Annotated in this window: 102 protein-coding genes and 3 pseudogenes (1 of these 105 running past the window's edge); 52 read left to right on the top strand and 53 right to left on the bottom strand. The window is 56.5% G+C overall.

The window, feature by feature from the left end; translation table 11 throughout:
• The 6 genes and pseudogenes from BLV81_RS17480 to ilvD all read right to left on the bottom strand — a co-directional run.
• A pseudogene (locus BLV81_RS17480) lies at positions 1-292 on the bottom strand (helix-turn-helix domain-containing protein); the annotation flags it as partial.
• A 130-nt stretch (positions 293-422) separates the two neighbouring features.
• Positions 423-1388, bottom strand: a complete 966-nt coding sequence (locus BLV81_RS17485; RefSeq protein WP_092358610.1) for a hypothetical protein — start codon at positions 1386-1388, stop codon at positions 423-425.
• Complete coding sequence (mutS, locus tag BLV81_RS17490) at positions 1388-4042, bottom strand: DNA mismatch repair protein MutS (protein ID WP_092358612.1); 2655 nt, start codon at positions 4040-4042, stop codon at positions 1388-1390. Before mutS ends, BLV81_RS17485 begins: the two co-directional genes overlap by 1 nt.
• A 182-nt stretch (positions 4043-4224) precedes the next feature.
• A complete protein-coding gene (locus tag BLV81_RS17495) occupies positions 4225-5124 on the bottom strand; it encodes a hypothetical protein (protein ID WP_092358614.1) in 900 nt (299 codons plus the stop codon).
• A gap of 1 nt (position 5125) precedes the next feature.
• Entirely contained in the window at positions 5126-6355 is a 1230-nt protein-coding gene (locus BLV81_RS17500; protein WP_255365318.1) for a TIGR03862 family flavoprotein, read from the bottom strand.
• A gap of 372 nt (positions 6356-6727) precedes the next feature.
• Positions 6728-8602 (bottom strand): dihydroxy-acid dehydratase, encoded by a 1875-nt coding sequence (ilvD, locus tag BLV81_RS17505; RefSeq protein WP_092358811.1) that lies wholly within the window; start codon positions 8600-8602, stop codon positions 6728-6730.
• Between the two features lie 318 nt (positions 8603-8920).
• Between ilvD and metC the strand changes: the two genes are divergently transcribed.
• Entirely contained in the window at positions 8921-10120 is a 1200-nt protein-coding gene (gene metC / locus BLV81_RS17510) for a cystathionine beta-lyase (protein WP_092358618.1), read from the top strand.
• 51 nt (positions 10121-10171) lie between these two features.
• Here metC and BLV81_RS17515 read toward each other — a convergent pair whose 3' ends face one another.
• Positions 10172-10639 (bottom strand): Lrp/AsnC family transcriptional regulator, encoded by a 468-nt coding sequence (locus BLV81_RS17515; RefSeq protein ID WP_092358620.1) that lies wholly within the window; start codon positions 10637-10639, stop codon positions 10172-10174.
• 225 nt (positions 10640-10864) lie between these two features.
• Between BLV81_RS17515 and BLV81_RS17520 the strand changes: the two genes are divergently transcribed.
• Positions 10865-12793, top strand: coding sequence for an autotransporter outer membrane beta-barrel domain-containing protein (locus BLV81_RS17520; protein WP_143036369.1), 1929 nt, complete (start codon positions 10865-10867; stop codon positions 12791-12793).
• Positions 12794-12871: 78 nt separating this feature from the next.
• On the opposite strand, the gene BLV81_RS17525 is transcribed toward BLV81_RS17520, so the two are convergent.
• Together BLV81_RS17525 and BLV81_RS17530 are read right to left on the bottom strand one after the other, a co-directional pair.
• Positions 12872-13477: a DUF2242 domain-containing protein gene (locus BLV81_RS17525; RefSeq protein ID WP_092358624.1), complete on the bottom strand. Its 606-nt coding sequence runs from the start codon at positions 13475-13477 to the stop codon at positions 12872-12874.
• A gap of 112 nt (positions 13478-13589) precedes the next feature.
• Entirely contained in the window at positions 13590-14441 is an 852-nt protein-coding gene (locus tag BLV81_RS17530; RefSeq protein ID WP_255365319.1) for a metal-dependent hydrolase, read from the bottom strand.
• Between the two features lie 155 nt (positions 14442-14596).
• On the opposite strand from BLV81_RS17530, the gene BLV81_RS17535 reads away from it, so the two are divergent.
• The 3 genes from BLV81_RS17535 to selD all read left to right on the top strand — a co-directional run bounded on the left by BLV81_RS17535 (position 14597) and on the right by selD (position 17489).
• On the top strand, positions 14597-15214 hold the full coding sequence (locus BLV81_RS17535) for a TetR/AcrR family transcriptional regulator (protein ID WP_255365320.1): 618 nt from the start codon (positions 14597-14599) through the stop codon (positions 15212-15214).
• 95 nt (positions 15215-15309) lie between these two features.
• Positions 15310-16371, top strand: a complete 1062-nt coding sequence (mnmH, locus tag BLV81_RS17540; RefSeq protein WP_092358629.1) for a tRNA 2-selenouridine(34) synthase MnmH — start codon at positions 15310-15312, stop codon at positions 16369-16371.
• Positions 16372-16430: 59 nt separating this feature from the next.
• Positions 16431-17489, top strand: a complete 1059-nt coding sequence (selD, locus tag BLV81_RS17545; RefSeq protein ID WP_092358631.1) for a selenide, water dikinase SelD — start codon at positions 16431-16433, stop codon at positions 17487-17489.
• 30 nt (positions 17490-17519) lie between these two features.
• Here selD and BLV81_RS17550 read toward each other — a convergent pair whose 3' ends face one another.
• The 6 genes from BLV81_RS17550 to BLV81_RS17575 all read right to left on the bottom strand — a co-directional run bounded on the left by BLV81_RS17550 (position 17520) and on the right by BLV81_RS17575 (position 24853).
• Positions 17520-18980 (bottom strand): PepSY-associated TM helix domain-containing protein, encoded by a 1461-nt coding sequence (locus BLV81_RS17550; protein WP_092358633.1) that lies wholly within the window; start codon positions 18978-18980, stop codon positions 17520-17522.
• Positions 18981-19027: 47 nt separating this feature from the next.
• Entirely contained in the window at positions 19028-21439 is a 2412-nt protein-coding gene (locus tag BLV81_RS17555) for a TonB-dependent receptor (RefSeq protein ID WP_255365321.1), read from the bottom strand.
• Positions 21440-21526: 87 nt separating this feature from the next.
• Positions 21527-21910, bottom strand: a complete 384-nt coding sequence (locus tag BLV81_RS17560) for a DUF2946 domain-containing protein (protein ID WP_092358635.1) — start codon at positions 21908-21910, stop codon at positions 21527-21529.
• A 198-nt stretch (positions 21911-22108) separates the two neighbouring features.
• Entirely contained in the window at positions 22109-22408 is a 300-nt protein-coding gene (locus BLV81_RS17565; RefSeq protein WP_092358637.1) for a Dabb family protein, read from the bottom strand.
• Positions 22405-23553: a DegT/DnrJ/EryC1/StrS family aminotransferase gene (locus BLV81_RS17570; protein ID WP_092358639.1), complete on the bottom strand. Its 1149-nt coding sequence runs from the start codon at positions 23551-23553 to the stop codon at positions 22405-22407. The genes BLV81_RS17565 and BLV81_RS17570 overlap by 4 nt, the downstream gene beginning before the upstream one ends.
• A 397-nt stretch (positions 23554-23950) precedes the next feature.
• Positions 23951-24853, bottom strand: a complete 903-nt coding sequence (locus BLV81_RS17575) for a LysR family transcriptional regulator (RefSeq protein ID WP_092358641.1) — start codon at positions 24851-24853, stop codon at positions 23951-23953.
• 186 nt (positions 24854-25039) lie between these two features.
• Between BLV81_RS17575 and BLV81_RS17580 the strand changes: the two genes are divergently transcribed.
• Complete coding sequence (locus BLV81_RS17580) at positions 25040-25807, top strand: SDR family oxidoreductase (protein WP_092358643.1); 768 nt, start codon at positions 25040-25042, stop codon at positions 25805-25807.
• Between the two features lie 19 nt (positions 25808-25826).
• Positions 25827-26759, top strand: coding sequence for an alpha/beta fold hydrolase (locus BLV81_RS17585; RefSeq protein ID WP_092358645.1), 933 nt, complete (start codon positions 25827-25829; stop codon positions 26757-26759).
• A gap of 117 nt (positions 26760-26876) precedes the next feature.
• On the opposite strand, the gene BLV81_RS17590 is transcribed toward BLV81_RS17585, so the two are convergent.
• Positions 26877-28802: a bifunctional diguanylate cyclase/phosphodiesterase gene (locus tag BLV81_RS17590; RefSeq protein ID WP_176992880.1), complete on the bottom strand. Its 1926-nt coding sequence runs from the start codon at positions 28800-28802 to the stop codon at positions 26877-26879.
• A gap of 244 nt (positions 28803-29046) precedes the next feature.
• Positions 29047-29736, bottom strand: a complete 690-nt coding sequence (locus BLV81_RS17595) for a GntR family transcriptional regulator (protein WP_092358649.1) — start codon at positions 29734-29736, stop codon at positions 29047-29049.
• A 196-nt stretch (positions 29737-29932) separates the two neighbouring features.
• On the opposite strand from BLV81_RS17595, the gene dctP reads away from it, so the two are divergent.
• The 11 genes from dctP to BLV81_RS17650 all read left to right on the top strand — a co-directional run bounded on the left by dctP (position 29933) and on the right by BLV81_RS17650 (position 40357).
• Positions 29933-30952 (top strand): TRAP transporter substrate-binding protein DctP, encoded by a 1020-nt coding sequence (gene dctP / locus BLV81_RS17600; RefSeq protein ID WP_092358651.1) that lies wholly within the window; start codon positions 29933-29935, stop codon positions 30950-30952.
• On the top strand, positions 30949-31527 hold the full coding sequence (locus BLV81_RS17605) for a TRAP transporter small permease (RefSeq protein WP_092358653.1): 579 nt from the start codon (positions 30949-30951) through the stop codon (positions 31525-31527). The genes dctP and BLV81_RS17605 overlap by 4 nt, the downstream gene beginning before the upstream one ends.
• A 76-nt stretch (positions 31528-31603) precedes the next feature.
• A complete protein-coding gene (locus BLV81_RS17610) occupies positions 31604-32953 on the top strand; it encodes a TRAP transporter large permease (RefSeq protein ID WP_092358655.1) in 1350 nt (449 codons plus the stop codon).
• Positions 32953-34614, top strand: coding sequence for a malonate decarboxylase subunit alpha (gene mdcA / locus BLV81_RS17615; protein ID WP_092358657.1), 1662 nt, complete (start codon positions 32953-32955; stop codon positions 34612-34614). The genes BLV81_RS17610 and mdcA overlap by 1 nt, the downstream gene beginning before the upstream one ends.
• A gap of 37 nt (positions 34615-34651) precedes the next feature.
• Positions 34652-34966, top strand: a complete 315-nt coding sequence (gene mdcC, locus BLV81_RS17620; RefSeq protein ID WP_092358659.1) for a malonate decarboxylase acyl carrier protein — start codon at positions 34652-34654, stop codon at positions 34964-34966.
• On the top strand, positions 34963-35862 hold the full coding sequence (locus tag BLV81_RS17625; protein WP_092358661.1) for a biotin-independent malonate decarboxylase subunit beta: 900 nt from the start codon (positions 34963-34965) through the stop codon (positions 35860-35862). The genes mdcC and BLV81_RS17625 overlap by 4 nt, the downstream gene beginning before the upstream one ends.
• 2 nt (positions 35863-35864) lie before the next feature.
• Positions 35865-36575: a biotin-independent malonate decarboxylase subunit gamma gene (locus tag BLV81_RS17630; protein ID WP_092358663.1), complete on the top strand. Its 711-nt coding sequence runs from the start codon at positions 35865-35867 to the stop codon at positions 36573-36575.
• Positions 36559-37230: a malonate decarboxylase holo-[acyl-carrier-protein] synthase gene (mdcG, locus tag BLV81_RS17635; protein WP_092358665.1), complete on the top strand. Its 672-nt coding sequence runs from the start codon at positions 36559-36561 to the stop codon at positions 37228-37230. The genes BLV81_RS17630 and mdcG overlap by 17 nt, the downstream gene beginning before the upstream one ends.
• Positions 37227-38150, top strand: a complete 924-nt coding sequence (mdcB, locus tag BLV81_RS17640; protein ID WP_092358667.1) for a triphosphoribosyl-dephospho-CoA synthase MdcB — start codon at positions 37227-37229, stop codon at positions 38148-38150. Before mdcG ends, mdcB begins: the two co-directional genes overlap by 4 nt.
• A gap of 92 nt (positions 38151-38242) precedes the next feature.
• Positions 38243-39388, top strand: coding sequence for an ABC transporter substrate-binding protein (locus BLV81_RS17645; RefSeq protein WP_092358669.1), 1146 nt, complete (start codon positions 38243-38245; stop codon positions 39386-39388).
• Between the two features lie 42 nt (positions 39389-39430).
• Entirely contained in the window at positions 39431-40357 is a 927-nt protein-coding gene (locus tag BLV81_RS17650; RefSeq protein ID WP_092358672.1) for an ACP S-malonyltransferase, read from the top strand.
• Positions 40358-40378: 21 nt separating this feature from the next.
• Here BLV81_RS17650 and BLV81_RS17655 read toward each other — a convergent pair whose 3' ends face one another.
• Positions 40379-49132, bottom strand: a complete 8754-nt coding sequence (locus BLV81_RS17655; protein WP_369823896.1) for a glycoside hydrolase family 94 protein — start codon at positions 49130-49132, stop codon at positions 40379-40381.
• A 403-nt stretch (positions 49133-49535) separates the two neighbouring features.
• Here BLV81_RS17655 and BLV81_RS17660 point away from each other — a divergent pair, with 403 nt between their 5' ends.
• Complete coding sequence (locus tag BLV81_RS17660) at positions 49536-49997, top strand: RcnB family protein (RefSeq protein ID WP_092358674.1); 462 nt, start codon at positions 49536-49538, stop codon at positions 49995-49997.
• Positions 49998-50240: 243 nt separating this feature from the next.
• Here the strand turns inward: BLV81_RS17660 and BLV81_RS17665 are convergent.
• Positions 50241-50417, bottom strand: a pseudogene (locus tag BLV81_RS17665) (divalent metal cation transporter); the annotation flags it as partial.
• Positions 50418-50903: 486 nt separating this feature from the next.
• On the opposite strand from BLV81_RS17665, the pseudogene BLV81_RS17670 reads away from it, so the two are divergent.
• Together BLV81_RS17670 and BLV81_RS17675 are read left to right on the top strand one after the other, a co-directional pair.
• A pseudogene (locus tag BLV81_RS17670) lies at positions 50904-51106 on the top strand (ferritin-like domain-containing protein); the annotation flags it as partial.
• A gap of 87 nt (positions 51107-51193) precedes the next feature.
• Positions 51194-51481 carry an ElaB/YgaM/YqjD family protein gene (locus tag BLV81_RS17675; RefSeq protein WP_369823897.1) on the top strand — a complete coding sequence of 96 codons (288 nt, stop codon included), beginning with the start codon at positions 51194-51196 and terminating at the stop codon, positions 51479-51481.
• A 106-nt stretch (positions 51482-51587) separates the two neighbouring features.
• Here BLV81_RS17675 and BLV81_RS17680 read toward each other — a convergent pair whose 3' ends face one another.
• Positions 51588-51740, bottom strand: a complete 153-nt coding sequence (locus BLV81_RS17680; RefSeq protein ID WP_092358678.1) for a DUF3309 domain-containing protein — start codon at positions 51738-51740, stop codon at positions 51588-51590.
• 342 nt (positions 51741-52082) lie between these two features.
• On the opposite strand from BLV81_RS17680, the gene BLV81_RS17685 reads away from it, so the two are divergent.
• From BLV81_RS17685 to BLV81_RS17700, 4 genes are all read left to right on the top strand, one after another.
• Complete coding sequence (locus BLV81_RS17685) at positions 52083-52328, top strand: hypothetical protein (protein WP_092358680.1); 246 nt, start codon at positions 52083-52085, stop codon at positions 52326-52328.
• 80 nt (positions 52329-52408) lie between these two features.
• Positions 52409-53437, top strand: a complete 1029-nt coding sequence (gene gnd, locus BLV81_RS17690; protein ID WP_092358682.1) for a phosphogluconate dehydrogenase (NAD(+)-dependent, decarboxylating) — start codon at positions 52409-52411, stop codon at positions 53435-53437.
• A gap of 58 nt (positions 53438-53495) precedes the next feature.
• Entirely contained in the window at positions 53496-55169 is a 1674-nt protein-coding gene (pgm, locus tag BLV81_RS17695; RefSeq protein WP_092358684.1) for a phosphoglucomutase (alpha-D-glucose-1,6-bisphosphate-dependent), read from the top strand.
• Positions 55166-56476, top strand: a complete 1311-nt coding sequence (locus BLV81_RS17700; RefSeq protein WP_092358686.1) for a glucoamylase family protein — start codon at positions 55166-55168, stop codon at positions 56474-56476. Before pgm ends, BLV81_RS17700 begins: the two co-directional genes overlap by 4 nt.
• Positions 56477-56886: 410 nt before the next feature.
• On the opposite strand, the gene BLV81_RS17705 is transcribed toward BLV81_RS17700, so the two are convergent.
• Positions 56887-57504, bottom strand: a complete 618-nt coding sequence (locus BLV81_RS17705) for a glutathione binding-like protein (protein WP_092358688.1) — start codon at positions 57502-57504, stop codon at positions 56887-56889.
• Between the two features lie 75 nt (positions 57505-57579).
• Here BLV81_RS17705 and BLV81_RS17710 point away from each other — a divergent pair, with 75 nt between their 5' ends.
• From BLV81_RS17710 to BLV81_RS17780, 15 genes are all read left to right on the top strand, one after another.
• Positions 57580-58212: a TetR/AcrR family transcriptional regulator gene (locus tag BLV81_RS17710; RefSeq protein WP_092358689.1), complete on the top strand. Its 633-nt coding sequence runs from the start codon at positions 57580-57582 to the stop codon at positions 58210-58212.
• A 1181-nt stretch (positions 58213-59393) separates the two neighbouring features.
• Positions 59394-59540 carry a hypothetical protein gene (locus BLV81_RS23955; RefSeq protein WP_176992881.1) on the top strand — a complete coding sequence of 49 codons (147 nt, stop codon included), beginning with the start codon at positions 59394-59396 and terminating at the stop codon, positions 59538-59540.
• A gap of 84 nt (positions 59541-59624) precedes the next feature.
• Positions 59625-60209: an A24 family peptidase gene (locus BLV81_RS17720; RefSeq protein WP_092358692.1), complete on the top strand. Its 585-nt coding sequence runs from the start codon at positions 59625-59627 to the stop codon at positions 60207-60209.
• Between the two features lie 37 nt (positions 60210-60246).
• Positions 60247-61086 (top strand): Flp pilus assembly protein CpaB, encoded by an 840-nt coding sequence (cpaB, locus tag BLV81_RS17725; RefSeq protein WP_092358694.1) that lies wholly within the window; start codon positions 60247-60249, stop codon positions 61084-61086.
• 71 nt (positions 61087-61157) lie between these two features.
• The gene (locus BLV81_RS17730; protein ID WP_092358817.1) at positions 61158-62762 is read left to right on the top strand and encodes a type II and III secretion system protein family protein; all 1605 of its coding nucleotides are present in this window, start codon (positions 61158-61160) and stop codon (positions 62760-62762) included.
• A gap of 11 nt (positions 62763-62773) precedes the next feature.
• Positions 62774-63061: a hypothetical protein gene (locus BLV81_RS17735; RefSeq protein WP_092358696.1), complete on the top strand. Its 288-nt coding sequence runs from the start codon at positions 62774-62776 to the stop codon at positions 63059-63061.
• 163 nt (positions 63062-63224) lie between these two features.
• Positions 63225-63431, top strand: a complete 207-nt coding sequence (locus tag BLV81_RS17740; protein WP_092358698.1) for a Flp family type IVb pilin — start codon at positions 63225-63227, stop codon at positions 63429-63431.
• A gap of 65 nt (positions 63432-63496) precedes the next feature.
• Entirely contained in the window at positions 63497-63673 is a 177-nt protein-coding gene (locus tag BLV81_RS17745) for a Flp family type IVb pilin (RefSeq protein ID WP_092358819.1), read from the top strand.
• Positions 63674-63736: 63 nt separating this feature from the next.
• Positions 63737-65005 carry a pilus assembly protein TadG-related protein gene (locus BLV81_RS17750; RefSeq protein WP_092358700.1) on the top strand — a complete coding sequence of 423 codons (1269 nt, stop codon included), beginning with the start codon at positions 63737-63739 and terminating at the stop codon, positions 65003-65005.
• Between the two features lie 10 nt (positions 65006-65015).
• Entirely contained in the window at positions 65016-65456 is a 441-nt protein-coding gene (locus BLV81_RS17755; RefSeq protein ID WP_092358702.1) for a TadE/TadG family type IV pilus assembly protein, read from the top strand.
• Entirely contained in the window at positions 65453-65881 is a 429-nt protein-coding gene (locus tag BLV81_RS17760) for a TadE/TadG family type IV pilus assembly protein (protein WP_092358704.1), read from the top strand. Before BLV81_RS17755 ends, BLV81_RS17760 begins: the two co-directional genes overlap by 4 nt.
• A 17-nt stretch (positions 65882-65898) precedes the next feature.
• On the top strand, positions 65899-67050 hold the full coding sequence (locus BLV81_RS17765; protein WP_092358706.1) for an AAA family ATPase: 1152 nt from the start codon (positions 65899-65901) through the stop codon (positions 67048-67050).
• A gap of 64 nt (positions 67051-67114) precedes the next feature.
• A complete protein-coding gene (locus BLV81_RS17770; RefSeq protein WP_092358708.1) occupies positions 67115-68467 on the top strand; it encodes a CpaF family protein in 1353 nt (450 codons plus the stop codon).
• A 13-nt stretch (positions 68468-68480) separates the two neighbouring features.
• A complete protein-coding gene (locus BLV81_RS17775) occupies positions 68481-69473 on the top strand; it encodes a type II secretion system F family protein (protein WP_092358710.1) in 993 nt (330 codons plus the stop codon).
• A gap of 12 nt (positions 69474-69485) precedes the next feature.
• On the top strand, positions 69486-70394 hold the full coding sequence (locus tag BLV81_RS17780; RefSeq protein ID WP_092358712.1) for a type II secretion system F family protein: 909 nt from the start codon (positions 69486-69488) through the stop codon (positions 70392-70394).
• 360 nt (positions 70395-70754) lie between these two features.
• Here BLV81_RS17780 and BLV81_RS17785 read toward each other — a convergent pair whose 3' ends face one another.
• The 3 genes from BLV81_RS17785 to BLV81_RS17800 form a co-directional block, all read right to left on the bottom strand.
• The gene (locus tag BLV81_RS17785; RefSeq protein ID WP_255365324.1) at positions 70755-71441 is read right to left on the bottom strand and encodes a response regulator; all 687 of its coding nucleotides are present in this window, start codon (positions 71439-71441) and stop codon (positions 70755-70757) included.
• Positions 71442-71453: 12 nt separating this feature from the next.
• On the bottom strand, positions 71454-73160 hold the full coding sequence (locus BLV81_RS17790) for a sensor histidine kinase (protein WP_255365325.1): 1707 nt from the start codon (positions 73158-73160) through the stop codon (positions 71454-71456).
• A 659-nt stretch (positions 73161-73819) separates the two neighbouring features.
• On the bottom strand, positions 73820-74644 hold the full coding sequence (locus tag BLV81_RS17800; RefSeq protein ID WP_092358716.1) for a class I SAM-dependent methyltransferase: 825 nt from the start codon (positions 74642-74644) through the stop codon (positions 73820-73822).
• A 553-nt stretch (positions 74645-75197) separates the two neighbouring features.
• On the opposite strand from BLV81_RS17800, the gene BLV81_RS17805 reads away from it, so the two are divergent.
• From BLV81_RS17805 to BLV81_RS17815, 3 genes are all read left to right on the top strand, one after another.
• Positions 75198-75872, top strand: coding sequence for a phosphoribosyltransferase (locus BLV81_RS17805; RefSeq protein ID WP_092358718.1), 675 nt, complete (start codon positions 75198-75200; stop codon positions 75870-75872).
• A 114-nt stretch (positions 75873-75986) separates the two neighbouring features.
• Complete coding sequence (locus BLV81_RS17810) at positions 75987-76649, top strand: dienelactone hydrolase family protein (RefSeq protein WP_255365326.1); 663 nt, start codon at positions 75987-75989, stop codon at positions 76647-76649.
• A gap of 27 nt (positions 76650-76676) precedes the next feature.
• Entirely contained in the window at positions 76677-78017 is a 1341-nt protein-coding gene (locus tag BLV81_RS17815; protein WP_092358720.1) for an erythromycin esterase family protein, read from the top strand.
• A 7-nt stretch (positions 78018-78024) separates the two neighbouring features.
• Here the strand turns inward: BLV81_RS17815 and BLV81_RS17820 are convergent, their stop codons facing one another.
• Genes BLV81_RS17820 through BLV81_RS23710 form a run of 3 tightly spaced genes read right to left on the bottom strand, consistent with a single transcriptional unit; the run spans position 78025 to position 81453 of the window.
• A complete protein-coding gene (locus tag BLV81_RS17820) occupies positions 78025-80814 on the bottom strand; it encodes an AMP-binding protein (protein ID WP_255365327.1) in 2790 nt (929 codons plus the stop codon).
• Positions 80815-80842: 28 nt separating this feature from the next.
• A complete protein-coding gene (locus BLV81_RS17825; RefSeq protein WP_092358724.1) occupies positions 80843-81259 on the bottom strand; it encodes an NUDIX domain-containing protein in 417 nt (138 codons plus the stop codon).
• The gene (locus BLV81_RS23710) at positions 81256-81453 is read right to left on the bottom strand and encodes a hypothetical protein (RefSeq protein WP_143036370.1); all 198 of its coding nucleotides are present in this window, start codon (positions 81451-81453) and stop codon (positions 81256-81258) included. The genes BLV81_RS17825 and BLV81_RS23710 overlap by 4 nt, the downstream gene beginning before the upstream one ends.
• A 325-nt stretch (positions 81454-81778) precedes the next feature.
• Here BLV81_RS23710 and BLV81_RS17830 point away from each other — a divergent pair, with 325 nt between their 5' ends.
• The gene (locus BLV81_RS17830; RefSeq protein ID WP_092358726.1) at positions 81779-82864 is read left to right on the top strand and encodes a VOC family protein; all 1086 of its coding nucleotides are present in this window, start codon (positions 81779-81781) and stop codon (positions 82862-82864) included.
• A gap of 453 nt (positions 82865-83317) precedes the next feature.
• On the opposite strand, the gene dnaK is transcribed toward BLV81_RS17830, so the two are convergent.
• A complete protein-coding gene (gene dnaK, locus BLV81_RS17835; RefSeq protein ID WP_092358827.1) occupies positions 83318-85240 on the bottom strand; it encodes a molecular chaperone DnaK in 1923 nt (640 codons plus the stop codon).
• 385 nt (positions 85241-85625) lie between these two features.
• Between dnaK and BLV81_RS17845 the strand changes: the two genes are divergently transcribed.
• Positions 85626-85976, top strand: coding sequence for a DUF5335 family protein (locus BLV81_RS17845; RefSeq protein ID WP_092358730.1), 351 nt, complete (start codon positions 85626-85628; stop codon positions 85974-85976).
• A 331-nt stretch (positions 85977-86307) separates the two neighbouring features.
• Here the strand turns inward: BLV81_RS17845 and BLV81_RS17855 are convergent, their stop codons facing one another.
• Complete coding sequence (locus BLV81_RS17855) at positions 86308-86874, bottom strand: nitroreductase family protein (RefSeq protein ID WP_092358732.1); 567 nt, start codon at positions 86872-86874, stop codon at positions 86308-86310.
• A 130-nt stretch (positions 86875-87004) separates the two neighbouring features.
• A complete protein-coding gene (locus BLV81_RS17860) occupies positions 87005-87316 on the bottom strand; it encodes a hypothetical protein (RefSeq protein ID WP_092358734.1) in 312 nt (103 codons plus the stop codon).
• Positions 87317-87515: 199 nt separating this feature from the next.
• Here BLV81_RS17860 and BLV81_RS17865 point away from each other — a divergent pair, with 199 nt between their 5' ends.
• On the top strand, positions 87516-87788 hold the full coding sequence (locus tag BLV81_RS17865) for a DUF1488 family protein (RefSeq protein WP_092358736.1): 273 nt from the start codon (positions 87516-87518) through the stop codon (positions 87786-87788).
• A 15-nt stretch (positions 87789-87803) separates the two neighbouring features.
• Here the strand turns inward: BLV81_RS17865 and fnr are convergent, their stop codons facing one another.
• Positions 87804-88640 (bottom strand): fumarate/nitrate reduction transcriptional regulator Fnr, encoded by an 837-nt coding sequence (gene fnr / locus BLV81_RS17870; protein WP_092358738.1) that lies wholly within the window; start codon positions 88638-88640, stop codon positions 87804-87806.
• 34 nt (positions 88641-88674) lie between these two features.
• Here fnr and BLV81_RS17875 point away from each other — a divergent pair, with 34 nt between their 5' ends.
• Positions 88675-88863: a hypothetical protein gene (locus BLV81_RS17875; RefSeq protein ID WP_092358740.1), complete on the top strand. Its 189-nt coding sequence runs from the start codon at positions 88675-88677 to the stop codon at positions 88861-88863.
• Between the two features lie 391 nt (positions 88864-89254).
• Here BLV81_RS17875 and BLV81_RS17880 read toward each other — a convergent pair whose 3' ends face one another.
• The 9 genes from BLV81_RS17880 to BLV81_RS17920 form a co-directional block, all read right to left on the bottom strand.
• Positions 89255-89659, bottom strand: coding sequence for a hypothetical protein (locus tag BLV81_RS17880; RefSeq protein WP_092358742.1), 405 nt, complete (start codon positions 89657-89659; stop codon positions 89255-89257).
• A gap of 189 nt (positions 89660-89848) precedes the next feature.
• Positions 89849-91387, bottom strand: coding sequence for a bifunctional aminoglycoside phosphotransferase/ATP-binding protein (locus BLV81_RS17885; protein WP_092358744.1), 1539 nt, complete (start codon positions 91385-91387; stop codon positions 89849-89851).
• Between the two features lie 106 nt (positions 91388-91493).
• Complete coding sequence (locus tag BLV81_RS17890) at positions 91494-91832, bottom strand: HPF/RaiA family ribosome-associated protein (RefSeq protein WP_092358746.1); 339 nt, start codon at positions 91830-91832, stop codon at positions 91494-91496.
• Between the two features lie 162 nt (positions 91833-91994).
• Positions 91995-92216, bottom strand: coding sequence for a hypothetical protein (locus BLV81_RS17895; RefSeq protein WP_092358748.1), 222 nt, complete (start codon positions 92214-92216; stop codon positions 91995-91997).
• A 270-nt stretch (positions 92217-92486) separates the two neighbouring features.
• Entirely contained in the window at positions 92487-92873 is a 387-nt protein-coding gene (locus BLV81_RS17900) for a CBS domain-containing protein (RefSeq protein WP_092358750.1), read from the bottom strand.
• Positions 92874-92920: 47 nt separating this feature from the next.
• Positions 92921-95329, bottom strand: coding sequence for a phosphoenolpyruvate synthase (ppsA, locus tag BLV81_RS17905; RefSeq protein ID WP_255365335.1), 2409 nt, complete (start codon positions 95327-95329; stop codon positions 92921-92923).
• 104 nt (positions 95330-95433) lie between these two features.
• Positions 95434-96354: a hypothetical protein gene (locus tag BLV81_RS17910; protein WP_092358752.1), complete on the bottom strand. Its 921-nt coding sequence runs from the start codon at positions 96352-96354 to the stop codon at positions 95434-95436.
• 170 nt (positions 96355-96524) lie between these two features.
• Positions 96525-97871, bottom strand: a complete 1347-nt coding sequence (locus BLV81_RS17915; RefSeq protein WP_092358754.1) for a CorA family divalent cation transporter — start codon at positions 97869-97871, stop codon at positions 96525-96527.
• Positions 97872-97944: 73 nt separating this feature from the next.
• Positions 97945-98400 carry a universal stress protein gene (locus tag BLV81_RS17920; protein ID WP_092358756.1) on the bottom strand — a complete coding sequence of 152 codons (456 nt, stop codon included), beginning with the start codon at positions 98398-98400 and terminating at the stop codon, positions 97945-97947.
• 329 nt (positions 98401-98729) lie between these two features.
• On the opposite strand from BLV81_RS17920, the gene BLV81_RS17925 reads away from it, so the two are divergent.
• Positions 98730-99035: a hypothetical protein gene (locus tag BLV81_RS17925; protein WP_092358758.1), complete on the top strand. Its 306-nt coding sequence runs from the start codon at positions 98730-98732 to the stop codon at positions 99033-99035.
• Positions 99036-99037: 2 nt separating this feature from the next.
• Here the strand turns inward: BLV81_RS17925 and polX are convergent, their stop codons facing one another.
• On the bottom strand, positions 99038-100756 hold the full coding sequence (gene polX / locus BLV81_RS17930; protein ID WP_092358760.1) for a DNA polymerase/3'-5' exonuclease PolX: 1719 nt from the start codon (positions 100754-100756) through the stop codon (positions 99038-99040).
• A gap of 300 nt (positions 100757-101056) precedes the next feature.
• Here polX and BLV81_RS17935 point away from each other — a divergent pair, with 300 nt between their 5' ends.
• A complete protein-coding gene (locus BLV81_RS17935) occupies positions 101057-101596 on the top strand; it encodes a rhomboid family intramembrane serine protease (RefSeq protein WP_092358762.1) in 540 nt (179 codons plus the stop codon).
• A gap of 72 nt (positions 101597-101668) precedes the next feature.
• Here the strand turns inward: BLV81_RS17935 and BLV81_RS17940 are convergent, their stop codons facing one another.
• The 8 genes from BLV81_RS17940 to BLV81_RS17975 all read right to left on the bottom strand — a co-directional run bounded on the left by BLV81_RS17940 (position 101669) and on the right by BLV81_RS17975 (position 108927).
• Positions 101669-103981: a serine hydrolase gene (locus BLV81_RS17940; protein ID WP_218134292.1), complete on the bottom strand. Its 2313-nt coding sequence runs from the start codon at positions 103979-103981 to the stop codon at positions 101669-101671.
• Positions 103982-104061: 80 nt separating this feature from the next.
• On the bottom strand, positions 104062-105240 hold the full coding sequence (locus tag BLV81_RS17945; RefSeq protein ID WP_218134293.1) for a putative glycoside hydrolase: 1179 nt from the start codon (positions 105238-105240) through the stop codon (positions 104062-104064).
• Positions 105241-105323: 83 nt separating this feature from the next.
• Positions 105324-106145, bottom strand: coding sequence for a polysaccharide deacetylase family protein (locus BLV81_RS17950; protein WP_176992882.1), 822 nt, complete (start codon positions 106143-106145; stop codon positions 105324-105326).
• A gap of 186 nt (positions 106146-106331) precedes the next feature.
• On the bottom strand, positions 106332-106538 hold the full coding sequence (locus BLV81_RS17955) for a cold-shock protein (RefSeq protein ID WP_092358770.1): 207 nt from the start codon (positions 106536-106538) through the stop codon (positions 106332-106334).
• 180 nt (positions 106539-106718) lie between these two features.
• The gene (locus BLV81_RS17960; protein ID WP_092358772.1) at positions 106719-107255 is read right to left on the bottom strand and encodes a flavin reductase family protein; all 537 of its coding nucleotides are present in this window, start codon (positions 107253-107255) and stop codon (positions 106719-106721) included.
• Positions 107256-107283: 28 nt separating this feature from the next.
• Positions 107284-107706: a sll1863 family stress response protein gene (locus BLV81_RS17965; RefSeq protein ID WP_092358774.1), complete on the bottom strand. Its 423-nt coding sequence runs from the start codon at positions 107704-107706 to the stop codon at positions 107284-107286.
• Positions 107707-107737: 31 nt separating this feature from the next.
• Positions 107738-108388, bottom strand: a complete 651-nt coding sequence (locus BLV81_RS17970) for a BON domain-containing protein (protein WP_092358776.1) — start codon at positions 108386-108388, stop codon at positions 107738-107740.
• Positions 108389-108477: 89 nt separating this feature from the next.
• Positions 108478-108927 (bottom strand): Hsp20/alpha crystallin family protein, encoded by a 450-nt coding sequence (locus tag BLV81_RS17975; RefSeq protein ID WP_092358778.1) that lies wholly within the window; start codon positions 108925-108927, stop codon positions 108478-108480.
• 263 nt (positions 108928-109190) lie between these two features.
• On the opposite strand from BLV81_RS17975, the gene BLV81_RS17980 reads away from it, so the two are divergent.
• Together BLV81_RS17980 and BLV81_RS17985 are read left to right on the top strand one after the other, a co-directional pair.
• On the top strand, positions 109191-109808 hold the full coding sequence (locus tag BLV81_RS17980) for a hypothetical protein (RefSeq protein WP_092358780.1): 618 nt from the start codon (positions 109191-109193) through the stop codon (positions 109806-109808).
• 32 nt (positions 109809-109840) lie between these two features.
• On the top strand, positions 109841-111652 hold the full coding sequence (locus BLV81_RS17985) for an adenosylcobalamin-dependent ribonucleoside-diphosphate reductase (RefSeq protein ID WP_255365330.1): 1812 nt from the start codon (positions 109841-109843) through the stop codon (positions 111650-111652).
• Between the two features lie 58 nt (positions 111653-111710).
• Here BLV81_RS17985 and BLV81_RS17990 read toward each other — a convergent pair whose 3' ends face one another.
• Positions 111711-112127, bottom strand: coding sequence for a hypothetical protein (locus BLV81_RS17990; RefSeq protein ID WP_092358782.1), 417 nt, complete (start codon positions 112125-112127; stop codon positions 111711-111713).
• A 257-nt stretch (positions 112128-112384) separates the two neighbouring features.
• Positions 112385-112597 (bottom strand): hypothetical protein, encoded by a 213-nt coding sequence (locus tag BLV81_RS23960; RefSeq protein ID WP_176992883.1) that lies wholly within the window; start codon positions 112595-112597, stop codon positions 112385-112387.
• 87 nt (positions 112598-112684) lie between these two features.
• On the opposite strand from BLV81_RS23960, the gene BLV81_RS17995 reads away from it, so the two are divergent.
• Entirely contained in the window at positions 112685-113335 is a 651-nt protein-coding gene (locus tag BLV81_RS17995) for a BON domain-containing protein (protein WP_092358783.1), read from the top strand.
• 72 nt (positions 113336-113407) lie between these two features.
• On the opposite strand, the gene BLV81_RS18000 is transcribed toward BLV81_RS17995, so the two are convergent.
• Both BLV81_RS18000 and mgtA read right to left on the bottom strand, forming a co-directional pair.
• A complete protein-coding gene (locus BLV81_RS18000) occupies positions 113408-114256 on the bottom strand; it encodes a universal stress protein (protein WP_092358785.1) in 849 nt (282 codons plus the stop codon).
• Between the two features lie 179 nt (positions 114257-114435).
• A protein-coding gene (mgtA, locus tag BLV81_RS18005) for a magnesium-translocating P-type ATPase (RefSeq protein ID WP_255365331.1) crosses the window boundary here: on the bottom strand, positions 114436-115343 show its 3' portion. Its footprint extends 1765 nt past the window's final position; only the last 908 of its 2673 coding nucleotides appear in the window; its start codon lies off the right edge, out of view; its stop codon occupies positions 114436-114438.

Raw genomic sequence — 115343 nt, forward strand, 5'->3', positions numbered from 1 at the left:
TCTGCCTTTCTTCCCGCAGTTGCCGTTCTAGCTCTTTGATTCGTTGCTCAGGGGTTAACGGCTTGGCCGGTTCATTTGTCATGGTCATTCTCCGCTTAGTTCGGCCCCTCGGACTCGTCCAGTCCTGTAAGCCGTGTTTGCGACACCATACCAAAACTGTCGACCGACCCTGGATTCCATACCGCTTTTGCGCTTCTTTGTACGTTATCTCGCCTTTTTCTACTTGCTCGACAACGCTCAATTTAAAAGCCAGGCTGTAATCCCGTTGACTACGCTTAGTCCCTTGCTCCATCTGACACTTCCTTTCTTCATCGGAAAAGTGTCAACTTATTTCAGGACGGGTCAGGTGCAATAAAAAAGCCGCAGGCCATCATGTTCTGCGGCTTTTTTTTCAGGTGATTCCCTGTCTCTCTGCGAGATGGCTATCGCCGCGAAAGCGTCTGCGGATCGGCCGGCTTACCGAGTTCGAACAGTTTAGGGTTGGCTGGATTCACGGTTATTTTCAGCCAGCCGCCCGGGATTTCCAGATCCCCCAGATTGTGTTGCCAGACTATGCTGGCCGGGTGTGGCGAACTGCTGCCGCGTGGTCCGTGAATGACTAGCACCTTGCCTTCAAAATGCGCCGCGTGTGAACTGATTTTCTGGCGGATCTCGGAAAACCCGTCGCGTTTGACATTAAAGTCGAAGACGCGGTGACGCTGGGTTGCCAACGGATCGCCATCGCAAAACAGGACAACCGCATCCGACTTCTTCTGCGATGCATTCAGGAAAATGCGCTGCAGCCATTCCCGGTTGGCGATTTGCCGGTCCTCGAATTCGCTGTTGCGGCCGCCTTCTGCCAGATAGTGATTGTTGGCGGCCGGCAGGTTGATCGTGGCAAATACCACATTGCCGATTTCCCAGCGCGCATTCTCCACGTAGCTGCGAAACTTGGGCGAGGTCGATTGCCTGATCAACGGAATCTTGCTGTCGCCAAAAGAAAATTCGTCAGAAAAGAACAAGTCGCGGATCCGGCTCAGGCGCTCTGCTGCGGCCGAGCGGTCGGCCGAAGTTTTGCACGCCACCCAGTCGCTGGCCGATAAAGATACGATCAAGCCGTTTTTTGCACTGTTCAGCAATGCCTTGCGCTGGTTGTATAACTTGTCGGTACACGGTTCGCTGCTGGCCTTGATGCCGTTTGCCACAACGAAGGCAAGATTATCGGCGTCGGTTTCGCTGATGGCGTCGCGTAACGGGATTTCATCCGCGCCGCTGCGAAAGACATGGGCGATGACGCCAAAACTGAAATTGGCGGTTTCCGCCTGCGCAGCGCCGCAGCCTGCCGTCAGCGCCAGCGCTAGCAATAAGGCCGGCCGAAGCGGCAGTTTGCGGCAGGCAAAGGCGTTCATCAGATTTTCTGCGCCGTAGTGAGATGCTTCAGGCGATATAGCTGTTCCAAGGCTTCACGCGGGGTCAGCGCGTCGGGATCGATACTATCCAGGGCAATCATCAGCTCGCTATCCAAAGTCCGGTTGTCGCTGGCAGCATCGGCATCCATATTGGCCACTTGCGCAAACAGATCGAATTGCGGCGTCGGCTGCATCGATTGCGATTCCAGCAAAGCCAGATGCTTGCGGGCGGCGCGGATCACAGGCGGCGGCACGCCGGCCAGCTGCGCTACCTGCAAGCCGTAACTCTGGGATGCCGGACCGGCTTGCACTGCATGCAGGAAGACGATGCTGTCCTTATGCTCGACGGCGGACAAATGCACATTGGCTGCCGACGGGTGCAAATCAGGCAATTGGGTCAGCTCGAAATAGTGCGTCGCAAACAGGGTGAAGCTGCGGGTGGCGTCGATCAGGTGACGGGCGATTGCCCATGCCAGCGCCAGGCCGTCGAAGGTCGAGGTGCCGCGACCCACCTCATCCATCAGCACCAGCGAATTCTCGCTGGCGCCGTTGAGGATGGCCGCCGATTCGGTCATTTCGACCATGAAGGTGGAACGGCCGCCGGCCAGGTCGTCGGCGGCGCCGATACGCGTGAAGATGCGGTCGATCGGACCTAGTACGGCGCTGTCTGCGGGCACGTAGCTGCCAACGTAAGCCAGCAGGGTGATCAGCGCCACCTGGCGCATGAAGGTCGATTTACCGCCCATGTTGGGGCCTGTGATCAGTAACAGCTTGCGTTCGGTGGACAGCTGGCAGTCGTTGGCTATGAAGCGTTCAATCTGTTTCTCGACCACCGGATGGCGTCCCTGCAGGATCTGGATCGCCGGTTCTGTCACCAGCTGCGGCACGCACCAGTCGTGGCGCGCGGCGTGATCGGCCAGGGCGACCAGCGTATCGAGTTGCGCCAGCGCGTGGGCGATGTTTTGCAAGGTGCCGATATGCGGCGCCAGATCTTGCAAAATCTGTTCGTACAGCGCTTTCTCGCGTATCAGCGCGCGTTCTTGCGCCGACAAAGCCTTGTCTTCAAAGGCCTTCAGTTCCGGCGTGATGTAGCGCTCGGCATTCTTCAAGGTCTGGCGCCGGCGGTAGTCATCCGGCACCTTGGTGGTCTGGCCGTGGGTGACTTCGATGTAGAAGCCATGCACCTTGTTATATTCGACGCGCAGATTGGCGATCCCCGTACGAGCCCGTTCGCGTGTTTCGAGGTCGACCAGGAACTGGCCGGCGTTTTCCGAGAGCCCGCGCAATTCGTCCAGTTCGGCGTCGAAGCCGGCGGCGATGACGCCGCCGTCGCGCACCATGGTCGATGGTTCGGTAGCGATCGCGCTTTGCAGCAACTGCAGGCAATCGACCGGGGTTTCCAGTGCGAATTGCAGCTCCTGCAGCAGCGGCGCCTGATTCTCGGCTTGATTCTCGTTGCCGCACATGGCGATGTCGGCGCGCAGGGAATCCAGTTGCAGCAAGCCGTCGCGCAAGCCGGCCAGGTCGCGCGGCCGCGCTGACAGCAGGGCGATGCGGGCGGTGATGCGTTCGATATCCGGCACGGCGCTCAGCGTGCCGGAGATGGCGCTGCCGGCATCGGCTGCGATCAAGGCGCCGATCGCGGCGTGGCGGCCGCGCGCAACCGCTTGATCACGCTTGGCATGGTGCAGCCAATGACGCAGCAAGCGCGATCCCATCGCGGTGCGGCAGTGGTCCAGCAGCGAAAACAGGGTGGGCGCGCCCGATGACGCATCCTGGCCGCGTATGGTTTCGGTGAGTTCCAGGTTGCGGCGGGTGGCGGCGTCGAGGCCGATGAATTCGTTTTCGGTTTCGACCGTGAGCGTGCGCACATGCTGCAAGCCTTTGCCCTGCGTCGACTGGGCATAGCGCAGCAGGGCGCCGGCAGCGCCGATAGCGGCGCTCAAACCTTCGGCGCCGAAACCGCCCAGGCTGCCGACTGCGAGCTGGTCCAGCAAGGCCTTCTTGCCGTGGGTAATATCGAAGTGCCATTCCGGCACGGTGGTGGTCTTGTCGACTACGTTGCCGGCCAACATGGCTTCGACCATGTCAGCCACCAGAATCTCGGCCGGCGCGATCCGTTCCAGCTCCTGCTTCAGCAGGGTATCCAGGGTATCCGGATCGCAAGCGAATTCCATCATCTTTAGCATGCCGCTGGCCATCGACAGCCATGCCAGACCAACCTTCATCACCTTGCGTTGCTGGGTAACGTACAGCGCCAGCAAAGGCTGGTCCGATTTTTCCGGCAGCAGGTTGGAGTCGGTCAAGGTGCCGGGCGTAATCACGCGCAGCACTTTTCTGTCGACTGGCCCCTTGCTGGTGGCCGGGTCACCGATCTGTTCGCATAAGGCCACCGATTCGCCGAGCTTGATCAGCTTGGCCAGATATTGATCGGCAGAGTGGAACGGTACGCCGCACATCTTGATCGGCGCATTGTTGTAAGTGCCGCGTGCGGTCAGCGTGATGCCCAGCAGGCGCGCGGCTTTTTCCGCATCCTCGAAAAACAGTTCGTAAAAATCTCCCATCCGGTAGAACACGAGCGTGTCCGGATAGTCGGCCTTGATGCCGAGATATTGCTGCATGCCTGGTGAAACTTTTTGTGCCGCTACCGTCATCGGGCGGCCCGTTGTCGAAAATTTGATTGCATTAAATGGGTTCTTTCTCAGGCGCGGAATCGTGTCTGATCTCTAATATTCGGGAATAGGCAATATTGTAAGCGGAACAAGGCTTACCGGCTATTTCTTTGCAGTTTAAGATACCTCGCCACGCAAGACGCCTGCTTGGCTAAACCAGGTGCTTATCGAGGTGGCGCGCTATCCTGGAAAAACATTTCCCGCATCAGGAACTGTTGCAGTTCGGCGGTATCTTTCAAGCGGGCGCTGAGCGTAATGACACGGCCCAGGCGTTGCGAGCGCCAGGGAATGTCGGTGCTGGTTTTCTTGCGGATCATCTCTATCATTTTATTGACGATGGCCATTTCGATGCTTTCATCGCCGCCGCGCTCCACGGGGATATTCTGCTGCGCGCTGCGGCTGGCGCTGGCGTTCCAGCCGCGGAAAATCAAGCTGGCTCTGAACGGCGTTTTATCGCGCACTTGGAATATGCCGCCGGATTTATCCTTGTCGATACCCATCCAGCCTCTTTGGGCCTGGATGTTGGCGCGTGCGATGTCGTTCGGCGATTGCGGCGCTTCTTCCGCAGTCTCGCCGGCTTCGGCGCGTTCCTGGGCCTGGGCCGCTTCGCGCCGTTCACGTGCGGCCTGGATGTGCGAAGAAAAATCCTCCTGTACCGATTGCTCGTACTTAGGCGCATCGGGCGGCGGCGGGATGGTCGCTTGCGGTGCCGCCGCAGGGCGGGCGGCGAGCTTGCGGACCTGTTCCTGTTTTTGCTCTGTCTTGCGCGGCTTGGGCGCGGATTTCGGCTTGGCCGGAGGCGTCTGGAGTTTGGGCGGCGGCACGCTGCTGGGCGCCGGCGCGGCGCTGATGAGCAGCAATCCCATATCGCCAGGCGGTGGCGACATGGGCATCTCGACCGACAGCTTGGTCAGCAAAAACCAGATGCCGATGATGTGGACCAGGACGGAAACCACCACGCCAACGGTCTTGGAAATGCGCCATTGACCGGCCTGCTGCTGCTCTGCCTGCGATAGTTCGCCTGGATTCACACTTCCTTCCCTCATCAATTCAGCCGTCGTCATGTTACCGTAACCAGTTTAAAACGCCGTTGCCGGCAGCCCGTCCGGAGGCCAGGCAGGCAGTTAGCAGGTAGCCGCCGGTGGGGGCTTCCCAGTCGAGCATTTCGCCGGCGCAAAAGACGCCCGGCAAGGCTTTCAGCATGAGCTGCCGGTCCATGCCTTCAAACGTGACACCGCCGGCGCTGCTGATGGCTTCATCGATAGGGCGGGCGGCCAGCAAGGTCAAGGGCAAGGCCTTGATGGCGTGCGCCAGAAGCAATGGATCCGCAAAATCGGCGGCCGCGACCAGCTCCCGCAGCAAACCGGTTTTCACGCCTTTCAGTCCCAAACGGCTTTGCAGGTGGCTAGACCAGGAGCGCGCGCCGCGCGGCCGCGTGACTTCGTCGATCACCCGTTGCAGAGGCCAGTCCGGCAGCAGGTCGAGCTGAATCATCGCTTTGCCGCTGGCGGAAATCCGGTCGCGCAAACCGGCCGACAGGGCATAAATCAAGCTGCCTTCAATGCCTTCGGCGGTAATCACGAACTCGCCTTGCTTACGCGATGCAGGCAGACCGACATCCTCAAGTTCTACCGTGATGGCGACCGATTTCAGATGGTCGCCGGCAAAGCGGCTACGAAAATATTCACTCCAGCCAATCTCGAACCCGCAGTTGGAGGGCTGCAGCGGTGCGATGGCAATTTCGCGCTGGCTTAACAGCGGCACCCACCTGGCATCCGAGCCCAGGCGCGCCCAACTGCCGCCACCTAGCGCCAGCACTACGGCGTCGGCGTTGACGGTTTGTTGTCCTTGCGGCGTGTCGAAACACAGTGTTCCGGCTTCGGTCCAGCCCAGCCAGCGATGACGCATGTGAAGCCGCACACCGGTCTGGCGCAAGCGATGCAGCCATGCGCGCAGCAACGGTGCAGCTTTCATGTCGGTCGGGAAAACGCGGCCGGATGAGCCGACGAAGGTGTCGATGCCCAGTCCATGGACCCATTCGCGTAACGCCTCCGGAGTGAACTCGGCCAGCAGCGGTGCTATCTGCGGCGTGCGCGATCCGTAGCGGGACAGGAAGGCGTCGTAGGGTTCCGAATGGGTCAGGTTCATGCCGCCTTTGCCGGCCAGCAGGAATTTGCGGCCGACCGAAGGCATGGCGTCGTAAACATCCGCTTGCACGCCGCCTGCGGCCAGCGCCTCGGCAGCCATCAGGCCGGCAGGGCCGCCGCCAATAATGGCGACTGTTTTTCTTTGCATTCCGGAATTATTCAACGACGTCATCTGTTGCTAGATGCCAATCCGATAGTGTGGTTTAGGGAGTAGCGTTAACGGGAAGACATGCAGGGACTGCCATAAGATTCGCCAGGGAATCGGTTGCGGTAATGTCGTGCAGGATCTGCCACAGGAACGGTTCGCAACTTTACCATATCGTGATGAAGAATATGGCCTTTGGGGGCGAGTCTGCCAAGAGCGAAAATTGAGCGCCGGCAAGGGAGTAGAGGCAAAAAGAAGCCGGTTTGGGCCGGCCTCTTTTACAGAGAGTTACATTTTTATTGCTAAATAAACGTTACGACATAAGTGCGTATATGCATATGTAAACGCGAATCGACGTACAAACCGGCATCTCGCTTAACGTTTCAACTGGCTGATGTCGCGCACTGCGCCACGGTCGGCCGACGTTGCCATGGCGGCATAGGCCTGCAATGCCTGCGACACGTAACGCTGGCGGTTGACCGGCTTCCAGGCATCCTTGCCTTTGGCTTCCATCGCAGCGCGTCGTTGCGCCAGTTCGGCGTCGCTGATTTTCAGGTGCATGCGGCGCTCAGGGATGTCGATTTCGATGGTGTCGCCTTCCTCTACCAGGCCGATGGCGCCGCCTTCTGCCGCTTCCGGCGAGGCATGGCCGATCACCAGGCCGGACGAACCGCCCGAAAAACGGCCATCGGTGAACAGCGCGCAGGATTTACCCAGGCCCTTGGATTTGATATACGAAGTCGGATACAGCATTTCCTGCATGCCGGGGCCGCCTTTCGGTCCTTCGTAGCGGATGATGACGACGTCGCCGGCATGGACCGCATCGCCCAGGATCGCTTCCACCGCGTCATCCTGGCTTTCGAACACGCGCGCGCGGCCGCTGAACTTGAGGATGCTTTCGTCGACGCCTGCGGTTTTAACGATGCAGCCGTTTTCCGCCAGGTTGCCGTACAAGACCGCCAGCCCGCCGTCTTGCGAATATGCGTGCGCCTTGTTGCGGATACAACCGTTGTCGCGGTCGGTGTCGAGGCTGGTGAAGCGTCTTTCCTGAGAAAACGCGACCTGGGTCGGCACGCCGCCGGGAGCTGCGCTGAACAGCTTATGCACGGCCGGATCCTGGGTCTGCGTGATGTCGTTATTGGCGATGGCGTCGGCCAGGGTCTTGGCGTGAATCGTCGGACGGCTGGTGTCGAGCAAGCCGGCGCGCGCCAGTTCGCCCAGGATGCTGATGATGCCGCCGGCGCGATGCACGTCTTCGATATGGTATTTGTCGGTCATCGGCGCTACCTTGCACAGGCAAGGCACATGGCGCGAGATGCGGTCGATATCGGCCATCTTGAAATCGACTTCGGCTTCCTGCGCTGCGGCCAGCAGGTGCAGCACGGTATTGGTCGACCCGCCCATGGCGACGTCCAGCGTCATGGCGTTTTCAAACGAGGCTTTGCTGGCGATGGTGCGCGGCAGGACCGAGTAATCATCTTGCTCGTAATGGCGTTTGGCCAGTTCAACGATCAGGCGTCCGGCGCGCAGGAACAATTCCTTGCGGTCGGCGTGGGTGGCGAGAATGGTGCCGTTGCCGGGCAGGGCCAGGCCGAGCGCTTCGGTCAGGCAGTTCATCGAGTTGGCGGTAAACATGCCGGAGCAGGAGCCGCAGGTCGGGCAGGCCGAGCGTTCGATTTCAGCGATGTCGGCGTCGCTGACTGAGGCGTCGCCAGCCTTGATCATGGCGTCGACCAGGTCGATCTTGAAAATCTTCTGATCGATCACGGCCACGCCTGGCAGTTTTTCGACTACCTTGCCGGCTTCCATCGGCCCGCCGGAAACGAACACTACCGGGATATTCAGGCGCATCGCCGCCATCAGCATGCCCGGGGTGATTTTGTCGCAATTGGAGATGCACACCATGGCGTCGGCACAGTGGGCGTTGACCATGTACTCGACCGAATCGGCGATCAGTTCGCGCGATGGCAGCGAGTACAGCATGCCGCCATGGCCCATGGCGATGCCGTCATCGACCGCAATCGTATTGAATTCCTTGGCGACGCCGCCGGCTGCTTCGATCTCGCGCGCAACCATCTGGCCCAGGTCCTTCAGATGGACGTGGCCCGGCACGAATTGGGTAAACGAGTTGACCACCGCAATGATCGGCTTGTCGAAATCGCCGTCTTTCATGCCTGTGGCGCGCCACAGGGCGCGGGCGCCGGCCATGTTGCGGCCGTGAGTGGTGGTGCGGGAACGATATTGCGGCATGATTTGCATCTCCAGAAATAATGGCTTGAGGGCTGGCCCTAGAGTGCCTTGCCCATAACGCCATGTCAAATATATGATTTGTGCGGTAGTAATATGATTTACATATATATCGGATTGGATGATTTTGCGGATGTAGAGATAGGCGGGCTGCGGATTTTCTTGTTGTGTTGGTAATAATTTCCTTTAAATATCAAAATATTAGAAAAATATTCCAATAAATCATAATTTCGGGCGATTTGTTGCAATAATTTTCCACGTCCACAACTCTACAATAGACCCAGGTAATCTCGCCGTACAGTTCAGCATGGAGTACTTCTTATGTCTTCCGATAATTCTTCGGCTTCCCCGGCCACGCATGTCGATACGCAGTTGGTGCATTGCGGCCGCGAGCCGGCGCGTTTCGCGGGAATGGTCAATACGCCGGTATTCCGCGGTTCGACCATCATCGCCAACAACCTGGAAGACTGGGAAGCCAGCCGCCAGATCGACAATCCGATGTCCAACTACGGCCGTTTCGGCACGCCGACCACCCGTTCCTTCGAGCAGGCGATCGTGACGCTGGAAGGCGGCCACAACTGCCTGGTGTTTCCATCGGGTTTATCCGCCTGTACCCATAGCATCATGGCTTTCGTCAAAAGCGGCGACCATGTGCTGATTACCGACAGCGTGTACGGCCCCACCCGCACCTTCGCCGATCGCGTACTGCGCCGCATGGGGGTTGAAGTGGAATATTTCGACCCTCTGATCGGCGGCGAAATCCGTACCTTGCTGCGGCCGAATACCAGCGTGGTGTTTGTCGAGTCGCCTGGATCGTGGACCTTCGAGGTGCAGGATATTCCGGCCATCGCGGAAGAAGCGCATAAAGTCGGCGCCTATGTGTTGCTCGACAATACCTGGGCTACACCGCTGTTTTTCAAACCGTTCGAACACGGCGTCGATGTGTCGATCCACGCCGCTACCAAATACATCGTCGGCCACTCGGATGCTTTGCTGGGCGTCGCCAGCGCCAATGAGCGAGCCTGGTGCATCCTCAAGCACGGCGCCCACGATTTCGGCCAGACTGCCGGCCCGGACGATATCTACCTGGCCTTGCGCGGCATGCGCAGCATGGCGGTACGCCTGCGCCAGCACTGGGAGAGCGGCATCCAGCTGGCGGAATACCTGCGCACGCAGCCGTTGGTCGAGCGGGTATTGCATCCGGCGTTGCCATCCGATCCCGGCTATAAACTGTGGCAGCGCGATTTCCTTGGCGCCAGCGGCTTGTTCACGGTTGAATTGAAAGAGGTCGGTCGTCCTGCGCTGTCTAAATTCTTTGAAAGCTTGCAATTGTTCGGCATCGGCTTGTCGTGGGGCGGCTTTGAAAGCCTGGCTTTACCGCTGGACAAGCCGCCTACCCGGGTAGCGTCGGCGACGACTTACCAGAATCCCCTGGTGCGGGTGCATGTCGGCCTGGAACATATCGATGACCTGATGGCCGACATGGGGCAGGCTTTCAAGTGCATGGAGCAAGCGTTGTAGCTGAAGCTGTAACTCAAACTGTAACCCAAGCCGCAATCCGGGCGGACCGCATCAGTCCAGTCCGGCATAATCGAGCGGCAACGCAGTAGTGTGCTTGATTTGCTCCATCGCGAAGCTGGCGTTGACGTCGAACAGCGCGTTCGACTGCGTCAGCTTCTGGTATACCGCGTCGTAGGCAGCGATGTTCGGCACCACCACTCGCAACAGGTAATCGATGTTGCCGCTCATGCGGTAAAACTCCACCACTTCGGGAATCAGTTTTACCGTGTTGCTGAATTGGGCATACCAGTTGGCGTTATGCTGATTGGTCTTGATCGAAACGAATACCGTCACGCCGACATTCAGCTTTTCGGCATCCAGCAGCGCCACCCGGCGCAACACCACTCCATCTTCTTCCAGTTTCTGTATGCGGCGCCAGCACGGCGTCGACGACAGATTGACCTTCTCGGCGATTTCCGCCACCGGCGTGCTGGCGTCTTCTTGCAGGATGGCGAGAATTTGTTTGTCTATTTTGTCCATGGTCGGTTTGAATTTAGAGGGCGGCCTGCGCCGGTTTTTGGCGGCGAACGTAACACAGTTTGGCACAAATGGCGCGAAAACCAGCGCGTTTGGCAAGCCAAGTGGTGCCGGCGTGCATGGCGGCGTTGCATTCCGAGTGTTTTGTCTATGCAGTTTGATTGACAACGGTGTCGGGCTGGCAGATATTAACGACGCAATACCTATAAATACAAGAAGGAGACACAATTGCAATTATCATTACCCAAATTCCGCCTGCGCCCCATGGCCCGTGCGTTGACGATGGCGACACGCACCGCGGCAGTATGCGGCGCCGGCTTGGTCATTTGTGCGCCGGCAAGCGCCGCGAATTTTTCCCAGATGGTGTTTTTCGGCGATTCGCTGACTGATAGCGGGTATTTCACCGGCGTCGGCAGGCAGCCATCGTTTACCACCAATCCGGATCCGGTCTGGGCCCAAATCGTGGCCCACAAATACGGCACCGCCGCCAATCCCGCCGCGGTGCTGACGCCGACTGGCGCCCAACCTGCCGGCGGTACCGATTACGCCGTCGGCGGCGCCCGCGTTACCAGCCAGAACGGCTGGCCCGATGCCGCCACAGCGCCTTTGGTGCCGACTGTCACCAGCCAGGTCCAAGGTTATCTGGCCGCCAATCCGAGACTGGACAGCAAAGGCTTGTATGCGGTCTGGGCCGGCGCCAACGATGTGTTCGGCTACACCCAGACGAATATCGCCGGTTTGCTCAATCCGGCGACGCAAATTGCTACCGCGGTGCAAACCATCCAGCAAATTACCGGAGAAGCCGGCAATGTGGTCGGCCTGGTCAAGCAATTGCAGCAAGCCGGCGCCGGCACCGTGGTCGTGATCAATTTGCCCGATATCGGCCGCACTCCGCAGGGAGCGTCGATTCCGGCACTGTCCACCTTGTGGACCGCGGCCTCAACCAGTTTCAATGCCAGCCTGAATAGCGGCTTGAGCAAGCTGGGCGGCAATATCGTTGCGCTCAACGCCTTCGGCCTGGTGAGCGAAGCGATTGCCAATCCTGGTCTGTACGGCTTTACCAATGTCACCACGCCGGCCTGCACCACCAGCTCATCTTCGACCTGCACCACATCGACCCTGGTTGCGCCGAATGCCGATAAGACCTACCTGTTCGCCGACGGCGTTCATCCAACCGGCGCCGGTCATGCGATTCTTGCGCAATACATCGAATCGGTATTGCAGGCACCCGGTCAGATCGGCATGCTGGCGGAAGCGCCGCTGGCTGGCGCGCAAACCTTCACCCGGGTGATCGACGACCGTCTGCGCCTGACGCCGCGGGCGGGGCAGGTCGAGGCTTATGCCGCGTACGACAATACCCACCAAAGCCTGGATCACAACGGCAATAATCCTGGCCTGGATGGTTCGTCCAACAGCTTGTCGGTTGGCGTCGACTATGCGCTCAATCAAAACGTTACGGTCGGCGGCGCTTTCGGCTTTGCCCATAACCGGGCCAATTTCGGCAGCGATACCGGCGGTTTCAAGCTGGATCAGGCCATGCTGTCGGCCTATACCCAATACCGTGACGGCGCCTGGGCGCTTAGCGGGCTCGGCATGGTCGGCTCGCTGCAGTACAACGACGTGACGCGTAACATTGCTTTGGGTACGTCCACCCGCAGCGAGACCGGCAGCACCAATGGCCATCAATTCTTGTTGCGCATCGGCGGTCAATATGATGTCGACCTTGGCGCAGCTGTCCTCAGCCCGGTTGGCACCTTGACTTGGCAGCAAGTCCATGTCGGCGGCTATATGGAACACGGCAACGACAGCACCGCGATGAACTTTCAATCGCAAAAGCGTAACTCGCTGGTCTCCAGCCTGGGCGCCCAGGTCAGCAGCAAGCTGGCGCTGGGCAAATATACGGTGCAGCCGTTTGCCAAGCTGGCGTGGGAAAAAGAGTTTGAAGACAGCGAGCGCGATGTGCGCGCCAACGTCGTCGGCATGGGCGGCAGTTTCGGTTTGCCGGCGTATCTGGGGCCGTCCAATAGCGCACGCCTGGAGCTCGGCGCCAGCATCGCATTGGCGACTGATTTCAGCGCTTACGCCAGTTACAGCGGCCAGTTTGCAGGCGGTAACAAGACCAATTCTTTCCAGGTGGGCTTGAAGAAGGCGTTTTAAGCGATACGCTGAAGTTTGGGAAAGAAATTGCAGGCCGCTAGCGTTTTCATGCACTAGCGGCCTTTTTCTTGTGCGGTGTTATTCCGCAGTTTTTGCCGTAGGTTTGACCGGCAGCGCCGGCTTATCCTCGAGGTCCGCCAGCGGCAAACCGCTGTCAAGACCCAGGTAGTGTTCGATCAAGCCGAAGAAGCGGTCATAGAATTGGCCGGCTGGAATCGTCTCGCTGGCGACCTTGACTAAGGAGTCGGAGCTGCTGCCGATCGGCATCGAGACCGAACCCAGCACGCTCAGGCCGACGCTGGCGGAGTTGTTGGTTTTCTTGAGCGCGTAACGATCCTGGGTGGCGCTGACAAACAACGTGGTGCTTTTACCCAGCTTGCCGTTAGGCGCGCACACTACATGGAATTCGATTTCCACGTGCACATCGCTTTCCGGCTGGAAGTGTTTGTGACCGTCAACCAGTTCGTCCTTGGCCTGCTTGATGATGTAACCCTGGCTCAGCAAGGTGCGCCGCGCCGCTTCGCAGGTAGCTGGAGCGGAGGTGGCGAAATCGTGGGAAAAAGTGCTGGTTTCGCTGAATTCCTCGCCTTGATAGACCGTGGGTTTGGCGGTCGAGCAGGCGCCAAGGGCGCCGGCCAGCAAAACCGGCAGCGCGGCGCGCGAGAAGCTGTACATCCTGGGCATAAACGAAAACTCCTTGAATCGACTAGTTTGAAACCGCGGATGGCATTTTAGTCCATCGCGGCTTCAATATTCAGGCGATTCGACAGAAGTTCAGGAGTTTCGTTGCAATTGCTCAAGCCTCTTTCATTCCGCGCACGATGGAATAATGCTCTGAATTGGCGGCAAGCCATTCTGCGGCCAGTTCCCGGTTGTCATGCTGCCAAGGATGAAAGTCGCGTTTCAGGTAGCTGAGCAGAGGAACGGCAGTGAGCCAGACCAGGCCGTGGCGGCCGAAAAAGAAACGCCCGGCATCGATCCAGGTGCCGGGTTTGAACAACACGCCGTCATGCCAGAGATTGTTGATGGTTTGCTTGGTTGCCATCACGTTAAGGCGCCGCATGGCAAAGGCATACCAGCGCAGCCGCTTCCTGTAACTGCCGCCTAGCGTGCGATACAAATCGAATGCAACCGCCTTGTGTTCGGTTTCTTCCACCGCATGCCAGCGCCACAGCGTCGCCAGCATCGGGTCTGCGCCTTCCAGCACTGCGGGGTAGCGCAAGGTCAGATCGGCCAGCACCGCAGTGTAGTGTTCAAAGGCGGCGGTAACGGCCAGCTTGCTTAATCCCGGCACATTACGCTTGTTGCCCAAGGCGATCATGTCGGCGGCCCAGTGCTGCCAATGATTGACCAGGCCCTGTTTTTCCAGCTCGGCGTTGTACAAGGTATGCACCCGCCGGTGGGTGGCCTCCTGGCCGACAAAATCCTGGATGGTGGCGTGCAGCGAGGCGTAGCTGGCTTCCGCCGGCAAGGACAACGCGCAGGCGCGCACGGAATCGATGAACTCTTGTTCGCCGACCGGAAAACTCATCGACAAGGCATTGAAGAATTGGGTGCGGAAAGCTTTTCCAGCCAGCCAGTGGCGCGGGAAGCCTTGCGACAGGTCGACCAGTAGTTTTCTTACCATTAACGGATTGGATGTGTTCACGGACTGCCTTTATGGATTGGCGATATCGGGTAACGACATGAAGCCACGATAGAAGTACTATACTGAGCTTTACTCAGTTTTTAAACTCGCAAGTTGCTCAGTTTTTGACAGGTGTTGACATGGCTAGGCGTAATTCCGATTCTTCCTCTGAAATAATGCGAAAATTACCCACCCAAGAGCGTGCGCAGCGCACTATCGAGACCATTTTCCAAACCACTGCTCATATTTTGGAAAACGAAGGTGAAGCCGGCCTGACCACCAATAAGGTGGCTGCAAAGGCCGGTTTTTCGATTGGCACCCTGTATCAATATTTTCCGAGCAAGGAGGCCATACTGACCGCGCTCATCGCGCGCGAGCGGCGGCGCGTGATGGATGAGCTCGATGCATTGATGGAAAGCGCCGAAAGCCAGATAGACCAGCTCGATCCGCAAACCTTCCTGCGCCAGTTCATCCGCATCAATATCGAAGGTCTCGGCAGCGGCAGAAGCGCCAAGCGCGCGATGATCCGTTTTGCCTGGCAACACGATCATCACGACGATGTTACTCAGGCCTTGCGCGAGACGGCGGAACGGATTGCCATCAGCATGCAAAGAATCCACCATCCAAAGTTGAGGCCGCCCACTCCGGCCATGATGTTCGTCGTTACCCGGGCCGTTATCGGCGCCATTCGCAGCGCTTCGCTGGAAAAATCGCCGCTGCTCGGCAGTATTGAATTTGAGGATGAACTGGTGCGGCTGGCCTGGGGGATGTTGTCGCAGCAGGATGACGCCTGACGAGTGTGCGCGATTTAATGGGGAGGCGGCGCAAATGCTTATAATGCATGACAACTGTCGTTCCGCCAGCCAAAAATTGATTTAGAAAAACGCGAATGAAATACCCGGCATTGCTCTCTTTTCAAGAAATCCTTCCTCAACTCAAGCAATTCGATGCCATCATCGATGTCCGCAGCCAGTCGGAGTTTGCCGAGGATCATATTCCCGGCGCCATTAACTGCCCGGTGCTGGACGATGCGCAGAGGGTGCAGGTGGGGACCATGTATAAGCAGGTCAACGCATTCGAAGCGAAAAAGCTGGGCGCGGTGCTGGTCGCGCGCAATATTGCGTCCCATATCGAAACGCAGTTTCTCGATAAGCCGCGCGGATGGACGCCTTTGGTTTACTGCTGGCGCGGCGGCAACAGAAGCGGCGCCATGGCGCACATCATGGCAAAAATCGGCTGGCCGGTGGTGCAGCTCGATGGCGGCTACCAGAGCTACCGCAGGTACGTCAACGCCAGCCTGGCCGAACTGCCGCAGCGCTTCCGCTTCAAGGTGATTTGCGGCCCTACCGGCAGCGGCAAGAGCCGCTTGCTGCAAGTGCTGGCGCAGCAAGGCGCGCAAGTACTCGACCTGGAGCAGATGGCGGCGCATCGCGGTTCGGTGCTGGGCAATTTGCCGACCGAACTGCAACCTTCGCAAAAGACTTTCGAGAGCCGTATCTGGGAATCGCTACAGCATTTCGATCCGCAGTATCCGGTATTCGTCGAATCCGAGAGCAAGAAGGTCGGCAATCTGCGCGTGCCGGAAGTATTGATGGAAATCGTGCGCAGCTCGCCATGTTTTGCAGTTGCGCTGTCGCGGCCGGATCGGGTGCGGCTGCTGTTGGAAGACTACGCCCACTTCGTTGCTGATCCCGCCTTGTTGAATACCCAGCTGGCTTGCCTGACCTACGTCCACGGGCGCGAAAAGGTCGCGTATTGGCAGCAGCTGAGTTCATCTGGCCGGATCGAGGAACTGGTTGATGAGCTGTTGCTGAAACATTATGATCCGGCCTACGGGCAATCGATCAAGAGAAATTTCGATCAGTTCTCCGAGGCGCAGATACTGGATCTTCCTGATATTTCAGACAGCACTTTTCAACGCGTGGCAAGACAGCTGCACCAAGATAAATAAGCCCGGATGAGGCGTATGCTTCATTTACATTCTTTACAGACTCCAATTCCAGGATCCCTATGTCCGATCTCGCTGAACCAAACATCAAACTGACTTCCTTTTCACACGGCGGCGGCTGCGGCTGCAAGATCGCGCCGGGGGTGCTGGCGGAAATCCTCAAGAACTCGAACGGCTTCCCGCTGCCGAAAGAACTGATGGTGGGGATTGAAACCGCCGACGATGCCGCCGTCTATAAGCTCAACGAGGAACAGGCCCTGATTGCGACCACCGATTTTTTCATGCCCATCGTCGACGATCCCTATGATTTCGGCCGCATCGCCGCCACCAATGCCATTTCAGATGTGTATGCCATGGGCGGCACGCCGATCATGGCGCTGGCCCTGGTCGGCATGCCGATCGACAAATTGCCGCTGGAAGTCATCGGCAAGATTTTACGGGGCGGCGAGTCCATCTGCGCGGAAGCAGGCATCCCGATTGCAGGCGGCCACACCATCGATTCGGTCGAGCCTATCTATGGCCTGGTCGTGCTGGGGCTGGTCCATCCGTCCAAGGTCAAGCGCAACGCCGGCGCCAAGGCAGGCGATAAGCTTATATTGGGCAAGCCGATCGGTGTCGGCATTCTGGCGGCAGCATTGAAGAAGGGCGCGCTGGACGCCGCCGGTTATGCGGCACTCATCAGCAACACCACCAAACTGAATAAGCCAGGCCGCTTGTTGTCTGAACTGGCTGGCGTTAACGCCTTGACCGATGTTACCGGTTTTGGATTGCTGGGACATATGCTGGAACTGGCGCGCGCCGCGAAATTATCGGCCAGGCTCGAGATGGGGGCGATCCCCTTGTTGCCGCAAGTGCAGCAACTGGCCGAGCAGGGATATATCACCGGCGCCTCCGGCCGCAACTGGAACGGCTACGCGCATGACGTGACGCTGGCCGACAGCATCACTGCGGTACAGCGCAGCTTGCTGAGCGACCCGCAGACGTCGGGCGGCTTGCTGGTCTCTTGCGATCCCGCCGCGGTGGAGCAGGTGCTGGAGCTGTTCCGGCGCGAAGGTTTTGCCGACGCTGCCGTCATCGGTGAAATGGCAGCAGGCGGCAATCGTGTGGAAGTCGTTTCCTGACTGGGTTTGGATGCAAGCGGTTCAGGCAATTCAGGCCCGCTTTCTGAAAAACAGCGTGTCGCCCAGCCATACGGCAAGCATCGTCACTCCCATCAGTGGAAAGATGATACCCAAGATCGCCATATAGCTTTTCCAGCGTGCGATCGACGGCGTCGGCTGCAGTACGCGTTTTGGGGCGCCGATGGAGTTTGGCGGGCGGCGCTGCCACCACATCACGAATCCGGTGACAGCCATCCCCAGCAGGGTCAATGAAATAGCCGCGCAAATAAGCTGGTTGGCCAGGCCGAAATATTCTCCCATGTGCAGCGCAACGCCCAGAGTCACCAGCTTGGAGACCGCGCTGTAATCGGAAAAGCGCAGGTCTTTCATGATTTTTCCGCTGTACCGGTCGATATGCAGCGTGCGTTGCCGATCAAGATCCGAGCGCACGAATTCCCCGGCCCCCGGTGCATAGGATGCGGTGAATACATCGGCGCTTTTAACGGGCAGCGCCAGCTGATACGTCTGCATGCCGTTGTGCGCAGCGATTGCCACTACCTGGTCGATCGCCAGCGGTTGATGCTGCAGATCCTGTAGCATGTGCTGTGACACCGGCACAGTAGTCGCGCCCACCGCCCACGGGATGTCGGCAAGAGGCAGGTCCTGCATCTTCTTCGGCACGGTTGGCATATTCGGCATGCGCGCCGTTGCACCATGGCCGTCTGCCGGCGCGTCCGCCCCGTGGGTGTGTGTGCTCTTTGCCGCCGCCGGCGGTTGCGCAAAGCTGGCCCAGGTGACGACAGCCTGGAAATTCTTGCCCCAGAAGCCAGACCACGGCAAGCCGCTCATGATGAAGAACACCGCGCCTATCGAGACCCAGATGCCGATCACCAGATGCAGCTCGCGCCAGACGGCACGGCCGCGCAAGCCGAGGCGGGGCAGCACGGTCCCCCACACCGAAAACCGTTTGCGCGGCCACCACAAGGCGATGCCGGTGCCGACCATGATCAAGCTCCAGCAGGCCGCCAGCTCCATCAGCCAGCCGCCCCATCTTCCCAGCAGCAAATCGCGATGGATTTGGCGCACCTGTTGCATCAGCCTGTGCTCGACGCTGAGCGTACCTAACACCTGGCCGGTGTAGGGATTGAGGTAGACGCTGCTGCTGTCGCCGGAAGGCAGGCGAAATACCGCTTCGGTGCTGCGCCTTGGATCCTGGCTGACGGCAATTGCGCTGGCCGTGGCATCAGGCGGCAGCGCGCTGGCGGCGATGCTCAGCAGTTTGTCGTAGCCGAGCCTTGCCTGCGTGCTGACGGGTACAAACAATTTGTCGCCGTAGAGAACGTTTTCTATTTGCGGTTTGAATACATAAATTGCGCCGGTAATCGCCAGCACGACCAAAAAGGGCATCACGAATAAGCCGGCATAAAAATGCCAGCGCCACAGGATGCGGTAATTGCGGGATGAGACTGAACTTGTCTCATCCTGCGCGTGCAGCGGAATGATTGTATGCATGACTGTTCCTTGCTGAAAATGATGGTCAAAACCCTGGTCTGAAGCCGTCACAGGCTGACTTTGGCTTCCAGGTAGAGTGTCCGGCCGGGGTAGGGGTAGTAGACGTAGTAGCGCCGGTTGCTCAGGTTGTCGATGCCGATTCCCAGTTCGGTATGTTTAGTCGGCTTGAACGTCAGTTTGGTGTCGAACACCAGGAAGGAACTGGTGCCGCCGAATGTATCGGGATTGATGTCGGTATTGGTCAGCGTGTTGTATTGCCGCCCGGAGTAACGCCCGGCCAGCATCACGTTAGCCTGGTCCTTGATGCGATAGCTGCCGACCAGGTTGCTGCGCCACACGGGGATGCGATAGAAATTCTTGCCGACGGTCGCCGGATTCTTGCTGTTTTCCAGGATGATGGATCTGGTGTAGCCTGCGCTGGCGCTCAGGTCCAGCCCACGCAGGAAAACATCTGCGGCAGAGTAGCTGAGCTCTATCCCGCGCGAGCGTACCCGATCTATATTCTGGATGCTGGTCACGTTGGGGAACAGCGTCGTGCTGGTCTGACTGAACAAGGTGTTCTTCACATCGTCTTCAAACAAAGACATGCGCAGCATGCCGTTGAAATGCGACCATTCGGCGCTCAGTTCTTGCGCCAGATCGTTTTCAGGCTTGAGGTTCGGATCGTTGTTGACCAGCGTGGAGCCGGTCAGGCTGCCCTGGAACAGTTCGCTGACGGTGGGGAAACGGTAGGCGCGCCCGGTGGAAAAGCGGATTGTCAGGTCAGATGAAGCCTTATAGGACAGTGCCGCCTTGGGCGACCAGTAAGACAGATTGCGACTGTCGTAACCAATGCTGTAGCGCTGGGCCGCAGCGTTGATTGCGCGGACTCCATCGTAAGCGCGCCAGTCTTCATAGCGCAAACCGTAGGTCAGCTTCCAGAGCTGCCTCATTTGCCAGGCATCTTGCGCAAACAGCGCCTGGGTTTCAGTCTTGCCGGCAAAGGCATTGTTGAATCCGCCGCCGTCGTTGCTGCGCCAGTTGCTCAGGTTGAGGGTGGTATTTTCCAGGAAATAATTATCGTAGTGATAGCCGAAAGTCAGCCAATGGCTGCCGGCCTTGACGGTCGCCGGTTTGTGGTCGGCCGCCAGGTCCAGCGTTTTCCAGCCCGAGCCGTCGCCATAGGTGGCGACACCGCTGAGATTGCTGGCCAGCCCGCTACTGGCGGATCTGGAAATACTCTTTGAGACATCGAAATACGATGCAATCGCGGAGTAGTTCCAGCCGCTGGCATTACGGGTTTTCAGGGTTAAACCGTACAGCTGGTTCGCGCTTTCGCTAGCCGCAGGCGCAAAGAAGGATGCCGGCAGCTGGTATTGATAGCCGCCGATATCGACCAGGCCCGAATACACCGGATTGCCCTTGGCGTCGCGCAAGAAGGTCCGGGTGCTGTTGCTTACCTGCTGGCGCCAGTAGCCGAACGTGAAGCCGGCCTGCGCGGCCGGCGTTATATCGTAGACAGCCTTGAACTTGAACAGATCCTGCACCGCGCGCTCGGCGCCCTCGGCATTGACGCCGAAGATGGTGGCGGGAGCGCCGTTAGGATCGGTATACGAGTAAGCGCCGCTGACCGGAATCGCGGCGGCAGTAGCCGCTTGCGTAGAGCGCGGCTGGCTGGCATATACAAATGGCTGGCCGGCGTTGCTGAGGTGGTCCACGCCAAGCAGGAAGGACAGGTCGCCGACCTTGTTGCCGATAGCCGCCGTGCTTTTGTTGCCGTCGAAATGGCCGTCAACGCCGAATAGATTGAATTGCTGGCTGAAGACCTGGGCCTTGGCCATCGCTTCCAGTTTGGTCGGCATCTTGGTGGTGATCGCTACCGTCGCCCCCATGGAGTTGCCCGGATACAGTGCGGAAAAGGGGCCGTAGATCACATCTACCTGCGCCATATCTTCCGGAAAAACCATGGACCAGCGCGGCGGGAAGCTATGCGTGTTGCCCATGAAATTGCTCAGCAATAGGCCGTCGGCATACACCAGGCCGCGCGCGGTTTGCGAGGTACCGTTGCCGCGCACCGAGATGGTGGCGTTTTCATCGCCGACAAAGCGTTTGCGGATCGCCATGTTCGGCATGTACTTCAAGGCGTCTTCAGTATTGACGACGTTGAGATTTTCTAGCTGCGCCGCAGTGATGCGTTCGCTGCTGGCGGGCAGGTTGGGATCAAGCACGCGCTTTTCCCTGGCGCCTGTGACGAACACTTCGTGGGGCACTTCGTGGAGTACTTCGTGCACCGCGTGGGTATCGTCTTCGGCCGCCCATGCGCCTTGCGACAGCACGGGCAGGGCGAGCATGAGGGAGAGCGGCAGCGGTCGCAGCGCTGTCGACAATCTGGATGAGTGGTGTAACAAATATGGCGGCAATAGGTGGCTGCGGTAACCGCGCGCCGAAACGCTCTTGCTTTGCGCGAGCAAATCAAACATATATTCCCCTGGACTTCAAACGATAATCGTCCCCGGATTGCAGGCGCAATCGGAGACAGGCGGCATCTCAGATGCCGGAAATGGAAATCAGGACAGGGTCAGGGGAGGGTCGAGCGGGTGAGTTTGCCCGCGAAACGGGCGCGGCGGGATGTAGTCGTAGGGCGGCAGGCCGGCATGGGCGAACGCAGCGGCGCTGGCCGGCAATAAGCCGAAAGAAGTCGCCGGCGGCGGGCTATTGGCCAGCAAACTACAGTAGCCGCAGGCGTTCCAGTGATCGGCGTTCGGCGCAGAAGATTTGCCGCTGTCAGCAGGAGCGGCATGCGCCAGTCCCGCAGCGGTGCAGATCTCGTTGTATATCTGTATCGTCCCCGCCGCCTTGAGAGACTGCGAAACCGTCGGCATGAGGATGCCTAGCCAGATGGCAAAGAGGCAGGCCCAGACAACGAGTTTTTGACGGCGGATACGTAACATGAATGATTTACGGGGATTTCAGCAGCGCAGAGGTGAGCCGCGGAACGGATTATATCGCGATGATAATAAGCGGGCTATCGGGAAAGTTGCATCACCTTTGAAGGGGCGGCCCCGACCCGCTGCTGGCTCTCGGGATGCCGCAAAGCAGCCGCTCAGCATACCTGCAGAGCGGTGACGGGCTTTGTATATCGCCATCCATCAAATGCCGTAATCGAACACCAAAACCTCGTCGAGCCAAGGCTTCAGCCGGGCCACGAAAGCCAGGTGCGTGGCGTGATCAAGATATGCGTCCCGGAACGCCGGGCCGGCAAACGTGACGATCGCAGCGTGCGTGTAGCCTTTATCCAATCCTTCCGGGCTGCTGTTGGCGCCGTGTTCGAAGTCGACAATGCCCTCGATCAAATCGGCAAGCTTGGCGAAGTCGCGCATGCAGCGCGCTTGCTCGCTTGCCGGGGTGTCTTGTTTGAAGCGCAGAAGAACTAGGTGGCGTATTTTCATTGTACGTTTGACTCTGTGAGAGTTAATTGGCACTCGCTTAGCACTGTTTCGCAAACACGATCCACGTCCGCTTCTGTCATGCTCGCATGCAGCGGCAGCGACACGGTTTCGCGGCTAATGCGTTCGGCATGAGGAAACTGCCCCTCGCGATAGCCAAGGCCGCGCCCTATGCTTGTGAGATGACAGGCCTCGTAAGAGACCCCAGTCGCGATGCCTTGCGCGCGCAAGGCGTTGCGGAATTGCTGGCGTGTCTGGCCAAACTGCTCAAACGGAATCAGCACACAAAACATGTTCCAGCTCTGTTCCGGCCTGCCCCGCGGCGGCAACACTACGCCCGGAATGTGTGGGAAATGTTCGAAATAGTGCGTCGCCAAAGAGAAACGCTTCGCCAGAAACTGCGGCAACTGCTGCAGTTGATGCAAGCCGATTACAGCAGACACGTCGGACATGTTGAACTTGCCGCTGGCAACCATGACGTCTCGCGTGTCGTCGGGCAGGCGCACGATGCCGTGGAAGCGCAGCACCTCAACTTGCTTCGCCTCGGTCTCGTTATTGACGACGATCGCGCCGCCTTCGATCGTTGTCATGTTCTTGTTCGGGTGGAAGCTGAAAGTCGCGATGTCGCCGAAACTGCCGACGACCCTATCTTTCCAATGCGAGCCTTGGACCAGCGCAGCATCTTCGATCACGCGCAAGCCATGTTTTTTTGCCAGGGCGAACAAGGCGTCCATGTCTACCAGCGCACCCGGGAAGTGGGTCGGCATGATAGCCTTGGTGCGCGGCGTGATTGCGGTCTCCACTTGAGCCAGATCGATCGCCCGGGTCGCCAAATCGCAATCGACGAAGACGGGCTTAGCGCCGACCTTGACAATCATGTTCATCGTCGAAAAAAAACTCTGCGCGGAAGTAATGACTTCATCCCCGGCGCCGATACCGCACAATTCAAGCGCGACTTCCATCGCTCCGGTGGCGGAGGTCAGCACGCGCGTCGGCCGCCCGCCGAAGGAATCCGACAAGGCTTGTTCGAAAGCCTGCACATTGGGGCCGCTGGCAATCCAGTTTGAACGCAAAACCCCGGCCACTGCAGCAATGGTGAGTTCGTCGAGTTGGGGTTGTGCGAAATTGAGTAAATTGGTTTTTGTCATCGGAATTATGAAAGGCTGCGGTTGGTGACTATGGCGGAAAAATTGCTGGTAAATGCAGTCACGGACTAATTACTATAGCAATATCCGGCTGTTCGGACATTCGACCATCCGGTCCTAGCCGATTGCGGTCTATTTGCGGTCGCCGGTGCAAATTGACCTCTGCGTCGGTTCTGGCTGAGCTACTGTGCTGGTCCGTGCTGACCCCTCCTGATGGCGTTGACCTCACGGCTCATGAATGACCGAACGATTTCATCAATCTGTTGCATCCACCGGTTGAATCCGCAACCCTGAACGGTCTGCACTAGCTGAATTTGAATATGTTTCCCTTGTCGCCCCAAACAACAGGAATGGATATTTTTTAACCCATCAAGAGGAGCAAATAACCCCCACCCATCTATCAAACCACATCCCAATATGGTGGGGCGCCGAAAGCCCCGCGCAACGCCGTGACAAGTTCCTGAAGTTTTTTGGAGGCCCTACGGCCCTCGGGGTGCGCAACATAAATCGTTTCTTCTGCGGCTTCACTTCCAACGTCAACCCTGACGAGCGCTCCTTTTTTGACGTCTGCTCCGACAATAAAGCTTGGCAGAAGTGCCAAACCTAGACCAGCCAACGCGGCATCCCTCATCATGTCGCCGTTGTTGACCCTCAACGAAGCCGGTGGTCGGACGAAGGCATCTGGGCGTAAGTCTAGAAACCGCCAGTCAGCAACGTTTCGATTTGTATAGTAAATGGCTCTGTGGCTACCTAAGGCGTCGAGAGTCGCCGGTTTTCCGTATCGCTTTAGGTACTCTGGGGATGCGACAAGAAGCCGCCTGCTGCGGGCGAGCGGCAACGCGACAAGTCGGGAGTCTTCGACCGTACCATGCCGTATGACGGCATCGTACCCGTCGGCTGCTGCGTCAACTCGCCGGTCGTCCAATTCCAATGTGAGCGAAATTCCGGGATGCTTCGACAAAAAAGGGTACAGCGCTGGGCCAAGATGCATGCGCCCAAATGTGACTGGGGCGGACAATCGCATCGGTCCGCTCAAAGTGCCGCGTCGCTCCGAGACCTCTGCCACTGCGTCTTGAACCTCCCAAACGATGCGGCTGGCCCTTTCGAAGAACGCTATCCCATCCTCCGTCATGCTGAGTTTGCGCGTTGTTCGGTGAAACAACGGCGCTCCAAGACTTCGCTCAAGTTCGGCGAGCCGTTCGCTGACAACCGACTTTGAAAGGTGCAGCCTCCTAGCTGCTGCGCTGATAGAGCCAGCTTCCGCTATAGCAACAAAGTTCGAAATCCCATCCAGCTTGACCATACGTCCCCCGGCGCCTATGCGGTGTGTGCTGCGACCAAATCAATCTGGTGGCGCAGCGTCAATTGTTCGATTATACCGAACACAAGTTCCTCCATTTGCCTACTTATCCAAACAGACTTCGACTACTACACTGAGTTCAGTAATTCATTTCTTTTAATTCTTTTAATCACTTTCTAGGGGATTCAAATGAGCAAGCGACTTGAGGGCAAGGTTGCCATCATTACTGGCGCAAGTTCGGGCATCGGCTTTGCATCTGCACAACTGTTTGCCGCTGAAGGGGCTAAGGTTGTCGTTGGAGCACGCCGACAGGCTGAGCTGGACCAATTGGTCAGCCAAATTCGCAGCGCGGACGGCCAAGCCGTGGCTCTGGCCGGCGACGTTCGGTCCGAGGAGTACGCCAAAGCGCTGGTGGCGCTGGCGGTCGAACGCTTTGGGCGCCTGGATATCGCATTCAATAATGCCGGCACTTTGGGTGAAGGCGGCCCCTCCACCGACGTCTCCGAAGCCGGTTGGGCGGACACCTTGGCAATCAACCTGACCGGCTCCTTCCTCGGCGCCAAGCACCAAATTGCCCAGATGCTGAAAAACGGCGGCGGCTCGGTCATCTTCACTTCCACTTTCGTGGGCCATACCTTTGCTTTCCCTGGGGTAGCCGCCTATGCTGCAAGCAAGTCCGGCCTCATCGGCCTGACCCAGGCCCTGGCTGCCGAGTTCGGTCCCCAAGGAGTGCGCGTCAATGCGGTATTGCCCGGCGCTGTGGACACCGACATGTATCGCGGCATGAATAACACTCCTGAAGCGCAGTCTTTCGTGACCAACTTGCACGCTTTGAAGCGCGTCGCCACGCCCCAAGAACTGGCTCGGTCCGTCCTGTATTTCGCTTCGGACGATTCGTCCTTTGTCACCGGCTCCGCCTCCCTTGTGGATGGTGGCGCCTCTATTACACGCACCTGAACCCAAGGAAAACAACATCATGCTCAGCACTTTCAATCGCGCCCTTGGCGCCAGCCTTTTTGCAGTCGCCGCGCTGACCACTTCGCTGCCGGTACACTCCGAACCCAAACCGTATCCGGCGAACTTCAAAACAGAAAGCATCAATACGGATGGCGCCACAATTCACGTGCGCGTCGGCGGTGCCGGACCCGCCGTTGTTCTCATCCACGGCTTTGGAGACACCGGAGACATGTGGACGTCGATGGCGATTGCTCTTGCTAAGGACCATCGGGTGGTCGTACCCGACCTGCGTGGCATGGGGTTGTCTTCCAGGCCCGAGGGCGGCTACGACAAGAAAACCCAGGCAGGCGATATCCGTGCGGTCTTAGACAAACTCGGCATCGACAAAGCGGACATCGTTGGTCACGACATCGGCACCATGGTTGCCTACGCTTATGCAGCACGCTACCCGGAGAAGACCACGAAGTTGGTGGTGATGGACGCACCAGTGCCAGGCGTGCCTCCTTGGGAACAAATTGTCCGTCTGCCGGTGCTGTGGCACTTTGACCTCGGCGGTAAGGACATGCTGCGTTTAGTTCAGGGACGTGAGCGCATCTACCTCGACCGGTTTTGGAATGATTTTGCCGGCGATGCCAGTAAAGTCGATGAGACCACACGCGTTCACTACGCGAAGCTCTATGCTCGCCCCGGCGCCATGAAAGCGGCCTTCGCCCAGTTCCAGTCAATCCGTAAAGACGCTGAGGACAATGCCGAATTCGTGAAGACCAAACTCAGCATGCCGGTCCTAGCAATTGGCGGCGAGAAGTCCTTCGGTGCCAACGAAGCTGCGGTCATGCGCAACGCCGCAACTAATGTCACTGAAGTTGTAGTGCCCGGTTCCGGTCACTGGCTGATGGAAGAGGCACCAGCCGAGACTGTGAAGACGGTGCAGTCCTTCCTCAACACGAATTGACATAGTTCAATGTAGGGGCGTGCGCCAACGAGGGTGCTCGTCTTTCCAAGTGCGTAGCCCCACATCCCGTGTTCATCGAACATTCGAGCGCGTGATCGTTGCGCTAAAAAATAGCCGTCAGCACGCAATCCCGTGCTCGCTGAATCGCTCGTCGTAGAATCGAAATTGGCCCTTGCCGGCGGCTTTGGCGGAATACATGGCAATATCGGCATTCCTGAGCAGCGTTGCTGAATCGTTGCCATCGTGCGGGAATAGACTTATTCCTATGGACGTACCGACCAAAACGACGGTTTTTTGCTCCGTGATTTCAAAAGGCACGGAAAACTTCTGGTTGATGCGAGCAGCTACTTGAGCGACCTCTTCCTGGCTGGAGAAAGAATCAAGTAATAGCGTGAACTCGTCCCCGCCAAGGCGAACCACCTTGTCTACCGGCCGCAATACCGACTGTAATCGTATCGCAGCTTCCTGCAGCAGCTGGTCTCCGGCTTCATGGCCCAATGTATCGTTGATAGCCTTGAAATTATCCAGGTCAATGAAAAGAATGGCAAACATCGTATTGCGCTTTCTTGCCCGGTTTAGCGCGGCGGGCAAGAATTTCATCAGCCAATGACGATTGGGGAGCGAGGTCAGGGCATCTATATTCGCCATCTTCAACAGAGCTTGTTCGTAAGATTTTTTCTCGGAAACGTCTCTTATCGTCATCGCCAAACCGTGTCCCGACCGGACCAGTCGCCGGAACATCCAAATGGTTTGCTGCGAATTATTACGATGACGTGTAGCCTTGAATTCGTCTTCATAAAAACCGATCTCCATCGCTTTACGGAAAATGGCGAGTACGCGCTGAGAAATCTCACCTGAATACAGATCGGAAAATTTTTTTCCAACGAGCTCTTCCTTTGCATAGCCAACAAGAAGAGCGCCGCGGTCGTTGCAGTCCTTTATCATGAAATCGACCACATTTTGTTGTTGATCGTAGAGCGCGCGCACCATGTAAAAACCCTCGCGAGCGCCGTCGATCGCCAGTTGATAGGTGTTTTTCACCTCATCCGCCTGATATTTCCGCCAAGCCAATCGCGATAAAAAGAACATGCCAGCAGTGGCCAGCAGAAGCAACAGCACGCTCCCCGCAATGGCAATGTTGCGATAGTTGTCTGCGGTAGGCTGATACGCGGCAAGCGCAGCGGCATCGGATAAGCTGACGAAAGAAACCAGCGGGTAGCTGCTTAGCTTCTGCCAGGCTACGATGCGCGACTCGCCGTCAACAAATTTATCTCCCGGGATGCGCCTGATGCCGCCGGGCGCTTCAAATACCTGAGGTGAACGGTATATCGACGGCAATGACCTGATGCGGTCACCCATTTTGGCTGCCAATACGACGCCATCCATATCTTTTATAGCCAGACTATCGCTCGTGCCCAGGCTTGACTCGTCGGTGAATGCGGCAAGAAAGGTGGGTTCGACGCCGACCACGACCATGCCGTCAAATGAGCCGTCCGCTTGGTCCAGCCGTCGCGTAAAGCGAATGACTGTTCTCCCGGAGCGTCCCCCTTCGCTCGGTTTTTCAATACGCAGGTCGTTATCCGGATTCAATTGCTGGATTTTGAAATAGTCCCTCGCAGCGATATTCGGCGCATTGGCCTTATCCAGAGTACTGGTCACAATCGTTCCATGACTATCTACGATTGAGGCATAAATTTGCGCGGACCGCGGGTATAGTCCCTGCCGCAATTGATCCTCCAGCTTTAACGCTCCATGGAATGTCTGCCAGCCGTATTTAAGATTGCGCGTTATCTGGTCGATTTGGTCAACAGAACGAGACAGTTGTTCGGTATAGGCTTTTGAAAGTTGAGTCGCTTTCGTGAAAGTGCTCTTTTCAATCTCAACCCTATCGCTTTGAATTTTTGCCAGCGATATCGTCCAGACCATCGCTCCCAATAACATGCACGCCAGCAGCCACATCAGGAGTGCGCCCATACTGCCGCGGAGAAATTCAAATCGTTGAATTTCGCGAGTCAGGCGCTTAGCTAGACTGCTGTCAACCATGAAGCGATATCCATTTGGTAGGACGGTCGTAGAAAATTGCATCAGACAACATTTATGTCTGATGAGATGCTTGCCATTCAGCTTTGCACACTAATTAAAAGCACATATTGAGTGCTTAGCAGTTTTTGCCAATGTAGCAAAAAAATTACCCCTGGGCAATCAATGTTGTGAATTGCTATTCATGTAAAAAATAGAATTTCGGGCCAACTTGACTTGTGAGGGGAGCTAACCGGGCAGTAATGCGCTAGCTGTATTTGTACTGCGGCTCCGGCTTGACAGTCAGCAGTTGCAGCGAGGCGATCAGGTCGGCGAAGCGCTGCCCCTGGACCGTGACGTGCTGGCGCAGCAAGTCGGCTGTCAATTCGCCGTTGCCGGCGATGATGGCTTGCACTACGCTGTCATGCTCCTGGTACGAGGCATTCAAGCGATCGCGCACCCGCAGCTGCAGCCGCCGATATGGCCGTAGCCTGCGCTGCAGCGACTGCGCCTGGGCTGTCAGGAAGGCATTATGGCTGCCTTCGTAGATGGCGCCGTGGAAGGCTTCGTTCATGTAAAAGTAGGTGTCGGGATCGTGCGCATCGCGCGCTTCCATGCAGGCCTGGTGCGCCGCCAGCAGGCTGGCGTGTTCCGCGCCGGACATCCTGCGCGCCGCCAGGCGTCCGCACATGGCTTCCAGTTCCGCCATCACCTCAAACATTTCCACCAGCTGGCGCGGACCGATTTCGGCAACCACTGTGCCGCGCCGCGGGCGGGTCACTACGATGCCCATCGATGCCAGCTGTATCAATGCCTCTCGCACAGGAGTGCGGGAAACGCCGAACTGGATGGCCAGGTCGGTTTCATCGAGATGCTGGCCTGGGCGAAACTCACCAACTGCAATCATTTCTTCGATGGTTTCGCGTAGCGATTCCGAGCGATTTTTTGTCGTGAGCATAATTGGGCCGTTTCTGGGATTATGTGTAGCCGAGATTTGATTGTAAGGCGTATTTATTCGTTGACATGAAAATGTTTTATGGAATATTGTGTATACAAGGAAATAAAAAAAGAATACATAGCATCTATCTTCGGCAATAATGGCGTGAAAAGCAGCTAAAACTGTATCGATAATTTTCCAACAGAGGAGTGGGGATATGTCTTTAATCAGCCGAAGAACGGTGCTGGGCGCGCTCGCGAGCACACCGTTCTGGTCAATGTCGTCAGCCTGGGCGCAGTCGAGCGCCTTGAAAATTTCCCACCAATTTCCTGGCGGCACCATCAGCGAAGGCGACTTCCGTGACCGCCTGACCCGCATGTTCGCCGCTGAAGTCAGCAAGCGCACCAACGGCAGCCTGAAATTCGAAATCTATCCCGGCTCTTCGTTGATGAAGACCAACTCCCAGTTTTCTGCAATGCGTAAAGGCGCCCTGGATTTTTCCCTGGTGCCGCTGAACTACGCCGGCGGCGAAGTGCCGGAAGTGAACATCGGCCTGATGCCTGGCCTGGTGACTTCGTATGAGCAGGGCGCGGCCTGGAAGAATGCGGAAGTCGGCAAGGAGTTGTCGCGCATCCTGCTGGAAAAGGGCGTCATCATCGTCAGCTGGATCTGGCAGGCCGGCGGTGTGGCGTCGCGCACCAAGCCCATCGTCGATCCTGCCGACGCCAAGGGCTTGAAGGTGCGCGGCGGTTCGCGTGAAATGGATATGATCCTGAAAGAAGCCGGCGCGGCAGTAGTGACGCTGCCTTCCAACGAAATCTATGCGGCGATGCAGACCGGGGCGATGGATGCCGCCATGACGTCGTCCACCTCCTTGATTTCCTTCCGCCTGGAAGAAGTTTCCAAGGGTCTGACCAGCGGCCGCGACAAGGCCTATTGGTATATGTTGGAACCTTTGATGATTTCCAGGGCGACCTTCGACCGCCTCACCAAGGAACAGCAGGTAGCGGTGATGTCGGTCGGCGCCGAGATGGAGAAGTTCGCCCTTGACGCTGCGCGGCTCGACGATTCCAATGTGGCTGCAGTCTATCAAAAAGCGGGCGCCAAGGTAGTCGACCTGAACGCGGCCACCGTCAAGAAGTGGCAGGACATCGCACGCACCACGGCGTGGAAGGACTACGCTGCAAGAAACGATAACTGCGCAAAATTGCTGAAACTGGCTGAGAAACTCCTATGAGCCACGGCTTCGACGCGAAGCCGACCGCCGGACCGGCCATTCCGGATAATCCGGTGGTGGCGGCCCTGGCCCGCGTCCTCGAACGCTTCAACAAACTGGCGCTGTATGTCTCCATGGCCGCGCTGATGCTGACGGCGCTGATCATGACTTATTCAGTGGTCGCGCGCTATTTTTTTCATGTTCCTACCGACTGGCAGGACGACGCCACGGTATTCATGCTGGTCGGCGTGATCTTTCTGTGCGCCGCTTATGCCCAGTCGTATCGCGGCCACATCGGCATCGAAGCGTTGGCCTCGATATTGCCGGCCGGGGTGAACGCCGTGCGTTTGCTGCTGGTCGATGTGATCTCTTGCCTGTTCTGCGGATTCTTTTCATGGAAATCATGGGCGCTGTTCCATGAAGCCTGGTCGGAAGGGCAGACCACCTCATCCACTTTCGCACCGCCATTGTGGATTCCCTATTCGCTGATGGCGCTCGGCATGACGGTACTGACCTTGCAGATACTGGTGCAAGTCCTGGCACGCCTGACCGACCGCAGCACGGCTGCTGATCCGCATACTGTCTCGGATTCATAATGGGTACCTCTAAAAATCGTAGCGAGCATCGCAGAGCGGAGATTGGGCTGCGCAGTAGATTTATAGAGGTACCCCAATGAGTCCGCTTACCTTGGGTGTCTTGTATGGCATCGTCACGATTGTGGTGATGTGTTCCGGCATGCCGATTGCGTTTGCGCTCGGCGCCGTCGCGACCGGCTTCATGTACTTCTTCATGCCTGCGTCCTCGCTTGATACGGTTACCCAGAACGTCTACGAGGAGATCGCCTCGGTCACCTTGCTGTCGATTCCGCTGTTCATCCTGAAGGGGGCAGCCATCGGCAAATCGCCGGCCGGGCGCGATCTGTATTCGGCGATCCATGCCTGGCTGAACCGGGTGCCGGGCGGCCTCGGCATCGCCAACGTCTTTGCCTGCGCCTTGTTTGCGGCGATGGCCGGTTCTTCGCCGGCAACCTGTTCGGCGATCGGTTCTGCCGGCATTCCGGAAATGCGGCGGCGCGGTTATTCGCCGGGCTTTGCCGCCGGCATCATCGCTGCCGGCGGTACGCTGGGTATCTTGTTGCCGCCTTCGATCACCATGATCTTGTATGCGGTGGCGTCGGAACAATCGCTGGGCCGCCTGTTCCTGGCCGGTGTCGGTCCTGGCGTGCTGCTGGTGATCCTGTTTGCCGGCTATGCCGTGCACCGTGCGCGCAAGGAATACCGGATCGCCCACGCCGTCTACAGCCAGGGCGGGGTCAAGTCAGCCTATCTGGACGACGAGCATTTCACCCTCGCGCAAAAAGTTGAAATGCTGCCGCGCGTGCTGCCTTTCCTGATTTTGCTGATCGGCGTGATGATCGCCTTGTACGGCGGATTTGCCACGCCATCCGAGACCGCCGGCCTCGGCGCATTGCTGGCGATCGTGCTGATCGCGGTGGTGTATCGCATGTGGCGGCCGCGCGAGCTGATGCCGTTCCTGAATTCGACCATCAAGGAATCCTGCATGCTGCTGCTGATTATCGGCATGTCCTTGCTGTATTCCTATGTCATGAGTTACCTGCATATCAGCCAGTCGGCGGCGCAATGGGTGGTCGCCCTGCATCTGTCGAAATGGCTGCTGCTGGCGGTGATCTTGCTGATGGTGATCGTGCTTGGTTTTTTCCTGCCGCCGGTATCTATCATCCTGATGACCGCGCCGATCATCTTGCCGCCGCTGCGCGAAGCAGGGTTCGACCTGATCTGGTTCGGCGTGGTGATGACAGTGGTGATGGAAATGGGTCTGATTCATCCGCCGGTAGGTTTGAACCTGTTTGTCATCAAGAACATCGCGCCCGATATTCCATTATCCGATGTGATCAAGGGCACGTTGCCGTTCCTGCTGCTGATGTTCCTGGCGATCATCCTGCTTTGTCTGTTCCCCGGCATTGCCACCGGATTGCCGGATATGCTGATGGGAGTCAGATGATGAAACTGCGGCGCTGGGACTTGCGTAATACTGATCGCGAACAGCGCCTGCAGCGCGCCGCCAATGTTCTTGGCAGCGCCTGCAAAGGCAAACTGGTAGATGCCGGCCGGATTGCAGATTTGCTGTACTGCGTACTGGAATCCGGCGACCGGGTTTGCCTGGAAGGGAATAACCAGAAACAGGCCGATTTCCTGGCCAAGGCGCTGGCTAAACTCGATTCCGGCCGTATCAACGGCCTGCACATGCTGCTGTCGGTGCTGGCTTTGCCGGAACACCTGGATGTATTTGAAAACGGCGTCGCCGAGCGTCTGGATTTTTCCTTTTCCGGACCGCAGGCGGTGCGCCTGGCCAGATTGGTCGCCGCGGGCAAACTGAATATCGGTGCCATCCACACCTATCTGGAATTGTTCGGCCGCTACTTTATCGACCTGACGCCGCGGGTGGCCCTGGTCGCAGCGCAGGCGGCGGACCGCCACGGCAATCTCTACACCGGGCCGAATACCGAAGACACGCCAGCGATTGTCGAAGCCACTGCCTTCAGCGGCGGCATCGTGATCGCCCAGGTCAACCAGATAGTCGACGTGCTGCCCCGGGTGGATATCCCGGCCGACTGGGTCAGCTTCGTGGTGGAGGCGCCGACCCCGCACTATATCGAACCGCTGTTTACCCGCGATCCGGCGCAGATATCCGAAATCCAGGTCCTGATGGCGATGATGGCGATCAAGGGCATTTATGCCGAATACCAGGTGCAGCGCCTGAACCATGGCATCGGTTTTGATACCGCCGCGATCGAACTGATTCTGCCGACCTATGCCGCATCGCTGGGTTTGAAAGGCAAGATCTGCCAGCATTGGGCGCTTAACCCGCATCCGGCGCTGATCCCTGCGATCGAGGCCGGTTTCGTCGAGTCTATCCATTCCTTCGGTTCCGAACTCGGCATGGAAGAGTACATCCGGGCCCGGCCGGACGTTTTCTTTGTCGGCAGCGACGGCTCCATGCGTAGCAACCGCGCTTTCAGCCAGATGGCCGGCCACTATGCCTGCGACATGTTCATCGGCTCGACGCTGCAAATCGATTTGCAGGGCAATTCATCGACCGCGACCGCCGGCCGCATCGCCGGTTTCGGCGGCGCCCCGAACATGGGCGCCGATGCGCGCGGCCGGCGCCATGCCAGCCCGGCCTGGCTGCAAGCCGGACGCCAGGCGCGCGAAGGCAAGAACCTGATCCCGCGAGGACAAAAACTGGTGGTGCAAATTGTCGAGACGTTCCGCGAGCACATGCAGCCCGCGTTCGTCGAGCGGCTGGATGCCTGGGAACTGGCTGAACAAGCCGATATGGCGATTCCGCCGGTGATGATTTACGGCGATGACGTGAGCCATATCCTGACCGAAGAAGGGCTGGCCAATTTGCTGTTATGCCGTAGCGACGAAGAGCGCGAGCAGGCGGTGCGCGGGGTTGCCGGTTATACCCCGGTCGGGCTGGGGCGCGACAAACGCATGGTCGAGAACCTGCGCGACCGCGGGATTATCCAAAGGCCCGAGGATCTCGGCATCGATAAACGGCTGGCGACGCGCGACTTGCTGGCGGCGAAAAGCATGAAGGATCTGGTGCGTGCCTCGGGCGGCTTGTACAGTCCGCCGAAACGCTTCAGGAACTGGTAAAGACGGCTGCAGTAAGTAGTTGGTGAATGGAGGTCTCGTGGAAACTTTGAATTTTCGTTTTGAGCATGGCCGGCACCGGCTTCCGCCTGTTGCCCAGCTGTCCGGCGTGGTCAGTTCGGGCAATCTGGAAGTGCTGGTCGAATCGGCTGTGCTGAACGGCGCCTGCACGATTGAAATCAGGACTGCGGCGCGCGGATTCGGAGCTATCTGGGAAGCGGTGCTGAACGATTTTCAGGAGCGCTGGCAACTGGCCGACGCGTGTATCGCGATCAATGACATGGGAGCCACCCCGGCGGTGGTCAGCTTGCGTCTGGATCAGGCTTTGCAGGCAATGACCGGGAAAACACCATGAGCAGCTACCTGGAAGCGAACGCGCGCGAGCGCTTGTTTGCGCTGCTGGATGCCGACAGTTTTTACGAATTCCTGCCGCCAGAACTAAGGATGGTCAGCCCGCATCTGGGACAGCTGGATGCGCCGGTATCGTTCGACGATGGCGTGGCGATAGGCCAAGGGCGGCTGCACGGCGAATGCGTATTCGTAGCGGCGCAAGAGGGCGGTTTCATGGGCGGCGCGGTGGGCGAGGTGCACGGCGCCAAACTTACCGGTTTGTTATTGCGCGCTCTGCGGGAACGTCCGTATGCCGTGTTGCTGTTGCTGGAAACCGGCGGCGTGCGTCTGCATGAAGCCAACGCCGGCCTGATTGCCGTGTCCGAAGTCATGCGCGCCTTGCTCGAGGTGCGCGCCGCCGGCATCCCGGTGATTGTGCTGGTCGGCGGTTCCAACGGTTGCTTCGGCGGCATGGGCATCGTCGCTCGCTGCGCCAATGCGATCGTCATGTCGGAAGAGGGGCGGCTGGCGATGTCGGGGCCGGAGGTGATAGAGACCGCCAACGGCGTCGAAGAATATGATGCGCGCGACCGTGCGCTGGTATGGCGCACCAGCGGCGGCAAGCACCGTTATTTGCTGGGCGATTGCCAGATGCTGGTGGCCGACAGCGGCGCCGCGTTTCGCCAGGCAGCGTTCGACCTGGCGCAAGAATCTCATGCCAACGCCGGCAACATCCCCTTGACGCTGGCGGCGTTGGAAGCAGAACAGCAATTTTTACAGAATCGCATCGATCGCTTTGGCGCCGCTGCCGATCCGCTCGATATCTGGCGCGCAATCGGCGTTGCCGATGCGGCGCAGCTGCCGATGCTGGAAGCGGAGGCTTTCGTTGCCGCTACTGCCGAATTGCGGCTGGGAGTTTGAGCATGGACTGGAAAAACCTGACAGCGGCGCTGTTTCCCGATGGCCATACCGTGATCGAGCAAGACGATTTCTTAAGCGGCACGGCAGTGGTGGACGGCAGCACCGTGACGGTGATCGGTACTACCGGCCATGCTGCGATCGGCGTTGAAATCGCTTTGTTGCAGGCGCAGGCGATCCTGGCGACTGTCCGTCACCATCCGCAACAATCCATCGTGATCCTGGTCGATACTCAGGGCCAGCGCCTGCGGCATCGGGACGAAATGCTGGGCATCAACAGCTATATGGCGCAGCTGGCAAAGTGCATCGATTTGGCGCGGCGGCAACAGCACAAGATCGTCGGGCTGGTTTACGACCAGGCATTGTCAGGCGGCTTTATCACCAGCGGCCTGATGGCCGACGCCTGTTACGCTTTGCCGGACGCCACCATCCGTGTCATGGGTTTGCCAGCCATGGCGAGGATTACCAAGGTGCCGGAAGCAAGGCTGACGGAACTGGCCAAGAGCAATCCTGTGTTTGCACCCGGCGCCGTCAATTATCTGCATATGGGCGGCATCGAAGCGATCTGGGATGGCGATCTGGCCCGGCAACTGGCGGCGGCTCTGCGCGCGGCTAGCCCGCAAGACCGGCGCAGCGCAGCCGGCCTGCAACGCGGCGGCCGCAGCCAGGCTTGGCAGGTAACCCAGGCGGTGATGGATTATGCTGGCCCGCCATAGCCTGGTCTGGCTGAGCGCCGACGGCTGGCAACGCGCAGCGCAAACGGCGACGGCTGGGGGAAATTATCAAGCCGTGCTGCAACGCTGGCAGCGCCATGACTGGCCGGCGGTCCTGCGGCGCCGTGATGCGGACACTCCGGAAGATCAAATTTGTCTCGGACTGGCGCTGCCGCCCGATGGCAACGGCGGCAAGACCAGAATCCCGTTTAGGGCGCAGCTTGCCGACGTGCAGCGGATGACAGATCCGCTGGCATTGCGAGCAGCCTTGAAGTATGCGCCGCCCGCTTGGAGCGCCGCATTGCATGCGTTTGTCGGCGCTTGCCTGCACAGCGGCATAGCGATGCGGATATACGGTTCCTGGGCCTGGCAAATCCTGACGCAGCAAAGCTATGTAAGACCGGGTTCGGATATCGATCTGCTGTTTACGCCCGGCAGTGTCGAAGAACTGACGCGCGGCCTCGGCTTGCTGGCGCAGCATGCGGGGCGGCTGCCGCTGGACGGCGAGATCGTTTTTGCGGAGGGCCAGGCAGTAGCCTGGAAGGAGTGCTGGCAAGCGCTGCAGGCCGACAGCCGGCAACGGGTACTGGTCAAGACCGGGGACATGGTCAAGCTGACGCCGCTGGCAGCGCTGATGTCCACTCTGGAAGGCGCATGATGTTGAGCAGTCGCCATGCTGATACCAGGCCCCCGCAATCGCCGCAATTGCGCCGCGAAGCTTGGGCGCAACGGCAGAGTGCGCGTCAGCGGCGGGCATTTTGCCTGACGGTTGGGCAGTTGGCCTTGCGTAGCCTGTATCGTGAATTGCAGCTTTATCCGAAGCCTGGCCTGGTGTCGCTGGTGGACAGCGGCAGTCACGCTGACATGGATGCCGTCACTTTCATGCGCAGCCTGTTTGCGCTACGCCATTATTTCATACGGATTACGCAGGCCGGCATGGCCGGCAAGGAATTCGCCGTGTTGAAGCAACTGGGCATGGATGCCGAACAAACCATGTTGCAAGCCACTGCCGGCGTCAATACCCATAGAGGGGCGATTTTTTGCCTCGGCATGTTGTGCGCAACGGCCGGTTATTGTCATGCTCACGGCATGCCGTTGTCGGCAGCTGCGATCCGCGCCAGCTTGCTGATTCAGTGGGGCGACGGCTTGAGCCGGCATATGCAGGATCGGAAGGCGACGTCGCACGGTGCGCAGGTGGCGCAAAAATACGCGGTGAGCGGCGCCAGCGAAGAGGCTGCGCTTGGCTTTCCCTCCTTGTTTGAGCTTGCCTTGCCGCGCTTTCTGCAGACGCTGGGGGCAGGGTGCGGCTACGATGCCGCCGCTATCGATACCTTGTTCGCCTTGATGGCAACCATCAACGACACCAATCTCTACCATAGGGGCGGGCTGGCCGGCGCCGATAAGGTGAAAACCAGCGCCCGTCAATTTCTGGATGCGGGCGGCAGCGCAACAGAAGATTGGCGCGAACGCGCAATTAGTTGCCACAAAGTATTTATTCAGGATAAGCTGTCGCCCGGTGGCGCTGCCGACTTATTGGCCGCCACCTATTTCATGCATGGGCTAAGCTACTTGCGGTGAGCGCCAACGTCTGCCGATCAGCCGTGTTGCTACAGCCTCGACCAAACATTTAATGCATCGATGAATTAATCCTTTCCCCCTCTGGAGAACAAATGAAGAAGTTGTCTTTGGCAGCCGGCATCGGCTTGCTTGGCTTGCTGGGTTTAATTGGAAGTGGTAGCGCTAACGCAGAGCCGGGCATTACCTCCAATACCATCGTGATCGGGCAGTCGGCCGGCTTTACCGGGACCGCGGCTGAGGAAGTGAAACAGGCAACGGCCGGCGCGCAATTGTATTTTGATATCGTCAACAAGCAAGGCGGCGTGTTCGGCCGCAAGATCGTGCTGGAATCGCTCGACGATGGCTTTGAGCCCAAGCGTACCGTCGAGAATACCCGTAAGCTGTTGAATGAAAAGAATGCGTTCGCCTTGTTCCTGTATCGCGGTACGCCGACCACCGAATCCATCCTGGGCGCCATCAAAGAGGCCAAAGTACCCTTGATCGCCCCGGTCAGCGGCGCTACTTCTCTGCATGAGCCTATGCAGCACTATCTGTTTAACGTGCGCTCCAAATACCGGGATGAAGTCGGCACTGCCATCGATCAGTTGTCCGGCATGGGCTTGCAGCGTTATGCGGTGCTGGTGTCCAACGATTCGTTTGGCAACGACGCGCTGGAAGGCTTGAAACAGGCGATCAAGAAACATAAGTTGCCGGAGCCGGTGATCGCCAATTACGAGCGCAACACGGTGGCAGTGGAAGGTGCCGTGAAAAAGATTTTCGACGCCAAGCCGCAAGCAGTACTGTTGATTTGCACCGCCAAGCCGTGCGCGGCATTTATCAAACAGTATCGCGAGGCCGGCGGCTCGCAGCAAATGATTGCGTTGTCGAATGTCAGTTCGCAAGTATTCCTGCAAGGTTTGGGTAAAGATGCGCGCGGCCTCGGCATGACGCAAGTATTCCCGAATCCAAGAAGCTCGAGCACGCAGATATCCAAGGAATTCATGACTGCGCTGAAGACCCGCAGTGAATTGTCCGATTCCTATCCGACCCTGGAAGGCTTCATTTCCGCCAAGGTATTGGTAGAAGGTTTGCGCCGCGCCGGCAACAAGCCGACTCGCGAAAGCCTGGTTAGCGGCCTGGAAGGCATGGGCGGTTACGATATCGGCGGCATGGCGCTCAAATATGGCCCTGACAGCCGCGACGGCCTCAATTTCGTTGAGTTGACAGTGATAGGCAAGGATGGTTACGTACTGCATTAATTTACCAAAGTTACCCAAGCCGCACCACAAGGTGGATCGGACATGACGCCGCGCCTGGCAATTCTATGCCCGGGGCAGGGGGGGCAGCATGCCGCGATGTTCGATCTGCCGCGCTCCGATCCGGCCAGCGCGGCATTGCTGCAGCAATGGCTGCCCGCTACTACGCTGGGGCAACCGCTGCGGCAGATACTGGCTGATGACGCCCTGTTGTTTTCAAACCGGCTGGCGCAGCCGCTGATAGTAGCGGCGACAGCCGCGGTCTGGTCGGCCCTGCAGCCGTTGTTGCCGCCGCCGGCACTGGTAGCCGGTTATAGCGTCGGCGAGATCGCCGCCTATCATGTCGCCGGCGCAATTTCTGCGCCGCAAGCGATCCGGCTGGCGACGTCGCGTGCAGCGTTGATGGACGCTTGCCTGCAGCCGGCATCACCTCAAATCTTGTTCGCGCTGAGCGGCATTGTCGTCAGCAAGCTAGCGGCTTTGCTGGCGCCATACCGTTTATATGTGGCGATAGAGACTGAGACAGATAGCTGTATCGCGGGCGGCCTTGCTCAGGATATGCATGCGGCAGCAGGCGAGATCGAGCGTCTGGGCGGCAGGATCCGTGTACTGCCGGTGACAGTGGCTTCCCACACCCCCTTGATGGATGACGCAGTTCTGCCATTTTCGCAGCAGCTGCGCCAGCAGTTTTCGATAGATCCGCCGGTGCCCGTGCTGTCGGGCCTGAGCGGGCAAGTGCTGACAAAAAAAGAAGCCGCGATCACGGTGCTGTCTCAGCAATTGGCGCAGACCATACGCTGGAGCGCATGCATGGATGCCTGTGCCGAGCAAGGCGTCACAGCGGCGCTGGAACTGGGGCCGGGCGCAGCGCTGTCGCGGATGCTGCAGGCGCGTCATCCGCATATCACATGCCGTTCGGTGAGCGAATTCCGGTCGCTGCAGGGTGTGCGCGGCTGGCTGCAACGCTTGTGAAGCTGGTGCAATGCGTCGCGCTCAGTTTTTTTTCGCATCTGGCTGCGCGGATAGCACTATTTCAACCGCATGCTCGCGCTTGTCATCCTGCAAGGCGATCACCGCGTCCATTTGCATGACACCGTCCACGGTGACCTGAGCGCCCGCACCGCCGGCCGCGGTTTGCGTCACCACAATCCGGTACATGGTGTCGCGGTAGCGGTAATTCATGCGATAGGTATGCCAGTCATGCGGCAGGCATGGCGTGACATGCAGTTTGTCTCCTTCCAGTTTCAGGCCCAGCAGCGACTCGACGATCAGGCGATACATCCATCCTGCTGATCCGGTATACCAGGTCCAGCCGCCACGGCCGACATGCGGCGCTCTGGCATAGACGTCAGCGGCGACAACATAAGGCTCGACCTTGTAAGTGGCGATTTTTCTGGCGCTCTTGCCATGGTTGAGCGGATTGATCAGCCTCATCAACTCCCAGGCGCGCCAATGATTGCCCAGTTTGGCAAACGCCATCACGGTCCAGATCGCTGCATGGGTATACTGCCCGCCATTCTCACGCACACCGGGAACATAGCCGCGTATATAACCGGGATCCTGGTCGGATTTGTCGAACGGCGGGTCCAGCAACTGGATAATGGCTTCAGTGCGCCGCACCAGCCGTTTGTCGACAGCCTGCATCGCCGTCCGTACGCGTTGCGGATCGCCGGCGCCGGACAATACCGCCCAGCTTTGCGAAATCGAATCGATCTGGCATTCGACATTCTGAGCAGAGCCGAGCGCAGTCCCGTTGTCGAAATAGGCGCGGCGGTACCAGCCGCCGTCCCAGCCGTTTTTCTCAATATTTTTTTGCAGTTGCTTTGCTTCGGAACGACAGCGCTCGGCAAAAGCCGGGTCCTGATGAATCTCGGCCATTTCAGCGAAGCCGATCAGCACGTCATACAGGAAGAAACTGAGCCAGACGCTTTCGCCCCTGCCTTTGTCGCCCACCTTGTCCATGCCGTCGTTCCAGTCGCATGATCCCATCAGGGACAGGCCGTGTATGCCAAACTTCAAGCCTCTCTCGATGGCGCGCACGCAATGCTCATAGAGTGTCCCCGCCTGGCTTGAATGGCTAGGCAGGTCGTAGTAAGAGTCTTCATCCTGGTTGAGCGCGCGCCCTTCCAGGAAGGGTGCGCTCTCGTCCAGCACGCTGCTATCGCCGGTACTGCTGACGTAACGATGGAGCGCCAGCGGCAGCCACAGGTAGTCGTCGGAACAATGGGTGCGCACGCCTCGGTCGTTGGGCGGATGCCACCAATGCTGGACATCGCCTTCGATGAATTGATGGGCGGCACACAGCAGCAGTTGGGCGCGCAACAGCTGCGGCTGGTTGTGTACCAGGGCCATGGCATCCTGCAGCTGGTCACGGAAGCCGAAGGCGCCGCCGGACTGGTAGTAGCCGCTGCGCGCCCACAGGCGGCAAGCGATGACCTGGTACATCAGCCAGCCGTTGGCGAGCAGATTGAGTTCCTGGTCAGGCGTCTCGACCTGGACTGCGCCCAGCGTCCGCTTCCAGAACGCATGTACGGCTTGCAAGGCTTCCTGCGCTGCAGCCGCGCCACGGTAGCGCTGCACCAGGTTGCTGACATTAGTCTGGCGGGTATCGGCCATGCCGAGGATGAACACGATGTCGCGTTGCTGGCCCTGGTTGAGTTCGAATTGCATCTGCATTGCGGCGCAAGGGTCGAGGCCGGCGCCGATCTTGCCGGACAGGCGTACACGCTCCATCGCCGCGGGTTTTTGCAAGGAACCGTTGCGGCCGATGAATTCGTTACGGTCGCCGCTGATGCTGCGGGCGCCGGCGTCGACATCGAAGAACGCGGTGCGATCGGTGAATTCGGTGTTGTAGGGATTGCGCGCGAACAGCGCGCCGGTAGCCGGATCGGTTTCAGTGACGATATGCATGGCGGATTTAGGGCGCAGATCGCCGAGCACCCATTCGACATAGCCGGTAGCCGACAATTTGCGCACTGTGTCGGATTCGTTGCGCACCCGCAGTACCGAATATTTAACCGATGCATCCAGCGCGACATACACGGTCAACTCGGACACAATGCCGTCTTCTACATGCTCGAACACGCTGTAGCCGAAGCCGTGCCGCGTCACATAATCGCCCTTACCGCGGCGCGGCAGCGGAGTAGGGGACCAGTAGTGTCCGCTCTCTTCATCGCGCAGATAGAATACTTCGCCGCCGATGTCGCTGACGGGATCGTTAGCCCAAGGCGTCAGGCGGAACTCATGGGCGTTTTCACCCCAGGTGTAAGCTTGCCCGCTTTCCGAAATGACGCTGCCGAATTGCGGGTTGGCGATGACGTTCACCCACGGCGCCGGCGTGACCTGGGCGCTGGAGGTGGTGATCACATATTCGCGCCCATCCGAGGTGAAGCCGCCCAGGCCGTTTTCCATCAGCAGATCCCTGCTGGGTACTTCAATCTCCTGTGCGATGGCAAACGGCGCCTGTCTCAATGCCGGCGTCAGGCGCGGCACGCGGACTTCCATCAGGTCGCGCCGGTTGATTTGTTCTGCCAGCGTGCCGCGGTCGTCGCTCAAGATCACCCTTGCCACCGACTGGAACAGAATCCGGTCTTCCTCGGAGACCTGATCGATCAATCGTACGAATATGCCGCCGGGGCGGTCGATTTCATGAGCCCCGGTCACCGAAGAAATCAGTCCCAGGATCTGTTCTTGCAGCAATTGCCGATAGCCTGCATGGTCTTCGTTCCAGATGACCAGGTCGATCACCAGCCCTTTCGAGCGCCAATACGCATGCGCTTGCACCAGCTGGCGCACCAGCTCGATGTTTTCCTGGCTCTTGAGCCGCACCAGCACGATCGGCAAATCGCCGGAGATGGCGTAACCCCACAAACCGGATTGGCCGCGATGATTGCGGATCAGGATGCTGGCGTCGGCGCGCAGCAGCGGATTGACGTAAATCACTGAATTGGCCAGCCGACCATATAGCTGCGCATCGGCTTCGCTGGCGTTGAGCTGGCGCAGCACCACCTGGCTATGCGGCCAGGATAGTTCGACCACGCGGTCTGCCAGATGCCGGTCCTGGTATTTCTCGATCAAGCCAAGACAGGCATTACGCGAATCGCCGATGCCGGTCACCATATCGATGGTAGCCGTCTGCTCTGCTTCAAGCGTGATTTGATAACGGATGGCGACGATAGGATCGAGCACCGGGCCGGCGTTGCCAGCCAACGGTCCGGGATCGCGCATCGCTTGCGGTGCGGCGACGGTATTGCCGCGGCCAATAAACTGCATGCGGTCGGTTTCATACGATACCGTGCCGGTATCGGCGCCATGCAGCGCCATCAGATGGAACATCCACGGCATTTTTTCATTCATCGAGCGCGGGCGGCGAGTGCACAGGATGGCACGTTGCGCAGCGACGATTTCAGTCTGGACAAAAAGATTGCTGAATGCCGGGTGGGTGGCATCGGCCGCGGCCGGCGCCAGTACTATCTCGGCGTAGCTGGTGATGTCTATGGTGCGCAGCGTGCGTGAGCGATTGATGATGCGGGTGCGGCGCAATTCGATGTCGTCTTCCTGCGACACCACGATTTCGGTATGCATGTCGAAATTATTGTCGCGCCGCCGGAACTCGGCGCGGCCTTCGGAGAAGATCACTTCATAGCTATCCGGCGGCGCCAGCGTGGGCTGGAACGCCGTCGACCAGAAGTGACCCGGTTCGCCGGCGTTCAATTCACGTACATAACAGAAAGTGCCCCAGTTATCGCGCGTGCTGTCTTCTTGCCAGCGGCTGACCGCAAGGTCATTCCAGCGGCTGCGGCTGCCGCCGGCGCTGGTGATCATCACGTGATAACGGCCGTTGGACAAAAGCTGCACTTCCGGAGTACGTGGATCGGGGCGTTGCAACACGCGCATTTGCATACCCTGGTCGACCGCCGCAGTGCGGATGTCGGCCAGTTCCGTGGTGTTCGAATAAGTTGCACTGGCTTTCGGTACGCGCTCGTGCAGCAGCGACATGGTGGCCTGGAACAAGGGGTCGGATTCGAAACGCTTTTGCATGGGAGCGTCGAGCAGGAAATAGGCCAGCGACAAAAATCCCATGCCCTGGTGATGCGCCATAAAAGAACGGATTACCGCGTTGGACTGTCCGCGCGGAACGCGCGAAGGCGTGTAGTCGATCGCTTCGAAGAAGCCGTACTCGCCTTCGAAGCCTTCAGCCGACAATTGCTGCAGGTTGCTGCATGCTTCTTCCGGCGCCACCATCAGCGCCATCATCGAAGCATAAGGAGCGATCACCAGATCGTCGCCGAGGCCGCGCTTGAAGCCAAGGCCAGGCACGCCGAATGCGCGATACTGGTAATTAAGGCTGGCATCGAAAATGTGATAACCCGATTCCGAAATGCCCCACGGCACGCCACGCTGCATGCCATATTCGATGTGCCGTTTTACCGCGGACCGGTAAGTCTGGGCCAGCAGGGTATTTTCAAAATTCGGCATCACCAGCAGCGGCATCAGATATTCGAACATCGAGCCGCTCCACGACAACAGGATCGGTTCGCCGCCGGCGACGGTGAGCTGGCGTCCCAGCGCAAACCAGCTTTCCTGCGGGATCTGGCCTTGAGCGATGGCGACGAAGGTGGCGAGCCTGGCTTCGGAGGCTAACAGATCGTAGAAACTGACATCGCGCCGGCGGTCGCTGACGTTGTAGCCGATGGCCAGCAGATGGGTGGCCGGATCGTACAGAAAGCCGTACTGCATGTGGGAAAAGTCTGCGGCTTGCGTCACCAGCTGTTGGATCAGCAGCATGCGCTCGGCGGCATGGCGGCTGCCTTTGGCCACCAGTTGGCTGAGGCTGGATTGCGCTACGGTTCGGTGCACGCCATTGTCCGCGGCTAGCTTCGCTTCAAGCAGCGGCGCCAGATCGGCATGGGTCCGCGCCAGTTGCCGCAAGCTTGGAATCTGGTCCAGCTGCGGGAAATCATCTACCCAGTCCGTCGGCGCCAGCATAGGTATCCATGGCGTCAGGATGTCCAGTTCATTCAGGGCTTCGCGACACTGGCTGGCCAAGGCGCGCGCCCAGACATTAAGCTGGGTGTCGGGCACGGTGTCGAGGCCGGCAACGAAACCTGCCGCACAGTGATCCAGGCTTTGCAGGCAGTCGTGTACTACCATCAGCGTGGCTGGCGCGGATTGGCAGGCGGCTTCCAGGTCTTTTTCGAACTGGATCAGTTTAGCCAACGGTCCGCCGCCGGCCGTATCGCGCAGGATTTCATACGTGTCGCGGATGCCGGAAAATATCCTGGCGCCGATTATCGGCGTATCGAGCAAGCCGCTCAGGCCGGGCCGCAGGGTCATCAGATGGCCGGCAAGATTGCCGCTATCCACCGTTGACACATAGATCGGGTGCAGCGGCTTCAGGTATTGCGTGTCGTACCAGTTGTAGAAATGCCCCTGGTAGCGTTCCAGGGAAGCCATGGTCTGGAAGGTGTTCTGGGTTCTTTCCAGCAACTGCCCGGACGGGATGTAGCCGAAATCATAGGCGCTCAGGTTGGCCAGCAAGGACAGGCCGATGTTGGTGGGCGAGGTGCGGCGGGCGACCACCGCCACCGGGTGCTCTTGTACGTTGTCGAGCGGCAGCCAGTTATCTTCGGGACCGACATAGGTTTCGAAAAACAGCCACATCCTGCGCGCCAGCGATTTCAGGAAGCGTGTCTGTTCCTGGGACAGCTGCGCCACGCGGCGCGCAATCGGCTGGCTGATCCAATACGCGATCACGGGTGATAGCCACCACAGCAGCAAAATCGGCGCAGCCGCTTGCAGTGCGTGTGGATTCCTGACGGCCAGACAGGCCGCTGCGGCGAGGGCGGTCAGCGGCGCGATCCACATCGATCTACAGTAGGACAGCAAACCGTCCCTGGCCTGGCGATTGGCCGCGCTGGATGGCTTCCATTCCAGTAATTTCTTATGCGAAACCATTATCCGCCACTGCGTACGGATAATGGCGTCGAGATTCATCGCGGCCTCATACGGCAGGAAAATCAAGGTCAAGGCAGCATGGCTGAAATGCTGTAGAGTTGCGCGCAGCGATGCGGGAAAATGTTGGCGAAACAGCACGTCATTCGGTTTCCTGAGCAAACCCAAGGTGCTGGCGCAGATGGATGGGATCAGCAAGATGCCGAGCGCGGCGCAGGTCCAGAACCAGGCCGAAGCCAAACCGATCCAGCCGACCAGCAACAAGGCCGTGAGCGCGAACGGGACCGCGCTGCGCCGCAGGTTGTCGAACAGCTTCCAGCGCGACAAGGCCGAAAGCGGATTGCGGTGATGGCCGATCTTGCCGCTTGCCGCGTCGCGCACACCCGGCACCCGCGGCAGCAGCCAGGAAGCTATCTGCCAGTCGCCGCGTATCCAGCGATGGCGGCGGCTGACGTCGGCGCTGTAGCGAGAGGGATATTGTTCATACAGCTGGACATCGCTGAGCAAACCGGCGCGTGCATAACAGCCTTCCAGCAGATCATGGCTGAGTACGCGGTTTTCCGGCATGCGATCCTTCAATGTCTGTTCAAAGGCGTCGACATCGTAGATGCCTTTGCCGACGAAAGAACCTTCGCCAAAGAGATCCTGATAGACATCCGATACGGTGCGGGTGTAAGGGTCGATGCCGGTTTCGCCGCCGCACAATAGTTCGTAGCGCGAGGCGCCGGCGCTGGGCAGGCTGACCGCCACGCGCGGCTGCAGGATGCCGTAGCCTTCGACCACGCGCTGGCGGCTGGCGTCATAATGCGCACGGTTCAGCGGATGGGCCATGGTGGCCACAAATTTTCTGGCGGCGTCGCGCGGCATTTCGGTATCGGTATCGAGCGTGATCACGTACCTGATATTCCGTAAGCCTTCCGTATTGCCGACGATGAGCGAAAAGCTTTGTTCCGCGCCGCCGCGCAAGAACGCGTTGAGATCAGCCAGTTTGCCGCGCTTGCGCTCGTAACCCATCCAGGTTCTTTCTTGCGGATTCCAGCGCCGCGGACGATGCAGCAGGAGGAAATTGCTGTCCTGATCCTGATGGTATTTTTTGTTCAGGTCCTGAATATTGTGTTCGGCATGCTGTAACAGGCCGTCGTCTTCCGGCATCGCTTCGGTCTCTGCGTCGGCGAAATCGGTCAACAGGCAAAACCGCAGATTGGCGTCGCGATTGGCCAGGTAGTGCACTTCAAGGGCTTCGCTCAGGTCATCGATATTCTGCTTGGTGAACAGTATCGTAGGCACTACCACCAGCGTGCGCGATTCAGTTGGAATGCCGTTCGAAAAATCCATGCGCGGCAGCGGGTGCGGTATGGCGATCAAGGTGATCAGCCAGTTGACCATGGCGTGCGCAAGCTGGCTGCTGGCCACCAACGCAAGCGCCGCAACCAATGCCAGCAGCCAGCCGTCGGCGCCGTCGGCATAGGCTTTGGCGACGATGCCGCCGGCGACGACCACCGTGATCAACAGCATGCTGGCCAGATAGGCGGACAGGGGCGCGGCTTTGCCAGCGCGCCGCAGTACTTCCAGCAACGGCAGCTTGGCCGCTGCTGCCTGTTCCAGCTGCGTCAGACCCTTGCCGATCAGATAATAGCCGACATGCGCGTTGCGCTGGCCGGCGCCTGTCGCCTGGGCGGCGGCAAGGCGCACCGCATGTCCGGCAATGTCGAATTCCGACCGCGGGCTATACCTGGCAATTTTTTCGATGACATGCCGATAGTGATCGCGCGTGGAAAAATCCATGCGGGCATAAATGTCGCCCGGATCCTTGCGCAAGACATGGTCGACCACACTCATGGTTTCGACAAATTCGCGCCAATCCATGGCGCTCAGGAAACGCAGGCTGCCGATACTGTTGCTGATCGATACCTGATCGGCGGCTTGGTGCTGTGTTTCAGATTGAACCAGCAGCTCGATGGTCTGGCCGGATTCCGCCAGGCGTTGCGACAGCCAGGTCAAGGGCAGCGTCAATGCCGGGCTTTGTCCTTGCAGCCGGCGTACCAGCTCGGCCACGAACGCGCTATCCAGCGGCGGATTGGAGCGCGCCATGTCGGCCACCAGCAGGATCAGGTTGCCTGGGTCGTTTTCAGCGCTTTCCGCCATGGCGTCGGCCCAGGATTCGGCCAGATTGCGGTTGAGGCGCGTGTTGGCCAGATGGGCAGCGACGCGCCGCAGGTTTTCGATCAGCGCCAGGCGCAGCATGATAGGAATCGCCCACAGCTCCCCCAGTTTCAGGGGCGTAACTTGCTGGTAGGCGGCGACGAAGCGGCTCAGGCTTTCAGGGTCGACCCTGCCGTCACCGTGCGAAATGGTTTCCAGCGCAATGTCGTAGACGCGTGGCCGGCCGGCCGAGTTGCCGCGCAGCAGGCGTGGCAGTTCCTTGCTGTAGTTTTTTGGCAGGTGCCGTTTGGCGGTACGGATCTGTTCTTCAATCAGATAAAAATTATCGAGCAGCCATTCGGCAGCAGGGGTGACCTGGCGGCTAGCCTTGATTGCTTCGGTCAGCTGGTTACAGGCATCGATGATGACATTTTCATTGTCGGCCAGACGTGACAGCAGCTGGTCGCGCCCGCGTTCGCTGCTGAGTTTGTGGGCATTGGCCAGGATACGGCCGTGTTGTTCCATCTGCAAGGCGCTGAACAGTTCCGCGCGCAGCGGTAATTCATCCTCTGCCTGTCCGTTGCGCATACCGCCGGGCAGCAATGCGTTCTTGATGCCGAGAAAACTGTCGTAGAGAGATCTGGTTTTCAATTCTGACGTTTCCATTTGTGCAATGAAACTGAGGAATATCGGATCGCAGAACGTAGACATGACTGTCAGAGATCTGATTCTGGCCCTGCACAATATCGCTTCAGGTAACAGCACGAGATCACTGTCAAGAGGAGCGTTCGACAGGGGGCGGTAGCGAGGCGGCCGTAGGGCAGACTGGTGCTCTGCGGACCTTCCTATGCTGCACAGCTTAGCAGTTTCTGGGAGCAAGCTCAGAATATCGATCAGAGTTCGTCCTGGTCGGCTCACAGGTGCTAGGTGCGCTGGCGTACAGAGTGTTCAGTTTAGTAAGCCTATCTTGTTAACAGGCCTGCCGGGACAGATGCGAGGCCCGCGCTCGAGTGCACGCGACGAATATGATACTTTCCATCAAATGGAGCCTAATATGGACATCAAACCAATTGTTTGCGCTGTCATGGCGATAACTTTGGCCGCTGGCGGATCTGCCGGTGCGCAAAATTATGGCGATCGTAATGACCACCAGCAACGTGCCGGTCAAGGCGACAACCGCGACAACCGCGACGATCGTGACAATCGGGGCCGGCAGCAGGAGCATCGCGATAATCGCGACAATCAGGGCCGGCAGCAGGATCGTCGCGACAACAGGGACTACGGGCAGGCTAACCGCGATCGACAGGGTGAGCGCGGCGCCGGACCCAACCATGAGTTTTACCGTGGCCAGCGTCTGCCGCCCGAATATCGCGACCGGCAATATGTGGTTGACGACTGGCGCGGCCATCACCTGAGAGCCCCGCCGCGCGGTTATCGCTGGGTGCAAGTCGGTGGCGACTATGTGTTGGTGGCGATTTCCAACGGCATCATCCTGCAGCTTTTCCTGGGTGATTGACAAAGCCGTGTTTGTCGTCTTGTCGCTGACGGCTTGAAACAGAAAGCTCTCCTGAGTGGTCGTACAGGAGGGCTTTTTTCACATGGGAAGTATGCTTGAGAGTCTTGTTTCAGACGCTTGCTTGACAAGGCGGCCTGAAAATCCGGCTTATTTTCCTAGCGTAAAAATCATCGCCAACAGCGCGACAGCCATGACTCCGGTGCAGAGCCAGCCTAATCTTTTCAGTCTGACGGTGATCACGAATTGGATGCCAACCATCAGCGGATAGGTAAGAAACAACGCCCACAGCAGATTGAAAGCAAACTGCGCACCTGCCTGGGAATAGGTGGCAATGCCGCTGGGGTCTTCATCTGCAGCGCCGGTAATCAGGCCCGGTCCGAGTTTTTTCAACCAGGAATCTTTTGAATTGGGATTTGTCATTTTGTGAGCTGCTTGCCAGAAAGTCAGTCTTATTATTCGTTTGAGTTTAGCCGCATTGTTTTTTACATAATGCGCTACAGCAGGAATATCACGTTTTCATGCTATTGCTCAAAAGAAGCCTATAAAAGAAATCTATTATTGAACGCTATCCTGGTCCGTAGCTTAGCGAAGCATGAATATGGAAACTTGCCGATATGTTCGGCGCTAATACCGGCGTTATGTGCGTCAGCGTACCGATCTGTCACAATGTACGACGTACATTGGACGCATTGCTTCAGCACAGAAATGCCGTTGATGTCGCGCGTCGGAATCCTTGAGTGGTCTGTCTGAATGGCGGGATTCGATCCTGACGCTCTGCCATTTCCTCGTTCTTATGGAGAGAGACCATGCACGCATCGAAAAAAACACTTCAAGCACCTTCCTCCGAAATCGATACCGCCGCCATTCGCGCGGCCGCCAAAAATTTGGACGATGGCGCAGTAACAGCGGGTTAATGCGGAATACAATGACGCCGGTGACATCAAGGTGATGATCAAAGCCAATCTGATTGCTGAACGTGTCGCCATCGAAGCCTATCGCCAGATGATTGAACGCATTGGCGACAGCGATCCAACCACGCGTCATATGCTGGTTGGCATCATGGCCAAGGAAGAAGAACACGCGACGATATGCGTGATCTGCTGGCTTGAATGCCGCGCGTTCTTTTGTCGGACAGCACTAGCGCGTCGGTCGCGCTTCACTCGCATCTTGAGGAGAATATCTTGTTGGAATCAAATTTGAAGGCCGTCAACGATGACGTGAAAAAATTGATCAATGATGCGCAAGCCTTATTTTTGGCAGCTGCGGATTTGACCGGTGACAAGGCAGAAGAAATGCGAAATCGTGGCATGCGGCTGCTCGACAGGGCAGTACTCGCGGCCCAGGGTGCGCAAGCGGACGTGATTGTCGCTGGCAGGGAAATGGCGGAGTCCGCAGAAAGCTATGTAAGAGAGAATCCATGGCGTGCACTGGCTACAGCTGCCGGTGTGGGATTCTTGGCCGGCGTGATCCTGTCCAAGAAATAGCGCTATCGCTGCGCGCAGCGATGGCGCGTTGTTTGAGGCGATTATCCCGCCTCTCGGGGAACTGCGTGGCGCAAATCTCGCCACGCTTTTTATTGCCGACGTGGGCTTACAGTCGCCCGGTCAGCAACATGACGATCAGGATGACAACGATCAGTCCGGTGATACCGCTGGGGCCGTAACCCCAGTTGCGGCTGTGTGGCCAGCTCGGTAAAGCGCCGATGACGATGAGAATCAAGAGAATGAGTAAGATGGTGCCCATGCTTGGCCCCTAGAAAGGTTGAAAGACTGGTTAGCAAGCAAAAGCGCGTAGCTTGCGACGGGAACTTAATGCTGTGATTGTTGTGATTGCAGTGATTTTTCCCAGCTAAGTATGGAACCAAGATAATCAGCAAAGATCACAAGGTCTGTACGCTGACGTACAAAGCCAGATCGCCTGCTGGGCGATCGCTGACCTGAATTTTCTGTAGATGTTTACCGTAGTAGTATTGATCAAAACATGGTCTTATCGGAAGTGCGGCGTTTATTGTGACAGAATACAAAATCCGACAGATGCCGGTCGACCGATTAGACCCTGCGATTTGCACACCGCCTGGAGACTGCAATGCGTACCGAAACAATTGGCGACTATGAAATTGAGTATTCCGGAATCCAGTTGCCTGACAGCGAAAACTGGGTCGCCAATCTGGCCATTTATGCGCCATCCACCAATCCCATGCATAGAAACGATATTTTCCCGTCGCAACGGGTTGCGGTTGATACCGTCTTTTCCAGCGAACAGGAAGCGGAGGCGGAGGCCCGTACCTTTGCCCTTTCGATGATAGAAAAAGGAAGAAAGGCAGGGACGTGAAAGCGGCGTAAACGTCACGCACAAACGTCGCTAATTCCGGAAACTTCCAAAGTAAAGATTATTCGGCGAGGAGATGAACAATGCAGTTGGGGATGATTGGGCTTGGGCGCATGGGCGCCAACATGGTGAGGCGCCTGACCGCGGGCGACCATCAATGCGTGATATACGACTTGCACCCGGACGCAGTCCAGGCCTTGGTGCATCCAGGTGCGACAGGAGCGTCTTCGCTGCAAGACCTGGTGAATAAACTGAGCAAGCCGCGCGTGGTGTGGCTGATGTTGCCGGCGGCCGTAGTCGACGAAAACCTGGCGTTGCTGACACCCTTGCTGGATGCTGGCGACATCGTGATTGACGGCGGCAATTCTTATTACCACGATGACATTCGCCGCGGCGTCGAATTGAAGGCAAAGCACATCCACTACGTTGACGTCGGCACCAGCGGCGGCGTCGCCGGTTTCGATCGCGGGTATTGCCTGATGATAGGCGGTGCTAAGGAAGCAGTGCAGCATCTTGCGCCGATTTTTGCCACGCTGGCGCCGGGAATCGATGCGGCAGGTGCAACGCCAGGCCGCAAGAAATCAGGCAGCAGCGCCGAGCAGGGTTATCTGCATTGCGGTCCGCAAGGGGCAGGGCATTTCGTCAAAATGGTGCATAACGGCATCGAGTACGGCATCATGGGCGCCTATGCCGAGGGCTTGAACATTCTGCGCAACGCCGATATCGGCAAGCGCAGCCACGACAGGGATGCGGAAACAACACCGCTGCGCAATCCGGAACACTATCAATATGAGTTGGATCTGCCCGAGATCACCGAACTTTGGCGGCGCGGCAGCGTGATCGGCTCGTGGCTGCTGGATCTCACCGCTGGGGCGTTGCTGAACGATCCGAAGCTGGAACAGTACGCCGGCCGCGTATCGGATTCGGGCGAAGGGCGCTGGACGATCAACGCCGCCATCGACGAAGCGGTGCCGGTACCGATTTTGAGCGCCGCTCTTTTCACACGTTTCAGTTCCCGCGGCGAAGGCGATTTTGCCGATAAGGTCCTGTCGGCGATGCGGCAAGGATTCGGCGGCCACATCGAAAAGCCGGTTAAACCACAGGAAGATTGATGACGGCAGTGCAGGAAAACATCAAAAATATTCCTTGCCGCCGTACGGGAAAAGGATGATGAACATAAGTCCCCTGGCCGGCAAACCGGCGCCATTGGCATTATTGGTCGATGTGCCCAAGCTGGTCGCAGCGTATTACGCGAATGTCCCGGATCCGGAAATTCCGGAGCAACGCGTCGTCTTCGGCACTTCGGGGCATCGCGGATCCTCCCTCGCGCATAGCTTTAACGAGGCGCATGTACTGGCCATCACGCAAGCCATTTGCGCCTGCCGCAGCAAACAGGGCGTCAACGGCCCGCTGTTCCTCGGCATCGATACCCATGCCCTGTCGGTTCCTGCTTGCGCCAGCGCGCTCGAGGTGTTGGCCGCCAACGGCGTGGATGTGATGCTGGCGGAAGGCGACGAATACACGCCGACACCGGCCATTTCACACGCCATTCTTCGATACAACAAGGGCCGCAGCAGCGGCCTTGCCGACGGTATCGTGATTACTCCTTCGCATAATCCACCGGAAGACGGCGGCTTCAAGTACAACCCGCCGAATGGCGGCGCCGCCGATACCGATGTCACTGGCCGGATCGAGGCGGCAGCCAATGCCTGTCTGAAAAATGCTCTCAAGGATGTCAAAAGAATGCCGCTGGAAAAGGCGCTGCGCCTTGCCACCACGCATCGCTACGACTATCTCAACACCTATGTGAACGAGCTCGGCCAGGTGATCGATATGGCGGCCATCCGCGCCGCCGGCATTCATCTCGGCGTCGATCCGCTGGGCGGCGCCGGCGCGCATTACTGGGAGCGGATAGGCGAACGCTACGGGTTGAACCTGAGCGTGGTCAGCGACGAAGTCGATCCGACTTTTCGCTTCATGACGGTGGACTGGGATGGCCGGATTCGCATGGACCCATCGTCGTCCTACGCCATGCAGCGCCTGCTTGGAATGAAGGATCGTTACGATATCGCCTTTGCCTGCGATACCGATCATGACCGCCACGGCATCGTCACAAAAAGCGCGGGGCTGCTGCCGGCTAACCATTATATGGCGGTTGCCGTCGACTATCTGTTCCGGCACCGCACCTTATGGTCGAAGGATGCCGGCGTCGGCAAGACGGTTGTCAGTAGCCAGATCATCGATCGCATCAGCGCCAGGCTGAATCGCAAGCTATATGAAGTGCCGGCCGGTTTCAAATGGTTTGCCGGCGGCTTGAGCGACGGTTCGCTCGGTTTTGGCGGCGAAGAGAGCGCCGGCGCCACATTCCTGCGGCTTGACGGCTCGGTCTGGACCACCGACAAGGATGGCCTGGCGCCAGCCTTGCTGGCGGCGGAGATCACGGCGCGCAGCGGCCGGGATCCGGGCGAGGTTTACCGCAAACTGGCGGCTGAGCTGGGGGATCCTGTCAGCACCAGGGTTGAGGCCCGCGCCACGCCGGCACAGAAAAAAATGCTGTCGGCATTATCGCCGCGGCAAGTGCAGTGCGATGATCTGGCGGGCGAAAAAATTCAACATATCCTTACCACGGCGCCGGGCAACCAGGCTTCCATAGGGGGATTGAAAGTGGTGACGGAAGGCGGCTGGTTTGCTGCGCGGCCGTCAGGCACGGAGGATATCTACAAGATCTACGCCGAAAGTTTTCACGGCGAGGATCATTTGCAGCGCATCGTGCAAGAGGCGCAGGCGATTGTCGACGCCGCTCTGGCTGGTAATTCACAATCTTTGGATGTAAGCAAAACATGAACCGCAAAGCGCTGACGACAACGGCCGAACTGGACATGTTGCAGCGCGAATCATTCAGCTATTTCATGCACGAGACCAATCTGGAAAACGGTCTGGTGATCGACAAGACGGCACTTGACTGGCCTGCCAGCATTGCCGCCGTGGGTCTGGCGCTGGCGGCGTATCCGGTGGCGATAGAACGCGGCTTCATCAAGCGTACGGAGGCAGTCAATCGGGTATTGAGGACTTTGCGATTTTTCTGGAACAGCTCGCAAGGAACGGACCCGGACGCCACCGGCTATCGTGGTTTCTACTATCATTTCCTGGATATGAAAACCGGCCGTCGGGCCTGGCAATGCGAACTGTCGACGATCGATACTACTTTTTTCGTGGCCGGAGCTTTGACGGCAGGCAGCTATTTCGACGACCCGCTTAGTGCTGACGAGGCAGAAATCCGCAGGCTGGCCGAAGCGCTCTATCTGCGTGTCGACTGGCCATGGGCGCAGAATGGCGGCGCGGCGGTATCTATGGGATGGAAGCCGGAATCCGGGTTTCTGCCTGACCGCTGGGACGGCTACGACGAGGCGCTGCTGTTGTACATCCTCGGACTGGGTTCGCCGTCGCATCCTTTGCCTGCCGATAGTTACTGCGATTGGACGTCGGCCTATCAGTGGCAGCGTAGCTACGGCTACGATTATTTCTATTCAGGGTCCATGTTCACGCATCAGCTGTCGCACATCTGGGTGGATTTTCGCGGCATACAGGACGATCCCATGCGCGGCAAAGGCATCGACTATTTCGAAAACAGCCGCCGCGCCACGCTGGTCCAACAGCAATATGCGATTGCCAATCCCGGTGGCTTCGCCGGTTATGGCGAGTATTGCTGGGGCATTACCGCCAGCGACGGCCCTGGCCCGGCGACGCTCAAGGTAAAAGGCGTCAAACGTGATTTCTTTGATTATGTGGCGCGCGGCGTACCGTACGGTCCTGACGACGGCACCATTGCGCCTTGGGTAGTGGTGGCTTCGCTCCCATTTGCGCCAGAAATCGTGTTGCCGACCATCGATTATTTTGTGCATCAGGTCGGCCTGAAAAGCGGCAACCCTTATGGTTTCAAGGCGACATTCAATCCGAGCTTTCCATGTAACTGCGCCAACCCTTACGGTTGGGTATCGCCCTGGCATTTCGGCATCGACCAGGGACCGATCATTCTGATGATCGAAAACTATCGCAACGAAATGTTATGGCGCCTGATGCGGAATTGCCCCTATATCAGAAACGGTTTGCAGCGTGCCGGTTTCTGCGGCGGCTGGTTAGGAACGCAATAGGGCCAAAGCACCGGTGAGAAGATCTGAGGATCGTCTGCGGTAATCCAACCCAACGCATGATCAAAGGACGATGGCATTCTTTGCGGCAGGTGTAATGTAACTGGCAGTGGTACAGGAATGTACGAATTTGAAGGGGGTGGTGCTGGTATGTTTCCCGACCGCCAGCCCCGGTAGTCCGATATTTACACTTACGTCTCCCGATGAAATTGTGTGTAACGCAATCTCGTCTTCAAAGCAGGCGTAGCGTACTTATCGCTAAGCTTAAACCGCCAGGTTTCGGAATCCGGGCAGGGAAGATGGGATAACTGTAGCCAACTGCCCGGCATTTATCTGTTCGCTAAGCCACATAGAAAAGTTTATTTTTTATGGGGCGACGGCAGGCTAAAACCAATCGGCCAAATTTGCCGGCTTCAGGATTTTGCGCGATACAAGGCGAGTTCTTCGGCCAGCGCCTTGGCTATGCTGGGGCGTTGCAGCTGCCGATCATAATAGGCTTTGAGCTGAGGCCATTGCGCCAGATCGATGCCGCAATACGGCGCCCAGTTAAGTACGGTGACCAGATAGGCGTCGGCAACGCTGAAGCGGTCGAGCAGAAATTCGTGCGCAATGAAATGTTCCTGCAGATGGCCGAGACGCAAGGCCGCGTGCTCGCGTGCGTAGATCTTTACCGGCTCGGATGCGTGCGGGTCGAGCAGCGGGACGAACAAGGCTTTGTGCAGTTCGGTGCTGATGAACCCTAGCCATTGTTGCATCTTGGCCCGTTGCAGCCGGTCCGACGGCGTCAGTTGCGCTTCAGGGAAAAGTTCGGCGACATAGGGCAGGATGGCGGTGTTTTCGCTCAACAGCGTGCCATCGCCGGTACGCAATACAGGCACTTGTCCGAGTGCGTTGATGGCGTAAAAATCGGCGCCGTCCTGTAACTGCTTTAGCTTCGTATCGACCTGGATATAGTCGACTTTCGCATCTGCCTCGTAGAAGGCAATCCGGGTTGCCATTGAGCAGGCAAGTGGGGAAAAGTACAGGTTCATCTGAAATCTCCTTTTGAGGGTATTTATTTTGTACTATAATGTACAAAAATACCTTGGTCAACATTTTTATACCGTATGGAACAAAAAGAAAACAAGCGCGCCCGCGGCCGGCCGCGCGCCTACGATCCTGAACAGGCCTTCAACAGCGCGCGCGATGTGTTCTGGCATGCCGGCTATGGCGGCAGTTCGCTGGACGACTTGAGCGTCGCCACCGGCATGAACCGGCCGAGCTTATACGCCGCGTTCGGCGACAAGCACGCGCTTTATTTGCAGACCTTGGATCGTTACGTCGAGACCAGCCGGCGCAGGATGGACCACGCCTTGGCCGCCGACCTGCCCTTGGCGCAAGCTTTGCGCCAGATCTACGACCTGGCGCTGGCGATGTATCTGCCGGCCGGCAGCGAGGCGCGCGGTTGTCTGCTGATCGGCACCGCGGCGACGCAAGCTGTGACGGATGCCGAAGTACGTGAGCGCCTGGGGAATGGCTTGCGCAGTTTTGACGATGCCTTTGAGATACGCTTGCGGCGGGCGCAAGAGCAGGGGGAACTCGATGCCGATGCTGAGCCGGCGCTGCTGGCGAAGCTGGCATCGGCTGTCTTGCATACCTTGGCGCTGCGCTCGCGTGCAGGCGATGCGCGTGCCTCGCTGGAGGCGACTGCCGACGCCGGGATCAAACTGATTTGCGGCAAGGCCACTAAAAGACGCTAGCTCTCACTTACGTTTCAACGTTGTCAGGGTACGTTACACCCGCATCAAAAACCACTTGCAATTTCATCCGTATTATCCCAATGCTGCATTCTGCTGCTCATGGGGCGGGCTGGGCTTAGGGCCTGTTAACATTCAATTTGGGAGTGCGAACGCGCGGCAGGCGTTGCGTGCCTAGGCGCAGCGACGCGACGTAGCGGTGCTACGGCAAGGAGTTGCAACAACGGCATGCGACGCCTGCAGCCGTTCCCGGAGGGTTCAAACCAGAACGTGCGCTGGCCGCGTTGCATGGCTTGCTGGGGCACCAGCCCCAGCCGCGCCACGCGCCTTGCCACCACACGTTCTGGTTTGAACGCATCTCCCAAATTGAATGTTAACAGGCCCTAGTGCAAACATCATCAATGACGACTGGCTATCCATCGCGCCGAGTTCGCCGACTACGTCTTCATTTTGTCGCACACCGTGGAAAACGCCATGGCATGAATTGCCGGCGCAAAAAGACGCGCATGTAGCGAGACTCTTGAATTGTCGTCTTGAGCTATCGATATGTGAGGAGATTCTAGCCGTCCAGTGCTATCTGCAAAGTGACGAGGCTATTGACGAATCTACTCACATATCGATAGCCATGTGGGCATCTGAAACAGATCTTAGCGAGACAATATGACAGGCGTTTGACATAGACGCATAAAATGCGGTCTTGCCGAGCGCCCGTTCCTGCCGCTGAGGGAGGCGTTACGGTTCAGTGATTTCAAACTTGTAGCCGACGCCTCCGCCGGGAGCCACTCATCAGGAGCGGAAATCAGCCATTCCAGACTGAGCGGAGAAATTGCCCGGAGCTGCAGACTCAGCTGCAATCGACCATTGCCAGTACCGAGCTACCCCGGCCAGCAGCCAGATTGAATGCACTGCTGCTGCCGCCATCGTTGAGATGAGTCAGCGCGCTTTCCAGTTGCCAGCCAGCATCGACACGCTTTGGATGGATTTGTCCTGCCCGTCCTAGTGGATTCCTCCTGCCTTTTCCCAATCAAAAAAAGGCGCTCGGTCCTATTCAAATAAGGACTCATCGTTCATACCCCCGTTTTTTCTCCCGCCTATACTCAATTCAACAACACGGCCATTGCCGCTAAGTCGAAATAAGTCGAAACAAGCCGAGTCGATCAAGAAAAATCATTCAGGAGAAACCTATGCGATTTTCCAAGGATCTGTCGCATATCGCCAGGTATTTCTTGAAGGAAGATACTGGCGTGTCGCTATTAGAGTTTGCGCTGGTAGGTGCGCTTATCGTCGTCGTTTGTTTGTTGATGGTGCTGGCGCTGGTCAAGGACGCATAAGAAATCGCATCGATTACAAGCTGCAACGATTTTCCGGGTAGATGTCTTATCACCGAACATTATCACTGAACACAGAGACTGATCATGCATGAATTTTACGCGCTACTTGAACTTCTCGGCATGCTGGTGACGGACCCACGCACATGCGTGCTGTTCATTCTGCTCATCATTGCCGCAGTAAGTGATTGCCGCAGCTACAAGATACCGAACTGGCTGACCGCGAGCGGCACGCTGTTCGGCCTGATCTACAACACGGCGGCGGCGGTCTCGCTGCCCGCGGGTTTGTTATGGGCCTTCGAGGGCATGCTGCTGGGCTTTTTCATGATGCTGCCGCTCTATGCAGTCAGTGCGATGGGGGCGGGGGACGTAAAGCTGATGGCGATGGTCGGTGCGTTCCTCGGTGTTCCATACATCGTTTTTGCAGTCATCGCTACTTTCATCGCAGGCGGCATCGTTGCATTGGGATTCGCTTGGTTTAACAAAGCGCTGGGGCGCATTTTAATCAACGTAAAAAATATCGTGCAAACCATGGTGTTCTCCGCAGCAGGAGGCAACAAGCCGGACGTCAGCATGGAAGCAAGCAAATCGGTAGGGAGAATGCCGTATGGCGTCAGTATTGGCATTGGCACCATTGGCTATGTGGTGGCGAATCAACTGGGTTATTTGTAGGTGGCACATTAAATTTTAAACCTGACGGGGACCGGATATGAAAAACATCAAAGCACTTGGATTGCTGCTACTGGCTGCGGTGATCGGTCTCGGAGCGGCGGTCTATGCTGCGGGATGGGTATCGCAGCAAGGGAGTATCGCATCCAACAAGGTCGTGGTAGCCGTGTCCGATATCGAACTCGGCAGCAAGATCAATCCACAAATGCTGTCGACCATTGACTGGCCTAGCGGGTCAGTACCTGCCGGTGCATTCAAGGAAATCAAGGATGTGCAGGATCGGGTGGTGCGAGTCGGCGTGCTGCGCGGTGAAGCCATTCTCGAAGGCAAGCTGGCGCCGATCGGTACGCAAGGAGGGCTTTCGGCTGTGATTGCAGAGGGCAAGCGAGCCATGACTGTGCGCGTCAATGACGTGGTCGGCGTAGCCGGATTCGCACTCCCCGGCAACTATGTCGACGTCGTGGTGAATGCCCAGCAGGACAAGAGCAAAGGCGAAGAAGGCAAGCAGATAAGCAAGACCGTACTGGAGCATGTACTGGTGCTGGCGGTAGCGCAGGAATCGGGCCGGGACGATACCAAGCCCAAGGTGGTCAGCGCAGTGACGCTGGAGTTGTCGCTGGGAGACGCGGAGAAACTTGATCTTGCTCGCAGCGTCGGCACATTGTCACTGGTGCTGCGCAACCAGGTGGATCAGCTGACGGTGGACACCGCAGGCATTACCAAGAACCAGTTATTTGGAGAGCAGGTAGAACCGGTGGCGTTGCCGACCAAGGTAGCGGCTGCCAAGCCCAGGATAGCGCACAGCAGGCCAGTGGTAGCGTCAGCCTCGGAATGCGTCGAGGTCATTCAGAATGGCAGCCGGGCACTTAACTGTTTTTAACTAAAACAATCTAGGGAGCAGTTCAAGTGAATAACAACCAAAAAAATGCGATCTTCTTCGCTGCGTTGACCATGACAGGCGGCGCGTTAGCGGCAACTGCACCTGTTGCCACTCACACTCCCGGCTCCTCAGGCCTGAAACCCTGCGGATCCGTAACGGTCGACCCTGTAACTTATGTCACTCTCGGCAAATCGAGCGTCATCAGGCTGGATACTCCGGCAGCGCGCATGCTGATCGGCGGGCAGTCGTCGAGCCGGGCGGGCAAGCCGCCTGCAACGAACGACAAGAACGCACCGGCAGCGCCGGGAAATGCGCCGCCAGCGCCGGCACAGGGAGCTTCGGATGGCGTGGCAGATGTGGAAATCACGCTGCTCAGTCCTACCGAACTGTTCTTCCTAGGGAAGAAGACCGGGTCCATGAATGTGGTCTTGCAGGGTTCGGATGGGCGCTGCGTCATCAAGGACATCATCGTTACCGTCGATCCGGGCAGCCTGCAAGCCAAGATCGCCGAATTGATGCCTGAAGAAACCGGAATTAAAGTGCGGGGAGCAGAAAACGCACTGGTGCTGACCGGCAAAGTCACTGATGCCGTCAAGCTGGACGAAGCGATGAACCTGGCCACCGCTTACGGCGACGGCAAGAAGGTGGTCAACATGCTGCGCATCATGACGCCGCAGCAGGTGATGCTGGAAGTGAAAATCGCCGAGGTCAGCAAGACGCTGCTCGATAAACTAGGTTCGAGTGTCAACCTGACCCGCGCCAGCAACGGCGGCAGCAATACTTTCTCCCTGCTGTCCAGTTTCTTGAGCAACGGCGGCGCCTTGCTGCAGGCGTTGAAGATCGGCAGGACCGCGGTAAATCTTGATGGACAGAAGGATGATGGCCTGGTGCGGGTGTTGGCTGAACCGAACATCATGGCTATCAGCGGTCAGCAAGCCAGTTTCCTGTCGGGCGGCAAGATCTTCATTCCGGTATCGCAAACCAACAACAATGGCATACCCACGATTACGTTGGAAGAAAAGGAATTCGGTATCGGTGTGAAGTTCATGCCCACCGTGCTGGACGGCACCCGTATCAACCTGAAGATGGTGTCGGAAGTGTCGGACCTGTCGCAGGTAGGCTCGCCGTTCACCACTGTCGGTGGCGTCACGGCTGTGCTGCCGTCGCTGACGGTACGTCGGGCCGACACCACGGTGCAGCTCAACGATGGACAAAGCTTCGCCATTGCCGGCCTGATCAAGAACAACGTCACTGAATCCATCAAGCGCTATCCCGGCTTGGGCGAGGTGCCGGTCCTGGGCGCGTTGTTCAGGAGTTCCGAGTTTCAGACCGACCAGACGGAACTGCTGTTCGTGATCACGCCGCACCTGGTGAAGCCGCTGGCAGAAGCGCCTACGCTGCCGACGGATAATCATGTTGTACCTAGTCGCGCTGGAGTTTATTTCAACGGCAGCCTGGAAGGCTCCGCTCCGGCGCCTGCCGCAGCACCGGCCCCGGCCGCTGCCGCAACACCGCTGCCAGCTCCTGCGGCGGCACCAGTTCCAACCGCTGTCGCAGCACCAGTTCCAACCGCTGCCGCAGCACCAGTTCCGGTCGCTGTCGCAGAAGCAGTACCAGTTCCAGCGGCAGAAGTGGAAGTTAGTTCTGTTGCCGCCGTCACCCCTGAAATCAAATAAAAGGAAAGTCCATGAACAAGCTCGCAATCGCACTGTTGCTCGTCCTGACGGCGGGCTGCTCAACGATGACCCCCCAGTACGACACCAAGTTCGGCGACGCCGTACGCGCGGCCAAACTCAAGATGACCATCAATCCTGACGCCGGCAAGAATCCCGATCAGGTGGCAGGCATGGATGGCAAGGCGGCCAGGGAGACCATGAATCTTTATCACGACAGTTTCAAGTCGCCGTCGCCGGTAGTCAACGTTATCAATATTGGTGGCAGCCTGAGTGGTAACGGCAGTAGCGGTAACCAGTAAGGTCCTGAGGACGGAACAATGATTTTATCGATGAAGGCAGCAGAATAAGCTGCCAGTGGGAAAGGCGGCATTCGTTTTTGCAAGTCAGTAGCAGAAATCAGTAGTGCCCAGGCAGTACCGGCGCAGTAGATTTTGATTAACAACTATCTTCAAGAGGAAAAAAATGAACACATTTTTCAATACGCTCAACCAATCCGTCCGTTCCTTTGCTAACGACGAAGATGGCGCTCAAGTTATCGAGTATGCGTTGATCATCGCTGTCGTGTCGATCGCGCTGGTTCTCGCATTGCAGGGGCTTACCAAGGGGGGCTACTTCGCAACATTTATTACCCGCGTAGCAAACTGCCTGACAACAGCGACATGCACCTGATATCAGCTTGCATCGACGGGGCGGCCGCATGGCCGCTCTCCCATCCAGTTAAAAAGGAGATTGTCATGCTTCATCAATTCTTGAGAGAGGAAGACGGCGCTCAGGTTATCGAGTATGCGTTGATCATCGCTGTCGTGTCGATCGCGCTGGTTCTCGCATTGCAGGGACTTACCACCGGTGGCTACTTCGCAAATTTCATTACTCGCGTAGCAAATTGTCTGACAACAGCGACATGCACCTGATTTTATTCACTGACTTGGTATTAGGAAAATTCTTGTTGTAACCATTCTAAAAAAGGCATCATCGTGAACCTTGTTGTCCGCCATCGCCAGGACGGGGCTGTGATAGTCACCGTATCGCTCGTCCTGCTATTCTTGCTGGGATTCATGGCAATTGCCTTGGATTTTGGCCACCTGTTCGTCGTCAAGACAGAGCTGCAAACGGCGATGGACAGCTGTGCCCTGGCGGCCGCGCAGGAGCTTGATGGCGAAAGCACGGCTTTGACGCGCGCCACCAATGCCGGCATTACCGCCGGCAACCTGAATAACGTCAATTTCCAGTCCGTCACATGGAGCAGTCAAGGCAAGGTGACTGCGGCGGATATCACTTTCAAGGACTCGGCCTATGCCGCCACTACCGTTGCGGCGAACGCCAGGTATGCGCAGTGCCAGCATACGCAGTCAGGCGTGCATATGTGGTTGCTGCAGTCCATGGGCGCTTTTGCCGCCGACACGGCAGCATTCCCGAATACGCAAAATGTATTGGCGCTCGCGGTGGCGACCCGTGCCAGCGCCCAAACCGCTTGCCCAATCCCGGTTGGACTGAAGCCCAAGGCGGGCGGAACCGCACCGAATTACGGATTCCAGATCGGCGAATGGGTCAACATGGTCGGCAATGGCATGCAGTCTAATGGAGAAATGGGTTGGTACAACCTGGACGGCAGCACGAGCGCCAGCGAGACCAGAAATGAACTTGGAGAACCGGGATATTGCGGCACCAAGCTAGGCGACAAATTAGGAACGCCAGGCGCCCAGACTACCGTGGATACCCCATGGAATTACCGCTTCGGTATTTACAAGAACAGTGATCCCGGTCCCAGCGTCAATCATCCCGATTTTTCAGGTTATGCGTATACCTCGAAAAACTGGACCAACGCGGTTCCACAAAACGCCTGGTCGGGAACGCCGGCAGCGGGCTCAGCTCCGAGCGCAGCTAACTTCGTCACGAAACGCGCGGCCTTTGCGTCTTATGACGATACAGGAACCAGCCTGAGCGCGGGAGATGGCATTACAGGTTTGAAATTGAACAGTTTCAAGACATTGGCTACGCCGGGCACCGGAGGCCAGCACAATATGTATGGCTTTAGCAGAAGATTGGTGACTGCGCCTGTCGTCGATGCCTCGAATAAGGTGATTGATTACGCATGCTTGTTCATGTTGCAGCCGTTAAGCGGGCCTACAGTCACCGTGCAATTGGAGTTCCGAGGCAATGCCGGCGCCACGAGCAGCCCATGTACAACGAATGGGTTGGCAGGCGGTGCGGCCGGCCCGCTAGTCCCGGCTTTAGTCCGCTAAGAGGATAGCTATGAAAACCAGACAGAAAGGCACGGCGATCGTCGAATTTGCCCTGGTACTGCCGCTGCTGTTGCTGCTAACTTTCATTACAACGGAATTTGGCCGGGCAATGTACCAGTACAACATCATTACCAAGTCGGTGCGGGATGCGGTGCGTTACCTGTCCGTGCAGACGCCGGGAACCAATACCGCCGCAGCGAAAAATTTGGTGGTTTACGGAAATACCGCCGGAACCGGAACGCCTTTGGCGCTTGGCCTTACCTTGGCAAACGTGGCGACGCCGACCTGGCAAACGGCGGGCTCCGATCCTTTGATCAACACTGTGACAGTAACAGTGACGGGTTACAAATTCACCCCTTTGTACGGAAACGTGTTTGGCGTTGCGTTCGCTGACGCGACAGGCAAGATTACTTATAGCAATATCAGCGCAACCATGCGGAGCGCGCTATGAAAAATCAATCCGGAGCCACCGTCGTCGAGTTCGCGCTGGTGCTGATTATCTTCCTGACTTTTCTGCTGGGAATAACCGATTTCAGCCGCATGCTGTTTACCTGGGCGGCGGCGGCTGAGGCTACACGCGCTGGGGCGCGCTATGCGGTTGTATGCGACGACACCGGCCAGAAGGCGAAAGTTCTGGCGAAAATGCAGGCGCTTCTGCCGCAGGTCGCTGACATCAATCTGGCGTGGGCTCCCGCTGGCTGTACCGCCGCTACCTGTGCAGGGGTGACGGTGACGATCACCAGTCTCAATTACCAATGGATATCGCCCATCGCAGGCAGCGCAAAACTTGCCGCCATGGCGATGCCTGTTTTCTCCACCTATTTGCCGCGGGAAGTCATGCGACAAGATCCGAACAGTGCGGCAATTTGTTCCTAACGCTCAGGGAAATAAAAATGAAAATCGCGGTGATTTCTCCCAATATCAATAACCTGCAAGAGATGGGCAGGATCCTGGGTATGCACTCGCACTCGGCTACGCTGGTGGAAGGCGGTAAAAGCCGGATGCGCAGCGTCGCCGAACTGGAGCAGCCTGACCTGATGCTCGTCGAGGGCATGTGCTGCGATCCGACCGAACTGGCCCAGGTCGAATATGTCACTACCCACCACCCGAGCATTGCGGTGATCCTGCTCTGCGCCACGCACACGCCGGAATTCCTGATCAACTCGATGCGTGCCGGCGTGCGGGAAGTGCTGCCTTCGCCGGTGACCGCCAGTGCGCTGGAAGCCGCTGTCAGCCGCATCGCGGCCAAGCGTATCGGCGGCCACGCCAGGGCTCTCGGCCGGATACTGGCGTTCATGCCATGCAAAGGCGGCAGCGGCGCTACTTTCCTGGCGACCAATCTCGGCTACCAGCTGGCGGAAGCCAAGTCTGTCTTGCTGATAGACCTGAATCTGCAATTCGGCGAAGCGCTGTCGTTTGTACACGATGGCACGCCCACCTCGACTCTGGCTGACGTCGCTCGTGACATCAGCCGGCTGGACGCCACGTTTCTGGCGGCCAGTACGGTCAAGGTGGCGCCGAACTACAGCATACTTGCGGCGCCGGAAGACCCGGCGCAAGCCATGGAGATGAAGCCTGAGCATATTGACGCCATCCTCAACCTGGCGGTAACCCAATACGACTTCATATTGCTCGATGTCGGCCGGACCCTGGACACGCTGACGATCAAGGCGCTGGACCGCGCCGACCGGATTTTCCCGGTATTGCAGGCAGGGCTGCCATACATTCGGAATGCCAAGAAACTGCTGACAATATTCAAATCGCTGGGCTATCCGATGAACAAGGTCGAACTGATAGTCAACCGCTACGAGAAGAGCGGCGAAGTCGGCATCGACAATGTACGGAATTCGTTAGGGGCTGTCACTTTGCACACTGTTCCCAATTCGTATAAAGAGGTCAATGCATCGATCAATCACGGTGACCCGATGATTGAAGCGGCGCGCTCGAATGCGGTGACCAAGAATCTCGCTGCGTTCGCACTATCGCTCAGCCCCAGGGAGGAAGAAAGCCGCAGTTTGTTAGGCCGGCTGTTCAGGCGAGCGTAAGCAAAGCTGTAAATTTTCAACCAGGCCCCAGCGTCAACCAGCAAGCCTAACCGGAGCATATAGCATGTCTTTTCGAGAAAAATTAAACGCCGTCAGGATAGAGCCGGTCGAACAACCTCAGGGTCAGGGACAGGTCGCAAGCGATGCGTACAAGATATTGAAGGGCAGGATGCATCTCAAGCTGCTGGATAAGTTCGATTTGACGGTGCTGGAAACCCTGGCTCCGGAAATGCTGCGGCAAGAAATCACTACGATGATTGAACGCTTGCTGCAGGAAGAGCAAGCGGTGATCAATGATCTCGAACGACGCTCGCTGATTCGCGACATCCAGCATGAAATGCTTGGATTCGGTCCGCTTGAATTGCTGATGGCCGATCCAACCGTATCCGACATTCTGGTCAACTCCTATGAACAGATCTATGTGGAGCGCAGGGGCAAGCTGGAACTTACCAACGTCACCTTTACCGATGAGAAGCACCTGCTGCGCATCATTGACAAGATCGTGTCGCTGGTGGGGCGGCGGATTGATGAGTCCAGCCCTATGGTAGACGCCAGGTTGCCTGACGGTTCCCGGGTCAATGCAGTCATTCCGCCAGTGGCGTTGGATGGCCCCATGATGTCGATACGCCGATTCGCGCATATTCCGCTCAAAATGGACAATCTGGTCAGCGAGCTCAAGAGCTTGACGCCGGAGATGGCGTTCATGCTGGAGGGTTTGAGCAAGGCGAAAGTCAACATGATCATCTCCGGCGGCACCGGCGCCGGCAAGACGACCTTGCTGAACATCCTGTCCGGCTACATTCCGGTCTCGGAGCGCATTGTCACTCTCGAAGATGCAGCCGAGCTGCAGATGCAGCAGCCGCATGTGGTGCGTATGGAAACGCGGCCAATGAATATTGAGGGCAAAGGCGAGATCACCCAGCGTGCTTTGGTGCGTAACGCGCTGCGGATGCGGCCCGACCGTATCATCATTGGCGAAGTACGCGGCGCCGAAGCAGCCGATATGCTGCAAGCGATGAATACCGGCCATGAAGGATCGCTCACTACCATCCATGCCAATACGCCGCGAGATGCGCTATCCAGGCTAGAAAACATGGTCGGCATGGCAAATCTCAATCTGCCGCACAAAGCCGCGCGACAGCAAATTGCATCAGCCATTACGGTAATTATCCAGGCTATCAGGCTGACCGACGGCAAGCGGAAAATAACCAGCATTCAAGAGATTACCGGCATGGAGGGCGACGTGATCACCATGCAAGAAATATTCGCTTTCAAGCAAACCGGTATTGGCGGCGGCGGCGAGGTCGAAGGCTATTTCCATGCGACAGGCGTGAGGCCGAAGTTTACGGAACGTCTGCGCTCGTTCGGTGTGGCATTGCCGGACGCCATGTTCGATCCCGCTAAACATTATCAATGAAAGGAGCGGCATCATGCTGCAATCAATCGGTGGCAACGCCTTCCTGATCATGACGGTACTTGTGTTCGTCGCCGTGGTCCTGCTGCTGGAAGGCGGCTATATGATGTGGAAATCATATAGGGGACCGCAAGCAAAAAAAATTGCGAAGCGGCTGCAAGCACTCTCGGCTTCTCTTGATAAAACCAAGCAATCGCAACTATTGAAACAACGTATGCTGAGCGAGATCCCGGTATTCGAGCGGATATTGCTGAACCTACCCAGAGCGCGCAGATTGGATAGGCTCATCCTCCAGGCGGGCCTGGACTGGACCGTATTCAAACTCCTGCTGTCATGCCTGGCATTGGGCGTAGCGGCTTGCCTGACGATGACTTTTCTGCTTCGTCAATCCATGCTGATGGGGGTGACGGCTGGCATTGCGCTGGCTGTTTTACCACTACTGTATGTGAGTCGTAAGCGGAGTCGCCGTTTGACCAAGATTGAACAACAGTTGCCTGATGCGCTTGATCTGATGACAAGGGCATTGCGTTCCGGGCATGCATTTTCGTCCGGCTTGCAAATGATCGGGGATGAAATGGCGGAGCCGATTGCCGGTGAATTTCGCATCGTCCACGATGAGGTCAATTTCGGCGTATCGATGCAGCAGGCCTTGACTAACCTGAGCGAACGCATACCGATTACCGATCTGCGCTACTTCGTGGTCGCGGTGCTGATTCAACGCGATTCAGGCGGCAACCTGACCGAAGTACTCGGCAATCTGAGCCGCTTGATTCGTGAACGCCTGAAGCTGTTTTCCAAGATAAGGGTGTTGTCATCCGAGGGACGCTTATCGGCCTGGATTTTAGGGATCATGCCATTCGCATTGGGCGCGATCATGAGTCTCTTGAATCCGGATTTCATGGCGCCCTTGTGGCACGATCCTATCGGCATCGCGATAATCAAATACATGCTCATATTGATGGTGATCGGCGTTCTTGTCCTAAGAAAAATAATCAGAATCCGGGTATAAGGGAGAACGAAAATGCTAATACTATCCGTACTTATTTTCTTCACCGTGACGTTGGCACTGACAGGATTGTTTTTCTGGCTGGCGCCAACCAAAACGGAACAGCGGCTGCAAGCAATGTCCAGTCCGGCTGAGAAACCGCAATGGACTGAAACCATGGTGAATCTGGTTGGTCCCTTTGCCCGGCTGTCTTCGCCAACCGGTAATTGGGAAGCATCGCCGCTACGCATCAAATTTCTCAATGCAGGAATCCGGCATGACGATGCGCGGCTGGTTTATTTTGGCATCAAGACAATACTGCCGCTTGCCTTTGCGGCGCTGGCATTCATGGCGCTGAAAACAATGCGCTATGACGGCCTGACGTTTTTGCTGTACCTGATGCTGGCAGCCATGATCGGCTGTTACCTGCCCAACTTTTTGCTCAACTGGAAGATCAGCATGCGCAGACGGGAAATTTTCGAAAGCTTTCCTGATGCGACTGATTTGATGCTGGTTTGCGTCGAAGCAGGTTTAGGATTGGATGCGGGCCTCACCAAAGTGGCTGATGAAATCAGGATGAAAAGTGTCGCCCTGGCAGAAGAGCTGCACCTGACTAATCTGGAAATGAGAGCGGGGGGTACGCGAGAGAAGTCCTTGCGTAATCTCGCGCTGCGTACAGGGGTTGAGGAAATAAGCGTATTTGCCACCATGCTGACTCAGGCAGATAAATTCGGAACAAGCATTGGCGAGTCCTTGCGGGTATTTTCCGATGACCTGCGGCACACGAGGCAAGTGCGTGCCGAAGAAATGGCGGCAAAGATCCCCACAAAAATGCTGTTTCCCTTGGTGGTTTTCATATTTCCGTCAATTATCATGGTCATCATGGGGCCGGCGGTTATTCAAATCATCAGAACCATACTGCCAATGCTCACCGGCGGACACTAAGAGTTTGAAACGATGCCAGAAGGAGCGGGCGCAATAGAAGGCAATTGGCCCGTGAGTCCGCCTTGCCGCTTGCATTGCGTGAGGAATGTGAATTTTCCAGTTACTGCTTGTTAAGCTTCACAAGATCGCTTGTGTTGATTTATTTCAGAACGGCTTCTCCCGCCGACAGCTCTGGCCAGCGTCGAGCCTATCGAAGAGGTCGCTGAGAAATTGGTTGGGTCGCGGACGCGAAGCTGCAACCAGACGATATGTTAAAGCGCGGCGCGTTAAAAAACGTGAGATCGGGACATGGAGATATAGCCACAAGGATCGGCCATGGGTGTCCTTCCGGCATTCGGCGCATCGTCCCTTACCTTGCAATCAAGGATCGGGATTCCCCAATTGATGCTTGATCGCATACACGTACAACTCAAGGCGATTGCTCACGTCCAGCTTGTGGTAGATCGAGGTCAAATGGTTGCACAGGGTGTGTTCGGAGATGAACAGCCGCTGCGCCAGCGTTTTATTCGAAGCGCCGCTGCCCTCGACAATCGTGTGAATGATTTTTTGTTCCTTGGCGGTCAGGGTTGCTTTCTTTTCCGCTTCAGAGTCAGGCTTGCGCGCGGCCGCTGGGGTCATGAGCTCACCGAATACCCTGCCGAGCGCCTCGCGGTCAAGCCAGAGTTCGCCGCGATGGGTTTTTTCTATTGCCTTCAGCACCTGTTCCGCCGATGCGTCCTTGTGCACTATCCCTCTGGCGCCGCTCAGAACCGCGACATCCAGCGTCGCTTGCCTGCGCTCGCCGGTCAGGATCAATACACGTGATATGCCATTCGCCAGCAGGGTCGGAAGGATGTCAAGGCCGTTTTTTCCATCCAGGTCGAGATCCAGCAAAACGACATCCGGAACCAGTTGTTCAATTTTGGCAAGCGCTTCTTCACAACCTCGTGCGGTCCCGACCACCTCCATCCGTGGTTTTTCACCGTCGATCAATTTACCCAATCCCCACAGCATGGTCTGATGATCGTCGATCAGCATTACGCGAATGGTTTGTTCTGCCGGCTTCATGTTTTCACCTATTCAAACTGGTATCTCGACATATACGGATGTGCCGCCGTCCGGCCCAGAGTTCACTTGCGTCCTTCCGCCCAGCGCGGCAGCCCGCTCGGTAATCGAGCGCGGTATGAAGTCGGCTGCCGGCGTGCCGGCGCCTTCATTCTCGATTTGAATCTTCAGCCATCCGTGTGCACAGCGGAGTTTGACGGATCCCCGTTGCGCGACGGTGTGCTTGCATATATTGCTCAATCCCTCGCGCACGACTTGCACCACTTCCGCAATCAGGCGATCGCTGACGTTGAGTTCGCCCTCCATGCTGACGTCGATATCGATTCCGTAGAATTCTCTGACTTGCGCTGCCTGCTGACGCAGGACCACGAGAAATATCGGTTCAATCTTTCCTGATGCGTTTTTAAATGTTCCGGCATAGCGGCGTAAATCGCCGATGACCTGTGCCGCCATTGCCATCAATTTGTCGATATCCTCGATCAGCGGATTGTCGGCAGCAGCTTTATTGCGCACGGCGCTGAGTCCCATTTTCAAGCCGATATACGGTTGGATCGCAGTATCGTGAATATCCAGCGCAATCTTTTTCCGTTCTTGCGTGACGGCCTCCGAGGCCATCCTGTCGAGAATTTCGATGTTCTCGATAACAGGAAATGCCTGTTCAGCGATATGACTCAAAAACAGGGCGTCCGCCTTGCTGAATCTGTTCTTCCGTGAGACGACATAAATACGGCCGTCGCCTTTTCGCAATGACAAGGGAACGCTGATGAAGGAATCTGTCTCCAGAAGCTCGGCCATGTTCTGGCTAGTTTCCTCATCGCGTTTGATCCATCTGCCGCTCGCACTGTCATACGTCAAAGAGCCGCCGAGTATGGGCGTGGCCGGCCCGAGCAGGCGGGTGTATGCAACGATATGGTCTTGGGGAAAGGCCATGAGCTGGGATGCCGCTTCTGCACTAACTTCTATGGCATTGATCGATTGCTCCGCATCGCCTTCTTTTATCGTCCGCAATGAATAGGTCGCGGAATCCTTGTCCCGCATCACCAGAATGCAGCTGCCGCCCTTGAAAAACGCCAAGGTTTTTTTCAGGACAGAGGTAATGGTGTGATCGACCCCGAAACGAGGATTTGACAGACGGCTGACATCGCGCAGCAAGGCAATGCGGCGCTTCAGTTCTATTTTTGACTCCCCCCAGCGCGCGCTCATGTAGCCGAACGTCAGCAAGAAGGTGGTGCGCAACAAGAGCCGGGGAAGATCTTGCCCGGTCTCGGTGATCAAGCCGCTGAGGATGAGCATTAGCGCTGAAGCGATGGTGATTCGCGCGCCTTCTTCGAAACCCCAGCGAAAAGATGCGGTGAGAATGGCGAAAAAGAAGAGCAGGTAGAAGAAACTGTTGATGCCGCCGGTAAATAAAACGATCAATGCATACCAGCAGATATCCAGCCAGTGGATCAGCTTGCTTTGCGAGAAGGGACGGTTAAGCAGTGAAAAAATGTAAATGGCGGTACTGTGAAGGATATATCCGGAAAAGACGAGCCAGGTGAAATGGCCAACGCCGCTCAAGCCGGAAGGATCGATAAAAATCGCCGTTAAACCGGAAATAGCCAGGACCAGCCGCATCCGGGCAACCATCAGCGCATCAGCGGCATCTGTGGTCAGGCTCGCCGCGATTTCGTTTTGCTCGTCCAGCCTGGATGCCGGCATAGTGTTTTCGCGCCAAGACATTGACGTGATCCTCTCCCTATGTTTCCTCGCGCGCTCCTGATTTATCGGATGTGCCAATAGGGGGCGCTTATATTTGGAAACCACCACACAAAAAATGTCTTCTGACAATGTTTTCAGGTTTGTATTTTTTTGTTAAACATTGTTGGTGTTGGTTTCTATAGTGCACATCTATTATGGGATTGTCAATGTAGCGATGGGTTATTCGCAAAGCGGTGTTGCGCCGAATTCAAAATTAAAAACAGGCGAGGGGGATAGTTCGGGCACTTAATCAGGATTGCTTGTCGACTAACGCTTATTTATGCGAAAACCGCATATATACAAGCAAGTTATGATTATTTTCATGAATCTGGTCGTATTCGTTTACCCGAAGCGCGCCAGCAAGCGGTTCGCTTGTGCGTATTTGGCGGAGAACGAAGCATGATGGTGGTCAAAGCGTGGGCCGTGGAACCGGAAAAAAATAGGGCCGGCTTTCCGGCCTGGAGCGATGCGCCGGGTTTGTCTGATATCCATCCAGGTGCTCTCACCAACAATCACCGACAATCACCGGTAATCAGGGAAGACAACTTGCGTTATCCGCTCTGGCGGCGGTGCCGACGCAAAATCACAGCGCGGCTCCATGACATCGAACGGACCTGCCAGACTATACGGGGAGCGTCCAACTACATCGAGTAAGCCATCGGGCCATTTCTTTTCATGACATAGACGGCATTGCCCTGAATTTCCGCATCATAGAAGCATTTTGAAATAAATGCCGGAATTTCATACATCCCGAGTTCTACCGACGCCTCCAGCAGGGAAATTTTTTGCTGGACCTGATACCCGGCAGACAGGAATACCGTTTCAGGTTCATCTACAGGCTTGAACAGCGCTCCCATGCCCATAACAATTTCATGCAGCCTGGCACCATATGTTTCAACCATCTGCCGATTTACAAGATCACAAATAAGTTGATGTTGCGGGAAAAGTCTACGGAGTAAATCAAGCAGGCTCTTAATTTCCGATTCGGCCAGATAGATGAAGATTCCTTCCAGAAGGAAAACGATCGGCCCCATATGGTCGATCCGAGTGAGGCTGTCTTCCAATGGATCGGCAAGAAAATCTATCGGGATGCGGCGTAGAGGATTGGAACATTCACTGATCGGCAATCGTTCGTTTTTGTATGTAATCACGTCGGGTTCATCCAGTTCAAACCACGCACCGCCAATCAAGCGGTAAGGGCGGCTATCGAAGCCCGATCCTATGATCACCACTCCCAAATCAGGAGTGAGGCGCAGCATCTTACGTAAAACGTCATCAATCGTGCGATGACGGACAATGATACTCACGCCGGAAAATGTCTCATCTTTGAATTTATCGCAAATACGTTGTGCGCAATCATCCATGAACCATTTTGCGTATCCGTCGCCGCACACCGGATTGGCGCACTCGGCATCGTTGGCTCTTACGCCGCAGCAATAGAAAGCCATATTCGAAATCGGTTTCATGGCATCTCTTTTAGACGATTTCAAAAAAAATCACGGATGCACCAGGGGTTTCCGTAACAGCTCGTTGCACAGGAGGAGGCAACTCTGCGGGATTCAACTTAGGGATATTACTCAAACGCGATGAGGCTCTTAGTCAGGATCAACGAATACCTGGCGTCGACGCGCCATTGCAACTGAACCACGGAAATCTCCTAACGCGATTGTTACTGATATCAGTAAAGAATATCCTTATTCTTGATGCAGATCAAAATGCGAAGCCTCTCCCATTTCTAACTTGAAAAAGCAGGAAGAAATATTGACGATCTCATTTCAAAGGAGAAAAACGTGCGCACAAATCCTGGAATTTTCCTGGTCGATATGAGCAAGGAGATAGGGGGGGAATCGCTTTCCTTATTTGATCTATCTCAAATTGTGACCATGCACAGTGAGTAGACTTAAGCAAACAGAGTGTCGCTGAACGCTGCTCAAATTGACAAAAGGCTGTATCAGCCGCTGTATGCCGGCGTCGTTGAGGAGGTCAGCTTCAGATTCGCCCATGAGATCGGGGTTGCCTATGTATGAGACGGAACGTTTTAAGAATCGCATGGACGCCGGAGCGCGACTGGCGCAGCGGCTTGGCGCCTATGCCGGGCGTCCGGATGTGCTTGTGCTGGCGCTGCCGCGTGGCGGTGTTCCAGTCGGTTTTGCGGTTGCCCAGGCGTTAGACGTCCAGCTCGACATCCTACTGGTACGCAAGCTGGGCGTCCCCGGAAACGCAGAGTTGGCGATGGGGGCCATCGCCAGTGGCGGCGTGTATGTATTGCAAGCTGATGTACTGAAGCAACTTGATATCCCGATGGAGATAGTCGAGGCAACGGCGCAGCGCAAACTCGAAGAATTGGCTCAGCGTGAAAAGCTGTATCGGGCTAGCCACCCCGCCGCGCAGTTGGAAGGCCGGGTTGTCATCATCGTTGACGACGGTCTGGCGACCGGATCGACCATGCTGGTCGCCATCAAAGCGGCGCGCGAGGCCAAAGCGGCGCGCATTATCGTTGCCGTTCCCGTTGCAGCGTCGGAAGGAATCCGGCAGATTGAATCGCAGGTCGATGAAGCCATTTGCCTGATGACTCCCGAACCTTTTTATGCGGTCGGTCTGTGGTATGACGACTTCGGTCAAACCAGTGATGACGAAGTGGTGGAACTACTTGATAAAGCTGCTAATTTGCGGGCGCAACACAAACCGGCTTGAACAATCAGCCGGTCACTTCCAGGCTGAACCGATCAAGAACGATGGCAGGCTGAAACTAGCCTTCATCGACCAGCAAGCAGGTGGCGGCCAAAGCGGAAACATGAGGAGATTTTGATGATGCAAGCAATGCAAAGAGGACTGATCGGCATCAAAGTTGACGGGGTCCGCCTGGAAGGCATGTTGGATATACCGCAAGATGCCGTCGGCACAGTTCTGTTCGCTCACGGCAGCGGCAGCAGTCGCTTTAGCCCTCGCAACAATTATGTGGCGGAACGGCTGCGGCAGGCCCATCTGGGCACATTGCTCGTCGATCTTCTCACTCCGCATGAAGATCAGATCACCTCGACGCGCTTCAATATCGCCTTGCTTACGCAGCGCCTGAGCGCCGCCTGCGATTGGCTGCGGCAGAATAAAAGCACTGCCGGCCACCCGCTAGGACTATTCGGCGCCAGCACGGGTGCGGCGGCAGCGTTGCAAGTGGCAGCCATGCATGGTGCCGGCATAGCGGCGGTTGTCTCCCGTGGCGGCCGCCCTGATCTGGCGGGCAGCCATGCACTGGATCAGGTCCGCGCACCAACGCTATTGATCGTCGGCGGCAATGACGTCGCCGTCATCGAACTGAATCGCAATGCTTACGCCACGCTGAACTGCGAAAAACGGTTGGAGATCATTCCAAATGCAACTCATCTGTTTGAGGAGCCGGGCGCCCTGGAAGCGGTTTCTGTGTTGGCGTCGGCGTGGTTCACACAGCATTTGATCCGGCCGGCCAGCGCTTGAGCAGCCACAAAAGAGAAGGAATCTGTCATGAAATCGGAATCCGTAAATAAAGCCATCGGATCATCTGCAACCGTTCTGACCGGCGCCGATACCGATTATGACTCTTTGCTGGCGCTAATCGGCGATGCGCGCTTCGTTTTGCTCGGTGAGGGAAGTCATGGCACACGGGAGTTCTACCGGGAACGCGCGCGCATTACGCAACGGCTCATCACCGAACGACATTTTACGGCTGTTGCGGTCGAAGCCGATTGGCCGGATGCCTACCGGGTCAATCGCTATGTCTGCAATCAGAGCGACGATTCGAATGCCGAACAGGCACTGGGGGGATTTAAACGCTTTCCGACCTGGATGTGGCGCAATGTGGAGGTGCTTGATTTTGTCGACTGGCTGCACGACTACAATGGCACCTTAATGCCGCAGCTCCCCAAAGTCGGCTTTTATGGCCTCGACCTTTACAGTCTGTTCACGTCAATCGACGAGGTGCTGCATTACCTTGACAAAGTTGACCCGGAAGCTGCACGCCGCGCCCGGACACGTTATGCCTGCTTCGACCACTTCCGGAAGGATAGTCAGCGCTATGGCCATGCCGTTGGCATCGGCATGTCAGCCTCTTGCGAGGAAGCTGTCGTGACGCAGTTGCGAGAGCTGCATGTACAGGCTGAAAAATATTTGCAGCACAACGGAGCGGATGCTACCGATGCATTTTTTTACGCGCGGCAGAATGCTCGTCTCGTCATGAACGCCGAGCAATATTACCGCACCATGTTTTCCGGACGTGTCTCATCCTGGAATCTGCGTGACCGGCACATGACGGAGACGCTCGATGCGCTCGCGCAACACCTTTCGCATGCATTGCCCGAACCGGCCAAGATCGTGGTCTGGGCGCACAACTCACACCTTGGCGATGCACGTGCCACGGAAGTCGGCCAGCTTGGCGAATGGAACGTAGGTCAACTGGCGCGCCAGTTATACGGGGAACGGGTTGTTCTGGTCGGCTTTACGACCTATCAGGGAACGGTGACCGCCGCTTCCGATTGGGATGCGCCAGCGCAACGCAAGCGCGTCCGGCCGGCGCTGGCAGGCAGTTACGAAGAACTGTTTCACCAGACCGGCATTGCGCGCTTCATGTTACCGTTGCGCGGAAACAATCAAGCGACGCAAGCGCTCTCGCAACCGCATCTGGAACGCGCCATCGGCGTGATCTATCTGCCGGAAACCGAGCGGCAGAGCCACTATTTTCATGCAAACATGCCCCAGCAATTCGATGCCATACTGCATTTTGATGAAACCCACGCAGTCAAGCCGCTGGAACTCGGCAGTCATTGGGAAACCGGGGAAGCGCCCGAGACATTTCCGGTTGGCGTCTAGCGCCGCGTCAATCCAGGCAATCGAACTCACCTGAAAGCGGCACCATCGCCTTGCGTGCCGCATTCGACAGGCGGACCGTCGCTGCCCAGTCATTGCCGGCGGGATGCATTATCTGGCCAACTTCGAATGCGATCGCGGCACGGCGAGGCAGCCAGGTTTCATCCCGCAATGCGATGCGCGTGCCGCGCAGGCCGGCGACAACAACTGATGCATCGGCCTTGGCCGCCGCTGCGAAAGCGCCTGAATGAAACGACTTGAGACCCGGCTCGCGACTGAATGTTCCCTCCGGAAATACCAGCAGATTGTCACCGCGCATTAATGCCGCTGTCATCAACTCCACATCTTCACTGCTGCGCTCGATATTGGAACGATCAATGAACACGACCCCCAGTCCGCATAGCAAGGTATGGATCAGTCGTTGATTGGCGAATTCGCGCTTGGATGCGAAAGCATAGCCGGGAACAGGAGGCAGCACGGCCGTCAATATGATGCTGTCAAGATAGCTCGCGTGGTTGATCAGCAGCACGTGAGGCTGCCGAGGCAGCCGATCAAGCCCGCTGACTGCCGGCGCGGTTGCCGTCAAACGTAACAGCAGGCGCGCTGCGAAGTGAGCGATACGCCGCCCCACTGACGGCCGTTGCAACAGCGCGATCAAGGAACCGCAAGATAGCGCAAGTGCGCCAAAGATTATCCAGGTATAGCAAGCGTAGGCCCATCTGCCGGCTTTTCTTGCCATGATCGTCAAACGTGCCCATGCCGTCGCGGCCGTGAAGCGGGCGGCGGTCAACCAAGGCAGGGGGGCGCGATTCAGCATCCTTCCGTTTTCATAAGCCTGCTTGCAGGCGAGGCGCCGGATCTTTCCGCTCGACGTCTTCAGCACCCAATGCGGCGCGACGAATACAACGTCGTCGGCAGGCTGCCCGATGATATTGATAGACGCTTGATTGACGCTGCGCCGCAATGCTGTCTGCATCGCCGCATCACGTTCCCTGGTCTCGGCTACGATCACCAGACGCTCGCTGCCGGTAGCCGGATCGCTGCTGGCAAAGGCAGCGACACATCCTTTGCGAATACCGGGAAGATTGCCGATCGCCTGTTCCAGATCGTATGGATACAAATTACGTCCGCCGCGTTTGATCAGATCCTTGATGCGTCCGGTAATAAAGACTTCGCCGTCTGCCATGTAGGCATAATCGCCTGAATCGAGCCATCCATCGCGAAACAGCTTCGCCGTCGCCTCCGGATTGCGATAGTAGCCTGAGGTCGCGGAAGGGCCGCGAAACTCCAGGCGGCCGACGCGACGCTGGGGCGACTCGTAACCGGCATCGTCCACAACTCTGATCTGATGCCCCGGCAGTGCCCGGCCGCACGAAGGCATGGCTAGTGCATCGGCATCCTTTGCCGGCACAGCCTTGCCTTCATGGTCAAACGATGCACGTGAAATGAAATCGATGCGCGGACCGCGTCCCAGAGGTGGAAAGGCCAGTCCGACCGACGACTCGGCCAAACCGTATACCGGCGTGATGGTCTGATAGCGCAGGCCACAGCGCGCAAAGCGCGTTGCGAACGACGTCAAGGTGACAGTGCTGACAGGTTCTGCGCCGTTTAGCGCCAGTCTCCATGCGGACAAATCCAGCGATGGCAGAATCGCGTCGGCGGTGTGGCGAACGCACAATTCGTAGGCAAAGTTCGGCGCTGCGGAAATGGTACCCCGGTGGCGTGACAGCATTTGCAGCCAAATCGACGGTTGCGCCAGAAAAGTAAGCGGCGACATCAAGATCAACGGAATGCCATGGTACAGAGAGCCTAACCAGGCACCGATCAGTCCCATGTCATGGTAGAGCGGCAACCAGGACACAAAGATATCATTCGCATCAACCTGCGAGGCTTGTCCCAGTGCGCATATGTTGGCAAGCAGATTTGCGTGCGTGAGCATGACGCCTTTGGGATCGCCTGTGCTGCCGGATGTATATTGGAGAAATGCGATGTCCTCCCGACGAGGGCGATAGCGGGGTGCTGCAGATGCGTTGCTTAGATCCTCCGGCGTGAGGATGGCGACCATACTCGGCACCTGTGCCTGCAGCATACGGGCAAACGGCTTGGCCTGGGCTATGGCAATGATGAAGGTCGCTTCAGCGTTGGACAAGATGTGTACATGGCGCTTCAAATGTTCTTCAAGCTGGGCCAGACGCGCAGGCGGGTAAATCGGCACCGGTATGCCGCCGGCGAACATGACGCCAAAGAAACATGCAAGGTAATCGTGGCCGGTAGGCAACATCAACGCGACCGGCTGTCTTGGCTGAAGTCCTTGCGACACGAGACCAGCCGCGACGGCGTGTGCAGCTTCAAGCAGATCGCGGTAGCGAATTGCATGTTCCTGATGCTGTTCGTCATGCAGCAGAATGTGCACCCGATCAGGCTGCTGCGCAACGTGCCACTCCAGCACCTCCAATAGAGTCTGCGCGTTTTCGGGAACGCCGATAGTCTGCGTCTTGTCCAATGTCGCTGAAAATTGCGGCGTCAGCGATTGCGCCTGCCCCAAAAAACGCAGAAGATCATTCGGCGTATCCGCTTCCGATAGTGAGGCGCTGGATAGTTCCACGTCGAAAGCACGCCCCACGCGCAACATCAGTTCGACGCGCGCCAGGCTGTCGAGCGCAAGGTCTTTTTCAAAAGATGTGTGCGACGTGATTGTATGTGGACGATCAGGATAGGTCTCATCCGCCATTTTCTGCACGACCGCCAATAAGCGATCAATCGCCGGCTCGTCCATAGATCGGGTTGTGGTTTCGGTCACAGCGGCTCTTTTTTTGCGAGACAAATCACTAACAACCGGACAGCACATGTGCCCAGTCCAGCACTGGCACCAAGCGCTCAGATAAAAGTACGCGCGCGTCACGGTAGGATAACCAACGGAATTCCTCATGTTCGGGGCGTCCCAGCTGCGGATTGATTTTTAGTTCCACGCTGTCCGTATGCGTTATCGCCAGATAATAACGAGCTACTTTGCCCGCCCCATATGGCGGTGTCTCGAAAAACGCCTGTCCCCATATGAAATCGAGGTCATCGAGCGCCGTTTCTTCGCGCACTTCGCGGCAGGCCGCTAATTGCGGTGTCTCGCCCGGCTCGACCATTCCTTTGGGGAAATCCCAATAGCTATACGCGCGTAGTAACAGATAGCGGCAGCGCGCATGTTCTCGATGCATGAGCACTACACCAGCGGAAAGAAATTTCTGTTTCATGGCAGCGCGGGCCGTGATCCTGAAAGCACGTCTTGGCTATCCAGACTGACATCCCGGTCACTGAAGTCGCGGCTGGGTTGACGCAATTGCAGCAGCGGATTCCTTAGATCCGATACCACCGCATCGAATGCAACAGGAACAGGAGGCGTCAATCTCAATGTGGTCTGGTCGACGGCTTCAAGCGGGGCGGTCATGGCGGGTTTCCTCCACAGTCAGTTTCGTGACGTAGAAAAGCATAGCGTTTTCGCTGCGGCCGGCGCTTGATCCATGTCAAACGCCAGGCGGATCGTCTTTCCCCTCAGGCCGCGCCGCCCAGCGGCGCCAGCGCAACCAATCTTTCGCCATGAAAGGGGTACAGCGAGCGTCAGCACCAACCGCCGGTATTGGGGCCTCCTCTACAGTCTCTGCCATCTTTGATGTAGATCAAGCTCTGACGGCAGTCGGAACTTCAGAATCGTTGTCATGGTGCTGATCGCGGCTTGGATTTATCCGCGCATCGCCACATGAGGCCAGGTTGCCATGACCATGCATCCATTTCTCACCCATTGCGATACAGCACTGACGATAGAACAGCGTGTTCGTATCGACAATCTTGACAGGAACAACCAGGTGGAGGTCACAATGCACTCACAACGCAACACAAAGCTGATCGACGTCATCGCATTGCATGAGGTCGGGCCGCGAAAGCGGCTGGCCAGGCGAGTCCGACATTGTTTCTGGCAAGGCTTGCTCGCAGTGCTGCTGGGCGTTGCCGGCGCGGCGCAGGTCATGGCGGCGCCGCTCCAGTTGCCGGCGCTGCTCACCCCCGCCAGCCAGGAGCATCATGTCGGCAAGGTGATCTTCGTGGAACTGTTGACGCCAGACCTGGCCGCCGCCAAGCGCTTCTACGGGGGATTGTTTGGCTGGACATTCCGCGATATTCAGACTGGCGGGATAGCATACGCCGAGGCATCTCTCGAAGATCATCCGGTCGCAGGGCTGATTCACAGGGATTTACCGGCGGGCGCGCAGCGGCAGCCAGCGTGGCTTACCTTCATCGCAGTGCGTGATGTCGACGCCGCACAAGCGGCTGCATTACAACATGGCGCGAAAGTGCTGTACCAGCCGCATAGCATCCCTGATCGTGGCCGCGAAGCAGTCTTCGCGGATCCGCAGGGGGCCGTTTTTGCAGTCCTCGCCTCGAGCAGCGGCGATCCGCCCGACGTCCTGGCCGCGCCCGGGGAATGGATCTGGAGTTCGCTCATGACGACCGAACCGGATACCGCTGCCGAGTTCTACCAGACGCTATTCGACTACGAAGTCTTTGACTTTCCAGCTGACAAGCCCGCTCGGCATCTGATGCTCGCCTCCGACAGTTATGCGCGCGCGAGCGCTAACAGATTGCCTGCGAGCAGGCCCGATGCCCATCCCCACTGGCTCAATTACGTCCGCGTCGACGATACGGTGAAGATGACTGAAAAAGTCGTGTCGCTCGGCGGCCGCGTGCTAGTTGAGCCGCGGGTCGATCGTCACGGCGGCAGGATTGCGGTTGTCGCCGATCCTCAGGGAGCTGTCTTCGGACTGCTTGAATGGCCGACCGCTGAAACTAAAAAGGTGACCAAGTGAATATCTTCCTCTTGCGCTGGCCGGCGGCTGCCTTCGTAGCCGGGCTCTTCACGGGCTGCGCCGTCACTGGTGACGGCTATCTATACGATGGCGGCACGAGTGTCGGAGTCGATTACTATGAGCCCTACGGTGTGTTCTACGATGGCTGGGGACCTGACTACTTCGTCGCGCCGTTTCGCGGCGGTGACCATCGTCCGGACCACGGTAGCCGCCGTCCAGACCGCGGTGACCACCGCCCAGACCATGACGAGGGCCGCTCTTCTCCACATTTTTACAGACCGGCGCCGGCATCCCGCCCGATGCCGTCTATTCCGTCGCGCTCTGGCGGCTTTCGATCGCATTAGCCGCTGGCACGACAGGCAATGATGCCTGCGCCACGATAAGAAGGGCCGCCATGCATGGCAAGCACTGACGGCCTAGTCCTCCGGGTGCGGTGTATCGGCTTTGCGGCAATTACTTGTCCTTGACTTCCTTGAATTCCGCATCCACCACTTCGTCTTCCGGCGGCTTGGCTGCGTCCGCCTCCGGCGCAGCATTCGACGCTTGCTGCGCCTGACTGTCGGGATACATTTTTTCGCCCAGCTTCTGGGCCGCGCTTGACAGCGCCGCGACCTGGGCGTCGATGCCGGACTTGTCATTGCCTTGGAGAGCAGTTTCCAGGGCGCTGATCGCAGCTTCGATCTTCTGTTTTTCACCGGCATCGAGCTTGTCGCCGTATTCGGCCAGCGCCTTGCGGGTCGAGTGCACTAGCGCGTCGCCATGGTTGCGGCTCTCCGCCAGTTCCCTCAGGCGCTTGTCTTCAACTGCGTTGGCTTCCGCATCGCGCACCATCTTCTGGATTTCTTGCTCGGTCAGGCCGGAATTGGCCTTGATGGTGATCTTGTTTTCCTTGCCGCTGGCCTTGTCTTTCGCGCTCACATGCAAGATGCCGTTGGCGTCGATATCGAAGGTCACGTCGATCTGCGGCAAGCCGCGCGGGGAGGGCGGGATACCTACCAGATTGAATTCGCCCAGCAGCTTGTTGCCGCTGACAATTTCGCGTTCGCCTTGGAACACTTTGATCGTCACCGCCGGCTGATTGTCGTCCGCGGTTGAGAAAACCTGGCTGAACTTGGTCGGGATGGTGGTGTTCTTCTGGATCATCTTGGTCATCACGCCGCCCAGCGTTTCGATACCGAGGGACAAGGGCGTCACGTCCATCAGCAGTACGTCCTTGCGCTCGCCCGACAATACCGCGCCCTGAATCGCGGCGCCGACGGCCACCGCCTCATCCGGATTGACATCCTTGCGCGCTTCCTTGCCAAAGAATTCCCTGACCTTTTCCTGCACTTTCGGCATCCGCGTCATGCCGCCAACCAGAATCACGTCGCCGATCTGGCTGATGTCCATAGCGGCATCCTTCAGGGCGATGCGGCAGGGTGCTATGGTTTTTTCTATCAGGTCTTCGACCAGCGATTCCAGTTTGGCGCGTGTCATCTTCAGGTTCAGATGAACCGGTGCGCCGTTCGCCATGGCGATGTAAGGCTCGTTGATTTCGGTTTGCTGAGTCGAGGACAGCTCGATCTTGGCGCGCTCCGCCGCGCTCTTGATGCGTTGCAGCGCAATGGCATCCTTGCCGAGGTCGATGCCATTGATCTTCTTGAACTCGCCGATGATATGGTCGATGATGCGCTGGTCGAAATCTTCGCCGCCGAGAAAGGTGTCGCCATTGGTCGACAATACTTCGAATTGCTTGTCGCCTTCCATGTCGGCAATTTCGATGATGGAAATATCGAAGGTGCCGCCGCCGAGGTCGTACACCGCGATCTTGCGCTCACCCTTGCCGCTCTTGTCGAGGCCGAAGGCCAGCGCCGCGGCGGTCGGCTCATTGATGATGCGCTTGACCTCGAGGCCGGCGACGCGGCCCGCGTCCTTGGTGGCCTGCCGCTGCGCATCGTTGAAGTACGCCGGCACCGTGATGACCGCTTCCGTTACCGGTTCGCCCAGATAATCCTCGGCGGTTTTTTTCATCTTGCGCAGCACCTCCGCCGAAATTTGCGGCGGCGCCATATTTTTGCCGCGCACTTCAATCCAGGCATCGCCGTTATCAACCTGGATGATTTTATAGGGCATCAGGCGCAGGTCTTTCTGCACCTCCTTTTCCTCAAATTTGCGACCGATCAGGCGCTTGACTGCATACAGCGTGTTGAATGGATTGGTCACAGCTTGGCGCTTGGCCGGTGCGCCGACCAGAATTTCGCCATCTTCCTGATACGCCACGATTGACGGCGTGGTGCGGGAACCTTCCGAATTTTCAATCACTTTTGGCTGGCCGCCTTCCATGATGGCGACGCAGGAATTGGTTGTGCCGAGGTCGATGCCGATGATCTTGCTCATGACTTCCTCCATTGAAGGTATTGGCGTTCCGTTTGTTAGCCGGTTCACGGGCTGAAATTTCGTGTGAGTACAAAAATAGCGCCGCGCAGGCCAGACGTCGCCCTTTACGTCTTTATGTTCAAGATAGCAGTTCGCATCCGGTCGATTTTGATTTATATCAAAAGCAGGAAATTAGCCGGGGTTACGATAACAAGGAACAGCTGCATTGCCACGCAGTCGAAGCAGTGAAGCGGCCGCATGTCAGTTGATCATGTAGACGTAGCGGCAATATTCGATCAAACCGCCGCTGTGCAACGGGTTAGGCTGTTTAACGGCGCTTCGAGCAGCGGGCGATCGTCGATGTTGTTGCCACTCTCACATTTTTTTACTTTTTGGAGCAGAAGTCATGACTACTCGCGACATAAAAAAAGAAGAATGGAAATCTTTTTTTGATGGTGTTTCAAAATTTGGAGATTTGGATAGCAAATGCGCGGATATCGAGGTGATCAGCTTGCATCTCGGTGATCAGATTGCAGCAGAATGGATCCCCATGCTCGGCATCGTCTACGAACCCAGGAGCAACATACTTGAGATCGGGCTGGAAGGCCTGAACCATCTGATTCATCGGCCCAAGACGATACACGTGGAGGAGAGGGGCAGCGAATTGCTCAGCATTCACGTCACCGACGAGGATGAGGTGCAGCACATCATTCGCTTGCGAAGCCCGCTTATGCTGGCGCCCCCTGCCAAGTCTTGATATTAGGGCGTGTTGACATATGATTTGGGAGATGCGTTCAAACCAGAACGTGCGCTGGCAAGCCATGCAACGCGGCCAGCGCACGTTCTGGTTTGAACCCTCCGGGAACGGCTGCAGGCGTCACATGCCGTTGTTGCTGGGGGCGGCCATCCGCATCCTTGCCGTAGCACCGCTACGTCGCGTCGCAGCGCCTAGGCCTGTAACGCCTGCCGCGCGTTCGCACTCCCAAATCATATGTCAACACGCCCTAAATAAACGCTGGAAAGGGAAACGCATGACTGGCGTAATCAGCACTTTCCAGGCCGTCATCTGATCATCCTCGCGCCCGAACTTAACCATTACCGATCCAGTGGATCACAGGCTCCTTGCGTGGGGTGGCAGGAGCCTTGTTGCCCGGATACCCGACGATGATGGGAGCAACCGTAAGCCATTCCGGAGGAAGATTCAACATGGCTTTCCCGGCCTCCGTGTTCAGGTAATGTTGTGCAAAGCCGATCCAGCACGAGCCCAACCCTATGCCATGGGCAGCAAGCATCAAATTTTGCGCAGCGAGCGCACAATCTTCGGCGGCCCAAGGTCCCTTGTCCACCGACGAAATCACAATCAGCGCCGGCGCATGGTAAAAAATCTGAAAATCAGGCGATTCCAGGTGCGCGCGGAAATGCTGCGCCCTTGGGTCATCTGACATCGTCTTTAGCATGTATGCCTTTGCCTGGACGGACAACTCATCGAGTTTGGCTTGATCGCGCACAATGGCAAATGTCCAGGGCTGCTCATTGACTGCGCTCGGAGCATGAATTGCCGCATCGATCAGCTGTCGAACGGTGCCGTCATCCACGTCTTGGGCGGTGTATTCGCGAATCGCGCGACGATTTTGGATTGCATCAAATAATTCCATGTCTTCCCCTCATTTGAAAATTCTCGCTACGGCTTGCGTTACGATGCAGACGCCGCGTGCAAAGGCCAATATGTGACGACAATAATGTTGACGGCTATCCCGCCGACAGATGGCATGCGTGAATGGCGCTCTATGTACGATTACTGATATTTTTCCGATGGCTCAATAGTGCTTCGATTTCTGCTGCCATTGCAGTTCGCGAAGCGCTTTCAGCATCAACCCTATCCTTATTTATTTTTGCATTGCGGATTTTTTCCACCGCATTTTTCCTTCCTGCAGCAGGTATTCCCTTCAATTCAGAAATGGTCTTACGCAGATCGTCGAATGCATCTTGCGCCGGGCTCCCACAATCAATGAGCGCGATTGCGCGCTCAACAGAAGCATCGATTTTTTCCTGACACTCCAGGTACGTTCGCAGATCTTGCAATTTTGCTGTTCCCATCGTCGTCTCCTATGGCACTTATAACAGGCTACCTGATGGAGAAACAGTGTGGCACAGGCGGGGAGTGGCGAACTTCTTAAGTCACGCGAGTTTGATCTGCATCAAATCCACTTGGGCCGACGGGAAATATTCTGTCGCGAAGGGTGCCGGCCAGGCGCGAGACGTAATGGTTCCGTAGATACTACTTCGAAGAGACGATATGCAAATTTCCTTTCCTGCTTCTGCCGTGCATGACACGAATTCCGGCGGAATTGTTATTCCAGTCGTCGTCAATGACAAGCTAAGCAAATGCAAAGTTAGCAGGGAGTGCCTGAACAACACATTTTACGCCGGGCCTCATCCAGACGATCGGCTTGCCACGTATAGGGGGCACAGCGTCGAGATACAAACGGCCATCGCCCGCAAGCTCCGGACATTGGAGAATTGCGATGATTTGATTCTGTTTTCCGCGGATTTCAGAGAAAAAAGATAGTCGTGTTTTCGCCTCCTATTTAACTATCTTTTCTCGATCTTCGTTGCCGGTGGCATCACTTATGTTTTTACTGCCCTTTTTACTTTTGTCGGACAAGCGCGGCACTTCACCACCGAGAGCCATCTCTGTCAATTTCGCGAGATCGAGAATATGCAGCTCCCGTTTCTCGACAGTGACTAAGTTGTGCGCTCGGAAGTGGGAGGTGAGGCGACTGATACTTTCTATGGTCAATCCAAGATAATTTCCAATGTCCGTCCGCGACATGCGCAATCCGAAACTGTTGGAAGAATAGCCGAGTGCTGCATAGCGTGAGGACAGACTGACCAGAAACGCAGCAAATTTCTGCTCTGCGTGCATGTTTCCGAGCATGAGCATGTTGCCTTGGTCGCGGATGATTTCCTGGCTCATGACTTGGTGAAAATGGTGCAGCAGGATTGGCATGTGGCCGAATAACGTTTCCAGCCGCGAGAATGGAATTTCGCATACTTCGCTGTCTTCCAGGGCAATGGCGTCGCAGCTGTGCTCACCTGAGCCGATGCCATCCATCCCGAGCAATTCACCCGCCATCTGGAATCCGATAATCTGCTGCTCTCCATTGTGGTTGACTTGGCTAGTCTTGAAGTGCCCGAAGCGAATCGCGTAAAGATTCTTGAAGGAATCCCCCATGCGGTAGAGGCGCTTGTCCTGTGATACACGGCGTCCGTGTCCGATGATCTGGTCAAGTTGCGCCATGGCGGCGTTATCGAGGCCCATCGGCAAACATAATCGATGCAAGCCGCAACCCGCGCATCCAGGCCTTAGGGCGATAACATTCTTTGCCGGGAAGGGCAAGAGTGCAAGGACGTGTTTCATGGGAAGCCACCGTTTCTGTGATCAGGCGTAGTACATGGACAGGCGTAGCCAAGTCGCCTTTGCGGCGCCCACAGCCGCTCTACTCACAGGAAGGATCGGCCTGGAAGACAGCCAAGAACTTGCGATGAAGCATGTCATCAATCCTTATTTTTCCCTTGATGCGCGCCCTTTGCATGCATCCCAACAGAAAGAGCTTAGCTCTCTTTTTGCACAGATTGGATGAACTGGTCTAGCTGAATATGCGGCATCGCCGCATGATTTCGGATTGTTACCCACCTTGTAACTATATGTCGTGACACGGCGAAATGCGAGTTTATTTGCAAATCTATTATATTTATGAAAATTATTTCTGTTTTGAAAAAAATGCTTCCTATCCATCTAAGACAGCATGCCCAGTGACTAGGCGCATTGACGGATTCGCGATTCTTAGTCTTACAGTAGGGTCGAAATAGTTGTCGTTATCCTATGTGGATAATGTTGCGCGATTACAAAATTCATTGACCCGGTTTTCAAGTTTTTTTTAGAACACGATTTCTTCCCCCTTCAATGAAAAAAAACATCGATAGGAATCTCATTCGTTCTGGAAGCTGGAATGTCATGAATATTGTCGAAGGCTAAACAGAAAAATGTTCTTTGACCTTCATCTCGATTTGAACATCCGTCATCTTGTCCGTGGTTTCAATAGCTGTGATCTTCCCATCCAGGCGATGCATTTCAAGACGGCTTTTCAGCTCGACCTTTGCCTCCCCGGGGCCAAAGATAAAGATGGAGTCAGCATCTCGAATCGATGCGATAAGCGCATCATAGTAGACATTGAGATGTTCGGAATAGGCTCTCTGCTGGGCAGAGTCTGCAGGCACTTCTTGTGCTTCGTAGGGGCCTTTAAGGGGCGAGTCTCCGGAACGTTGAAGCTGTCTTTCTACGTTCGATAAAACACGCCGTAACTCGGCAGCATTTTTATTAATGGTCACGACTATGGCTTCTCTATGGTCTATCCACAGACCCACTTCGGTTTTCATCAGTATCTCCTTGTTCGGCAATGACATTTGTCAGGAATATAAGAACATCTGAAGCATCTTAGATCAGCAGGGGGAGTCATGATTTTCCCTGAAGTCATTATTCTGTCCCGAGTTGCCTTTTAACTGTATGTCCCGACGTCGCGATGTAGCTTGATCTAAGTCAAATCGCTGCGCTTTGGCATAGCTCAATTAGTTCGGAACTGTAGCCACGTCTAACGTTGCCAGCGCACGTTCAGCTATGGCATCTAAGGAAGCGTCGGTTTGAATCACTGTCCAGCCTATCTCGCAAACAGCTTGCGCCAACTGCGCCCGCACTACCTCCACGTTCGCATCGGAAGGATTGCCGTATCTGTTTGCCACACGCGCCAGCATAATCGCGGGCGGCGCCACCAGTCGCAATCCGGAAAACCGTACGGCAACCTCCGCTGCGCTTCTTTCGATGCGTTGACAGTCTGATTTGCGACTGAATACGGCATCGGCAATCGCTCCCCAGCCGCTGGCAACTATTTTCTGCGCCTCGCCTGCCTGGATCGCATAAATACGCTCGGAAATCTCCGGCAAGTAAGCGTCTGCAGGCAGATGCGTCTCAGGGGACACGCCATATAAGCGCTTGCGAATGCGGTCACTCGACAATATTCGCGCACCGGGAGGCGGGCCGATGCGATCCGCAATTTGCGTGGCAAGCGCCGACTTTCCTGTTCCGCTCAATCCGCCAATCGCCACCAGATGCGGCGGAGCAGTTTTCAGGAGTTCCGCAGCCAGCGAGAAATATGCATGGGCTTCGGCAGCGAGCTTTTCTCTAGCGACCCCGGCGCCGGTTTCCGCTTCGGTTGCCGTGACATGCGCGCGGATGGAGGCGCGTAATGCCATGAAAAACGGCAGGAGCGGCAGCCCATCGGTTTCGTCGCATTCATCCAGGTATCGATTGAGAAGCAGATTCGCGGCGGATCTCAAGCCGAGACGCCAAAGATCCATGAGCAGGAAGGACAGATCATAAAGTATGTCGATGGTGGCGATAGCGTCATCGAACTCAATGCAGTCAAAAAATACCGGAGCGCCATCGATCAGGCAGATGTTTCGAAGATGCAGATCGCCGTGGCATCGACGCACCTTGCCCGCTTTGGCGCGGGAATCAAGCAACACGGCATGGCGCTGAAACGCCTCACGTAAGGCACTATTCAGATTGCTGACATCTTGTTCGGAAAACCCTCGGACTGCACGGAAGGCGCGCTCGTTCATTTCCAGTACAGACAGCATTTGACTGGTCAAACCGTATTCGATCGCAGCATCTGCGTGAAACCTTGCAGCTGCGTGCGCTAGTGCGCTTAGCAGTGACTCAGTCAGTTTCCCGCGTTCAGCCAATTTGTCAAACAGGGCATCCTGATCGAAACGCGTCATTTCCACCACGGCGTCGACCAATTCTCCGTCGCCGTCGAACATCAGATGCCCGTCAGATTCTCGTGTGATACGCCGCACCGCCAGATATACGGTCGGTGCGGTACGGCGATTCAAAGCAAGTTCCCGCATGCATGCGGACAGGCGCAGGCTGCAAGTCGAGAAATCGACGTATGGGAGGTGAACCGCAAGCTTGAGCTTGAAGGCGCGCAAACCGGCGAGCACGATGTACGAAATATGCGTTTGAATGACGACGATCTCAGCCGCCGATACGCCGTGCGTGCCAGGATCTGTCAAAAATTCGCGAGTCTGCGCTTGGATATCATCTTGCATGCTATCCGTTTTGCCGGCTATTCCTGAGCGCGTAAATTTCAATTTGTTAGTAAATTCGACAATAAGCGCCGCACAGGCGAATAGGGAATCGGGCAAGCAACAGCGGTCATTTACTGAGGGGATTCGTTATTTTTTTGCTACGTTGATTTTCTTCGAAATCATGCAGCTTCCTGCGAGCCGCGAAGAAGGCATCGCGAAGCGCAATATATGCATCTTCGTTGGACTGATGATCTACGATGAAATCAACTCCGAACATGGCGGCGTGGAGTCGCACTTCGTATTTGACCCCATGGTGCTGATGTTTGTGCGGTAGATCAAACGTCACGTCACAACTCTGCAATTTCGGAAAGAGATGCTCAAGCTGCTGAATCTCTTTGCGGGCTTGGGTTTCAAGCGCGGCAGAACGTTCGAGATTGGTAAATTTTATTGTTGTCACGCATTGCATGGCTCAACCCCTTTTTTGATAATCGTATTTATCCCGGAAAAACGCGCTACCAAGAGAAAACGCCGATGATGCCGGTCAATTTATTTGGCTCACGGCTTCTCGCTTGCAAAAGAACTCTGATAATCAATGACACTATGGCATTTTATTTAAAATGCCAAGCTGCTACTCATCCATACCGATAAGCTCCTCGATATCCGCTATCGCGGTGCGCAGCATTAGTTCCGGTGTCGCCTCATGTGGCGCTATTCCCATCACGATGGCGTCAGGGACGGATTTTTTGAGTATGCCGTCGCGCAGAATAAAGTATTCTCCTTGGTCGTATTCGATCATGTATAGGAGACGTTGTCCTTTTCTGCGTTGATACTCTTCTTTTAGCATTGTCATTGTCGTCTCCTGATAGATATTCCCCAGCAATGTTTCGTCAGATGCGTGTCAGGCTGTGGAGTCAACGTTAGCGCAATTTTCGGACGCCGTACTTTGATTCATTTTCCAACATATTCCACCGCATCTCTTGATATATATCAAATGAGCGTCCTAATCGCGCCCGTACATGCGATTTGCTTGTTCGATCTATGCCAACCGCAAAAAATTTGAGGAAATTGATTTAAGTCAAACCGCAGCTCACCACGGACGCCAGGAATGACTCGGTTAAAACTAGTCATCATGAATGAAGCGTTTGACGAAATCGAATGAGGAGACTATCCCCTTGACCAGCTTGTTGTCCGTAACGACGATATGATGCATTCCGTGCGTCACCATGAGCTTGGCGACCTCGCTGACGGGAGTGTCGGAGCTGACTTCAATCGGCCGATATGAACATATTTCCCATGCAAGCAATGCCGCAGGGTCCCTTTTCTCCGCATGAAATCGCAGCAGGTCGCGCGCACTGATGATGCCGATGACAGCCCCCGTTTTTCCTTCGATGACAGGAACCGCCGATACGTTATTGATGCGCAACTTGGCTTCTACTTCTTCCACGCTATCGTCCATGTCGACAGTGCTGATCAATTTTTGCATCATGATGGAAATCGGTTCGTTCATTTTTCTCTCCCGGAAATTTGCAACTGAAGCATTGCGCTGCAATGCTATTACCTGTTTTCACGCGGTGGGCGACCCAGGCGCCGTTCCACATCCAATACCTGTCTGCTTGTCTTGAGTAGTGTGTCGGGATTAAGGCTGATCGAATCGATTCCCATCTCCACCAGATATTGCGCCACCTCAGGATAGTCGGAAGGAGCTTGGCCGCAAATGCCAACGTGGCGGCCATTACGCTGTCCGCCTTCGACGGCCAGTCTGATCATCTCCCTGACGCCGGCATCGCGTTCATCGAAATCGAATGCGACGATTTCTGAATCGCGATCGACGCCAAGCACTAATTGCGTAAGGTCATTTGATCCGATGGAAAAGCCATCGAAAAGTTTGGAAAATGCGTCAATCTGAATCACATTGTTCGGAATTTCACACATCACATAAATTTCGAGACCATCCGCGCCGCGTACCAGACCGTGATTCGCCATGGCCTGCAGCACGTTTTCAGCCTCTTGTATTCGACGGCAAAACGGAATCATCAATTTGATGTTGCTCAATCCCATATCTTGGCGGACCCTCTTCATGGCCAGGCACTCAAGAGCAAAGCCTTCCGCATAAGCCGGGTGCGTATAGCGTGACGCGCCGCGAAAGCCCAGCATCGGATTTTCTTCATGCATTTCGAAGCAACGACCGCCCAGCAAGCTGGCATATTCATTGGTCTTGAAGTCCGACATGCGCACAATGACCGGCCGCGGATAGAAGGCTGCAGCGATAGTGCCAACGCCTTCGGAAAGTCGCCGCACGAAATAGTCGCTCGGGGAAGCAAAACAGCGAGTTAGCAATTTGATTGCATCAAGCGTTTTTTTATCGGAGATTTTTTCCGGATGAAGCAGGGCCATTGGATGAATCTTGATATGCTCAGCCACGATAAATTCGATGCGGGTCAGTCCTACGCCATCGCAGGGCAGAAAGCTGGTCTGGAACGCGATATCCGGATCGCCGATGTTGACCATCAAACGGGTTTTCGGCTTTTGCAAGGACGACAGGTCAGTGCTGATCTTATTAAACGGAATACTACCGGCGTAGATGTGGCCAAGGTCGCCTTCCGCGCAAGAAACGGTGATTTCGTCACCAGTCTTGATCAGATCGGTGGCTGTTCCGCAACCGACGACAGCAGGGATGCCTAGTTCACGTGCCACGATTGCCGCATGACAGGTGCGTCCCCCTCGATTCGTCACCACGGCCGCCGCTATCTTCATGACGGTGCCCCAGTCGGGCATGGTCGTATCCGCGATCAGTACCTCTCCTGCCTGAAACAGATTGAGCTGCATCACGTCGCTAATAAGCCGCGCTTTCCCGGACGCCACCTTGCCGCCTACCGCGCGACCAGCAATAAGAGGCTTGCCCGCGTTTTGCAGTTTATACTCGTCGAACGTTGCAGGATTTTTTTGCGATGCAACCGTCTCAGGGCGCGCCTGAACAATATACAGACAGCCGTCAATGCCGTCCTTGGCCCACTCCACGTCCATAGGCATAGCCCGCTTGGCCTGCGCACTGTAATGGTCTTCGATGTTGATCGCCGCCTCTGACAACGCCAGCACTTCGGCATCGTCCAGGCAAAATTTTTCTCTATCTTCTTCAGGCGTTGCTTCATTGTGTGTAGTTTCACGTTCGCCGCCCTGCGAATACACCATCCTGCTTTCCTTCTTGCCTAGCGTTCTGCGCAAAATCCTTCGATGCCCTAGCCGAAAGGTCGGCTTGAACACATAGAATTCGTCCGGATCAACCGTGCCTTGCACGACATTTTCACCCAGGCCGTAGGCGCCGGTGACAAACACTACGTCGCGAAAGCCGGTTTCGGTATCGAGTGTGAAAATCACTCCGCTGGACGCGAGGTCGGAGCGCACCATTTTCATCACGCCAACCGACAGGTAGACACTAAAATGATCGAAGCCATTGTCGACCCTATACGTGATAGCCCTGTCTTTAAACAGGCTGGCAAAACAACGCCGCACCGAATCCAATAATTTTGCTTCTCCGCTAATATTCAGGAAAGTTTCATGCTGGCCTGCGAAGCTGGCAGTGGGCAAATCTTCGGCCGTCGCAGAACTGCGCACTGCCACTGTCAGTTGCGGCCCATACTCGTCAACCAGTTGTCTATAGGCTGCAATAATTTGACGAGCAAGATCGTCCGGCAACATCGAACCATAGACAATGTCGCGCGCCTGTTGGGCGCGCCGCGCCAGATCATCAACGTCCTTGATGTCCAGGCCGTCAAGCGCTGCATGCAAGCGTGGCCACGCGTCAGCCTGATCAAGCACGTAGCGGTATGCTTCCGCAGTGATGGCGAAGCCGTTCGGCACCCGGATGCCTTGCGACTTCAATTCACTTACCATTTCCCCCAGTGAGGCATTCTTGCCACCCACCAGATGGACGTCGCTGGCGCTCAGAGTGGAAAACCAGCGCACATAATTCTTTGATGCATCGTTCACTTTGGAACTTTCCTTGAAGAAATGTGCGGCTTGCCAAATGGCGAGATGTTGGCGTTTGCTTAGCGGCGAAAACGGCAAGATCAGCTGCGAGTGAATTTGAGTGCTGATATATCTTCCAAAAGCTTGATGGTGTGATTCAGTGGGTTCAATACATTGACCTTGAGCTCGGCCCGTACACGAGTGAGATCGAGATTACGTTCTTCTTCGAGCGATTTTTTTAATTGTGCGTCGGTGCTGCCCCCGTCTGTCGAATGGCGAGAACGCTCACGCCTGACGCCGTCCACGGTATACACAAAACGGTGGAACCACCAGCATTCGCGCTTCTCGCCAATACTTTGGCAGCCGCCGGCGCTGCGTTGAAAGTCGATTGCTGTGACGCGTTCATCGTTGATGCCAGGCAAGACGTTAACTGCCGCACGTCCGGTTTTTGCCGCATATGCGGCAAAGTCGGTGAAAGCCTTGAAATCTTTGGCGTCATGACTGCGCAGTGCGTATTCCTGAAGTGCGGTAAGACGCAGAAGAGCGGCGGCTAAGTATGCCTGGGCCGCTACCGGAAAATTGCGTTCCAGCGCTTCCAGCCGGCCGACCGGAAACACCGTGTTATCGGCCACCATCTTCAATGTGGTTAAGTTGTCCTGAGGCGATGCGTTATATTCGCGGATCAAGCGCAAGAACGAGTGTACATCCGCGATGAATAATTGCATTTGTTCGTCGTCGATGTGTTGCTTGACCACGTCTCTGATGCCTGCGATCAGCTCCGTAATATAGGTTTCCAGAGCCAGGTTTGTCGTCTCGAAAATGCTGTCGACACCGCTTGTTCCAATCGAGTGAAGAATATCTTTAGCTATTTCCCATGTCTGCGAACATGCAAAAGCCCACGTTGAGGGACTCAGCATGACAATGACGGATCCGTTGTTGACCATCTTGTCCGCAAAATAGATGATCTTCACGCCATTGTCGGCATCCAGTTCATGGAGCCGAATTTCCTGAGCGTCATTCATTGCTGCCTCTCAAAATGTCGCGGCTGGATGTTTGAAAATGTCCCGGAATATCTCTTAATAAGATTATCAGATGGGAAAAATTAAGCCATTGGAAAAGCCATGGACGTTTGATCTAAGTCAATTGCGTGGCGAGCTTGCGTAGGTTCTCCTCCGAATGCGCATGATCGACCCTATCGCAACCATCCCTTAGCCATAAACGTATAAAGTACGCCGAGAGTCAATACCAGCGTGCCGAAAGCGACCTGCCCGAGAGTGACCGACCAGGGGGCCTCACCAAGATTCATGCCAAGTAAGCCGCCAATAACTGCCGGGATAAGAGCAAGTGTTGTGACGATAGCAAGCAAGCGCATAAAGCGGTTTGTGTCGTGCGCCGCAATGTCGAGATGCAGCTCGATCAGCGAAAGTACGGATTCGCGGGCGTTGTCGATGGTCTCGTAAAGATACTCCGCCTCTTCAGCCAGAGGGACGACAGAGGCGCGCTGGTCCGGGGTGAGCCCGGGCAATTGACGCCGGCCGTCGGCAAGCATCTCGAGCAGTCCGCGCAAGCGCCAGAGATCTCCTTTGGCCGTTGACAATAGACGTTTGAGATGAAAGGTCTCCCTGAAAAAACTCTCGGGGCTTTCAATCACTGGCAGCGCTTCAAGTTGGCGTACCATTTGTTCCATCCTGCCAGCCAGTTCCTCGTGCCGGGTGAGCACTTGGCCGATAATGTGAAGCACGCAGCGCGGCCCCCAGGAAAGTGTGCTGGCCTTCATATGCAGTCGCCGCAGATCGAACGGATGCCGGGAGAGCGACAGTATGCTGTTCTCGGAAATCAGTAGTAAAACCGGTATTCGGTGAGTAACTTCCTCGGCAGAGGGGAGCGAAATAGTGAAAGCAGTCCAGATCGGGCCCGATTCGATGCGCGGGAAACTCGATTCCAGCAGAGCTGTCTCGATCGTTATCTGGGAAACTCCCAATGCTAAGGCAATCGCTTTCAAGTGTTCCGGTGAAAGGTTCGACGCGTGAATCCAATCATTTGTCGGCGCGGCAAGCCATTTCCGTAGCTCATCCCAGCCACATTTGCTGCGCACGGTAGCATCGGACCTCAATATGGAAATTTGTGATTTGCCATCCGCAACGGCAATCGGCGACAGCATGGATGGTGGTCGCAGGCTGCGCAGAATCCGCGGCCCGAACAGGAGAATGCGAAACAGCCGGAGGATACGCAACGCCGGCGTCGAGCGTGCCCCATGTGAAGCGGCGGGAATCAAGAAAAGTAGCGGAGCAATGACGATAGCGGCATCCAGCAAGTGCCATGGCTCAAGCGCGAATGCATATCGATTGCTAGATAACATGAAATTCACACCGTACTCGAGTGCGAACAGTCCGATGATCAACCAATTTGCAATATTGAAACTTTGTATGATGCCATGCGGCAGCTTAAACAGGAGCGGGGCGACTCCAATACTCAACGACGCGAGCGCCAGGAAGCCCATCGTGGATTCGTTCAATACATCCGAAAGTCGACGTAACATGGCAGGTCATAATGCATTCATTGAAATGAACCGGCGCTGCGGCATGCCGGTCAATTATCCGTCAACGGATTTTTCAGGCATGCGGCGGATGCCTCACTAGCAAGACCGGTACAGGAGAAGTACGGGCTACCAATTCTGCATCGCTGCCCATCAGCATGCGTTCGATACCACGCCGGCCATGCGTGCCCATCACGATCAGATCGGCGCCCGCCGCTAGGGCACGTTCCACAATGATGTTCGCCACGCGCCCTCCTGTGATCTCGCGCAGTTCTGTATCAATCGGGACACCCGAAAACGCCATTTTAGCCTGCGCCTTGGCAAGCAATTCTTCGGCTGCCCTTAATGCATGCGGCCGTATTTGATCGAAGTAGATTGCTGCCTGCTCAAAGCCGTTTGCATAAGCTGTCATATCGAGTACATGCAGCAATTGCACGCGTGCCGAGCACGTCACGGCAAGTTTTGCCGCTTCCGCGACGGCGCGATCTGAGGTCGGGCTGCCATCAACCGGAACTAGAATTTTTGTGTACATGATCAAAGTTCCTTGTATAAAAGGCGGTGAACCGGTATGAAGGGCGTATGGAAATAATATCGAGTAATGCCTTGGCAAGCTTGATTTGGATCAAGCTGAGCTGATTGCCAGTTCATCCGGATCTATCCGATCATCGGCTGCGGAATCATTAATGAATAACGGACCGCAAGGATTCCCTCGCTACGAAAATCCTATCTCCTTTTGGAGAGGGTATTTTCTATGTGTGTTAGCCGGTTTGATACAGATCAAAGCCGCGCCATTTAGCGCATTCTTGTCTTCCTGCTTATGTCACACTGGTCCTTGCCCTTTAAGTGCCATGGGAGACGATAATGGGGACGACAAGTTTGCGGGATCTACGAAATCTTCTGGAGTATCAGGACGAAATCGATGCATCGGTTCGGCGTGGAATTGAGCTTATTAATTGCGGAGGATCTGTGCAAGATGCGTTCGATGATCTGCATAAAACCCTTTCTGAACTGAGTAACGTGCCAGTTGCAGTGCAGCAAAATGCTGTGGCAAAAATCCATAACGCGAAAGCCGATAAAGACAGGGCTGACGCTGACGCCGTTGGGGACGCGGCTTCAGCGGCAGAGATTTCGGCCTTGCTGAATCATGGAAAAAGACGCCCTTTATGAAGTCATGGGCGCGAAATGGCGGAAAGCAACTGCTTGATTGGCAGTGTGTTCAGCACGTCTTTTTTTTCCAGCCATCCGCGTCGGGCCTGAGCAATGCCAAAGCGGAGATCGTCAAAATCGAAGATGCTGTGGGCATCTGAATTCACGCTGATCAAGACGCCTTCATTTTTCGCCATCATGCAGTGGGTATCGGTCAAGTCCAGGCGACTTGGCTGCGCGTTCAATTCTAAAAAACAACCGCGCTGCCGGGCATGCAGAATGATCTGGTGCATGTCAACGTCATACGGTTCTCGCTCAAGAATCAAACGTCCTGACGGGTGGGCCAGCAGAGTGAAGCAAGGATGATCCATCGCTCGCAAGATACGTTTTGTTTGGCGTTCTCTGGACAAGCCGAATTTGCTGTGAACCGCACCGACGACAATCTCCAGGCGCTCAAGAATGTTGTCTGGCAAATCGAGGCTGCCATCCTCATTGATTTCAACTTCACAGCCTTTCAGGAGCTTGATGCCGAGCTCTGCATTCAATTGGTCGATTTCATCCATCTGCCTTGTCAAGCCTTCAGCATCTAAACCGTGCGCAATGGTCAAACTGCTTGAATGATCGGTGATGGCGAGGTAAGACAAGCCACGTTTCTTTGCTTCCATCGCCATTTCACGCAAGCTGTTCCGTCCGTCCGAGGCTTTGGTGTGCGCATGCAAATCTCCTGTCAGATCCGCTAACTGAATCAGCTGCGGCAATTTTCCTGCCTGAGCGGCGGCAATTTCACCGCGATTCTCGCGCAGCTCCGGTTCGATATACGGCAATCCTATGGCCTGGAACACAGCAAGCTCTGTCTCGGCTGCAATCCGCTGCGTACCGGAGAATACGCCGTATTCGTTCATCTTCAATCCGCGCTTCTGGGCTAATACTCTCACCGCGATATTGTGCGCTTTGGATCCGGTGAAATAATACAATGCAGCGCCAAAACTCACGCTGGCCACAACCCGTAAATCCACTTGCATGCCTTGGCGCAGGACGACGCTAGCGCGTGTCGTTCCCTGCGCCAGAATCTGCGTGACATCTTCAAACTGGATGAACTGTTGAATCACCAGGCTTGGGCGAGACGAACTGATTACGATATCCAGGTCGCCGACGGTTTCCTGGCGGCGCCGAAAACTGCCTGCGATCTCGATTTTCTTGACGTCCGGTAACGCCTGTAAATACCTCAACAGCGCGCTGGCCACCGATTCCGCCAGATCAAGCCGATAGCGTTTCTTTTTTGATTGTTGTGTGCGGATCGCCTCCAGGATGCGTTGCTCGCTACGGATGCCGAAGCCCGGGATGTTCCTGATCTGGCCATTGCGAGCAGAGTTGAATAGCTGATCCAATGTCTGGATATTGCGTTGCTGGTACAGCGCCTTGACGCGCTTGGGGCCCAATCCGGGTACTGTCAGCAGCTCATGAATCGACGGCGGCAACTGACGGTGCAACTGCTCGCGCAGGGCGCAGGTTCCGGTTGTCACTATCTCGCTGATTTTTCCAGCCAAATCGATGCCGATGCCCGGTAATTCCGTCAGGTCGCTTTTTTCCGCCACCATAGTCTGCACGCTGAAGGCCAGCGCATTCAGCGTTCTTGCGGCATTGCGATATGCGCGTATGCGAAAAGGGTTGTCACCCTTGATTTCAAGCAAATCGGCGATTTGATTAAAAACGATGGCCACATCTGCATTGTGGATAAGCACCACGCGCTCCTTTATTGATGGAACAGACAAGCATCCTATGAATACTGTGCTATGACCCAAGCGCTTCGGCAAGGAAAATACATAACAACTTGATCAAATCTTGATGTATATCAGTTTCTCTGCTGCAGAACGATTTAGCATCGAACGGTCCTTTGGCAATCGCGGCCGCACTCCAAAATTAGTTGATAACAGGCCCTTGCCGGACAGTATTAAAGTTGAGACCGATTGGCCACGACGCAAATGAGGTAAACAGTGCATACCAGACCATCCGCCATACAAATTCTCATCTTCGCCAATGCCATGGGGTTCTTGATGGAACTCTCGGGTAGCGACGTGCTTGTCGGCGAACTGGCGCTGTGGCCGTTACATGCGGGTTTCATGCCATGGCAACTCGTCACCTATGCATTTTTGCATGCCGACATCCTGCATCTGATGCTGAACATGTTTGGCCTGTGGATGTTTGGCCGAGAGTTGGAGCAGTTGCTAGGGCGACGCGCTATCTTCATGCTCTATTTCTGCAGTGTTCTGTCTGCGGGCGGAATGCAGTTGCTCGTTACCATGCTCAGCAGCAGTATTTATCCGACGATAGGCGCGTCAGGCGGGGTATTTGGAGTCCTGCTTGCATATGGGATGTATTTCCCGAAACGGATCATTATCTTGCTATTCCCTCCCATACCACTGCCGGCATGGCTGTTTGTGACGCTGTATGCGGGCGTCGAGCTGGTCTTCGGGGTAACCGGAACACAGGCGGGAGTCGCTCATTTTGCCCATCTTGGCGGCATGATAGGGGCATATTTCATGGTTCGACGCTGGCGTCATCATTCCCGCTACCGCGAATGAAAAATTAAAGGCGCATGGGCCAAAGCCCGGTACTACGAAATGCGGAGCCAGATCAGCCCGGTAGCGACGACTTCAGAATGCCGGGACAGTGGCGTCATCCGGATAGAGCAGATAGCGGGCTCGCATCAGCAAGAATTCTGCAATTCCAGCCTGCGATAGGGTAGCCAGTTGTTGTTTATCGGCGCCGGCGCGAATGGCGTCCAGCAGCTTTGCCGAGCCTATCATCGCCACAGTCTGGTCGAGCTGGAACTGCTGCGGGTACAGACGCCACAAGGCCGAAGCCAGCAAGATTCCCAGGTACGGCGCTGCGGCCGAAGGTTTGTCAACCGGCTTTATTTTGACACCGTGACATAGCAAGCCACGATATCGATCCTCGGTCGGCACAAAATCCACCGCCTCGAAACGCCACTCATCCGTAGCATCGCCGAGTTCCGATGCAAGCTGCTGGCCATTTATCCAGGGGGCACCAATCAGCTGGAACGGTGTCGGCGTGCCGCGTCCGACACTGACATTGGCTCCTTCCACCAAAGATACGCCGGGATAGAGTGCAAGTTGATCCATGCTGCGGAGATTGGGTGACAAGCGTATCCATGGCAGGCCGCTTTGCTTGAACGTCGTCTGGCGGGCGTAGGCTTGCATCGGCACAATCCGCAAATCGGCGCCGATGTGCATTTCCGCATTAAACAGGCGCCCTAGCTCGCCTATGGTCATTCCGTGCTGGACCGGCAAAGGGAAAAAGCCGGTGAAGGAAAGACGTCCGGGATCGAGCATGGGGCCTGCCACCACATCTGCCCCCAAGGGATTGGGCCGATCCAGCAACAGCACCGGGATGCCTTGTTGCGCCGCGGCTTCAAGCACGTAGCCAAGCGATGTTTCAAAAGTGAAAAATCGTACGCCGGCATCCTGCACGTCCCATACCAGCAGATCCAGTCCTGCCAGCATCGACGGCGTCGGCCGTTTTACCGTTCCATACAGGCTGTGCACCGGCAGACGGGTGGCGGGATCCATGCCGGATGAGAATTCCTGGTTCTGGCGGCCATACAGACCATGTTCGAGCGCGAACAGGGCTGCCAGATGCACGCCTGGCGCCTGCTGCAGGATTTCTATCGTGCTTCTTCCGTTGTGGTCGATGCCGCTCTGGTTGGTGATCAGGCCGATGCGTTGCCCCGCCAATTGTGAGAAGCCGTCTGCTTCCAGCACGTCGATGCCGCTCCTGGTTGAGCCGTTGGCGATCAGCGGACTTGCGAATTGCCCCAGTATGGGAGCCAGCTGCGGAGCGATGCGGGCAATATCGGCGACAGCGCTGTCTGAACTCACGCTGGAGACGACCGCCAATATTTGCTCACGCAGAGCTGCGGCATCTCCCAGTCCGTCAGGATGGACCCGATTGCTGAGGATGATCACGAAGCGTTGCGTCACCGGATCTATCCACAAGCCGGTGCCGGTGAATCCAGTGTGCCACAGCATGCCGATCGGCGGCAGCTGATCGCGATTCGCGCTCAAAGGTCGGTCTAGCGCCCAGCCGAGGCCGCGCAACGGAGCGGCATCGGGCGGACTGTCAGGCAGCAGCAAACGCGCGACCGTGGCGCGGCGCAGGATGCGTACGTCGCCGAGTGCTCCGCCATTCAATATCATGCGGGCAAATCGCGCCAGGTCTGCAGCGCTGCTGAACAAGCCGGCATGCCCGGCAATCCCTCCCATCCGGGCTGCGCTGGGATCATGCACCTGGCCGCGCAACATGTGTTGGAGATTGCCTTGGGTAGGCGCAACGCGTTCCAGTACGGATATTTGCGGTGAAAATGCAGTGTCGTGCATGCCGAGCGGCGCAAATATATATTTCTCGCAATACCGGTCCAGGGTCATATGCGATGTTCGTTCTATCAGTACGCCCAGCACCTCGAAATTGATGTCGCTATAGATGACGCGCTGACCAGGCAGAGCGAGCGGCGACAGGGCGACGATACGTTGCATGGCAGCCTGCTTGCCTTGCCAATCATCGGAAAGATTGAGATCCGGCGCCAAGCCCGATGTGTGACTTAACAACTCCCTGACGGTGATATATGCTTTGCCGTGCGCGCCGAACGCCGGCCAATATCGCGCAACCGGGGCGTCCAAGTCGATACGGCCCTGTTCAGCGAGCTGCAGTATCGCCGTGGTGGTGGCAACCACCTTGGTCAGCGAGGCCAGGTCGAATATCGTATCGTCGCTCATTATTTCTACATCCGGTACTGTCGCCCGATTGCCGAAATGTTGCTGATAGAGGATGCGCGACCGATTGCCGATGACGATCACCGCTCCGGGGATATTTTTGTTTGCAATCTGCAGCTCGGCGATCTGCGCGATGGAAGTGCGGGCGGCATCCGTTATCTCAGATGTCCCTGTCATTTCTGCACGAGCGACGCTGCACGACAACAGCAATGCCAGCATCTGGCATGAAAGTGTGGTTGCGATAGCCGGTAGCCGTCTCATGGCAGCAAGCCGGCATCGGTATATTCGTTACGCGGATTCCACAGCATCCAGCCATCGGCGCCAGCTGCTTCCGCCGCGTCGATTTGGGCGCGGATTTCTTTGGCGCCGAATGGGCGGCGGTCGAAGGCATAGTCGCGGAAGGCCTGCAGCCACGGCCGGAAGCGGATTGCGGGCACGCCGGTGCGTCGTATTGCGTATTGCAATGTGCGAAGGACGATCTGCTTGGTATCTGCGAGCGGATTGGGGCACCCTGGAATGCCAAAGGAAAATCCCGACGGATACAGCATTGGCGAGATATAGTCCAACACCGGAGCGAGGGCTTCCAGTTGCTGGCCGATGTCGGTATCGTCAGCATTCCAGCAAACATAGCCGAAGATATCGGCAGCGACAAATACATTGTAGCCGGCAAGTCTTTTCTTGGCCGCTTGCAGGAAGCCGGTGACGGCGGCAACGCGGTTCTTTGCGGTATTTTGTTGCGAGAATTGCAGTCCTTTGGCATCGGGAAAGCGCACATAATCAAACTGAATTTCATCGAACCCCATTTGCGCCGCCTCAGCCGCAATGTCGAGGTTGTATTGCCAGACCGCCGGCGTGAACGGGTCAACCCAAGCAAGCGATTCCCGGTCATGCCATGGTTGCCCATGCTCGTCCCGCACCGCGAATTCCGGATGAGCAAGCGCTAAAGGATTGTCCTTGAATACGACAATGCGCGCGATCAGATAGATACCCTTGACGTGCAGCTGCGCCAGCAATGCCGGCATGTCAGGTGTGGTGATGACTTTCTGCGCCCCGATTTCATGCGCCAGCGCGATATTGCTTGGAAAAGGAATCAAGCCGCGATCGCCCTTGACGTCGATGACCAATGCATTCAGCTGGGTCTTGCTGATCAGCTCCAGCGCATTCTCGCGTAGTGTTTTATCGCCAATTCCATAAACCGATAAATACAAGGCCTTCGGTCTAAAGGGGGTTAATGCTATCGTGTTTTTTTCGTCGATGCCATTGGCGTTGGAGTAGGTGCTTCTCAGATAACCCGGGGCACGCACGCTGGCCGATCCAGGTGCGGCGGCGATCTGAAAGTGGCCTTTCTCATCCGTCTTGATTTCTTCGCCGGCGACTCTCACAACGGCGCCTGCTATCGGAGCCTGGGTTTTCGCATCCACCACGATGCCTTCCATGGCATGCGCCAAACCGGCGCCGGCATAAATGAGGATAAGGAGCCAGTAAGATAATATGCACAAGATGCGGGAAATGGGGCGGCTCATCGTGTTCCTAGTTTACCAGGCAAAGCGGTTTCCGCAGCGGTGCTGCCGGCCAGGAGAATGCGTTCGAGCTGATGCGTGCCGCCGTCGTCCACCATCAGGAAACGGGGCAGGGAAAATAATTCGTCGCCCGGCATGACTGGCCTGGGCGACAACGTGAATGCTGCAGCGTATCCGGTTTCTTGCGCGACCGCAGCAAGTTCCTCGTTATAAATGCCAAAGGGCCAGGCCAGCATCGACACCGGCGCCTTGAGTTCAGATTGCAGCCGTTGCCGTGACTGGGACAGTTGCCAACGCACGAAATCATGATATGCCTGGGCAGACAGTTTCGCTTTTTCATGGTTGAAATTCGGATGCCAATAGCTATGGGACTGGATATCGAAGCATCCGCTTTGCTGCAGTGCCTGCAGTTGAGCCCAAGTCATCGCATACGGCGCGTTGGAAATCGCCGACGGGTAAATGAATGCTGTCATGTGGATTCCGCGCTGGCGGACCAGCGGCAGCATGATGTCAAACACCGAACGATGACCGTCATCCGCGCAGAGGGAAACGGTCTTTTTTGGCAACGATGTGATTCCCTGCTGCAGGGATTGCACCAGCTGGTCCAGCGGCATAATTGCGTATCCGCGGGAATCCAGCAGATTCAGGTGCGCTTCGAAAACCGGTGTGCGTATTGTCATGCTGTCGGCGACGCTTGACCCAAGCCGATGATAGAGCAGGATCGGGATCCCGTGCTTTGGGGCCGGAACACCCATTCCAGGCAATGAAAGCATGCCGAGCGAACCCGCGGCAATCTGTTTCAAGCAGGTGCGACGCAACATGATGTGCTCCCGCAAGGAATATGACGTCGCGGCAGGCATGATTCCTGACATGCAAAATCAGACAGGTAGATTCCTCGTCCAAGAAAAATCGCGTCTATCCACGCAGATTGCGAGCCCGGAAGAAATGGTTCCCTGTATCTTGCCGAATCCAGGATTGCACCTGCACCTCTGTTCTGCAGCCAACGGCTACTGCGCTTCCTGGATATTGGAAGCTTGCTTGCCTTTCGGCCCCTGCGTTATTTCAAACCGGACTTTCTGTCCTTCCTTCAACGTTTTAAATCCGTTCATCTGGATGGCGGAGAAATGGGCGAATAAATCTTCGCCGCCGTCGTCCGGAGTGATGAAGCCGAATCCTTTGGAATCGTTGAACCACTTGACTGTACCTGTAGCCATAATGCACCTTTAAAAAAAAATGCGCTAATTGCAAAAAATAGGATGCTGGGAAACAGCAAATTTTCATTTCAAGTTGAACAATCTCATATCAGCGGCCATTCTGGAATTTTCTGCATTCGTCGAGGTTGATGTACATCAAATCCGTGCCACAAATCACGCCGCTTGTGCATGACCATGTGTTCATTTCATCTTTGACGGGAATTTGACGGCTTCGCCAGCTATCATGAAATTGCCATGTCCTCGATGGTGCAGTGTTTGCGGATTGCTGCACTTGGAGACTATCCAGGCTTTGACAACTTCCAGTATGAAAAAATTATAGCGATTCACCAAACGCATATCGACTGCCCGGCATTCAAGGCTGGCGTAGCATTGGGCGATCAGAGGCGCATCAACCATAGACGCCGGCATCGGCATCAGGCCGAAAGCCGCAAATTTATCCAGCGCGCGGCCGGAGACGTTACCGCATTGCACTACCTGCGCGGCGATTTCCCGGGTCGGAATATTGAGCACGCATTGACGCGTGGAGCGCAGGGCGGTAAAGCTGAAATTACGCGCGCTGACGACGCAACCCAGCAGGGGCGGCTCGAAGTCCATCATGGTGTGCCACGACATCGTCATGACGTTGTTTTTGCCTTGATGGGCAGTACTGAGAAGCACAACCGGGCCTGGTTCCAGCAAGCTATACACCTTGCCCAGTGGCATTGACCGCTTGCGCATTGTGCTTCCGGCACAAAAACGGGAACTGTCAGCCGGCAGCATCATGGATCGATTTCTTCAATTTTTCTATGGACGCGCTGAATGACAGTTTGAACTCTTGCCAGCCGCTCTCGCTGGCGCCCTTTACCTGTTGCCATTTGTCTTCGAGATTTTTGAGGTCCACCTGGAAGCCTTGTATTTTCCGTTCGAGATCGGTTTTCAGTTCAGCGCCAGAGTGGTCAGCCTTGACCTTCAAGGCATCAATCTCGCTGCGCAGCTGATCCAGTTCCTGGCGTGTCGTTTTCAAATATTCATTGCGTTCGACCTGGAACGGGCCGCCCGGTTTTTCATTGGCGGATGGCGCATCCTGTTGTTGCGTCGATTTAGTCCTGGGCAGATTCCATTCGTTTCTGTCGCAGCCGGCAATCAGCAGAATGCCAATCACCAGTGCCGCCGATGGCCATTTGATCATTTCGAGCTCCCCGTGATAACTGAATGGGCAATCATTCGACTTGCAGCCGGTCCACGACGGCGACAATTCCCGGCGCACTCCACGCCGCACCCTTCGCGGCATCGCGTTCGGCAATCGAGTGCACTGTGCCGGTCAGCGTGGCGATGTTGCCGGAGATCGTCACTTCGATCCGATGCGCTTCCCGCTGTGCCTGACGCTGCAAGGCCCCCGAGATCTTCCGGCGGACGTCCTCGGGTGCGGCCCGCGGTCTGACTTCAATCTGGTTGGTTACGCCGGTAACGCCATGCAGGGGCGCCACCACTTGTTTGGCCAGCAATTTCTGATATGGCCAATCGACCTCGCCCGAGAGAGTGACCCAGCCGTCTTCGACTGTTACGCCGAGATTGGCTTCCAGCAGGCCGGCATGCCAGATAAACCCGGATCTGGCGGCCGCTGTGATTTCGGAGTCAGTCCGTTTACTGTCGTTGGGCAGGGAAACTGTAATATCGACCAGCGTCCCCTTGACCCCTCTCACGCGCTGCGCAGCCTGCTCGGCGGCTTGCTTGTCGATAAAACTCTCGACATGCCCGCTGAGCGTCACAATCCCATCCTTGACGTCGACCCCGATCCGCGTTTCCTTGACGGCCGGTTCCCATGCCAATTCTTCCATCACATCTTGTCGCAGCTGCGCGTCGTCCTGCATTGCGTGCTCCCGGTAGCGCTCATTGACACTTCATGCGAAATGCCAATATGCCGTTGTCATATCTGTAATCTGCTGGTCAAGGAAAGGACTCAACTCACCGTCAATTGCTTGGCGCTGGCACGTGCCTTCTTAGGCAGCGACAAGTCCAACACGCCATCTTGATATTTGGCGACTGCGTTGGCTTCATCGATCTCATGTGCCAAGGTGAAGCTGCGGAACAGGCGTCCGAAATAGCGTTCGCTGCGGACTACCGTTTCGCCCTCTTTTTGTTCGCTTTCCTGTCTGGTTTCCGCGGTAATCGACACCTGGTTGCCGTCGATGTCGATCTTGATATCTTCTTTCTTCATGCCGGGAATTTCGGCCTTGACCGTGTAGGCCTGGTCGGTTTCCGTTACATCCATCTTCATGCTTGGCCGCACTTCCAGTTCACGGAGGCTCGGGGCGAGCCGGAAATCGCGTAAGAGATCTTCGAAGCCGCGCAGCGGCTCGAAGTGTGCAATGTCGTTAAACGGGGCAAAACGCATCAGATTATTAGCCATGATTGTTCTCGCATTTCATCGGTCATATTTGGAAAATGCCAGGGCGAACAACATCGATCAGCCGTTGCGGCCTCTGGGCCCAAGTACTGCTAACACGGTATCCAGCATAGGTTGATGAATATTTTCTTTCAATGATCTATATCAAATAGGGCCGCGATTGGCAGCCGCAAAACTTGACATGCCACGGCGTTTCACCCACTACTGGTATATGCAACGGTAATGCAGCCGGTGCCGTACGCGTAGCTTCTCGAATTGGAAATTTCATGGACCAGAAAATCAGGGATCTGCTTGGCCAGATAACCTTGCTTGAAGATAAACTACGGACTCTGCTGCAGGAAAAGGAATCCAAGCTTTTTTATCAGGTCAACGGGAAACGGGTGGAATTCACCGGAGCTATCCGCGCCTCTCATCGGCGCCTGAAGATAAACGTGTTTCGCTGGATTGCCAGGGACCGGCCGCAAAATGTTTTCATGGCGCCGATTATCTACAGCGTGATCTTGCCGCTGTTGTTCCTTGATCTGTGCATCACGATCTACCAGGCAACCTGCTTCCCGGTTTACCGGATAGCGAAGGTGCGGCGCGCCGGCTATATTGTTATCGACCGGCAACATCTGGAATATCTGAATGTATTTGAACGCTTCCATTGCACTTACTGCGCCTACGCCAACGGCTTGCTAGCCTATTCCTGCGAAATTGCCGCACGCACAGAACAGTATTTTTGTCCTATCAAGCATGCGCGCAAGATATTGGGGTCTCATGCGCGGTACGCCCGTTTTCTGGATTATGGCGACGCTGACGACTATCACGCCGAGCTTGAGGCGTTCCGCACTTCGCTGGCCGGCGAGGATAAGCAAAATGGCGAATCGGGATCGCGAAACTGACGGCGCCTTTGTTGCCGATTGAGTGGGGGGGGATGATGCAAAGCGCGATTTTCACGGAACCGATCTCGACTTATGTCTGGAACACCAGGTATCGCCTGTCAGAAGGCGCCGTCTCGCGCGAACCGGATATGCGTGAAACCTGGTCACGCGTTGCCTTGGCGTTGAGCAAGCCAGAATTGTTCCACCGTGACGAATGGCGTGTGGGTTTCGAGGCTGCGCTGGCCGCATTCCGATTCATTCCCGGCGGCCGCATCCTGGCAGGTGCGGGAACGCAGCGTCGCGTGACTTTGTTCAACTGCTTTGTAATGGGAACTATTCATGATTCCGTGGATGCTATCTTTTCGGCGCTGGGCGAGTCGATGGTGACGATGGCGGAAGGCGGCGGCATCGGCTGCGACTTTTCCACCTTGCGGCCGGCGCGTATGGCGGCGGGCGGTTCGGGGAATGCCGCGCCCGGGCCGGTGTCCTTCATGCGCCTATGGGACCGGGCATGCGCAACATTGACTTCAAGCGGCATCCGCGGCGGGGCGATGATGGCGACCCTGCGCTGTGATCATCCGGATATTGAACGATTTGTCGAGGCCAAGTGCCATGAGCGCGGCTTACAGCATTTCAATTTGTCGGTATTGATCAGCGACGAGTTCATGCGCGCAGTCGATGAGGACGCGCCCTGGGCGCTGGTATTCCCGCTTGCCGGTCATCCGATACCGCCCGGCGGGCGCGTCTGCCAGCGTGTCTGGTCCGGCGGCAGCGAGGCGGAACCGTGCCTGGTCATGAAGACTGTCGGCGCACGCGATCTTTGGAAAAAGCTGCTGAGGGCGGCATTTGCCTGCGGTGACCCGGGTGTGATTTTCATCGACCGCGTGCAACAAGCCGATAACCTTTGGTATGCCGGGCAGATCAGCGCTACCAATCCCTGCGGCGAGGTGCCAATGCCGGCGCACGGTGCTTGCAATTTAGGTTCAATCAATCTGACGCAGTTTGTGCGCGATCCGTTCGGCCGACATCCGCATCTGGATCTGCACGGGATTGCCGATGTCGCCAGGATTGCCGTGAGAATGCTGGATAACGTGATTGACGTATCGCACTTCCCGCTGGCGGCGCAGGCCAGGAACGCAAGGGTAAACCGTCGCATCGGCCTGGGAATTACCGGATTGGCTGACATGTTTGCCATGCTGGGCGTGCGGTACGGAGCGGAATCGTCGCTGGAAATCGCGGAAACTGTGATGCAGACAATTTGTTATTCCGCCTATCGCACATCAATTGCGCTGGCCGAGGAGCGCGGCGTGTTTCCTGCGTATCGTGCCAAGGATTACCTGAGCGGGATTTTCATTGCGGCGCTGCCGCGCGATATCCTGCAAACGCTTCAGCGGCACGGTATCCGCAACAGTCATCTGACGGCGATTGCTCCTGCAGGCTCGATCAGCCTCCTGGCCAATAACGTCTCCAGCGGCATAGAGCCGATCTACGCATGCCAGGCAGAGCGAACAGTCAGGATGCCGAATGGCAGCTACACCACGTTCGCCGTGCACGACTATGCGTGGTCTCTTTTTCGAAAAATCCACGGAGACAGCGCAGCGCTGCCCGCGTATTTTGTCGAAGCCCACGATGTGGATGCATTAGCACAGCTGAAGTTGCAGGCCCGCTTGCAGAACTACGTCGATCAATCGATTTCCAAGACCATCAATTTCCCGGCCAATGCAACATTCGATCACTGTGAAAACGTATTCACGCAAGCCTATAGGCTTGGCTTGAAAGGCTGTACTTCATTCTGCGACGATCCGTCGGGAAAAACCGTTTTGTCGGCATCCTGCAAGAGTCCAGCCAGCCAGGCGTGTGCGTAACCGGGATTGTTTTGATCGATTTAATGAAACCATGGAGCACCTTGCAGATCAGCCGATGTTATCGATCTCGTTTGTCGAGCCAATATTGAATGCGTGCCTTGGGATTTTCCAGCAATTTCTGGCATAAGTCACCGTACTGCAGGGTGAGTCGCGACCAGCCCTCTTTTTTAATGACGCCCGCGAACTGTTTCAGAGACGAATCGATGTCAGCTTCGATTTTCGGAATTTCTTCTTTTTGCGGGCGCAGTGCAACCAGCAATTCCAGAGAATAATTTTTCGACGTGACAGCCGCTGCTTCGATATCTTTACGATTTCCCTCTTTTGCACTTAATGCATCAAATTGATAGTAAACGGTGCAATGGACCAGGTCGTCGGAAAGGTGTGCCTTGACCCGCTCCGCATCGTAGGCTGCGGAATAATTCGGTGTCAACGTCAGGGCGGCGAGTAACGAGCCAAGCAACAGATTTCCGCGCATTGTTAACCTCCCGATATATCCAATTTTATAGAAGCACCTTGTCTGAACGGCCACGCTCATAATCGCCCCGATATGGAAATCTTGCTTTGCGATGCGGCATCGTCATCGCCGGTGATTCCGGATCGAGAGAATAGGGGAGAGTATGTGGAAGACCTGTTTATAGACATAAACTGATGTTATGCAATTTAAACAAGCCGACGTTGATTTCAATCAAATAACTGCGCAATTTAAGGCATTGAAAAATTGACTTGATATTATTAAATGAGTTCTTCAGAGGTAAATGTCGGTGGGCCAACAGGGATGTCCAAGTCAATCTGTCGATTGCCGATGCCGATGCCGATGCCGATGCCGATGCCGATGCCGATGCCAATGCACAAGCTTTGATTTGCATCAAGTACCAGGTTTTTAGAGCACCTAATATGGACATGACACTGTTCGGCCGATAGCGGGCCATCCATCATCGCTGCCATCCGGCTGCGAGCATGCGGTGGTATTGAATGCGGAGGCAGAGCGGTTGTGAGGATGCCAATTTTAGAAACCGATAATGGAGAGATGAAATGAAAAGCGATCGCCAGTTGAAACAGGACGTCATGGATGAGCTGGAGTGGGATCCAGCCGTAAAGGACACCGAGATCGGGGTTGAGATCAAGGACGGCGTGGTGACCTTGGTTGGCCATTTGAGCAGCTATGCCGAAAAATATGCCGCCGAACATGCCGCTCTGCGCGTGGTCGGCGTCAAGGGCGTGGCAGTGGAGATCGACGTGCACTTGCCTGGGACCAGCGAACGCAGCGATGCCGACGTCGTGCGGGCCGCAGAGTTTGCATTGGAGTGGAATGTGCTGGTGCCGAAAAACACGGTCAAGGTCATGGTGGAAGATGGCTGGGTAACGCTTTCCGGCGAGGTGGAGCGGGGCTATCAGCGCAGCGCTGCGGAAAGCGCAATCCGCAACCTGATGGGCGTCACAGGAATCAGCAACCAGATCGCGGTAAAGCCGAGCGTATTGCCCTCTGACGTCAAGGTCAAGATCGAAGCCGCATTGCAACGGCGGGCTCACATCGAGACGCAGCGTCTGACGGTCATCGTCAATGGCGATCAGGTTACCCTGACAGGGCCGGTGCGTTCCTGGTCGGAACGTTACGCGGCATTGCAGGCGGCGGCAGCGGCGTCCGGTGTGGCGCGGGTCGTCGACAAGATGGTGATTGCCTGAGTTCTCGCAAATGGCGAACGACCAGCTTGCCTGTCATTGTTGACAGGCAAGCTGTGTTTTAGCTGTGTTCTATTAATGCGACATAAAGACCGGAACGGTCATCGAAGCCAGGACCGTGCGTGTCACGCCGCCCAATATGACTTCGCGGAAGCGGGTGTGGCCGTAGCCGCCCATCACGATCAAATCGGCGCCGAAATCGGTCGCGCGGGATAGCAGCGCGTTGCCTACATCAATGTCGCCGGCCATTTTTTGTTTCGATACTTCAACCTTCACACCATGACGCGCAAGGTAAAGGGCAATATCCGCGCCCGGCTGCTGGCCGTGGGCAGAAAGCGGCTCTCCGGTGTCGAACACCAATACCTGGACCAGGTCCGCCTGCTGCAGCAGTGGAATCGAGGCGGTGACCGCCCGCGTGGCCTCCATGCTGGCGTCCCAGGCGACTAGCACTCTCTTGCCCACATGAGTAAACTTGCCGGCATAGGGAATGATCAGCAGCGGTCGTCCCGCATTCATCAGCACGTATTCGGGGAAATCAGCGCGCATCACAATGGAGAAATCGGCTGGATTGATTTGCCCGATCACCACCAGGTCGCTGTAGCGTGCCTGCAGGCTGAGGCCAGCTCCGGCATCGTCGTCGATCAGACGCTTTTCAAATGATTTGACATCCATTTTCCAAACCGTTGCCTCGAATTCCGTCAGCAGGCTGGCTGCGTGTTCGCGCAACTCGCTGAGCGCCGGACCGAGCAACGCCAGGTTGCTCTCGCCGATTGCTCCCGGCATGAAGAACTGCGGGGTGACGCCGGTTACCGCAGCGCCGATCAGGTGCGCATCATATTTTTGCGCAAGGGTGGCCGCAATTCTTATCTGCTCGTGGGCGCGCCTCGCTTCATCCACATGCACGAGTATGGTTTTATATTCCATGTGATTCTCCTTCGGTTGGTCAACGCAGAAGATCTGCTTTGAATACCGTCGACCGCTGGGTGGTCTCGTAGCCGGTGCGGCATGACGGGTTCACAGGGCACAGCATATTTCGCCGGCGGAGCAAGGCGTTGATGTATGTCAAAAAACATTGAATCCGCCAGCACTGGCGCCAAGGACGGTTAGTTCAAACCGAAACGCCGTATCACCCAGGATTTGAGCAATTGCGTCGCCAACAAATAGCCGCCCAATATGCCCAATAGCGCTAGCCAATAGCCGTGCGGCATCGTTGTCAGGCCGAGTGCGCCGGCCAGCGGCGACCACGGCAGCCACAGCCCCAGCATGCAAATCGAGACGGTGGTCGCCAGTAGCGGCAAACTGGGCCGGCTTTGGATGAACGGGATTTTGGCGGTACGAATGACATGCACAATCAGCGTCTGCGACAGCAGCGATTCGACGAACCAGCCAGTCTGGAACATCCGGGGATTCTGCGCCGCACCAAAACCGTACCAGAGGATGCCGAATGTCAGGTAGTCGAACAGGGAGCTGACCGGTCCCAGGACCAGCATGAAGCGGCCGATGCTGACGATGTCCCATCGGCGCGGCTGTTTCATGTATTCCTCGTCGACGTGATCGGTGGCAACCGTGGTCTGGGAAAAGTCGTATAAGAGGTTGTTCAACAGGATTTGCACCGGCGCCATCGGCAGGAACGGCAGGAAGCTGCTGGCGCCGAGCACGCTCAGCATGTTGCCGAAATTGGAGCTGGCGCTCATCTTGATGTATTTGATGATGTTGCCGAACACCTTGCGGCCTTCAAGGACGCCGTCTTTCAAGGTGATCAGACTTTTCTTCAATAAGATGATGTCGGCGGACTCCTTGGCGATGTCAACCGCACTGTCGACTGAAATGCCGACATCGGCGGCTTTCAGGGCCGGACCGTCGTTGATGCCGTCGCCCAGGTAGCCGACCACGTGGCCTCTGCCTTGCAACAGGTGGATGACGCGGGCCTTTTGCTGCGGCGCCAGCTTGGCGAAGATCACGGTGGATTCGGCCTTGACGGCAAGCTCCTCGTCGGACATCGCATCCATTT

Origin of the sequence: Collimonas sp. OK242 (assembly GCF_900107095.1) — a bacterium.
GTDB lineage: Bacteria > Pseudomonadota > Gammaproteobacteria > Burkholderiales > Burkholderiaceae_D > Collimonas.

What these genes read in the sequence shown, in the direction of transcription:
- BLV81_RS17485 (WP_092358610.1), bottom strand. Translation starts at nt 1,388, where the DNA reads ATGAACGCCTTTGCCTGCCGCAAACTGCCGCTTCGGCCGGCCTTATTG.
- mutS (WP_092358612.1), bottom strand. Translation starts at nt 4,042, where the DNA reads ATGACGGTAGCGGCACAAAAAGTTTCACCAGGCATGCAGCAATATCTC.
- BLV81_RS17495 (WP_092358614.1), bottom strand. Translation starts at nt 5,124, where the DNA reads ATGACGACGGCTGAATTGATGAGGGAAGGAAGTGTGAATCCAGGCGAA.
- BLV81_RS17500 (WP_255365318.1), bottom strand. Translation starts at nt 6,355, where the DNA reads ATGCAAAGAAAAACAGTCGCCATTATTGGCGGCGGCCCTGCCGGCCTG.
- ilvD (WP_092358811.1), bottom strand. Translation starts at nt 8,602, where the DNA reads ATGCCGCAATATCGTTCCCGCACCACCACTCACGGCCGCAACATGGCC.
- metC (WP_092358618.1), top strand. Translation starts at nt 8,921, where the DNA reads ATGTCTTCCGATAATTCTTCGGCTTCCCCGGCCACGCATGTCGATACG.
- BLV81_RS17515 (WP_092358620.1), bottom strand. Translation starts at nt 10,639, where the DNA reads ATGGACAAAATAGACAAACAAATTCTCGCCATCCTGCAAGAAGACGCC.
- BLV81_RS17525 (WP_092358624.1), bottom strand. Translation starts at nt 13,477, where the DNA reads ATGCCCAGGATGTACAGCTTCTCGCGCGCCGCGCTGCCGGTTTTGCTG.
- BLV81_RS17535 (WP_255365320.1), top strand. Translation starts at nt 14,597, where the DNA reads ATGCGAAAATTACCCACCCAAGAGCGTGCGCAGCGCACTATCGAGACC.
- mnmH (WP_092358629.1), top strand. Translation starts at nt 15,310, where the DNA reads ATGAAATACCCGGCATTGCTCTCTTTTCAAGAAATCCTTCCTCAACTC.
- selD (WP_092358631.1), top strand. Translation starts at nt 16,431, where the DNA reads ATGTCCGATCTCGCTGAACCAAACATCAAACTGACTTCCTTTTCACAC.
- BLV81_RS17550 (WP_092358633.1), bottom strand. Translation starts at nt 18,980, where the DNA reads ATGCATACAATCATTCCGCTGCACGCGCAGGATGAGACAAGTTCAGTC.
- BLV81_RS17555 (WP_255365321.1), bottom strand. Translation starts at nt 21,439, where the DNA reads ATGTTTGATTTGCTCGCGCAAAGCAAGAGCGTTTCGGCGCGCGGTTAC.
- BLV81_RS17560 (WP_092358635.1), bottom strand. Translation starts at nt 21,910, where the DNA reads ATGTTACGTATCCGCCGTCAAAAACTCGTTGTCTGGGCCTGCCTCTTT.
- BLV81_RS17565 (WP_092358637.1), bottom strand. Translation starts at nt 22,408, where the DNA reads ATGAAAATACGCCACCTAGTTCTTCTGCGCTTCAAACAAGACACCCCG.
- BLV81_RS17570 (WP_092358639.1), bottom strand. Translation starts at nt 23,553, where the DNA reads ATGACAAAAACCAATTTACTCAATTTCGCACAACCCCAACTCGACGAA.
- BLV81_RS17575 (WP_092358641.1), bottom strand. Translation starts at nt 24,853, where the DNA reads ATGGTCAAGCTGGATGGGATTTCGAACTTTGTTGCTATAGCGGAAGCT.
- BLV81_RS17580 (WP_092358643.1), top strand. Translation starts at nt 25,040, where the DNA reads ATGAGCAAGCGACTTGAGGGCAAGGTTGCCATCATTACTGGCGCAAGT.
- BLV81_RS17585 (WP_092358645.1), top strand. Translation starts at nt 25,827, where the DNA reads ATGCTCAGCACTTTCAATCGCGCCCTTGGCGCCAGCCTTTTTGCAGTC.
- BLV81_RS17590 (WP_176992880.1), bottom strand. Translation starts at nt 28,802, where the DNA reads ATGGTTGACAGCAGTCTAGCTAAGCGCCTGACTCGCGAAATTCAACGA.
- BLV81_RS17595 (WP_092358649.1), bottom strand. Translation starts at nt 29,736, where the DNA reads ATGCTCACGACAAAAAATCGCTCGGAATCGCTACGCGAAACCATCGAA.
- dctP (WP_092358651.1), top strand. Translation starts at nt 29,933, where the DNA reads ATGTCTTTAATCAGCCGAAGAACGGTGCTGGGCGCGCTCGCGAGCACA.
- BLV81_RS17605 (WP_092358653.1), top strand. Translation starts at nt 30,949, where the DNA reads ATGAGCCACGGCTTCGACGCGAAGCCGACCGCCGGACCGGCCATTCCG.
- BLV81_RS17610 (WP_092358655.1), top strand. Translation starts at nt 31,604, where the DNA reads ATGAGTCCGCTTACCTTGGGTGTCTTGTATGGCATCGTCACGATTGTG.
- mdcA (WP_092358657.1), top strand. Translation starts at nt 32,953, where the DNA reads ATGAAACTGCGGCGCTGGGACTTGCGTAATACTGATCGCGAACAGCGC.
- BLV81_RS17625 (WP_092358661.1), top strand. Translation starts at nt 34,963, where the DNA reads ATGAGCAGCTACCTGGAAGCGAACGCGCGCGAGCGCTTGTTTGCGCTG.
- BLV81_RS17630 (WP_092358663.1), top strand. Translation starts at nt 35,865, where the DNA reads ATGGACTGGAAAAACCTGACAGCGGCGCTGTTTCCCGATGGCCATACC.
- mdcG (WP_092358665.1), top strand. Translation starts at nt 36,559, where the DNA reads ATGCTGGCCCGCCATAGCCTGGTCTGGCTGAGCGCCGACGGCTGGCAA.
- mdcB (WP_092358667.1), top strand. Translation starts at nt 37,227, where the DNA reads ATGATGTTGAGCAGTCGCCATGCTGATACCAGGCCCCCGCAATCGCCG.
- BLV81_RS17645 (WP_092358669.1), top strand. Translation starts at nt 38,243, where the DNA reads ATGAAGAAGTTGTCTTTGGCAGCCGGCATCGGCTTGCTTGGCTTGCTG.
- BLV81_RS17650 (WP_092358672.1), top strand. Translation starts at nt 39,431, where the DNA reads ATGACGCCGCGCCTGGCAATTCTATGCCCGGGGCAGGGGGGGCAGCAT.
- BLV81_RS17660 (WP_092358674.1), top strand. Translation starts at nt 49,536, where the DNA reads ATGGACATCAAACCAATTGTTTGCGCTGTCATGGCGATAACTTTGGCC.
- BLV81_RS17680 (WP_092358678.1), bottom strand. Translation starts at nt 51,740, where the DNA reads ATGGGCACCATCTTACTCATTCTCTTGATTCTCATCGTCATCGGCGCT.
- BLV81_RS17685 (WP_092358680.1), top strand. Translation starts at nt 52,083, where the DNA reads ATGCGTACCGAAACAATTGGCGACTATGAAATTGAGTATTCCGGAATC.
- gnd (WP_092358682.1), top strand. Translation starts at nt 52,409, where the DNA reads ATGCAGTTGGGGATGATTGGGCTTGGGCGCATGGGCGCCAACATGGTG.
- pgm (WP_092358684.1), top strand. Translation starts at nt 53,496, where the DNA reads ATGAACATAAGTCCCCTGGCCGGCAAACCGGCGCCATTGGCATTATTG.
- BLV81_RS17700 (WP_092358686.1), top strand. Translation starts at nt 55,166, where the DNA reads ATGAACCGCAAAGCGCTGACGACAACGGCCGAACTGGACATGTTGCAG.
- BLV81_RS17705 (WP_092358688.1), bottom strand. Translation starts at nt 57,504, where the DNA reads ATGAACCTGTACTTTTCCCCACTTGCCTGCTCAATGGCAACCCGGATT.
- BLV81_RS17710 (WP_092358689.1), top strand. Translation starts at nt 57,580, where the DNA reads ATGGAACAAAAAGAAAACAAGCGCGCCCGCGGCCGGCCGCGCGCCTAC.
- BLV81_RS23955 (WP_176992881.1), top strand. Translation starts at nt 59,394, where the DNA reads ATGCGATTTTCCAAGGATCTGTCGCATATCGCCAGGTATTTCTTGAAG.
- BLV81_RS17720 (WP_092358692.1), top strand. Translation starts at nt 59,625, where the DNA reads ATGCATGAATTTTACGCGCTACTTGAACTTCTCGGCATGCTGGTGACG.
- cpaB (WP_092358694.1), top strand. Translation starts at nt 60,247, where the DNA reads ATGAAAAACATCAAAGCACTTGGATTGCTGCTACTGGCTGCGGTGATC.
- BLV81_RS17730 (WP_092358817.1), top strand. Translation starts at nt 61,158, where the DNA reads ATGACAGGCGGCGCGTTAGCGGCAACTGCACCTGTTGCCACTCACACT.
- BLV81_RS17735 (WP_092358696.1), top strand. Translation starts at nt 62,774, where the DNA reads ATGAACAAGCTCGCAATCGCACTGTTGCTCGTCCTGACGGCGGGCTGC.
- BLV81_RS17740 (WP_092358698.1), top strand. Translation starts at nt 63,225, where the DNA reads ATGAACACATTTTTCAATACGCTCAACCAATCCGTCCGTTCCTTTGCT.
- BLV81_RS17745 (WP_092358819.1), top strand. Translation starts at nt 63,497, where the DNA reads ATGCTTCATCAATTCTTGAGAGAGGAAGACGGCGCTCAGGTTATCGAG.
- BLV81_RS17755 (WP_092358702.1), top strand. Translation starts at nt 65,016, where the DNA reads ATGAAAACCAGACAGAAAGGCACGGCGATCGTCGAATTTGCCCTGGTA.
- BLV81_RS17760 (WP_092358704.1), top strand. Translation starts at nt 65,453, where the DNA reads ATGAAAAATCAATCCGGAGCCACCGTCGTCGAGTTCGCGCTGGTGCTG.
- BLV81_RS17765 (WP_092358706.1), top strand. Translation starts at nt 65,899, where the DNA reads ATGAAAATCGCGGTGATTTCTCCCAATATCAATAACCTGCAAGAGATG.
- BLV81_RS17770 (WP_092358708.1), top strand. Translation starts at nt 67,115, where the DNA reads ATGTCTTTTCGAGAAAAATTAAACGCCGTCAGGATAGAGCCGGTCGAA.
- BLV81_RS17775 (WP_092358710.1), top strand. Translation starts at nt 68,481, where the DNA reads ATGCTGCAATCAATCGGTGGCAACGCCTTCCTGATCATGACGGTACTT.
- BLV81_RS17780 (WP_092358712.1), top strand. Translation starts at nt 69,486, where the DNA reads ATGCTAATACTATCCGTACTTATTTTCTTCACCGTGACGTTGGCACTG.
- BLV81_RS17785 (WP_255365324.1), bottom strand. Translation starts at nt 71,441, where the DNA reads ATGAAGCCGGCAGAACAAACCATTCGCGTAATGCTGATCGACGATCAT.
- BLV81_RS17790 (WP_255365325.1), bottom strand. Translation starts at nt 73,160, where the DNA reads ATGTCTTGGCGCGAAAACACTATGCCGGCATCCAGGCTGGACGAGCAA.
- BLV81_RS17800 (WP_092358716.1), bottom strand. Translation starts at nt 74,644, where the DNA reads ATGAAACCGATTTCGAATATGGCTTTCTATTGCTGCGGCGTAAGAGCC.
- BLV81_RS17805 (WP_092358718.1), top strand. Translation starts at nt 75,198, where the DNA reads ATGTATGAGACGGAACGTTTTAAGAATCGCATGGACGCCGGAGCGCGA.
- BLV81_RS17810 (WP_255365326.1), top strand. Translation starts at nt 75,987, where the DNA reads ATGATGCAAGCAATGCAAAGAGGACTGATCGGCATCAAAGTTGACGGG.
- BLV81_RS17815 (WP_092358720.1), top strand. Translation starts at nt 76,677, where the DNA reads ATGAAATCGGAATCCGTAAATAAAGCCATCGGATCATCTGCAACCGTT.
- BLV81_RS17825 (WP_092358724.1), bottom strand. Translation starts at nt 81,259, where the DNA reads ATGAAACAGAAATTTCTTTCCGCTGGTGTAGTGCTCATGCATCGAGAA.
- BLV81_RS23710 (WP_143036370.1), bottom strand. Translation starts at nt 81,453, where the DNA reads ATGACCGCCCCGCTTGAAGCCGTCGACCAGACCACATTGAGATTGACG.
- BLV81_RS17830 (WP_092358726.1), top strand. Translation starts at nt 81,779, where the DNA reads ATGACCATGCATCCATTTCTCACCCATTGCGATACAGCACTGACGATA.
- dnaK (WP_092358827.1), bottom strand. Translation starts at nt 85,240, where the DNA reads ATGAGCAAGATCATCGGCATCGACCTCGGCACAACCAATTCCTGCGTC.
- BLV81_RS17845 (WP_092358730.1), top strand. Translation starts at nt 85,626, where the DNA reads ATGACTACTCGCGACATAAAAAAAGAAGAATGGAAATCTTTTTTTGAT.
- BLV81_RS17855 (WP_092358732.1), bottom strand. Translation starts at nt 86,874, where the DNA reads ATGGAATTATTTGATGCAATCCAAAATCGTCGCGCGATTCGCGAATAC.
- BLV81_RS17860 (WP_092358734.1), bottom strand. Translation starts at nt 87,316, where the DNA reads ATGGGAACAGCAAAATTGCAAGATCTGCGAACGTACCTGGAGTGTCAG.
- BLV81_RS17865 (WP_092358736.1), top strand. Translation starts at nt 87,516, where the DNA reads ATGCAAATTTCCTTTCCTGCTTCTGCCGTGCATGACACGAATTCCGGC.
- fnr (WP_092358738.1), bottom strand. Translation starts at nt 88,640, where the DNA reads ATGAAACACGTCCTTGCACTCTTGCCCTTCCCGGCAAAGAATGTTATC.
- BLV81_RS17875 (WP_092358740.1), top strand. Translation starts at nt 88,675, where the DNA reads ATGGACAGGCGTAGCCAAGTCGCCTTTGCGGCGCCCACAGCCGCTCTA.
- BLV81_RS17880 (WP_092358742.1), bottom strand. Translation starts at nt 89,659, where the DNA reads ATGAAAACCGAAGTGGGTCTGTGGATAGACCATAGAGAAGCCATAGTC.
- BLV81_RS17885 (WP_092358744.1), bottom strand. Translation starts at nt 91,387, where the DNA reads ATGCAAGATGATATCCAAGCGCAGACTCGCGAATTTTTGACAGATCCT.
- BLV81_RS17890 (WP_092358746.1), bottom strand. Translation starts at nt 91,832, where the DNA reads ATGCAATGCGTGACAACAATAAAATTTACCAATCTCGAACGTTCTGCC.
- BLV81_RS17895 (WP_092358748.1), bottom strand. Translation starts at nt 92,216, where the DNA reads ATGACAATGCTAAAAGAAGAGTATCAACGCAGAAAAGGACAACGTCTC.
- BLV81_RS17900 (WP_092358750.1), bottom strand. Translation starts at nt 92,873, where the DNA reads ATGAACGAACCGATTTCCATCATGATGCAAAAATTGATCAGCACTGTC.
- BLV81_RS17910 (WP_092358752.1), bottom strand. Translation starts at nt 96,354, where the DNA reads ATGAATGACGCTCAGGAAATTCGGCTCCATGAACTGGATGCCGACAAT.
- BLV81_RS17915 (WP_092358754.1), bottom strand. Translation starts at nt 97,871, where the DNA reads ATGTTACGTCGACTTTCGGATGTATTGAACGAATCCACGATGGGCTTC.
- BLV81_RS17920 (WP_092358756.1), bottom strand. Translation starts at nt 98,400, where the DNA reads ATGTACACAAAAATTCTAGTTCCGGTTGATGGCAGCCCGACCTCAGAT.
- BLV81_RS17925 (WP_092358758.1), top strand. Translation starts at nt 98,730, where the DNA reads ATGGGGACGACAAGTTTGCGGGATCTACGAAATCTTCTGGAGTATCAG.
- BLV81_RS17935 (WP_092358762.1), top strand. Translation starts at nt 101,057, where the DNA reads ATGGGGTTCTTGATGGAACTCTCGGGTAGCGACGTGCTTGTCGGCGAA.
- BLV81_RS17940 (WP_218134292.1), bottom strand. Translation starts at nt 103,981, where the DNA reads ATGACAGGGACATCTGAGATAACGGATGCCGCCCGCACTTCCATCGCG.
- BLV81_RS17945 (WP_218134293.1), bottom strand. Translation starts at nt 105,240, where the DNA reads ATGGAAGGCATCGTGGTGGATGCGAAAACCCAGGCTCCGATAGCAGGC.
- BLV81_RS17950 (WP_176992882.1), bottom strand. Translation starts at nt 106,145, where the DNA reads ATGTTGCGTCGCACCTGCTTGAAACAGATTGCCGCGGGTTCGCTCGGC.
- BLV81_RS17955 (WP_092358770.1), bottom strand. Translation starts at nt 106,538, where the DNA reads ATGGCTACAGGTACAGTCAAGTGGTTCAACGATTCCAAAGGATTCGGC.
- BLV81_RS17960 (WP_092358772.1), bottom strand. Translation starts at nt 107,255, where the DNA reads ATGCGCAAGCGGTCAATGCCACTGGGCAAGGTGTATAGCTTGCTGGAA.
- BLV81_RS17965 (WP_092358774.1), bottom strand. Translation starts at nt 107,706, where the DNA reads ATGATCAAATGGCCATCGGCGGCACTGGTGATTGGCATTCTGCTGATT.
- BLV81_RS17970 (WP_092358776.1), bottom strand. Translation starts at nt 108,388, where the DNA reads ATGCAGGACGACGCGCAGCTGCGACAAGATGTGATGGAAGAATTGGCA.
- BLV81_RS17975 (WP_092358778.1), bottom strand. Translation starts at nt 108,927, where the DNA reads ATGGCTAATAATCTGATGCGTTTTGCCCCGTTTAACGACATTGCACAC.
- BLV81_RS17980 (WP_092358780.1), top strand. Translation starts at nt 109,191, where the DNA reads ATGGACCAGAAAATCAGGGATCTGCTTGGCCAGATAACCTTGCTTGAA.
- BLV81_RS17985 (WP_255365330.1), top strand. Translation starts at nt 109,841, where the DNA reads ATGATGCAAAGCGCGATTTTCACGGAACCGATCTCGACTTATGTCTGG.
- BLV81_RS17990 (WP_092358782.1), bottom strand. Translation starts at nt 112,127, where the DNA reads ATGCGCGGAAATCTGTTGCTTGGCTCGTTACTCGCCGCCCTGACGTTG.
- BLV81_RS23960 (WP_176992883.1), bottom strand. Translation starts at nt 112,597, where the DNA reads ATGGCAGCGATGATGGATGGCCCGCTATCGGCCGAACAGTGTCATGTC.
- BLV81_RS17995 (WP_092358783.1), top strand. Translation starts at nt 112,685, where the DNA reads ATGAAAAGCGATCGCCAGTTGAAACAGGACGTCATGGATGAGCTGGAG.
- BLV81_RS18000 (WP_092358785.1), bottom strand. Translation starts at nt 114,256, where the DNA reads ATGGAATATAAAACCATACTCGTGCATGTGGATGAAGCGAGGCGCGCC.